Genomic DNA, 108835 nt, shown 5'->3' with positions numbered 1-108835 from the left:
AGGCGATCGACAGCCAGAAGGACGGCGCGGCGGGCGGTGCGGCCTCGCCCAGCGCAACGGCGAGGCCCGTGAAGACGACGGCGCTGGTGGCGCAGTGCACGGTCAGGGCGACCATCGGCTCGACCCGGGTGCGCGAGCGGCTCTCCACGAAGGTGGCCGCGACCAGCGACAGCATGCCAAGGAACGGGACGCCGTACGCCCACCACGGGACACCGGAGACGGCGCCCGCGTCGGCCGTGGTGACGATGACGACCCCGGCGAGTCCGAGGCACAGGCCGAGCCACTGCCGCGCGGTGACGTACTGCCGCAGCAGGGGGCCTGCGAGGGCGCCCGCGACCAGGGGCTGGGTGCCGTCGATGAGGGCGGTCGTGCCGCTGGAGACGCCGAGCTGGATGGCGTAGTAGACGGTCAGGAGGTAGCCGCTCTGCGAGAGGGCGCCGACGACGGCCTGCCGTCCGATCGTGCGCCGGCCGAGCCCGCGCCATCGCTTCCTGCCCGCCGCCACCGCGACGGCGCCCAGGGCCAGCGCCAGCGGGAGGAACCGCCACATCAGCGTGGTCACGGCGCTCGCGTCGCCTGCGCCGAGCTTGGCTCCGATGAAGCCGGAGCTCCAGGTCAGGACGAATCCGATGGACAAAAGGACGTTCATGGCGCGGCAACCGCCTCACGTGTTCGGGTTCAAGGGCAGAGGTATACAGATCGGTTTACCTGGCACCACTATACAGATCGGTATACCCTTGCGGCATGCCTACGACGACGAACCCCGCCCCGCCGGCCGTCGACCCGGACCGGCCCGACCTGACACCGGCCGCGCGCAAGGTCCTGGAGACCGCCTCGCGGCTGTTCTACGAGCGCGGCATCCACGCGGTCGGCGTGGACCTGATCGCGGCGGAGTCGGGCGTCACGAAGAAGACGCTCTACGACCGCTTCGGCTCCAAGGAGCAGATCGTCGTCGACTACCTGGCGACCCGCGACGCCCGCTGGCGCGCCTACCTCGCCCACCACCACGAGGACGCCGAACTCTCCCCCACCGACCGGGTGCTGGCCGTCTTCGATGCCTCCCAGGAGTGGATGAGCGCCAACAGCGGCAAGGGCTGCAGCATGGTCAACGCGCACGCGGAGATCAGCGACCCCGCGCACCCCGCGTACGCGGTGATCACCGGTCAGAAGCGGTGGATGCTGGAGCTGTTCACCCGGCTCGCGTCGGACGTGGCGCCGGACACCGCAAGGGAGTTGGGGCGCTCCCTGATGCTGCTGCACGAGGGCGCGCTGGTCTCGGACGGCCTGGATGTGTTCCCGGACGCGTTCGGGCGGGCGCGCAGGATGGCGGCGTTCCTGCTGTCGGCAGCGAAGGACGCGCGGTGACGGCCGAGCCGTGGGAGGCCGGAGCGCCGGGTGTGCTGCGGCTGCCCTCGGGGCTGCTCGTGCGCGGCAGGGGGCTGCGCGATCCGCTGCCCGCCGGTCCCCCGCCGACGTACGGCATCTACCTCCTGGGGGCCGAACCCCCGCCCACGGACTGGGAGTCGACGTGGCTGCGCTGGCCCGACTTCCGTCTTCCCGCCGACCGTGCACGCGCGCGTGCCGTACTCACGGAGGCGTGGCGACGCTGCGCACATGAGCGGATGGAAGTGGCGTGCGCGGGCGGCCGCGGTCGTACGGGGACGGCGCTCGCGTGTCTAGCGGTACTGGACGGAGTACCAGCGGGCGGGGCCGTCACCTACGTACGCGAGCACTACGCGCGCGGGGCGGTTGAGACGCCGTGGCAGAAGCGGTACGTACGGCGGTTCGCGGCTTCCTGAAAGCGGCGTGATCAGCGCTCCCGGTGGCATTTCGTAGTCATGGGAAGGAGGCCCCATGACGCCGAGGACCGCAGTGCCCCGGTGGGCGAAGGCCCTGCGACTCCCCCTGTGGGCGAAGGCGGCGGTCGTGCTGCTCGTCGTGCTCGCGGTCCTGCTCGCCGGGCTGAGCATGGTGCACCGCCTTGACGACGTGTTCGGCACGGAGACCCACGATCGCTCGGGGCCCGCGCTGCTCAAGTCCGTGCGGGACCTGAGCCGTTACGAAGCCGCGGCCGGCAATTACCAGGTGGTGGTCGACCTGGACAAGGACTCCAAGCATCTGCCGGACGTCATCCAGGGCACACGCACGCTGTACGTCGGCGCGGGCACGGTCAACGCGTACGTGAACCTGGGCGGGATCGACCCCGGCGACGTGCGGGTGAACGACGACCGCACGTCCGCGACGCTGCGCCTGCCGCACGCCCGGCTCGGCGCGCCCGTGCTCGACACGGACCGCTCGTACGCCGTGGCGAAGCAGCGCGGTCTGCTCGACCGGCTCGCCGACCTCTTCTCCGACAACCCGGGCGACGAGCGGGCTGTACGCCAACTCGCCGCCCGGCACATCGGGGAGGCCGCACGGGACAGCAACCTCACGGGCCGCGCCGAACGCAACACCACGGACATGCTGCGCGGCCTGCTGCGGTCCTTGGGCTTCCGCGACGTGAACGTCTCCTACGGGACGTGACGAGGGGCTGTCGTGTGACGACAGGGCCTAGCGCAGATGCCGGGCGTAGAAGCGGGCCGCGTCCTCCCCCGCGGACTGTGGGACGCCCGTGTGTCCGCCCATGTTGGCGAGCAGCGTCTTCTCCTTGGAGCCGAGGGCGTCGAACAGGTCCAGGGCCGCCTGACGGTCGTTGCCCTCGTCGTCCCACTGCAACAGGACGTGCAGCGGAATGGTGACCCGGCGGGCCTCCTCCAGGATGGCGCGGGGCACGAAGCTCCCCGCGAAGAGACCGGCGGCCACGATGCGCGGCTCGACCACCGCGAGCCGGACACCGATGGAGATCACTCCTCCCGAGTACGCGACCGGGCCGCCGATCTCGGGCAGCGCGAGCAGTGCGTCCAGCGCGGCCCGCCACTCCGGGACCGCCTGCTCGACCAGCGGGAGGATGACGGCGTCGATGATCTCGTCGCCGAGCGGCTCACCGGCCTGCAAGGTCCGGCGCAGGTCGGCGCGCGCCTGGTCGACGCCGGTGAGCCGGGGCCGGTCACCGCTCCCGGGGAGCTCGATGGTCGCGGTGGCGAACCCCTCCGCCGCCGCGCTGCGGGCCCGGCCCGCGAGCCGGGGGTACATCTTGTGCAGCCCGAGCGGCGGGTGGCCGAGCAGGATGAGCGGGACCGGTGCGGAGGCCGACGCGGATGCGGGCGTCCACAGGATGCCGGGGATCTCGCCGAGGGTGAATGCGCGCTCGAGGACGCCGTCGTCGAGGCCTTGTCCAGAAGTGAGGCGTTGTTCAGAAGTGAAGTGCACGGTCGTGCCTTTTCGGGAGAGCTCGGTACGGCGCTCCCGGACGACGACCTATCGCCCGACCGTGACCCCGGAGGAGAGCACCCATGTCGATTCGTTCACGGGTACCACCTCCTCGTTCTCTCGCACGGCCTCCGAAAGGCTAGCACTGGAGACGGACGGCGGCCCCGGACACCCGCACCCGCCGGTCCCCCGCACGCAGGTCGATCTCCAGCAGCGACGGGCGGCCCATGTCGTGGCCCTGGTGCAGCGTCAAATGCGCGTCGTCGGGGACGAGGCCCAGTTCGCGGGCGTACGCGCCGAAGGCGGCAGCCGCCGCGCCCGTGGCGGCGTCCTCCACGACGCCGCCGACGGGGAACGGGTCGCGTACGTGGAAGGTGGTCTCGTTCTCGCGCCACACGAGTTGCACGGTCGTCAGGTCGAGTCGGCGCATGAGGGTCAGCAGGGCGTCGAAGTCGTAGTCCAGATCGGCCAGCCGGTCACGGGTGGCGGCGGCGAGGACCAGGTGACGCACGCCCGCGAAGGCGATCCTCGGGGGCAGGCCCTGGTCGAGTTCGCCGGCCTGCCAGCCCAGCGCGGCGAGCGCCTCCTCCACGTCCTCCCGGGCCGCCTCGTGCACGCGTGGCTCCACGCTGGTGAGGGTGGCCTTGAGGACGCCGTCCTCGCGGCGGACGGTGACCGGCACACGCCCCGCCGCGGTGTGGAAGTCCAAGTCCCCTGTGCCGAATTGCTCACCGAGTGCCACCGCGGCGGCGACGGTGGCGTGGCCGCAGAAGTCGACCTCCGCCCGGGGGCTGAAGTACCGCAGCGTGAAGGACCGCTTGTCCTTCGGATCGCCCTGCGGGTCGGGTCCTGGCGTCAGGAAGGCGGTCTCCGAGTAGCCGAGTTCGGCGGCGATGCCGACCATCTCCTGGTCGCCGAGCCCGGCCGCGTCGAGCACGACACCGGCACCGTTGCCGCCCTCCGGGCTCGCGGAGAACGCGGTGTAGTGCAGCACTGCGGGGGCCGGGGGCGGCGCGGTGTTCGTCATGGAGGCAGAGCCTTTCACGCGGCGGTGCTGTCCTGGGCACGGTCGTCGTGACCAACATCCGCCGCCCCGCGCCGAATTCCCCGGTCAGTGCCGCGACGTCAGGCGCAGATGCAGCTCCTGTTCCTGGTCGCCGGAGGCGGCGGTCTCCGCGGTGACGGTGAACGCGGCCGTCAGCGCCGCGCACACGCGGTCGAGCGCCTCGTGGCCGCCCTGGAGGTCCGCGGTGGCCGTCCCGGCCAGGGGGCTCGCCCCGCCGGGCGCCGGGTCGGACGCGGCGTCGACTGTGGCGAGCCAGACCGTCGCGTCGCCGTCGGGGCGCTCGTCCGGCGCGCGGTCCGAGGCAAAGGCCGTGGACAGCACCCGCAGGACCGCGTCGGCGTCCTGTGGTGTGCAGTCGCTGAGGGTCACGCCCACCACTGTGGAGGCGTCACCTTGGACGGGAGTCGTTTCGGTCATGGTGGCTGCTCCCTCTGCGTCGCTGGTTTCCGATCTTGCGGGTACCGGCGACGCGCCGGGTCAAACCCCGAGGTCAGGAGAGGCGTGTACCGACGACGATCGTGGCGTACAGGTCCTCGTTCGTGACCACGCGTGCGTGCAGGCCCGCCGAGCGGACGGCCGCTTGTGCCGCGGCGGCCTGGCGCTCGCTCGTCTCGACGAAGAGGTGTCCGCCGGGCGCGAGCCAGTCCGGGGCCTCGCCCGCGACCCTGCGCAGCACGTCGAGGCCGTCGTGCCCGCCGTCGAGGGCGAGGCGCCGCTCGTGGTCACGGGCTTCGGGCGGCAGCAGCGGTACGTCTCCGGTGGGGACGTACGGCCCGTTCGCCACCAGGGTGTCGACGCGGCCCCTGAGGTCGGCGGGCAGCGGCGCATACAGGTCGCCCTCGTGGACCTCGCCGCCGAGCGGGGCGAGATTGCGGCGGGCGCAGCGCACGGCCGCGGGGTCCAGGTCGGCCGCATGCAGCCGGGCCGGGCGGCGGGCGGCCAGGACGGCGGCGACGGCGCCCGTGCCGCAGCACAGGTCGACCACGACGGTGTCGGGCTGCGTACGGGTGAGGGCCTGCCGGGCCAGGAACTCGGTGCGGCGGCGGGGCACGAAGACGTTGGGGTCGACGGCGACCCGCAGCCCGCAGAATTCGGCCCAGCCGACGACGTGTTCCAGGGGCAGACCGCTCGCGCGGCGCTCGACCATGGCGGCCAGTTCGGCGGCGTCTGGGGCAGTGGACAGCAGGATGCGCGCCTCGTCCTCGGCGAAGACGCAGCCGGCGGCGCGCAGGGAGTCGACCACGGACGTGGAATCGAGCGGAAGGGGTGAGCCGGTCGACGGGGAAAGCGTCATAAGGGGGCCTCTCGGGATGCCGAGGGGGCTCCCGGTCACCGGACGGCCGCGGCCTCGCTCAGCGCGAGCGGGCGGGGCGTACGGCGCGAGAAGGGAGCTCCCGACCTGACACAACGGTGATCGGACTCACCTCCTCGTTCCCTCGCGGTGCTGCACGGAGCGGACACATTACCGCACTGAACACCGCGTCCGATTGCCGCCAGCACACCGGGCCGCAGCCGACGAGGCTGGTGTCCTGGCCGATACCGCCCACCTGGGGAGATACACAGCGATGACCGGCACCACCACCGCCCCGCAGGCCCTCGTGGAGACCCTCGACTGGGCCGCACTGAGTGCGGAGCTCGACGCGTACGGCCATGCCCTCACACCCCGACCGGTGCTCACTGCCGACGAGTGCCGGTCCGTCGCCGCGCTCTACGACGACGTGCACCGGTTCCGATCGACGATCGACATGGAGCGCTACCGGTTCGGCCGCGGCCAGTACCGCTACTTCGACCACCCGCTGCCCGAGCTCGTACAGGAGTTGCGCGCGGCGTTCTATCCGCGGCTGCTGCCCGTCGCCCGCGCGTGGGCGCGGCGCCTGAACAGGCCGGCGCCCTGGCCGGACACCCTCGACGACTGGCTTGACCGCTGCCATGCGGCGGGCCAGAAGCGGCCGACGCCGATCCTGCTGCGCTACGGACCCGGCGACTGGAACGCGCTGCACCGCGACATCTACGGCGAGTTGGTGTTCCCACTCCAGGTCGTGATCGGCCTCGACGAGCCGGGCGGCGACTTCACCGGCGGCGAGTTCCTGATGACGGAGCAGCGGGCACGCGCCCAGTCGCGCGGCTACTCGACCACGTTGCCCCAGGGGCACGCCCTGGTGTTCACCACGCGTGACCGGCCGGTGCGCTCGGTGCGCGGCTGGTCGAACGGCCCGATGCGGCACGGCGTGAGCACGGTCCGCTCGGGCCGGCGCCACACACTGGGACTCGTCCTCCACGACGCGGAATGAGCCGTTGCCCGTGGTCCGGGGGCCGGGGGCCGGGGATCGTGCGCAGCCCTCGACGACACCGGCGGACCGGGCATATCGTTGTCTATGCGGAGGACTCGGGCACCTGGGGGTGTCGTCATGGTCCAGGAACTCACGATCGCGGGCGTAGCGCTGCTCTGCGTCCTGTTGGTGTACGCGGGAGCCGCGGCCCGCGTGGTGAAGCAGTACGAGCGCGGCGTCGTGTTCCGTCTCGGGCGGCTGGCCGGGAGCGTGCGGGAGCCGGGGTTCACGATGGTCGTGCCGATGATCGACCGGCTGCGCAAGGTCAATATGCAGATCGTGACGATGCCGGTGCCCGCGCAGGACGGCATCACGCGGGACAACGTCACGGTGCGGGTGGACGCCGTCATCTACTTCAAGGTCGTCGACGCGGCGAACGCGCTGGTCCAGGTCGAGGACTACCAGTTCGCCGTCTCGCAGATGGCGCAGACCTCCCTGCGCTCCATCATCGGCAAGAGCGACCTCGACGATCTGCTGTCGAACCGCGAGAAGCTCAACCAGGGACTGGAGTTGATGATCGACAGCCCGGCCGTGGGCTGGGGCGTGCAGATCGACCGCGTCGAGATCAAGGACGTGTCGCTGCCCGAGTCGATGAAGCGCTCGATGGCACGCCAGGCCGAGGCCGACCGTGAGCGCAGGGCCCGCGTCATCAACGCCGACGCCGAGCTCCAGGCGTCGAAGAAGCTCGCCCAGGCCGCCGAGGTGATGTCCGAGCAGCCGGCCGCCCTCCAACTCCGGCTGTTGCAGACCGTGGTGGCGGTCGCCGCCGAAAAGAACTCGACGCTGGTGCTGCCGTTCCCGGTCGAACTGCTGCGCTTCCTGGAGCGAGCACAGCAGCAACCCCAACCGCCGGCCTCCTGAACCAGCTCAGTGGGCTCCGGCCGGGTTGACGTCCTCGCCGAGGTAGGTGCCGTACCCCTCGGCGACGAGCGTGCCGTCGAAGATCAGCACCTCGTTGACCAGGCCGCCCTTCTGGTTGCGGTAGTTGATGACCAGGCTGTTCACACCGACGTAGCTGCCCATCACCTCAAACCGCAGGTCGGGGATGCGGCGCAGGCCCTCCTGCCAGTAGGCGCGCAGTGCGTCCTTGCCGCGCATGATGCCGTCGCCGCCGAGCAGTTGCGCCGCCACCGGCGAGCTGAACGTCACGTCGTCCGCGAAGTGGGCCAGCAGGGCGTCCAGGTCGTGCGCGTTCCACGCCGTCACCCAGGAGTCGACGAACGTCCGCGCGGTCACATGATCCATGAACGCATTATGGCGTTCTCAACTCCTGCGCAGCGCCCGGTCCGTCACCGTCAGGGCCGCCAAAAGGACACCGAGGACGACGGAGACTCCGGCCATCAGGTGCAGCCCGCTGTCGCTGGCGCGCTGCCCGTACGCGAGGGCGATCAGGCTCGACGCTGTGATGGCGCCGATGTACTGGGCGGTGCGCTGGAGCCCCGCGGCGGAGCCGATGTCGGCGGCGGGGGCGTGCTCCTGGACGGCGGCCTGGTTGCAGGTGCCGACGAACCCCTGCGGGATGCCGAAGCACGCGCCCGCGAGCAGCAGCAGCGCCAGCGGGGTGTCGCCGTCGAGGAACACGAGCAGCCCCGCGCCCGCGGTGAGCAGGACGCACGCGGTGACGAGCGGGGCGCGGATGCCCTTGGTGCGGGCGCCGAGCAGGGAGCAGGCCATCGCCGTGAGAGACATCGGCAGCATCAGAAGGCCGGTGTATCCGGAGGAGAAGCCGCGCCCCTCCTCCAGCCACTGGGTGAAGCCGTACATCACGCAGTAGATGAGCAGATAGCTCAGGCCGTGCCGGAGGTAGGTGCGGGCCAGCGGGCCGTTCCCGGCGAGCATGCGTATGTCGATGAACGGCGCCCTGCTGCGCAGCTGCCACCACACCAGCACGCCGCCGAGCACGGCGAAGGGTGCGAGCAGCCACCACATGGGGTCGGACAGATCGAGCAGGAAGAAGACGAGGACCGTCAGGGCCGTGGTGAACAGACCGATGCCGAGGGGGTCGAGGGCGGTGCGTGGCGCCGCTGCACCGTCCGTGCAGCGCGCGGGGTCGCGCGGGATCCACAGCACGGCGGAGGCGAACGCGATCGCCGCCACCGGCACGTTGACCGCGAAGATGCCGCGCCAGCCGACGACCATGACGAGCAGTCCGCCCAGCGTCGGCCCGACTGCGGCGCTGCCGAGCGCCGCGAAGGAGAGCCGGGCCATGACGGGGCGCGGCGGGCGGCGGCCCACCCGGCGGCCCTCGTCGCGCAGCACGGCCATCGCGGCCGGGTAGGCGGCGGAGGTGCCGATGCCGAGGAGCAGCCGGGAGACGATGAGCCAGCCGAAGGTGGGGGCGAAGGCGCCGACCATCCCGGAGACGCACACGACGACGAGTCCCGCGAGGAACACCCGGCGCGGGCCGAGGGTGTCGGCGAGCTTGCCGAGCACGGGCTGGGCGACGGCGCTCGCCAGGTAGAGGACGGAGATCAGCCAGGCCGTGTCGGCGGCGCCGATTCCGAAGTCGTGCCCGATGGCCACCAGGGCGGTGGAGATCATCGTGGTGTTGAGCGGGTTGAGCAGCGAGCCGAGGAGCAGGGGCGCGGTGAGCCGGGCCCGGAACCCCTCCAGCAGCGCGGGAGCCTCGCCTTCGCCGGTGACGACGGCTCGGTCTCCCACGCCTTGTGTCACTTGCGCACCAGCCGCTCGAGGAGCGCGGTGGCCTCGGCGAGGGTGCGTCGCTCGTCGGCGTCGAGTTCTTCGGTGAGCGCCTGGGTGAGCCAGCCGTGCTTGGCGGCCCGGACGGCGTCCAGGGTGGCGCGGCCGCTGTCGGTGATCGACACGACGGACTGCCGCCCGTCGTTGGGGTCCGGCTCGCGGGACACGAAGCCCTGTTCCTCCAGGGCGCCGAGCGTGAGTCGCATGGACTGCGGCCGTACGTACTCGCCGCGTGCGAGCCCCGCGGTGGTGTCGGGCCCGTCGGACTCCAGGCGGGCGAGGACGGTGCGCTGGGTGGGCGTGAGCAGGCTGTCCGGCGACGCGGTGCGCAGCCGGCGCGAGAGCCGGCCGACGACGGTGGCGAGGTCGGCTGCGACCCGCTCGCTGGGCGGCACGTCTCCTGCGGCTGAGTGCGTTCCTGACATGGCGCCACCGTACGAGGTGGACAGGAAGCCTTGCAAGTTACCCTTATGACCCTCGCATCCGCGCACCCACGGACCCCGGACACGTAGGAGGAGCAGGCGCGGGCCCCGCACCCGTCACAGGTCGATCGCCCCCACCAGCGCCCGCGCACACAGGTCCCGCACCTGCTCCCGCGTGAGTTCGGAGGCGTCGAGCCAGTCGAGGCAGACGGCGACGAGGAACGCCATCCAGCCGCGCACCGCGAGCCGCAGCACGTCGGGCGCGGGGAGGCGGTCGACGATGTGCGGGTCCGCCGCGAGGGTGGCCATGATCTGCTCCTCGTGCGCGGCGAGCCCCTCCCGGTACGCCGCGCGCACGGCCGGGTCGCCCGCCGCCTCCGCGCGATGGAAGGCGCGGAAGCCGTGCGCGTGCGTGGCGACGTACTCGAGGAAGGTGTCGAGCCCCGTGCCGAGCTGCTCGCGGACGGGAATGCCGGGCACGGCGGCCGTCAGGCGCAGCATCCGTTGACTCTCGCGCTGCACGACGGCGGCGAAGAAATCCCGTTTGTTCGGGAAGTAGTGGTACAGCAGTCCGCGCGAGACCCCGGCGATCTCCGCGACCTCTTCGATCCATACGTCGCTGTAGGAGGCCTGCGCGAACAGCCTGGCGCCCACGGCAAGCAGTTGCTCGCGGCGCTCCTGCGTGCTGAGCCTGCGCCGGGTGCGCTCCCCCGGTGCCGACACTCCCGCTCGCTCCCTGGTCATGGGCGCACCCTACTGGACACGCCGCACCTTACTTGACGTGAGTTCAATAACAGGATCAGACTGTGGCTCGTTATTGAATCCACGTCTAACAGTGTGGGCGAGGTGTTCCAACGGGGCACCGACGCAAGGGAGATGGGCACGATGGCGCAGGTGACACAGGCCGCGGGACCCCCGCTGCCGCGAGGATTTCGCAGTGCCGAGCAGGGGTGGCCGCGTCTGGACCGCATCCCGGCCCCGCCCCGCCGGGTCCCGTTCATCGGCGATGTGGTCGGAGCGAACGTCCGCTCCCCGCTGCAGGATTCGATGAAGCTCGCCGCCGAACTCGGGCCGATCTTCCGGCGCAAGGGGTTCGGCAAGGAGATCGTGTTCGTCGCGGGCGCGGATCTCGCGGCGGAGCTGGCCGACGAGTCGCGGTTCGCCAAGCACGTCGGGCTCGGCGTCGCGAATCTGCGTCCAATGGCGGGCGACGGCCTGTTCACCGCGTACAACCACGAGCCCAACTGGCAGCTGGCGCACGATATTCTGGCCCCGGGCTTCAGCCGCGACGCGATGGCGGGCTACCACCCGCTGATGCTGGACGTGGCGGGGCAGTTGATGGCTTCCTGGGATACGAGCGAGGCCGCGGGCCGTACGGTCGACGTGCCGGCGGACATGACCAAGCTGACGCTGGAGACGATCTCCCGGACCGGCTTCGGGCACGACTTCGGTTCGTTCGAGCGCGAGCGGCCGCACCCGTTCGTCACGGCGATGGTCGGCGCCCTGACCTTCGCGCAGCGCCGCAACGTGGTGCCTCCGCTCCTGTCGTCCGTGCTCCTGCGCGGCGCCGAGAAGCGCAACGCGGCGGACCGCGCGTACCTCAACAGCACGGTCGACGAGGTCATCGCGGCGCGCCGCGCCGCCGACGGCGGGCCCGGTGACCTCCTGGACCGGATGCTGGAGGTGACACACCCGGAGACCGGCGAGCGACTGTCACCGGAGAACATCCGCCGCCAGGTCATCACGTTCCTGGTGGCCGGGCACGAGACGACGTCGGGCGCGCTCTCCTTCGCGCTGCACTACCTCGCGCAGAACCCCGAGATCCTCGCCAAGGCACGCGACGAGGTCGACCGTGTCTGGGGCGACGTCGATGTCCCCGCCTATGAGCAGGTCGCCAAGTTGCGTTATCTGCGGCGGGTGTTGGACGAATCGCTGCGACTGTGGCCGACGGCACCGGCGTTCGCGCGCGAGGCGCTCGCGGACACGACGCTCGGCGGGTCGCATCCGATGCGGCGCGGCGCGTGGGCGCTGGTCCTGACGACGATGCTGCACCGCGACAAGGCCGCGTGGGGCGAGGACCCGGAAGCCTTCGACCCGGAGCGGTTCACTCCGCAGGCGGTCCGCGCCCGGCCCGGCCACGTCTTCAAGCCCTTCGGCACGGGCGCCCGCGCCTGCATCGGCCGCCAGTTCGCGCTGCACGAGGCGACGCTGGTGCTCGGCCTGCTGCTGCGCCGCTACGACCTGCGACCCGAGCCCGACTACCGGCTCGCCATCACGGAGCGGCTGACGCTGATGCCGCGCGGCCTGCGGCTGCAACTGACCCGCAGGTGATCCACCGGGGGCTCCGACGGCCCGCATAGGGTGCGTCAATGAGTGACACCACCACGGACGTGCCCGACGAGGGCCACTGGGCCGTCGATCCCGGTGTCCCGGAACTGCGCGGACCGGCCCGCTACTTGGGATGGCTCGTCGCGCGCCAACGCGGCCGCGTCGCCACGGGCGCACTTTTCGGCAGCCTGTGGATGGTGGGGCTCGCGCTCCCGCCGTACATCCTGTCGCGCGCGGTCGACGAAGGGCTGCGGGCCGGCGACTCCCGTGCGCTGTACGGGTGGTGCGGCGCCCTCGTCGTCCTCGGCGCGGTCAACGCGTGGCTCGCGATCATGCGGCACCGGACGATGACGCGGGTGCGCCTCGATGCCACGTTCCGAACGACACGGCTCGTGACACGGCACGCCACCCTGCTCGGGGCCGCGCTGCCGCGGCGCGTCGCGGCGGGTGAGGTCGTCACCATCGGCGTCGGCGACGTTCAACGCATCAGCCAGACGCTGACGATCGCGGGCCCCGGCGTCGGCGCGGTCGTCGCGTACGCGGTGGTGGCCGGGCTGCTCCTGTCGATCTCGGGGCTGCTCGCGGCGGTGATCCTGCTGGGCGTGCCGCTGCTCGCCGGCGCGCTCGGGCCGCTGCTCACGCGCCTCCAGGGCGCCGAGTCCGGCTACCGGGAACGGCAGGGCGTGCTGGCGTCGCGCCTCGCCGACCTCGTCGGGGGCCTCGGGGTGCTCGCCGGGCTCGGCGGCAAGGACGTGTACGCGGGCCGGCTGCGGCAGGACACGGCCGAGCTGCGGGAGGAGGGCTACCGGGTGGCGCGCGTAATCAGCTGGATCCAGGCGCTCGCCGTCGGCCTCCCCGCGGTGTTCCTCGCCGTGGTGACGTGGCTGGGCGCCCGGATGTCGGCCCAGGGGGAGCTGTCCATCGGCGAGTTGGTGGCCGTGTACGGGTACGTGGCGATGCTGGTCGTGCCGGTCGAGGCGTTCATCGAGGGTGGCTACGACCTGGGGCGCGGGCTCGTCGCGGCGCGGCGAGTGCTGCGGTTCCTGTCCCTCGAACCGGAGTCGGGCGGTCACCGCTCCCCCGTTCCGGGTCCGCCGGAGGGCGCTCCTCTGCACGATCCGGAGTCCGGGGTGACGGTCACACCGGGGCGGCTCACAGCGCTGGTGTCGGCGCGGGCCGGCGAGGCGGCGGCCGTGGTCGACCGGCTGGGTCGCTTCGCACCGACGTCGGCCACCTGGGCTGACGTCGTGTTGGATGCGGTCGACCTGGCGGAGGTTCGGCGCCGGATCCTGCTCGCGGCGCCCGACGCGGATCTGTTCGCGGGGACGGTGCGGGAGGCGGTCGCGGGCCGGGACACCCCGGACGACGGGGCGGTGACGGCCGCCCTGCACGCGGCTGCGGCGGACGATCTGCCGGGCGGCGCTCTCCTGGCCCAGGGGCGCAACCTGTCGGGCGGCCAGCGTCAACGGCTACGCCTGGCACGGGCGTTGCACGCGGACCCCGAGATCCTCCTCGCCGTCGAACCGACGTCGGCCCTCGATGCCCACACGGAGGCGCGCGCCGCGGACCGGCTCCGGGCGGCGCGGCACGGCCGCACCACGCTCGTCACAGGCACCTCCCCGCCCCTGCTCGACCGGGCGGACGAGGTGTACTTCCTGCACGACGGGACGGTCCGCTCCACGGGCGGCCACCACGAACTACTGGCCGGCGACGAGGAGTACCGACGCCTGGTGGCTCGGGGCACGGAGGCCGTCCCGGAACCGGGTGCCGTGCCGGCGGCGGGAGCCGATTCATGAGCTCTCCCCACGCCTCGCTCCCCGTCGCCGGGCGCGGCGCTGTGCGCCGTGCCGCGATCGAACTCGTCCGTGCCGACCGGCGGGCCTTCGTCTCGACGCTGGTTCTCAACTGCCTCGCGGCGGGCGTCGGGATCGTCGGGCCCTGGCTGCTCGGCCGGATCGTCGACGATGTGCGGGGCGGCACGAGTGTGGCGCACGTCGACCGGGCGGCCCTGGTGATCCTGTGCTGCGCCGTGGCCCAACTCCTGCTGCTGCGCTGGGCGCGCCTGGTGGGGCACCGGTTCGGGGAGCGGACGGCGGCGCGGGTGCGGGTCCGGTTCGTGGACCGGGCGCTGGCGCTTCCCGCCTCCGTGGTCGACCGGGTGGGGCCCGGCGACCTCACGAACCGGGGCACGAACGACGTGGCGGCCGTCGCGCAGCGCGCTGCGCGACGCGGGCCCCGACGTGTTCGTGTCGGCGGCGCAGGTGGTGTTCCTCGCGGGCGCCGTCGTCGTGGTCGAGCCGGTGCTCGGCCTGGTCTCCCTGTGCTGCCTGGCGGGCATCCCGGTGGCGGTGCGCTGGTATCTGCGCCGGGCCCGCACCGCGTATCTCGCCCAGGGCGAGGCCGACTCGCACGTCGCCGAGCAGCTCGCGGCGACGGCTTCGGGAGCCCACACCGTCGAGGCCTTCCGTCTCCAGGAGCAGCGCATCCAGGCGTGCGAGCGGGGCATCCGGCACAGCCACCGCACGCGCATGCGCACCCTGTCCCTACGTAGCGTGCTGTTTCCCTCGGTCGACTTCTCGTACGCGCTGCCGGTCGCCGCCGTCCTCCTTGTCGGCGGCACCCTGCACGCGCACGGCGGTCCGAGCCTCGGTGCGATCGTCACGTGCGCCCTGTATCTGCGCCAGATGTCGGGCCCGCTGAATACGATCCTGTTCTGGGTGGAGCAACTGCAGAGCAGCGGCGCCTCGTTCGCCCGCGTCGAGGGCATCGGCGGTGCGGCACGACGCGCGCCCGCGCACGAGGCGGCCTCCCCGTCCGGCGACACCATCCAACTGCGCTCGGTCCACTACGCGTACGAGGGCGGCGGCGACGTCGTCCACGGGGTGGACCTGACCGTGCGGGCAGGCGAGCGGCTCGCAGTGGTCGGCCCGTCCGGGGCGGGCAAGACCACGCTGAGCAAGCTCATCGCGGCGATCGACGCGCCGCACACCGGGACGGTCGGAGTCGGCGGTGTCCCGGTCACCGCTCTCGCGCCCGAACAGCTGCGTCGCCACATCGTCCTGGTCACGCAGGAGCACCACGTGTTCCTCGGCCCGGTCCGCGACAACCTGCGCATCGCCGCGCCCGAGGCGGACGACGCGGAGCTGAGCGCGGCGCTCGCGGCGGTCGGCGCGGACGATTGGGCGGACGCGCTCCCCCAGGGACTGGACACCGAACTCGGCGCCGGTGGCCTGCGCCTCGAAGGTCCGCAGGCGCAGCAACTGGCCCTGGCCCGCGTGGTACTCGCGGACCCGCACACCGTGGTCCTCGACGAGGCGACCGCCCTGCTCGACCCGGCGACGGCACGCCATACGGAACGGGCCCTCGCGGCGGTGCTGCACGGCCGCACCGTCATCGCCGTCGCCCACCGTCTCCACACGGCGCACGACGCGGACCGGGTGGCCGTCATGGAGGACGGCCGGCTCACCGAACTCGGCCCGCACGCGGCACTGGTGGCGGCGGACGGCGCGTACGCGGCGCTGTGGCGGTCGTGGCACGGGACACGGACGTAGGCCCTGCGGGCTACTCGTCCGGTGCCGCCGCCAGCGACGCCACGTCCAGCACCCCGTCCAACTCCGCAAGCACGGCCACCAGTTGCGGCACGTCGGACGCCCCCTCGATCTCCATGCGTACGGCCATCGTCCCGGACCGGCCCCGGCCGCCTGGCTCCCAGTCGGCGCTGTCGTTGCGCAGTTCGACGACGCGGAATCCGCGGCTCGTGCACTCCTCCAGGACGCGGGTGAGGACGCTGGAACCGACCCGGTAGGCGAGGTGCAGGCCCGAGCGCCGCTCGGTGGCCAGGGCCGGCACGCGCCGCGTCAGCCAGGGGTAGCCGCGCACGACCAGGAAGTGACAGGCAGTCGCGGCGAACGCGAGCAGCGGCAGGCCGCCGCCGCAGGCCATTCCTATGGCACACGTCAGCCAGACGGTCGCCGCGGTGGTCAGTCCGCGCACCGCGTCGCGTCGCACGAAGATGAGGCCGCCGCCGATGAAGCCGATGCCGGAGACGATCTGCGCGGCGACGCGGGACGGGTCGAACGACACGCTGTCCATGCCGAGCACGGAGTTGAACCCGTGCTGCGACACCTCCATGAACAGCGCGCTCCCCACGCCGACGAGGGTGTGCGTGCGCAGCCCCGCACTCTTCTGCTGGACGGCGCGCTCCGCCCCGATCAGCGTGGACAGCACCAGGGCGAGACTCAACTCGGCGAGCTGCCGCAGGCCTTGCCCGGCGGCCGGGTCGAACAGGGAGAACGCGAGTGGGGACGACAAGAGCGGGACCCTCCTCTCCAACGGGTTGATCTTCCCGAGGGTAGTCCCGCGCCGGCTCGGCGGAATTGTCAGACCCATGCGCAAGAGTGGAGTCATGAACGGGACCAGGAACCACGGACAGCTGACCATCAACCCCGAGTTGGCCGCGGCGCAGGCCTGCCTGCGTCTCATGCACACGGCACGCGCGGCGCTCTCCACATCCGAGCCACCGGCCACGGCGGCGGTGCTCACCGTGCCGATCGCCGAGGCCGACGAGGCACTGAGCAGGGCGGGCCTCGCGGGCAACGAGGCGTGGCTGCTGGAGCGGATCTACGGTCTGGGCCTGGAGGCCGAGTCGCCCTAGCATCGTGTGATCCGCATCGGGTGTGTCGGTCGTGTTCCGGTGCATCGCCACTTCTCCGGCTTGCAAGGAGCTCGACATGACCGCTGTCTCCTCGGACCAGCCGCACCGCATCGACCCGGCGGGCGGCTGCCCGCACGCGCGGAACGTGCGGCTGCGCGCCCAGGGCGCCGTCACCCCCGTGGTGCTGCCCGGGGAGGTGCCGGGGATGCTCATCCTGGGCCACGACGCGCTGCGGGAGTTCCTGGCGCACCCCGATGTCGGCAAGGACCCCCGGCACTTCACGGAGCTCGCCGAGGGCCGGATACCCGAGGGCTGGCCGCTGCGCACGTTCGCGACGGTGCGCGGCATGACCACGGTCGACGGCGCGGACCACCGGCGGCTGCGGTCCCTGGTGAGCCGGGCGTTCACGGCGCGGCGGGTCGAGGAACTGCGCCCGCGCATCGAGGAGCTGACCGAGCAACTGCTCGACGACCTCGCCGCTGCCGCCGCGGCGGGCGGCGGCACGGCCGATCTGCGGGCGCACTTCGCCATGCCGCTGCCCATGGGCGTCATCTGCGAACTCTTCGGCGTGGACGAGGAGTTCCGAGGGCGCCTGCACCATCTGTCGAGCCAGATCGTGTCGACGCACATCACGCCGGAGGCGGCCCTCGCCGCCAACCGGGAGATGGTCGGCATCCTCACGCGGATCGCCGCTGCTCGCGCCGAGGCACCGGGCGACGATCTCACCAGCGCGCTGCTCGCGGCCCGCGAGGCCGACGGCGACCGGCTCGCCGAGAAGGAGCTGATCGGCACGCTGATGCTGTTCGTCGTCGCGGGCCACGAGACGACGCTGAACCTGATCACGAACGCCGTGCGCGCGCTGTGCTCCCATCCCGAGCAACTGGCCCTCGTGCGGGCCGGGGAGGCGACCTGGTCCGACGTCGTGGAGGAGACGCTGCGCTGGGACGCCCCGGTCAGCTACTTCCCGTTCCGGTATCCGAAGCGGGACCTCGTCGTCGACGGCACGGTGATACCGAAGGGCACCCCGGTGCTCGCAGGATACTCGGGGGGCGGGCCGCGACCCCTCCGCCCACGGCTCGGACGCCGACCGGTTCGACGTCGGGCGTGCGGTGAAGAACCGTCATCTCTCGCTCGGCCACGGCGCCCACTACTGCGTGGGCGCCCCGCTGGCCCGCCTGGAGTCGACGATCGCCCTGGAGCGCCTGTTCGGGCGCTTCCCCGATCTCGCGCTCGCCGCCCCGGAGGGGGAGCTGCGCCAGCCGACCGGGTTCGTCGGCAACAGTGTGCTGGAGTTGCCGGTCACGCCGTGAACCGGTCGTCGGCGCGGAAGACCGGATGAAGGCCGGGTGAAGGTCAGGCGACCCGGACTCTGCGCCGTCCGTCGGTGACACTGGCGTCATGGATCACCACCGCACCGACGCCTACCTGAACCGCATCGGCGCCGACCGCCCCGCGGCACCCACCGCGGATGCGTTGCGCACACTGCACCTGGCGCACTTGCTCGCCGTACCGTTCGAGAACCTCTCCGTGCACCTGGGCGAGGAGATCGTCCTCGACGCCGACGCGCTGGTCGCGAAGGTGGTGGACCGCGGCCGCGGCGGCTTCTGCTACGAGCTCAACGGCGCGTTCGGCGCCCTGCTTCTAGCCCTCGGCTTCGAGGTGACACCGCTCCAGGCACGGGTCGCCGGCAAGGACAGCCGCCTCGGCATCCCCTACGACCACATGGCGCTGCGCGTGCGTACGGCCGAGGGGACGACGTGGCTCGCGGACGTCGGGTTCGGCACGCACACGCACTATCCGCTGGCCTTCGACGAGCGGGGCGATCAGCCAGATCCGGCCGGGGTGTTCCGGATCGAGGACGTCGACGCGGACGCGGTCGAGGGCGCGGCCGAGGGCGACCTTCTCGTACTACGGGACGGCGACTCGCAGTATCTGCTCGAGCAACGCCCGCGCGCACTACGGGACTTCGAGGCGGGCGCCTGGTACCACCGCACCTCACCCGCCTCCCACTTCACCCAGTCCGTCGTCTGTTCGCTGCTCACCGAGGACGGCCGGATCACCCTCAGCGGTCATACGCTCACCGCCACCGTCGACGGCGAGCGCACTCTCACCGAGCTTCCCACCAACGCCTCCGTCCTCGAGGCCTACGACCAGCACTTCGGCATCGTCCTCGATCGCGTACCGCCGGAGCCGAATCCGACGGAGGGCTGACGTCCGACGCCGCCCGCTGGTTATGCTCGGCCGAAGCGTTCAGCGAAACGCTCAAACGAACAGCGGGACCAGCGGGACACGAGGGGGGCCACCAGCATGCGCGAACCGGTCGATCTCAGGCGGCAGCGGATTCTCGCCGCCGTGCAGGCGCGCGGCGCGACACGGGTCAGCGATCTGGCCACGGAGCTCGCGGTGTCGGTGGTGACGCTCCGCCGCGACGTGGAGGAGCTCGCCCGCGCCGGCAAGTTGCGCCGCGGGCACGGCGTCGCACGCCCGATCCTGCCGGAGCAGGACGAGGGCCACGACCGGAGCCAGGAACAGGGCGCGAGCCGGGCACCGGCCCCTGACCTCGGCCCGGACGGCGGCCCCGTCGCCGTCGTCGTCCCCGAGCGGCACGCGTACCTCTACGAGATGTTGCACGGCGCCCGCACCGCGTTCGAGGAGGCCGGGGTCCGGATCGCCCTGCACATCGCCCCCGCCGCCCCGGGCGCCGAACAGCCCCTCGTGGAGCGGGCATTGGCGGACGGGGCCCGCGGGCTGCTGATCGCGCCGCGCTGGCGCAGCCTCGCCACCGAGGAGGCCGACTACGCCTGGCTCGCGCGGGTGGACGTGCCCACGGTGGTGATGGAGCGCAGGCCGCGCAGGGGCAGCGCGCTGCATGCCGTGGACACCGTGTGCACCGACCACTGGTACGGCGTGCACCTCGCCGTCGAGCACCTCACCGCCCTCGGCCACCGCCGCATCGTGCTCGCCGCGCGCGACGACAGCCCGACGGCGCGCGCGGTGCGTGCCGCGTTCACCGAGATCGCGGCGGACCATCCGCAGGTCGACAAGTGGGCGGTCGCCCTCAGCTCCCCCGGAGCGGTCCCCGAGCCGGAGGCGGAGCCTGCGGTGAAGCCCCTGGAACTACCCCTTCTGCTGGATGAGTTGGGGGCCACCGGCGCCCTGCTGCACGGCGACGTCGACGCGCTGATGCTCGTCCAGTCGCTGCGCGACGCGGGCGTGCGCGTCCCGGAGGACTGCTCCGCGATCGCGTACGACGACGTGGTCGCCGGGCTCGGCAGCACTCCCCTGACCGCCGTGTCCCCGCCGAAGGCGGAGGTCGGCCGGGCGGCGGCCGAGCTGCTGCTGCACCGCCTGGGCCGGGGCGCGGGAGCGGGCGGCCCCGCCCACCGGGCCGAACTGCTGCCGACGCTCAAGGTGCGCGGTTCCACCCGTTCCGCCCCGTATCGCGACCCGCAGCCCTCAACTCCCGCCGCACACTGAGCGTTTGATCGTTTTATTTTCTTCTGATCGATCTATTGACCGCATCTCGTGAACCGATCAGGATTCCCGTGACTCGAACACGCAGGAGCCGCGGGAGGCGCCCATGCCTGGTCGACAGAGCCGTCGATCGGTGCTCGCCGCGATCACCGCGCTGCCCCTGACGGGCGCCCTTGGCGCCTGCAGCGGGAACGACAGCGCGTCGTCGGCAAGCTCTAGCTCAAGCAGGACAGGCAAGACGACCATCACCTTCTGGTCCGCCCTTCGCGGCAGCCAGGAGGTGGTGGACGAGTTCAACAAGACGCACGACCACATCCAGGTCGACTACGAGCAGGTTCCGTCCGGCACGCAGGGCGGCTATCTGAAACTGAGCAACGCGGCGCGCGCGGGCAACGCCCCCGATGTCGCCACCATCGAGTACCCCCAGCTGCCGGGCTTCGCCATCGACGGTGTCACGCGCGACATCACCGGGCTCATCAGCGACAAGCTGCGCCGCAAGCTGCTTCCGCAGGCGCTCGGCCAGACCACGTTCGAGGGGCACACCCACAGCGTGCCGCTGGACATCGAGCCGATGGTGATGCACTACCGCAAGGACCTGTTCGACAAGTACGGCTTCGACATCCCTGCCACCTGGGACGAGTTCACGGAGCTGGCACGAAAGGTGCGGCGGACAGGCGGCGGGCGCAGGCTCACGCTGTTCCCCACCGACGGGATGACGCAGTTCGCCGCCTGGGCCTGCCAGGCGGGCGCCCAGTGGTTCGACACCTCACACGGCGCGTGGAACGTCTCCATGGCGGACGCCCCGACGCGGAAGATCGCCGCGTACTGGCAGCGCCTCATCGACGAGAAACTCGTCTACAGCAACGCCTCCAGTGCCCGCATCGCCGACGCGCAGCTCGGCACGGGCCTCGTACTGACCCGGCTCAGCGGGGCCTGGGACGCGGGCGCGCAGATGAACGCGCGCCCCGAGCAGAAGGGCCAGTGGCGCATCGCGCCGCTCCCCCAGTGGACACCGGACAAGCCGTCCCTGGGCACCCACGGCGGATCCACGTTCGCCGTCACGAAGGACAGCAGGAAGCCCGAGGCCGCCATGGAGTTCATCGAGTGGCAGGTCTCGCACCCCGACGCCCTCAAGGCGCGTCTGTCCAGCGGCGCGAGCAGCCAGTACCCCACCGTGAGCGATCTGGTCCCGGTCGGCAGCAAGGCGTTCGACAAGGCGTACTACGGCGGTCAGGACATCTATCGGCTCTTCGAGGAAGAGGCGCACAAGATCCGCGACGGCTGGGTCTGGGGCCCGCGCATGACCGCGACCGGCTATGTCATGCAGGACGCGTTCGCCCGTGCGGGCGCCGGCTCCGGGTCGCTGCTGTCCGCCGTGCGCGCCGCGCAGGAGGGCACGATGCCTGATCTCAAGGCGCTCGGCCTCAATACCACCACCCGTTCCACGTGAACGCCCGCACCCCGAAAGGCAGGTGACCCATGACCGCGACAACAGCCCAAGCCCGCTCGGCCCCACCCGCCCCTCAGGCGACGAGGGATGACGCGCACAAGGCACAGCGGGCGGCCAAGCGCCGCCGCGGCGGTGCGGCCGGCGTCCTGATGGCGCCGTTCTTCGTCCTGCTCACGCTGGTCTTCCTGATCCCGGTCGGGACCGCGGTGTGGATGAGCTTCTTCAGCGACGACCAACCGGGCCTCGGCTTCGGCCCCGAACGCAGCGTCTTCGTGGGCCTGCGCTCGTACGCCGCCGTGATCACCGACCCGACGTTCCTGTCCGGGCTCGGCACGGTCGCGCTGTACTGCGTGATCTACATCCCGCTGATGGTGATCGGCTCGCTCACGCTGGCGCTGCTGCTCGACTCCGGTGTCGTACGGCTGCGGTCCTGGGCCCAGTTGGGCCTGTTCCTGCCGCACGCGGTGCCCGGCATCATCGCCGCGCTGATCTGGCTGTACCTCTACACGCCGGGCATCAGCCCGATCGTCGAGGCACTCGGCTCGGCGGACATCCAGGTCGACTTCCTCGGTCTGCACACCACGCTGCCGTCGATCGTGAACATCGCCCTGTGGTCGAACCTCGGCTACAACATGGTCATCTTCTACGCGGCCCTGCAAGCGGTCCCCCGCGAGGTCCTGGAGGCGTCCGTCGTCGACGGCGCCGGGCCGGTGCGCACCGCGCTACAGGTGAAGACCCCACTCGTGCGCTCCTCGGTGGTCATGGTCGCGATGTTCACGCTGATCTGGGCGTTGCAGCTGTTCACCGAGCCGATGCTGCTGCACCAGTCCTCGCAGATGGTCGACACCCGGTTCTCGCCGAGCATGTACATCTACGACGCGGCGTTCAGCCGCAACAACTACTCGCTCGCGGCCGCCGCCTCGGTGATCCTGCTGATCATCACCATCGCCGTCTCCTTCGGGGTCACCCGCTGGACCAACCGCGTCAACTCGGCCGAGGAGGAAGCCCGATGAGCGCCACCGACTCCACCCTCCTTCGCCCCCGGACGCTGGGGCGCGCGACGGTCAATGTCGTCGTCGCGATCTCCGTCCTCTACACGCTGCTTCCGGTCCTGTGGCTGGTCCTCGCCTCGACGAAGTCCCGCGACGCCCTGTTCAGCAGCAACATCCTGTCCTTCAGCGACTTCTCCCTCGTACAGAACCTCAAGGACCTGTTCGCGATGGACGGCGGCCTGTACAGCCGCTGGTACGGCAACAGCCTGCTGTACGCGGTCGCGGGCGCCGCCATCGGCGCGCTGATCAGCGTGGCCTGCGGCTACGCCTTCGACAAGTACCACTTCCGGCACAAGGAGAAGCTGTTCGGCCTGGTGCTCGCGGCGGTCATGGTGCCGCAGACGGTGCTCGCGCTGCCGCTGTACCTGATCGCGTCGGCGACCGGCGTCGTGAACACCTTCTGGTCGGTGTTCATCCCGGTCCTGTTCAACCCGTTCGGCGTGTACCTCGGCCGCATCTTCGCCCAGGGCTACGTACCCAACGAGGTCCTGGAGGCCGCGCGCGTCGACGGCGCGAGCGAACTCGCGACGTACTTCAAGGTCGCGCTGCGGATGCTGGGCCCCGGCCTGGTCACCGTCTTCCTCTTCCAGCTCACCACGATCTGGAACAACTTCTTCCTGCCGATGGTGATGCTGTCCGACCAAGATCTGTATCCCGTCAGCCTCGGCCTGTTCCAATGGAACAGCCAGGCGACCGTCTCGCCCGAGTACTACCCGGTGGTGATCATGGGCTCGCTCCTCGCGGTCCTTCCTCTCGTCCTCGCGTTCATCTTCCTCCAGCGCTTCTGGAAGTCCGGCCTGACGGCGGGGTCGGTCAAGTGAGCAGGCTCCGCGCGGCGTTGGTCATGTCCCCCCAGGCCGCGGCGGCCGTCTTCACGCCGCGGTCGATGGCCGCGCTGACCGAGGTCTGCGACCTCGCCCCGCTTCCCGTACTCGACGCTCTGACGACGGAGCGGGCGAAGAAGGTGCTCGCCGGCGTCGAGGTGCTCGTCACCGGCTGGGGCTGCCCGCCGCTCGACGCCGACGTACTGGCGGCGGCGCCCGCGCTCAAAGCCGTGGTGCACTCGGCCGGTTCGGTGCGAGGGCACGTCACCGATGCCTGCTGGGAGCGTGGCATCGCGGTGTCCTCGGCGGCGGCGGCGAACGCGCTACCGGTCGCCGAGTACACCCTCGCGATGATCCTGCTGCACGGCAAGCACGTGCTCGAACGCGCCCGCGACTTCCACCGCGAGCGCGAGCGCGGCGACTGGCTGCTCACCTCGCCCGAGGTGGGCAACTACCGCCGCACGGTGGGCCTCCTGTCCGCCTCGCTCATTGGCCGCCGCGTGATCGAACTGCTGCGCCCCTTCGACTTCGAGGTGCTGCTGCACGATCCGTACGTCTCCGAGGAGGACGCGTCGGAGCTCGGAGTGGAGCGGGTGGGCCTGCCCGAACTCTTCACGCGCAGCGACCTGTTGAGCGTCCACACGCCGCTGCTGCCCGCCACGACCGGGCTTGTCAGCAGGGAGCTGCTGAGTTCGATGCGGCCGGGCGCCACGCTCATCAACACCGCGCGCGGCGCCGTCGTCGACCAGGACGCCCTGACCGACGTGGTCCGCGCGGGCCGCATCCGCGCGGTCCTCGACGTCACGGACCCGGAGGTGCTGCCCGCGGACCACCCGCTGTGGGACTGCCCGAACGCGCTGATCACCCCCCATCTGGCGGGTTCCCAGGGCAGCGAGTGGCAGCGCCTCGCCGACACCGCGGTCGGCGAACTGACGCGCTGGTCCAGGGGCGACGGCTTCGCCCATCCCGTACGACGCGAAAGGCTGGCGTACCTCGCATGACAACCACCCCGTTCGATCTCCCGGCAGAAGACCGGGAGTTGAGCCCGCACACCGGTTTCACCCGTGCGCACTGGGAGGCCGTCGCCGACGGACTGCTCGGGGCGGCCTGGCGGTGGGCGACGCCCGAGGGCGCGCTGCTCGACCTGCCCGGCCGGCCCTCGGCGTCCGGTGTCCGCTCGGACGGCCTCGAGGGGTACGCCCGTACCTTCCTGGCGGCCGGCTTCCGGGTCGCGGGCGCGCAGGGCAAGGACCCGCACGGCTGGCTCGACCGGTACGCGTCCGGCCTCGCGGCGGGCACCCGCACGCCGGGGCGCGACGACGCCGAGTCCTGGCCGCTGATCCTCGACCACCACATCCAGGGCCAGCCGATGGTGGAGTCCGCGTCGGTGGCGCTCGGCCTGTCGCTGACGCGCCCGTGGCTGTGGGACCGGCTCGACGGCGACGTACAGGACCGGGCGGAGAAGTGGCTGCGCGGCGCGATCGCGCACACGCCCGCGCCGAACAACTGGTACCTCTTCCCGTTCATGGTGGCCTCGTTCCTGGAGTCCGTCGGCCGGTCCGACGCGGCGACGGCCCGCGCCATCCAGCGGGCGCTCGACCTGCTGGAGACCTGGTACGAGGGCGACGGCTGGTACCGCGACGGCGACGGCCGGGCCTTCGACCACTACAACGGGTGGGCGCTGCACCTGTACCCGATGCTGCACGCGCACCTGACGGGCGACTCCGCCCTGTCGCAGCGAATGGGTCCGCGGCTGCGCGAGCACCTCGACGGGTTCTCGCTGCTCTTCGGCGGTGACGGGGCACCGATCCACTTCGGGCGTTCGCTCACCTACCGGTTCGCGGCGTCGGCGGCCGTCGGCATCGGCGCGGTCACCGGGCACACGCCGCTGTCCCCGGGCGCGTCACGCCGTCTGATCAGCGGGAACCTGCGCTACTTCCTGGACCGTGGCGGCGTCACGGACGAGGGTCTGCTCAGCCTCGGCTGGCACGGCCCGCACGACGCGACGCTGCAGAACTACTCGGGCCCGGCGTCCCCGTACTGGGCATCGAAGGGATTCGTCTCGCTGCTGGCGGGCGAGGACGATCCGCTGTGGACGGCGACCGAGGAAGTGGCGCCGAGCGAGGGCCCCGACCGGGTGCTCGCGCTGCCCGCGCCCGGCCTGCTGGTGCAGTCCACGCAGGTGGACGGCATCGTGCGGCTGCACAACCACGGCAGCGACCACGTCCGCCCCTTCGAGGGCGAGGACGCGGCCGAGGCCGACTCCCTCTACAGCCACCAGGCCTACTCCACGCACACCGGGCCCACGTCCCCGTCCAACGCGGCGGACAACCATCTCTCGGTCGAGGTCGGCGGCATCGCCAGCGCCCGGCGCCGCATCCACCCGCTGGGGGCGGGTCAGGGCGACGGCTGGGGCTGGGCGGCGTCCTGGCACCGGCCGGTGTTCACGTCCGGTCCGCCGATGGTGCCGGGGCTCCGCGTCGAGAGCGTGACCGTGGCGCGCGGCGCGTACGAGCTGCGCGTGCACCGGGTGGTCGGTGCCCCGCACGGGGCGCGAGTGACGCTCACCGGCTGGGCCACGGAGGCGCTGCACTCGGAGCTGGTCGGCCTGCGCGGCTGGGACCGGCGGGACGAAGTGCGTGCGCCCCAGGGCACGGCGTTCGAGCCGTGGGTACGGGTCCCGCGCCTGGCAGCGGACGTCGAGGGGACGACGGTGTTGGCGGCGCTGGCCGCACTCGGCGCGGAGCCGCCGCACACGCCCCTCGTGGACGCCGCGTCCGATGTCGCCCTCCTGGACGGGGAGTTGACGGTTCACTGGGCCGACGGCGCGCGCACCGTCGTCGGGTTCGAGCCGCCGCACGTTCAGCACGCCTGAGAGACGTCGGCGGTCGCCTCCTCACGCTCTCTTCGCGGTGGGCGCCGGGGCCGCGGCGCCCGCGACGGTGCGGCCCGACGGGCCGTCGGAGGGGACGGCCAGGGCGACCGCCGCCGCCACCAGGGCCACCGAACCCGCCATCGCGAAGGCGAGCTGATAACCGGCCAGGGACGGTACTTCGGCGCCGCCGACCCGCGTCGTGTGGTGCACGAGCACGGCGACGACGGCGGCGCTGGAGACGGCCTGCCCGATGGTGCGCATGAGGACGTTGACGCCGTTCGCGGAGGCCGTCGCGGAGGCCGGGACGGCACGCAGGATCAGCGTGGGCAGCGCCGAGTACGCGAGGGTGGTGCCGGTCGAGACGACGGCGGCGCCGACGAGGATCACCCACAGGTCGGTGCTGTCGACGATACGGACCGCGTAGCCGATGGCGAGGACCACGCCCCCGATGGCGAGCGTGATCCGAGGGCCCCGTACGGCGGAGATCCGGGCCGAGACCGGTGAGAACAGCAGCATGATGATGCCGCTGGGCAGCATGCACAGGCCGGTCGCGACGATGGACAGGCCCAGCCCGTAGCCGGTGGCGACGGGGGCCTGCACGAGCTGCGCCGTGACGAGCGAGTTGGCGTAGAAGGCGAAGCCGGTGAACAGCGCCGCGAGGTGCGGAAGCCCGACCCGGCGGCCGACGGCCAGGCGCAGGTCCACCAGGGGCCGCTCGATGCGCAGTTGCTGCCACGCCCACAGGCCGAGGACCACGAAGGCGCCCGCGAACAGGCCGAGGACGGCGGGGCTCCCCCAGCCCCACTGGCCGCCCTGCGAGACGCCGAGCAGCAGGCAGACGAGGCCCGCGGCGAGCCCCAGCGTGCCGAGCAGGTCGAAGCGCCCCGGGGAGCGGACCGGTGACTCGCGCACCGCCCACCAGGCGAGGCCGAGGCCGAGCGCGCCGAGGGCGCTGGTCGCCCAGAACATGACGTGCCAGTTGGCGTACTGGACGATGAGCGCGGCCAGCGGCAGGCCGAGGCCCGCGCCGATGCCGACCGTCGAGCTCATGAGGGCGACGGCGGATCCGGTGCGGTGCGGCGGGAGTTCGTCGCGCAGGATGCTGATGGACAGCGGCACGACGGCGGCCGCGGCGCCTTGCAGGGCGCGGGCGGCGATGAGCACCCGGATGTCGGAGGTCAGCGCGCACACCACCGAGCCCGCGGTCATGAGGGCGAGCGCGCCGAGCAGCACGCGCCGCTTGCCGTACATGTCGCCGGCCCGGCCGAGGACCGGGGTGAGGACGGCGCCTGCGAGCAGGGTCGCGGTGACCATCCAGGACACGGCGGCGGGCGAGGCGCCGGTCAGCCGCGGCAGATCGGGCAGGAGCGGGACGACGACGGTCTGCATGACCGCCATGAGGATGCCGCCGAAGGCGAGCACGGGCACGGCGAACCGCTCGCGCGGGCGCGGCGCCGATATCGGTGCAGTATTCATGTGTCTCCGGTCGACCGGTTCGGTGCGTCAGTATTCTCCGAACCCCATGCCCTGTCTCTACCACTCGGCCCGCCCTCTGTGCATGGGGCAACCAACTGGCGGATACTGCCGTTCATGACCACTTCCACCCCGCTCACCGATTCCCGCCCTGCGCGCTTCGGCCTCGTCGGCACCGGCTCATGGGCCGGGCGGACGTACGCTCCCACGCTCGATGCCCACAAGGACGTCGACCTCGTCGGGATCTGGGGGCGCAGGCCACAGGCGGCGGCCGAGCTCGCGGCGGAGCACGGCACGACGGCGTACGACGATGTGGACGCCCTGTTCGCGGCGAGCGACGTCGTGGCGTTCGCGGTGCCGCCGGACGTGCAGGCCCCGCTCGCCGCGCGGGCCGCCGCGGCGGGCTGTCATCTGCTCCTCGACAAGCCTTTGGCGACCCGTCCCGACGCGGCCCGCGCCGTCGTGGAGGCGGCGGACACCGCGGGCGTCGCGTCGACCGTCTTCTGCACGCTGCGGCACGCACCGGTCACCGCGGCCTGGGTCGCCGAACAGGCCGGAACGGACGGCTGGTTCACAGGTCGCGCCGACTGGAACGCCGCGCTGTACACGCCCGGCGACGACGCGCACGTGCGGGCCACGACACCGTGGCGGGCCGAGAAGGGCGCCCTGTGGGACGTCGGTCCGCACGCCCTTTCCGTGCTGCTGCCGATCCTGGGCGACGTGCGGACGGTGGCGGCGCACGCCGGCCCCGGTGACACGGTGCATCTCGTGTTCCAGCACGCGGGCGGCGTCTCCAGCACGTCGACGCTGAGCTTGACCACGCCCCCGGCGGCGGCCGGCACCACGGTCGAACTGCGGGGCACGCTGGGCGTGTCGGCGATGCCGACGGGCACCGGCACGGCCCAGGAGGCGCTGGCCCGCGCCGTCGACACGCTGCTGGCGGCGGCGCGCGGCGGCCCGGCGCACCCGTGCGACGCCCGGTTCGGCCTGCGGCTCACGGAGACCCTCGCGGCGGCCGAACGCTCCCTGGCGTCGGGGCGCGCGGAACCGGTCCTCGAACTCTAGGCCGAGGCGGCGTCGGGCCCCCTTTACGCTGGTGGTCATGCCGCTCGAGATCAGCGCCACCAACCCCGAGCACCCGGTGCTCCTGCTCGCCCTGCCCTGGCACATCCCGCTTGAGGAGTGGCCCGAGGAGTACCTGGTGCCGCTTCCGCGCGGCATCTCGCGGCACGTGGTGCGCTACGCGCGCGCCGGGGACGAGGTCGTCGCCGTGAAGGAGCTGGCCGAGCGCCCGGCACTGCGCGAGTACGAACTGCTGCGCACGCTCGACCGGTTGGGGATCCCCGCGGTGGATCCGCTCGCCGTGGTCACGGGCCGCGAGCAGTCCGACGGGTCCCCGCTGGAGCCCGTGCTCATCACACGGCACCTGGGCGGTTCGCTGCCGTACCGCTCGATGTTCGAGACGACGCTGCGGCCGACGACCGTGCACCGGCTGATGGACGCGCTGGCCGTGCTCCTCGTGCGGCTGCATCTCAGCGGCTTCGCCTGGGGCGACTGCTCGCTGTCCAACACCCTCTTCCGTCGGGACGCGGGCGCGTACGCCGCCTATCTGGTGGACGCGGAGACCGGCGAGCTGCACCCGCGGTTGAGCGACGGGCAGCGGGAGTACGACATCGATCTGGCGCGGGTGAACATCGCGGGCGAGATGCTCGACCTGGAGGCGTCGGGCGCGCTGCACCCGTCGATCGATCCGATCGAGTTCGGTACGGAGATCGTGCAGCGGTACTCGAACCTGTGGACCGAGTTGACGCGTACGTCGGTGTACCCGGCCGGTAAGCACCACTACATGGACCGCCGCATCCGCCGGCTCAACGATCTGGGCTTCGACGTGGCCGAGATGCAGATCTCCCGATCTCCGCACGGCGACACCGTCACGTTCGTGCCGAAGGTCGTCGACGCGGGCCACCATCAGCGTCAACTACTGCGCCTGACCGGCATGGACGCCGAGGAGAACCAGGCGCGTCGGCTCCTCGCCGACCTGGAGAGCTGGATGGCGACGCAGGAGGACGCGGCCGACGCGCGCCCCGAGGTCCTCGCCCACCGCTGGGTCCGTGACGTGTTCCGCCCCACGGTCCGCGCCGTCCGCGACCGGGTGTCCACGCCGATGGACCCGGCCGAGCTGTACCACCAACTCCTTGAGCACCGCTGGTACTTGTCCGAGCGCGCCCAGCACGACATCGGCCTCGACGCGGCGGCCGACGACTACGTACGGAGTGTGCACAAGGCCGGCCGGTGACGCGGCGCGGGACCGGGCGCGGTCGGTGCCGTGGCCGCTACGTGATGGCGAGTGACGGCACCGACCGCAGCCAGTGACCTCCACCGGCCGCCCGGACGAGTATGGGCGTTTGCGTCTCACAACGCATTTTCCGGCCACATGTAACGCAATTGGTGGCCCGGCCCCACTCGCACCTGCGTGAACGGTCGCAGAGGCTTGTGGGTTACCCGTAGCGGAAAATTTCAGCCATTTTCGAGTGGCCCGGCACAAGTGCCGCAACGCCGCGCCCACATGCGCACGGGCGAGGAAACCAGCAGGTGGGCAACCCAACTCTCGCCATCATGACGCATCGCCTGATCGTTTTCTTCGGGCAATGTTTATTACCAAAGACCTTGGGACTATTTAGACTGCGGACGCTCAACCCGGCGTGAACAACGAGGGATTACCCACCATGAACAAGACGGCGCTTCGGGCCCTGCTCCGTGAACGGCGCGCCCTCATAGCCCCCGAATCCCACGGCTTCAGCAGGCCGACGGGGCAAGGTCGCCGCGCCCCCGGCCTCTCCCAGCACCAGGTCGACCAGTTGCTGCACCGGACGCTCGGCACGTACCACCGGCTGGAGTCGGGCACGTACCCGAACGCGCCGGCGGAACTGCTGCGCGATGTGGCGCGGCTGTTCGGGCTCAATGAGCAGGAGTGGGTGCTGCTGTGCCGCTACGCACTGCTGCAGGACCCGCCGGGGCCGCTGTATCCGACGTCGGGCAAGGAGATCCCCGGCGTGTGGCAGGAAGCGGTCGACGGCATCGACCACATCGCGTACGTCTCGGACGCGTCCTGGGACCTGCTGGCGTGCAACCGGGCGTTCACGGAGCTGTTCCCCGACCACCGGCCCCCGGTGAACACCATGCGCTGGATGCTGCTCGACCGGCACGCCCGCCACATGCTGGTGGACTGGCGGAACGCATGGGCGCCGCTGCTCCTGCCCCAGTTGCGCGCCGCGCTCGCCGCGCGCCCCGACGACGACACGCTCGCCCAGATCGAGAAGGAGGTGCTGGCCGACCCGGAAGCGGCCCCGATCTACGAGTCGGGCGGCTCCGCCATGCACCCCGACGGCGACGAACGGCCGTTGCTGCACGCCCGTTTGGGCCCCGGCTGGGCGACGATGTGCGCGGCCCAGCCGCTCACCACGCCAGGTGCGCGCCTGATGATCCTGGTCTTCCACGCGGGCGTACACCGCGCACACCCCAGGAACCCCGCCCTGCGCGCAGGCTGATTTCCGCCCCTCAGGCCACACCTCCCCGTGGCATACGCGTCGGAGCGACGTAGGTTGAGCAGGCCCCCCACAGCCCTCTTCAACCCCTTGAGCCCCGTGGGAGTCAGCCATGCCCGCCTACGTCTCGATGCCGCACACCGTCCTCGGCGCCCACAAGGTGACCACCGACGAGATCGCGGACGACATACGCGCCCGTCATCCGGGCCATCCGCGGATCGCCGCCGCGGTGCGCGCCGTTCAGGGATGCGGCGTACGGACCCGCTACTTCTCCCGACCGCTCGATTCCCCCACGGTCGCGGGCGTGGCGGGCATCGCCGAGCGTGCCCCCACCGCGTTCGCGGACGCGCTCGACCTCGCCGAACAGGCGGCCGCCTCGGCCATCGCGGCGGCGGGCCTGAGAACGGAGGACCTGGACGGCGTGGTCACCACGCACTCCACCGGGTGGGCGGCGCCCAACCTGGACGTCCACCTCATGACCCGGCTCGGGCTGCGGCCCACCGCCCGTTCCCTCGCCCATACGACGCTGGCCTGCACGGGCGGCACCAAGTCGCTGATCAGGGCGGCGGACATGGTGGCGGCCCGCCCCGGCAGCAGGGTGCTCGTGGTCGCCGCCGAGGTGATCTCCGCCGTCTACCACCACAGCGACACCGGCATCGACGCGATGATCTACAAGGCGCTGTTCGGCGACTCGGCCGGAGCGGCCGTCGTCAGCGACGAGCCGCTCGGCCCCGGCTTCGCATGCGAGGACAGCTTCGAGCACGTCCTCGCGGACACCGCCGGCCAGTTGGGCGGCCGGATCACCGCCGACGGCCTGCACTTCGACGCCACGAAGCAGGGCCGCGCGGCCTTCGGTGTGACCCTGCCGAGCCTGACCGGCTGGCTCGGCGCGCGCCCCACCGACTTCGCCGTGATCCATCCGGGCAGCCCGCGGATCATCGGGGACACGGCCACGGCCCTGGGGCTGACCGAGCACGACGCCCGCCACTCCACGGCCACGCTCACCGACGAGGGGAACCTGGGCGGCGTGAGCGTCCTCCGCGTCCTGGAGCGCACCCACCAGGAGCCGCCGCCCGCGGGCAGCCGCGGAACGATGGTCGCGTACGGCCCCGGCTTCACGACCGCCGCGCTGCACGGGCACTGGCACGCCTGACGGACCAGGTCACACACACCTCCGCATGAATGTCCCGACGGGACATGTGTCCCATTGGGACATTCGGGTGTACTGTCGAAGACATGAAGGCGAACGAGGCCACCAACCCCCGACCCGCCGGCGACCGCCGACAGGCCAAGGCCCGCCGGACGCGTGAAGCGCTCGCGGAGGCCGCCGTCGAGCTGGTGCTCGACCGCGGGCTCGGCGAGGTGACCGTCGAGGCCATCGCCGAGCGCGCGGACGTCACCCGCCGCACCTTCAGCCGGCATTTCACCGGCAAGGAGGACGCGGCCCTGGACTTCACCCGTGCCGACGGCGCGGGGATCAACGCGGCGCTGCGCGAGCGCCCCGCCGGCGAGCCGCCACTGCTCGCCTACCGCGGAGCGGTCGCGGACTGGCTCGCCGACCGGAGGACTTCCGCCTGGCACCACCGTCCGCGGCTGCGCGAGCTGTACGCCGTCGTGGACACGGAGCCCGCCCTCTTCGCCGCGTACGAACGCATCCGGGTCGACGCCCAGGACGAGTCCGTACGCATCATCGCCGACCGGCTCGGCACCGACCCGGCCCGGGACCCACGTCCCGAGGTCGTCGTCGGCGCCGCCGCCGGAGTGCTGACCGCCGCGCTGCGCACCTGGGCGCGCGGCGCGGGCACGGACGCCGAAGACCTCGCCGATCTGGTGGCGCGGGCCTACGACGCCCTCATCGAGGAGGCCGCCGACGCGGCGGCCCCCGACGTCGCAACCAGAAAGTGAATCGCACCATGAGCACCATCCCCACCACCGGCAACGTGACGGACTACGCCGCCGAGTTCGCCGGCAGGACCGCCCTCGTCACCGGCTCCGCCTCCGGCATCGGCCTGGCCACCGCCCGCCGCCTCGGCCGCGGCGGCGCGAACGTCGTCATCGCGGACTACAACGAGAAGGGCGCCCAGGAGGCCGCCGAGACGCTGAAGGCGGAGGGCCTGAAGGCCGCCGCGGTCGCCGTCGACGTGACCGACCACGCCTCGGTCGAGGCGGCCGTCCGCTTCACCGTCGACACGTTCGGCGGGCTCGACCTGGCCGTGAACAACGCCGGTATCGGCGGCGCGAGCGCCCCCACGGGCGAGTACGACATCGACGTGTACGACCGCGTGGTGCGGACGAACCTGGACGGCGTCTTCTACGTTTAGGTTCCTGACCTGCGATAACGCGAGCGTGTGACGCAAGCATACGCCCACCCCCTCACCGGACTGGTGCAGGGGCTTTTTTGTACCTACATCCCCCACAGACCGGGGCCCCGAGCTGGCAGCGCTCAGGGCCCTTTTCCCATCCCCAACTGCTGCCACTGTAGGAGTAGTTATGCCTCCGTTCATGTGGATCGGTGACCTGTTCGGGAACTACGTCGTCGTTGTGGAGCACGGCTGGGCGGTTCTCCTCGCCTTCGCCTACCTCGCCCTCACGATGTCCGTCCCCTATCTCGCGAATCTGCCGCAGCTCACGCCGCGATGGATTGGCCAGAAGTAGCCCCTCGGAGGGGGTCGGCTTCGGTCGGCCTCCCCTCACACTCCCCCGTGCGCTCTTCGCCGGGGGCTGCCGCTCCCCTTCTGTGACGGACGGGTTGTAGCGGCTAACCCCGGCGTCGCCCTTGGGATGGTGGCGACGCCGGGGGCCAAATACCGGAGGGTGATGCGGAAACCAGGGAGAAGGGGCTTCGCTCCCTCTCCCCCTGTCCCTGGCCCCTGGTTCGATTCCAGGCCCCTCCTCTAACCCCTTTCCCTTTCCCTTTCCCCAGGGGGCATCCCCATGCCTGATTTCATCCCGGTCGCGAGCCTTGTCCTTTACGGCGGCAGCATTCGCGACCAGCACGGCGAATTCATCGTCGAGGACACCGACGGCGAGCGTTACACCCTCATCAACTTTGAAGGCGAATCCCTCCGGGGCGTCCGCCGAAACTCTATCCGACCGATCCCCGAAGAAGTTGATCCGTCATGACTGACGAAGAGTTCGACAGCCTTCGCAAGGAGATCGCCGCCTACGTGAAGACGACGACCTTTCCCGCGCCCGTTACGTCCACCAAGGATAAGTACGAGGCCCACTCGCACCACGCCGAATTCGAATCGTCCCGTCACTGAAAGCTGGTACATCCCATGGCTGCTCGCCCCGGATACAAGCACCACATGGCCAAACTCACGGCCACTCAGGTCCGCCAGGCCCGGAAGTCGTACGCCACCGGCAAGTGGACTTATGCGCGTCTCGCCGCGAAATACGGCGTCACACGTCAGGCAATGCAGGCCGCCGTCACAGGCCAAACCTGGAGCAGTGTGACATGAACTCTGCCGACGCCTGGCACGAAAGCAACGACGTCTGGCCGCACAACCCCGACGGGGATATGTCGCCCATCCTTCAGGCGTCCGTGCAGGTCGAAAAGGAACGCCGGGCCGCCGCTATTGCGCGGCACCCGTCCGGAAAGGGGATCCCGATGCCGACGCTCACCGCGCATGACCGTTGCGACGGGTGCGGGGCCGCCGCCCTCTACCGCGTCGCCGACGTCTCTAGCCAGGCCAGCAAGACGCTCGACTTCTGTGGCCACCACTACCGCAAGCACAGCCCCAACCTGCTCAAGAAGGGGTGGACCACCCTGGTTCAGCCCGAAGGAGTTGTTTCGTCATGAGCCGTGAACGAATTCAGCGCAAGCCCAGCCGCGCGATCATCCACGAGTACGAGACTGCGGCCGACCTCGAACGCTTCGACAAGGCGCAGACGGCACGGCAGCGGGCACAGAAGGCAACGCGGGAAGCCGACCAGTTCCTCGACTGGGCGGTCTGGGATGGGCGCCGCCGTGGCCGGTGAGCAGCGTTGGGTCATGTCCAAGCACGCCACCGAACGTGCCTTGGACATGGCTGTCGACGGCGAAGCCATCCGCGACGTCCTCGACAGTCCGCAGGGCGCGCACGAGCACCCGGACTATCCGGGATGCGAGATGTGGACCCGCGGCCGGATCTGCCTGGCTGTGAACCCGGTCGAGCGCGTCGTCATCACCGTGATGTGGGCGACGCGCGGCCGGATGGATCGAGAAGACAACGACGAAGCCTTCTGGCGTGACTGACAAGAGGCTCGATGACAACTGAAAAACCTTGCACGGACTGTGCGGCCGGCTGGAGTGACAACACCCCGTCACCCCGGTACTGGCGCCCAGCCCCACACCCGGGGCCGAGGTGCTCGACCCACTGGCGGGCAGAGGTGAAGCGCCGGAAGGCCGCAGCGCACGAGAAGCGCGTCCAGGCGACGTACGGCCTGGGGCCGGGCGAGTACGACCGGCTGTACGCCTTCCAGGGCGGAAAGTGCGCCCTCTGTCGCAGGGCCACCGGCGCTACTAGGAAGCTGGCCGTCGACCACGATCATGCGACCGGGGCTCCCCGCGGCCTGCTCTGCTCGCCGTGCAATCGCCACATCCTCGGGCACGCCCGCGACGAAATTGCCTTCTTCCGCCGCTGCATCGTCTACCTCTACACAACTCCATACGAACGGATGCGTAATGGCGGAACCTTTCACGAAGGGCTCTGACAGGGTCTTTTGCCACTTCTGTGAGCGACCGGTCAAGCCGACAGTCGAGGGCCGCTACTGGAAGCACAACACCCCGTCGGGCGGAGAGTGTGACGCATCCCGGACCTTCATCCCCAAAGAGGAGGCGTCATGCGTATCCAACCCGACTGCGAACTCGACGACTGCCCCGTCTGCGGAGTCCTCGCCGGACGGTGCCCGCCCGGATGCCGGGTCTGTGACTACTTCGACGCCCTCTTCCCCATCCTCGCCGGCACCGGCGGCCGATGCGTCGACTGCGACTGCCCCGGATGTGCTGCCCGGCGTGAGCGAGTACGCCGAAGCGCTGGACAGGGTGGTGTTTAGCCAGCCGGCGCCGATGTTCTCTCAGCCGGCACCGAAGCCGACGGCAGAGCCGACGGTCCCGATGACCGACCTGGGCAAGGAGATCGCCACCAGGTTCAAGGAGATCTTTTACGCGTATGACAACCGACGCTCCGCAGACAACCGGTCAGCCCAAGTCACCATGGGACCGTCTGGATTGGGTACGCCGTGCGACCGCCGGCTGGCTCTGTCCCTCATGCGAATGCCCCCTGTCAATCCAGGGGGTGACGGGTGGGCTGCCTTCGTCGGGACCTGCATACACGCGGGCCTCGCTGACATGTACGTGTGGGCTTCGGGTACTTCTGGCCGTTTCGCCTCCGAGATGCCGCTGACGTTCCCGTCGAGGCTCGTCCCGAAGGGGACGGGTGATCTCTTGGACCGCACCCTGTGCCTGTTCGTCGACTTCAAGGCGATGGGCCGCTGGTCGAGGAACAAGCTCCGCACCAAGGGCCCGTCCCAGACGTACAGGGTGCAGGTTCACACCTACGCGAAAGGCGCCCGCGACAGCGGCGAGGTCATCGACCACGTCGCGATCATCGCCCTGCCCAGGGACGAAGCCTCCCTCGACGACATGTACGTGTGGACAGAGCCGTACAACCCGAAGATCCCGGCCGACGCCTTCGCGAGAGTCGAGGCGATCAACGCCAAGGTCGAGACAGCCAAGGCGGAGTTGCACGAGCTGTACCCCGTCGACGTGGAGCCCTCACGGCAGCTCGATCTGGAGATCAAGACCCGCGTCGCTGCCGGTTTCGACGTCGCCGATGACTGCCGATTTTGCAGATTCCATCTCCCCAACGCCCGCAGCATCAAGGACGGTTGCAATGGCCGACGCTGAGTGGTCACCGTCCCCGGCCGTCGCCTACCTGGAGGACGGCTACGAGAGCCGGTCCCGGGTCTCGGAAGGCTGGTACCACGCCCCCGCGAACGCCCTCGGCGCCGCCCAGGTCATCTACCGGCGGGGCTTCTACCAGGTCGAGGAAGACATCAACTCCAACTGTGTGCGGGGCGACTGCTACTGCGGAGCCCTGCCGAGCCGGTACTGCTCGATGGATCCTCCGTCGGACGCCGAGCTCGACGCCTGGGTTCAAGACCCCCTCGCCAATGACCCGGCGTTCTGGGGCGCGATCGAGGCCCACATCGACAAGCACCACTCCTATCCGCGCGCGCCCAACACCCTGCTCTGAACCCGCGAAACAAAGGAACAACAACCGAATATGGCCTTCTCACAGCCCTCTGCCGCCTCTGGCGGAGAGTTCGAGCCGAGGAACTTCAACGGCCGACTCCTGATGATCTACGCGAAGCACTACAACCCCGAGGTGCAGACGAAGTTCGGGCCGTCTCAGGCCGCAGACGTCGACGTCATCGTCGTCGACCAGCAGGACCCGACGACCGGGAAGCCGGTCATCGCCCTCGACGCCAAGCTCTTCGGGAACCTCGCGAAGTCCGTCCGCAACGACGTCGGCGGCGTCGTCCTCGGGCGCCTCGGCCAGGTCCCCACAGCGAACGGAAACCCGGCATGGGTTCTGGAGAACTTCACCGACGCCGACGCATCGATGGCGGGTCCGATCGATCAAGCGTACCGGGCGGGCCAGTTCCGGCAGCCCTCCCAGAGTGGGATCGCTGCCCAGAACCCGCTTTCTGCGGCCACCCCGCCGCCTGCCCAGGACCCGTGGGCGGCAGTGAGTCCCCCTGTGGCCTCGCCGGCTGCTCCCCCGACGCCTGCGGCTACCCCGCCTGCCTCGACGGTTGACCCCGCCCTCGTCGCTTTCCTGGCGTCGAAGGGTGTGCAGGTGACACCGCAGATGGATCAGGCGACCTGCGAGGCCATCGCCCGCAGCTTCCCCGCGTAATGGCCATCCTGGTCGTCACGGACGACACCTTCGAGATCGACGACGAAGACATCTCCGATCTCGTCGTCGCATACCAGATCGAACACCGGGCTGGCGAAGTGCCACGGCTCTCCCTGGAGCTTCTGGCGGACGACACCCGAATCCGAATCAACGGCAAGACCCTCAAGGAGATGTTCACCCGTGACTGAGACCACCACCGAAGGCACCCCGAAGCGCGGCCGGAAGCCCGACCCGCTGGTCGCCTACCGCAAGGCCCACGACAAGGCCGAGCGTGCACGCAAGGCCTACGAGAAGGTCCAGGCCCTCGCCACCGCTAAGGCCGAAGCCGAGGAGGCCGAGCAGGCGGCGTACCTGTCTCTTCAGAAGGCTCTGGGCGACATCCCCGTCCCCCCGGCCGCCTGAGACCGCCGGGGGCGGGTGCCCGAGCGCTGCCGCTCTACAGCCCGCCCCCGGCCCCTTCCCCCTGAGAGGGCTGCATGGAGCACGAAGTAGTGAAGTCGCACCACGAGTGCCGGTGCCGGGACTGTGACCCGATCACAGCGATGGCCGAGCGGGTGGACGCCTGGAAGGCGTCGGTCGCGCTCCTCGCCGAACGGCAGTGGCCGGAGGACGACCCCGTCACCCCCGACACGGTCGCCGGCCTCGCGAACTGGCTGCTGTACGGGCCGCGGGATGACGACTAGCCGTCTGGCTGACGCACTCCGGGCAGTCCAGCGGGGCTGGTGGATCTTCCCGGTAGAGCCGGGCGAGAAGACGCCGCACCGGATCCGGCCGAACGCCCCGTACACGATCCGCTGGTCGGAGGCGGCCACTACCGATATCGCCACGGTCGCTTCGTGGTGGACGCAGTCCCCGAACGCAAACATCGGGATCGCGGCAAACCCCTCCAACCTCCTCATAGTTGACTGCGACGAGCCGAAGCGGGAGAACCAGCTCGATGACACACCTTGGGCGTATCTACATGAACGACTCGGGCCGCTGGTCGATGGAGCTGACGTTCTGCGGGAGATGTGCAGCCGTTTCGCAGACTCTTACGATCGGTTCGAGCAGACCTACCGTGTCTGCACCGCCAGCATGGGACTGCATCTGTACTTCCGCTGGCCCGAAGCTGTTCAGGCGTCTCAAGCGTCGCCTGTCCCTGGCCTGGTGGATATTCGCTGCAACGGCGGCCAGAAGGGCGGGTACGTCCTAGCCGCCGGTTCGGAGACGGAGAAGGGCCCGTACGTCCCCGAGAACGACCTCCCGGTGGCCGACGCCCCCGCCTGGCTGGTCGAACTCTGCCGGGAGAAGCCGAAACCGAAGCCGGTGAAGCCCCGCTTCAGCCAGCCCGGCAACGCCAACTATGCGGGCCTCGTCGAGGCCGTCCGCTACGCCGGTGAAGGCAACCGCAACAACTGCCTTCTCTGGGCGGCCCGTTCGATGTGTGAGGACGGCGCCACCGAGGACGACGCCGTCGCTGTGCTGCTTCCCGCAGCATCCGAGGCGGGCCTGTTCGAGCGAGACATCAGGGCCACCATCCGGTCCGCCTATCGGCTTCAAGGAGCCCTGTCGTGATCAAGTACTTCATCCTCGTCATGTGGCTCACCCTGTCGGCCATATCCTTCGCCACCGGCGACACCCTCTGGGGGTGGCTCGACCTCGCGTTCGGCGCCGTCACCTTCGTGGTCTTCCTGTCCATCGAGAGCCGTGGCCGCTAAGAAGCGTGCCGAGTGCGGGCTGCTGTGCTGCACGGTGTCACCGACCGTGGTCGACAAGATCCGCGCTGACATCACCGAATGGAAAGCCGGCGGCTGGGCTGCGGCCGTCGCCCCCGGCCCCGGCTGCTCCTGCGGCCTACGCGGAAACGACGAAGAGTGCAGGAGGCACCCTCGTGATGATGACCCAAGTTGTCCAGGTGAAGTTCCTGGGCACTGAACGCCTCTACACCTATGCGTGGGACTTCGACCCGCTCATGGATCAGCAGGCCCTGACCCTCGGCGACCGCGTCGCCGTCCCACCCAACGCTCTCAATCCGGAGGGTAGTTCGGGGATCGTCGCGGCCCTCGGGTCCACGTACAGCGGGCAGATGGCCCGCATCGTCGGGAGGGTCAATGCCTCCTAAGCCGAAGGCGCCGGCCCCTTCCTCGAAGGGCCGGAAAAAGAAGGACAGCCAGCCGACGCAGAGGCCTCCGATGCAGCGGGTCAAGGTCATCGGCGCGGATGGAAAGGTGCGTTGGGTGTGGCGCCCTTGGTGAGGGAACGGCCGCCCCGCGGGCGTCGCATCAAGACGCTCGCCCTTCCCGGCGACGAGAAGGACATCCTGGCCGCGCTGATAGCGCAGGCGATCAAGCGGGACAACCGGTTCAACGCCGAGGAACGCAACACGCTCCTGTGCGTGAATCAGCGCCTCATCTACAGGCTGAACACCTGCATCGCCGAGTACTGCCCCATCTGTGGGGGCTTTGTCTGGGACGGCCAGACACCCCTTCTCTGAAGGCGAGACATGTCAAACAACTTCATACCGAAGCCCGACGGCCCTCGAATCCTTTCGTTGGACATCGAGACGAGTCCGATCGTCGGGCACCAGTGGCGGATGTTCAAGACGAGCATCGGCATCAACCAGATCATCGAGCACCCCCGCACTATGTGCTTCGGCGCGAAGTTCATGGACCAGAGGAAGGTGCACTTCTACAGCGAGTACGAGCACGGCCCGGACGTCATGTTCCGCGCCGCCTACGACCTGCTGTCTGAGGCTGACGTCGTCATGCATTACAACGGTGACGGCTTCGACCTGCCCCGGTTGAACACCGAGATCCTCCTGACCCCCGGGCTCGGGACCCCGCCGGCGCCGTACAAGAGCATCGACCTGCTGAAGGTCATGAGGAAGCACTTCGCGTTCCCCTCCAACAAGCTCGCGTACATCTCCCAGCGCCTCGGCCTGGAAGGCAAGGTCCAGCACGAAGGTCACACTCTGTGGATCAAGTGCATGGCCGGCGACCCCAAGGCCTGGGCCCGCATGAAGCGCTACAACGTCCAGGACGTGCGCCTCCTCGAAGAGGTCTACGAGCTGGTCCGCCCATGGATCACCAACCACCCCCACCACGGCCTTTACTCGGGCATCGACGACGCGTGCCCGAACTGCGGCGGCAGGGACATGCAGCGCCGCGGGTTCGCTATCACCACCACTGGCCGCTACCAGCAGTACTGCTGCAAAACGTGCGGGACCTGGTCCCGCAGCAACCGCCGCTCCGGCGGAGTCACCACCACACAAACGAAAAGCTAAGGGGATCAACGTGAGCGACAACGTCAACGACCTGGAATCTCAGTCGGCAGACCTGCACCACGTCATCCTCACCGACGGGACTTCGACGCTCGCCCAGATCCTGCACGTAGACGACAAGGACGAGGAGCGGGTGCTCGCCGAAGGGACAGCGAAGCGTCACCGCGGCGACCGCCGCAACGCCGACCTCGGGGTGGCCCTCGCCATGGGGCGGGCGTACGCCGAACTCTCCAAGAAGTACATGCGGTTGGCCGACGAACTGGGCGCCGGATGAAGACCCTCGCCGCCGGGATCGTCGTCGGGTTCGTCCTCGCCAAAGCCATCGCCTGGGCCGAAATCCGGTACGCGCTCGCCGACTTGGATGCCCGCTACGAAGACTTGTGTTGCGGACCGTGCTCCGCGTTCAACGACGAGGAGGACGACGAGTGGTGAACCAGATGATCGACCCGGAGGGCAACACCCACCCCGAGATGGCCGGCTGCGGGCAGGTCGGGTGCAAGCCGGTCGACCCGAACGACGTCGACGACCGCGAGGACGAGGCCCCACAGACCCCGTACGACGCGCCGCCGAAGCACTACGCCGGTAAGGGCGGCCTTGACCCGTGGGCGGTGTGGGACGCCTTCGACCTCGACCGGTACACCGCGAACGCCGTGAAGTACCTGCTACGCGCCGGAAAGAAGGACATCGCGCCCAGGCTCGATGACTTGAAGAAGGCCCGCAACTACATCAACAAGCTCATCGAGGTGGAGGAGGGGCGTAGTGGATGACCTGATCGACGACGACGATGTCCTGGTCTTCACCGAGGGCGGCACTGTCACCCACGTCCTCCCCCGCCTGGCGAGCCCCAACTCTGGCGCCGACGCTCTTTGCGGCAGGTCGGGATGGCCGGTCGGCTGGTACGGCACCGGCACCCAGGACGAGTACGAACGCGCCCGGGACCTCCCGCTATGCGTCCGCTGCCAGGCCGTACTGCGACACCAACGGATGGGGAGGGCTTCCGCCCTTGACTGCGATTGACGTCGACAGCGACGGAGACACCGTCATCGTCTCCATACCGCTGGCCAGCGCGGCGTTCGAACTCACACCCCGGCAGGCCTTCAACGTCGTGACCGAGCTGCTGAGACACATCGACCGTGCCCGCACCTACGCGGCGACGAAACGAAAGGAGTCGACGTGAGCGAAGCGGACCGATTCCTGGGCATTCAGCGGATCGCGATCGTCGACGCGACCGGCGTACCCGGCCACTACACACCACTCGACCACTACAGGTTCGATGAACACGGCACCTGGGGCTACTGCCCGCACTGCCGGTTTGTTGTCACCGTCGCCGAAGACGGCCGGATGCTCGCCCACGAACGCCTCGCCGGCGCTTTCGCCAAACGGTGGTGCGAGGGCGACGGGCAGCCACCAGACATTTATTACCGATCTGAGCAACAGGAGGAGGGCGCAGATGATGACACCGCCCCTTCCGGGGACGATCATCCTGACGCAGATTGAGGGCTTGACCGGCCAGTTCGTCAGGCTGCTCCAGGCCCTCAACGGCGACCCCACTCCGTGGACACACGTCGCGATGATGGTCGACAACCAGATGCTGTTCGAGTCGCAGCCCGACGGCGCCCGTCTCACGCCGTGGGTCGACTACCGGCGACGCCCGTACGTCGAAGTCCCCACCGACCTCACCTTCGACCAGCGCCTCGACCTGGTCATCGAAGCAAAGAAGCGGGTCGGTGCTGGCTACAACTGGCCGACCTATCTGTATCTCGCCGCGTACCGGCTGAGGCTGCCGCTCGCGACGTCGACGCTTCGCCGGCGAGTCACCAAAGACCGCAGCAAGTTCACGTGCTCGCAGGTCATCGACGACATCCACCGGGCCTGCGGGCTCACCCTCTTCACCGGCAAACGCCTCCCCTACGACGTGACACCAGCGGACTTCGCTCGACTGCTCTGAAAGGGGACGCACCGTGGCTGACAGAACCGAAGCAGAACGACGGCGCGCCCGCTACGCCGACAAAATGCGTCAGCGGGGCACCCCGCTGAAGGTGCTCCCCCACGAGTTCGAGCAGGCCTACGCGATCGTCTGCAAAGCCCGCGACCACGGCATGGACGACGCCATGATCGCCCAGCAGTGCGACCTCAACCCGATGGGCATCTACAAAATCCGCACCCGCCGCTACACCACCATGCGGCGAAGCACCTACGAAGCACTCATGCAGGTCCGCCCCGAGCCGATCACCTCCCGTCGCCACCCCCGCAAAGGGAAGGTGCCGGACGGCGCCGTCATGGACCCCGCCGGGACGCAACGACGCCTCCAGGCCCTCCGCGCCGCCGGCCACACCCTGCAACCCCTTGCAACGTTCCTGGAAGTAACACCCGAGGCCGTCTCCGACCTGTGCCGAAGCCCCCGCAAAGGCGTCTACCGGACGACGTACCTCGAAGTGAAGGCGCTGTACGACAAAGTCGCCGACACCGACCCCGCCGACCTCGGCAGCACCAGTGAGGCCATCAAGCGAGTCAAGACGCTCTCGGCCCGACTCCGCTGGGCGCCGCCGTGGTGCTGGGACGCCGACACCATCGACGACCCGGCCGCCTTCCCGGAATGGACGGGGGTGTGCGGCACCGAAGCCGGAGCCGGTGTGCACGACCGCGAGGGTATTCCGCTGTGCGACCCGTGCCAGGCCGCGGCTTCGTACCGGCGGTCGTCGGAAAACCTGCCCGTCGAAGACTTCGACCGGCTCAAGTTCCGTGCCACCTACAAGGCGTACGGCTACACCGCCATCTCGCTGGCCAGGGCGGTCGGTGTGAGCGCCGACAGCATCTACCGCTGGCAGGCCGGCGACCGAAACCCGAGGAAACCCCTACTCGACAAGATCGCTGACGTGCTCGGCGTGCACCCCAAGGAGCTGTGTGTCGATGACGTACACGATCAATGACCTGGCCGACATCGAGGACCAGGTCCGCCGCATCATGTGGCGGTGGCAGGGCCGGGACGAGTTCGAGGACTGCGTCCAGGAGGCTGTGATCCGGGCGTGGAAGGACATCACGGCCGACGAGGAGTACTCCGACAAGCACATCATGAACCGGGCCGTGCAGCGGTACAAGGCGGTCGCCACCTCGGACAGCCACCACTACACCGGCTACCTGGGCCGCTGCCACGAAGGCAGGCGGACACCCGCCCCGCTGTCGCCGGTCGAGGAGAAGGTGCGCGCCTACCGGCACGAGTACGCGGCCCTGCACGACGGGTACGCGCCCACCCCCAAACAGACTGCTGACGCGGTCGGTCTTCCCAAGTGGCAGGCCAGGAACGCCATCGAGCGGGTCAAGGGTTCCGAGCAGCGGTACTCGTCGGCGCTCACCCGCAAGGACGGCGACCACGAACGTCTTGATATCGCCGCCTACAGGCACGTCGCACCGCCGACCACCGACGGAGACGTCATCCAGTCCGCGGCACTCGTCCGCGCCTTCGGTGAGCCCACCTTCGAGGAGGAACTCGTCGACCGGATCGCGTTCGACGCCGACCTGGAGCGGCTGTTCCCCGGCGACACCCGCGCACACGTCGCCCTGCGGTGGAGGCACATCGACGGCCTGACCGTCGAAGAGATCGGCAACCGGCTGTACGCCCACCACAAGACACCCCAGCCGGCCGCATCCCGGTACCTCAACAAGCTCCACAAAATCTGGCTCGCCGACAAGGAGGCCTGCTGATGGCAGTCACGTTTCTCGCTTTGTTCAACGGGCGTCCCGTTCGGCACTCCGCATCAGAACGCCTCCTCCGACGCTTCGCGTCGCACCAAGCCGTCGGCACATCCGCCCACCTCCTCGGCGCCGACTGGACCCGCACCGGAAAACTCACCCTCACCGGCAGCGAAGGCCAACGGGCCTTCACCGGCTGGGAAGTTGTTGACGTCCGAGGCCTCGGCGATGCCTGACGCGCTCGTCGGCAAAACCGTCCGCGTCACCTTCAACCGCGCCCACTGGCCCGTCGTCTACGGCCGGTACCTGTACGAGGGCCACGACGAACACGGGCACTGGGTGCGCCGACCCGACGGCGTCCAGCGGTACCTCCGCAACATCGACGTCCTCGCCATCGACGTCACCGACGACCCCGAAGAACAAATCAAACCGGAGGCTTTCTGATGGACCCCAAGCAGGTGTGCGCCCAGGCGGCGGAGATCATCCAACGCGACGGCTGGTACCAGGGCGACTTCTACGACGAGCCCGAGACCACTCGGCGGCCGGACGAGACCACCGAGGAGTACATCGCCCGGCAGGCCTACGAAGACTGGCTGGCCGAAACTTCTGCCCCGGTCTGCGCGATGGGCGCCATTCGCCGTGCCGTGACCGGTGGAAGCGTCATGAACCTCCCCGTGGGCTCCGACCGGATGCTCGTCCTGAACGCCGCGGACTTGCTCGCTGGAAGCGTCGGCAGCCTCGCTACCCGCCTCGACATCCCGGCCTGGAACGACGCCCCCGAGCGTTCGGCGGAGGACGTCATCCTCGCCCTGAAGCGGGCCGCCACCGATGAATGACCGCTGGTTCAAGGTGTTGTTCGCCGTCATCTTCGTTGTCGGTGTCGCCTGGGTGGCGTTCCTGGCCTGGCTGCTCGACACCCTCGTCTCGAAGCTGTGATCACCTGCCAGTGCGGCCGGACGGAACGGCATGAGCCGTGGTGTCTCATCGCGCAGGCCTTCAAGTACCGCTGCCCTGACTGCCGTTCCCGTAAGCGGGACGGCTACGTCCAGCACACCAAGAAGTGCCCGCTCGGGCACATCACTCACCCGTAGGAGAAGCGATGATGCGCATCACCATTCCCAGCCCGAAGGCTGGTGACATCGGCACTGAAATAGACACCGTCGAGTTCGAGCCGCTGCCCGAGTCGACACCCGTCGAGACGCCGGCGAAAACCCCGGCCGAACCCGTACCCGCCTGACCAGCATGATCTCCGGAAAGAACGCCGACTACGGCGACACCGACGACGCGATGACGCTGGTCCCGGCCGCACTCACCTGCTACCGGCACTTCGGCCTCGACGCCACCCCCGGCGTCAACCTCACCCCCATGAACCGCCCCCACGACGCCGTGTACGTCGACGTCCCTGCCGGTGACACATTTGTCGCCGACTGCCACGCCTTCCGCGGATACCCGGGCTGTGGCTGCGCGATGTGCGCGGACACACTGGCAGGGAAGGCCCACTCGTCGCCCAGCAAGGGCTGCAAGTGCGGCTTCTACGCCCACTACAACCCCGACGCCGACTTCTACGAGTCGTCGACCTGGGGTGCCCCTCCTACTGAACGCTTTTACGGCTTCACCTTCGGCCACACCCTGCCGCCGGGGATGGCGATGGTGCGGGCCGTCGTGGAGATGACAGGCAGGGTCATCGTGGGGACGAAGGGTGTCCGGGCCGAGAAGATGAAGGTGAAGGCCCTCGCCGTCGACTGGGCGAAGTTTTCGCCGAAGGTCGTCCACATGGGCGCAGATGGCGAGGTGGCACTCCCGGCCGGCTACAAATTCATGATCGAGACTCGGGCGAAGGCCGCCGCCGCGAAGTACGGCGCCGAGTACTTCGACGACCCCGCCGCGATGTACAAGGCATACCCGCAACCGGACTTGACGGCTCTGGGGATCGAACCGCCGCAGCCGCCGGACTTCATGCCCGACGGCACCCCTTTCTGGCCCGCCGGGACCGCTACCTGGCAGGCGCAGGCGGCGACACAAGCCGCAGCCGTCAAGCAGGCAAGGAGTTCATGGCCAACCTCCAGAAAGCCCTGGGCTGGGCCTCGATTACGACGACCTCGACGGAAAGCCGTCGGCGACGATGGCGGTACCGAAGCCGGGGATGATGCCGAAGTTCCGGGCGGCGCTGGAGGCGAAGCAATCGCGCCCGGCGCCGCCCGGCAGCGGCATCGACCGGCGACGCGGACACCTCCGGTGAGCAACGCCCAGGTCTGGTTCACGCTCATCGCCTCGGCCGTGATCATCGTCGGCCTCATCGTCGCAGTCATCATGGCGGGATGTCCCTGCGACTGCTGGAGATGCAGGGACGGGGGCTGCTGAACCGGTCGGTCAGCCTCGGTGGAGTTCCGCGATCCGGGCCCACATGTTGGCCATCTCGACGGCCCGAGCCGTGTCGAAGCCTTGCTCCGTCAGCGGCCTGCGGTGCTCGATAAGCCACTTCTGCCAGGCCGAGCGGGACTCGGGCGCGAGATCCTTTGCCTTCTCGAACTCGTTGCAGGCCTCTTGAACGCCACGGTCCGCGACCCGAGCCCACTCAAAGGCGTTGTTCGCGGAGACTTCAGCCCGCTCCTGGTGCGACCTCATCGACTCCCTTTCATCCTGTGCTCAGGCACCCAACGGCACCTCGGTAATCAGCTCCCACTTGATCTCGCGGCCGTCGTGCCACTGGGCGACCAGAGATAGGGCTTCGGCACGGAGCCGTACGGGCTCTTCCGGACCGTTGTCGGACATCCACGCCTTCAGGGCGGGGCGGTCGACTTCGTCGGCTCGGGCTCCCGCGTAGGCCAGCGACGTGTGCGGATAGTACGAGTTCAGAATCGCAGGGATCCCGCCCTTCACCTGCGCTTCGACCTCTTTCGTCATGCGCCACAGTTCCCGGGCAGGCTCACCAGGGCGCATCACGCATTCCAGGGCCACAGTGCCCACGGCCGGACGGTCCACGGTCAGCCAGAAGGGCTCGATGGATGCTGCCCGCTCACGGACACCTTCGGTGAAGGCGTCGAGTTCCTGCTTCGTGAACTGCTCCTCGGCGCCGGAGTGCAGCACAGTCATGTGAACCCACTCTGGGGCGACGGGCTCCAGGCCCGGCTGGTGAGTGACTCCCCGGTAGGGGTCGGTCAGCTTTGCCCGGACCTCCTCCGGGTCGAAAAGCACATGCCAGTGGATGTGTCGTTCGCCTCGGAGCCAGGGGCTTTTGCGCGTCTCTACGCGCTCAAAAAAGTTGTCCATCGGCATACCGATCAGCGTATCGGTCAACTCCCATCGAGGAAGCGCGCGTTGATGAAAAGCACCGTCCCAACCACCACGATCCGCCTGCCCCAGGACGCCGAGATACTGGACAGTCCCGGTGACTGACACCCGTCCCGACTGGGATGCCTGGTTCCTCGACGGCACCAGGTGGCTGGCCCGCCGCGGGGACTGCACTCGCCGGCAGGTCGGGGCGATGGTCGTCCGCGACCGGCGCATCCTTGGCTCCGGGTATAATGGCACCCGCCCCGGCACCCCCGGCTGCCTCGACGGGGCCTGCCCCCGCGGACGCCACTACCGGGACGACGAGGGCCTGTACGAACAGCGCTGTGTCCGCTGTGTCGACCACTGGCGGTACCCCGACGGCGTCCAGCTCATCGACTACAACTCGCCGATGGACATCAGCTTCTGCGCCGGCTGCGAGATCACGCCTACCCGCTGCATCTGCGGAAACACCTGGCCCTGCCCTGAATACGTCACCCCCGGCTCGTCCTACGACACCGGGGCCGGCGTCTGTACCGCGTCGCATGCGGAACAGAACGCCCTCGCCGACGCCCAGTCGCGTGGTGCCGGCGTCCTCGACGGGGCCCTGATGTACACCTCCGCCGAACCCTGCGAAGGCTGCATCAGGCAGATCCGCAACACAACCAAGATCGAGGCCATCATCTGGCCGGAAGGGGTGGTGGCACTCCCATGACGGAACAGTTCGAGCGTGACGACATCATCGAGTACGGGACGCAAAGGCGCAGGCACCGGGTTGTCGCCCAGGACGGCGAATGGCTGTGGATACGCAACCTGGCCTCCAGTAAAGAGGCCTCCCCACTCACCGGCGTCGCGAGCGCCGCGAAGAAGGTCGCCCCGTTCTTCGAAACCGGGAGGCTGTACCAGCGGAATCTCGACTTCAGCATCCGAGCCCAGGCGCGGGACGTCACCGAGCACTTCAGGGTCGTGAGCGTCGAGGAGAACCGTCCCCGCGGTGGCATGGTCGCCTTCGGCTCGGTCACCTTCGGCACAGTGAAGGGCATCGCCACCCAGTGGGAGATCATGGGCAACTACGACTGGGTGAACGGCGGTTGGGTGGCGGTGGGGGTCGCAGAGTGACGCCCAAACTTCACATCAGGCGCAGCAAGTTGAGCAACCGCGACGAGTGGCACATTCTCTGCGGCTTCTGCCCGGCTGGTCGGCAGAACACCTGCCTCGTCGAATACGAAGCCTGCTTCGAGACCTGGGGGGAAGCTATCGCCGCTGCCCAAGCCCACTGGAGCCTGAACCACACAGGGGCCCGAGAGCGATGCGTCTAAACACCCTCGGACCCCTACACCGGCTAAGCCTATAAGACGCCGTCAGGCGGCGTTCAGGCGCCACCGCGCAGGCACCATCAGGCCCGTCAACTGAGGCAGCACGTACTCGTTGATCTCCCGGATCATGTCGGGATCGATCAAGTCTGCACGGCAGCGCAGCTCGATGCACGGCAACGCGTTCGGCGGCGCATCCACATGCGGCGTCATGATCTCGCCGGGCGGCATCAGATGCTCGGGCACTGCCTCGAACCAGGCACACACCTCGGACGGCCCGCCGACACGCTCCAGGTCGAACTCGTACATGTCGGTGTTCGCGAGAGCGGCACCGAAGTCGTTGAGTTCAGCGACCAGTGCGGGGTGGATGCGCCAGGCCCGGAACCCGAAGGTGAGCACGTCAGGCTCCCCGTCGGCACCGGCGGTGATCACGGTGTGGGCGAGTCGATCGTCCGGTAGCCAATGCCTGGCTACGCATATCGACCTATACAGCACATCCACCAGATAACACCCCTACCGGCAGGTAGGCAATGATTCAACGAACGTCCCAGCTCGGGGCCCTGCAACGGTTCTTACCGGTACAGACAGCACCTCAAGGCGCCGCCCACACCTCCGGGCCGCCACCCCTCCACTCGATCAACTCCGAGCGGACGACATCCATCTCGTCCCACCCCTGAAGGCCCGCCTCCTGCATGAACGCCGCGACATCCCGGACCGAGTAGGCCATGCCGAGGATCGCCCTGTCGGCACGCACGCGACGGCCACCAGTGTCGTCGGGCGGATACACCACCACAGGTCGGGGAGCCATGACTCCAGGATGTCGGCGGCCCTCTGCGCCCGCACCTCCAGCAAGGACACCACCATGACTAAATACCTGCGGGTCGACATCGAAGGCTGCGTCATCGGCTGCTGCAACGACCCCACCTACGAAGCCCTCGACGCCGACACCTACACCGACGACGAACTCCTCACCCTCGGCCAGGACGTCGCCAACGAGCAGCACTCGTGGGGATGCGCAGTCGTCGATGAAGTTGACGTACCCGAAAGTCATCGATGACTGCCCGGGACGAGTTGATAGCCAGCTTCATAGCCCAGGGCGCGCCTAACTGTCCCTGCTGTCAGCCGTACTGGGAAAAGACCATCGACGACACCCTCACCCAGCACGCTCACGAGCTGGCCGAGCAGATCCGGAACACCTACACCGGCCCCGACATGGACAGACAGGTCCGATACGGCGCCGACCTGATCGGCCCGGAGGTGTCGTGACCTCAGCCGTCGAATGGCTCGAAGAGCCTTTGGAGCACGGCATCCAGCACGCCCGGCGCGTCGCGGCGATGCGCGAAATCGACACCGGCCAGGTGTGCAATCCGACCCTTTTCAACTTCCGGTACGACGAATGCGGATGGCACGAACCAGGCAGCCGGAGCCGCGACAACTGCCCGGCCGGTGACCGCATGGACCACCGCACCCCCGTCACCGGCATCGAACTCGACCACTACCTGCACCACGGCAGTGGCATGAAGGTCGGCAGCATCACCCCTCACGCGTTGGCGTGGGCTGCCGAACACTGCTCCGAATGCAAGGCGGCGACCTCATGAGCGTGTGCGGCTGCCCCTGCGACGCCTGCTCGATGTATTGCGAACAGCTCGACTACCTAGACGACCCGGATGCCCGCATCGGAAGCGACAGCGACGCTCATAGCGAACTTCCCGGCACACCGCTCGCAGGCGTAGAACTTCCGCCCGTCGTCAGGCCCGGAGCACGGCTGGAACCAAACTGACGCCCACTGTTCGCAGTACCAGGCATCACACCGGTGGGCATCGGTGAGGATCGGGGCGACCCCCATCCGCGCATCGGTCATCCCTCGCCCGACCCCCGCTCCACATCAATCACCGTTCGAGCCTATCCACGCCCCGACTACCGACGTAGGCGAACGCCACAACTGAATAGAGGTGCCGTGAGCACGGAACCCTACGGGGCCCCAGGCTGCCGCTGCTGGCACTGGGACCGCGACGCCGAAGGCGGCGACTGGGGATGGGAACCAAACCCGGAATGCCCGCTCCACGGCATCAGTGTCGCCGACCTGGAGCCCGTCGCCCTCTCCCCCGGGGGCCGCATCACCGACCCCGACGAAGCCGAAGCACTCGGCATGAACGTCGACGCCCGCGCTCTGCGCCACGGTCGAGGAACGCCCGAGTACCAGCGGGCGTGCGACTGCTGCGTGTACCCGCCGCAGACAACTGAATACGGAGGCGACCCTTGCAGTTCAGTCAGCCCGCCACAGATAGGGGTGCGGCTCCCGTGGTGGCGACGCCTCCTGCACCGGATCTTCCTGCTTCGCCTACCGTAACCACCCTCGTCTCCATGGCCGTCGAACTCGCCCTCCGCAACGGCAACCCCGACGCGGTGCGCGACCAGCTCGGCGCCGACGCCGCTGTCCAGCAGCAGTTCGACCTCGCCCTCCTCGTCCAGGAAGCCCGCGGCGACGCCCCCGACACCGATCGCAAACGCCGGCTGTCGATGCGCACCGAAGACGCCGCCGAAAAGCGCCGGGCCGAACGCCAAGCCGCCGCCCTCATCGCCGACGAGGAGAAGGCCGCACTCTTCACCGCGGCCGACACCGACGCCGACACCCTCCCCCTCCTGTCACCCCTGGAGCTGGACAACCTGCCCGAAGCCGAGCGCCTCATCGACGGCTTCCTGGTCAAGGAGTCCCTGGTCCGCTTGTACGGGCCGCCGAAGTCGTTCAAGTCGTTCGTGATGCTCGACATGGCGGCCTGCGTCGGCGCCGGCATCCGTTGGTGCAACCGGGAGACCACCCCGGCGAAAGTGCTGTACGTCGTCGCCGAAGGCGTCCGCGGAATCCGCCGCCGAGTCCGGGCGTGGGAAGCCCAAAATCAGCGGGCAATGGTCGGCGTGCATTTCTACAACCAGGCCGTCCAGCTAGGGGACCGAAAAGACGTGTCCGCCCTTATTCGGACCGCCAAAAGGGGTGGATATGAATTCATCGTCCTCGACACTCAGGCTCGATGCACTGTCGGCCTGGAGGAAAACAGCGCCTCCGAAATGGGGGTCGTGGTCGCAGCACTGGACGTACTCAAATCCGTCACGGGTGCGTGTGTGGCCCTCGTGCACCATTCCGGTGCGTCCGGGGGGCGCGCGCGTGGCTCGACGGCGATCCTTGGCGCCCTGGATGCTGAATTCGAAGTCGAAGCCGATAAAGACGCCATGACGGTCACCATGCACACCAAAGCACAAAAGGATCTCGCCGAAGCCCCCGAAGTCGAATTCGACCTCGTCACCCCCGGCGTCGACCACAGCCTCGCCGTCAAACCCCGCATCCGCGGCCAGTGGTACCAGGCCCGGCCAGAAGACCTGGCCCCGCTCGATGCCAACGAGATGGAGCTGCTGCGCGCGGTCGACACCTTCGGCTTCGCCGGGGGCACCGTCTCGGACCTCGCCAAGGTGCTCGGCGACGACCACACCGAGATCAAGCAGCGGCTCAGCGGGATCCACCGGAAGGGCATCGTGCGCTCGAAGGGCAACTCCTGGTCCGTCGACCGGGTCGGCCGGGTGCACCTGTCGGGAACCCTCGATTCGGTGCGCGAGGACTGATGGATCGAAGGCGACCCGACGAGTATGCCTTCGAATCCACGTAACAAACCCCTAAGGATCTGGCTTCGAAAGTCAGAGGGACGTCCGCCCAGGCCTTCGAATCGAAGGGCACACTTTCGCGGGGCGTTCGATTCGGCCCGTGGGACCGGCCATCCCCTCGCGTACGTACGCGCGGTACGGGTGCAGGCAGGTCGTGCGTCGCACCGCGCCACGACGTGCGCGCCGATCCTCCGGATCTAGGGCCCTCCCTGTCGGTCGGCCCCCCTAAAGATCATTTGAAAGGAACCGGTCGTGGACCTGGCCGAGATACAGGCAGCTATCGCCGAGCGGGAACGGACGCTCAAAAGCGTCCGCAACAAGATCAAGCACCGGCAGATGTGCGTCCAGCGGGAGCAGGGGCTGCTGGCCGAGCTGAAACGCAAAGAGGCCGAGCTGGTCGACAGCTACGCCAACCTCGTGACCGAGGAACAACGGATCGTGCGCCCCGGAAGCGTGGAGGACGGGTGACCGACCACCTCCTCGACACCACCCCGAAGCTCGCCCAGTGCAACCGATGCCAGGGCTGGGTGTACCTCGCCGAAGCCTCCGGGATCCGCTCCGCCGCCGACGTAGCCCCCGCCAACCGCGACGCCTACATCGCAGCCCTCACCTCCGGGCGTCGCCTGTTCCGCCTCACCGAGGCCGCTGGACGGCCCCACAGGCTGGTCACGACCAGGGCTCAGGACCTGAAGCCGTCGTTCGACGCCTCCGGCGTCCAGGACGGGCCTCAGCGGCTGCTGGTCGAGCACGGATGTGGCGGGCACGCCATGAACGCCGTCCGGTTCACCGAGCTGGAGCAGGCGCCAGTACCGCCGGCGTGCGATGCGTGGAGGGCTCAGGGCTGGTCGCCGGCACCTGGGCAGTGCGCCCGGCAGGCGGACCCGTCGGTGCAGTCCTGCCCGACATGCGAGCCGCCTCCTTTTGATCGTGCCGGAGCCCTCGGCCAAGGACGGCCCGAAAACCGTCCCGGGGTCCCCGGACACCCGAAAGTCCCTCCGGGGCCGCCAGAACCTGAACAGTGCGACGAGATGGAGCCCCGATGGCTATCACCCACGGCGAGTGCGGCAAGTCCTGGACCGGAATGGCGAAAGCCCACTGCTCCGGCTGCCACGAAACCTTCAGCACCTACGGCGCGAGCGACAAGCACCGCATCGGCAGCTTCGGCATCGATCGCCGGTGCGCCGCCCCCGGAACCGTCGGCCTCGTCCAACGCGACGGCATCTGGGGCTACCCCGCGCCTGAGGGCGGAATGCGGGACCTGCACGCGACCGATTAGACCCGGCGAGCCCTTCACGGGCGTCCAGCACGGACACCTCTGGATCTGGGCGGAACACGAGGATTGTCCATGAGCGACGAAGACACCGGAATCAGCGAAAGTATCTACGACGAAAAGGATTCCGTCCTCGTAGAAATATCTGCATCGAAAGACGGAGTGCACGTCACATTCCGGCATTACGAATCCGGTACCCGAATTGCCGGAATATGCCTGCCACGGGAACCCGCATACCGGGTAGCGAGGCGAATAACTATCGCCACCATGAAACACGAGAAACTCGCCGGGATAACCGATCCATCACCCGAGGACGAAGAAATTTGATAGACGAAATCAAGGAGAACGTCAGTCTCCTCACGACCGTACAAATAGAGCAGGTCGAATACGTAAAACTCGTTCCCTACCACCGCGGGCACTGCAATAAAACCGAACCCTGTAACTGCCCCGTCGTACGAGAACGCCGATCCAAAACCCTCCGCAACCCCGGCCTCCTCCAACAGCTCAAGGACTACCCGTCCTGGGGAGACCGCGGCGCCGAACCCAAAGCCGAACGCCCGTCCCCCAACAAACCCGTCAGCCGCCCCAACACCAACGCCGGATTCCTCGCCCTCGACGAGATCACCGTCGAGACCTACATGTTCTACGACCGCATCGCCCGCGAAGCCGGCCGCGACCCCACCCTCGGCCTCCAAGCCGTCGAACATGTCCTCACGACACTCCCCTACCAGTTCATGCAGATCCAAGACGACTACCCACGCCTCGTCGAGGAAGGCCTCGCCGCCACCCGCCGGTGGATCACCATCGCCCAACGCACCCTCGGCCAACTCACCTCCGAAGGCACCTTCAAAGACACGTCCTGCGGAAACTGCGGCGGCACCCTCGCCATCGGCCGCGACACCCAGCGCACCGACGTCCGCTGCGTCGACTGCGGCCTCCGCTACCGCATGGACGACTGGATGGGCCTCTACGAACAGGGGCAGGCGTCGTGAACAACAAGAACGCGCTGCTGCATCTCATTGACCGGGCCCAACGCGGCGCCCTGCTCCCCGGCGAGGCCCAGATCCTCCGCGACGCCATCGAGCTGCTCGACGACATGGCCATGACCCTCAACGAGCTGAACATCAACGCCATCGCGTCGTACGGGCAGTACCAGCCGAGCGACACCCAGACGTTCAGGATCATCGAATAGCGAGGAGACGGACCGCATCTTGCAGCACAGAAGTCGCGCAACGGGCTGTCTGCAACGGTGGTTTGGGGCAAACTATTCTCGTGTCTAACGAGTACTCACCCCGCACGGACAGGGAACTGCTCGCCCTACGCGACCTTCTGATCGCCGCGTTAACCCAGGCCGATGCGCTACCCGAACCCCTCCTGCTGAAAAAGGCTCTTGTTGGCCGGGCTGCGGGAGATGGGGAGCGATCTCCCGCAGCCGAGGAGGTTCTGAAGCAGGGCGGCCCGGCCGCCGACATCCTCCGCGACTTCACCAGCAGGTTCAGGCACGCCCTGGAGGCGGCCCGCGCGGAGGAAGAAGCCGAGAGCCAGGACGCCCCAGAATGGGAGGGGCTACTCCGATTCGAAGATGCGCCAGATGTGTCGGTCCCACTTGACGTCGGCAGGCGGGACCGCCGCGAGCGTCACCCGATCGAGAGCGCCGACGCGACACTCAGGCGCGGGGCCGAGCCCGAGATCGTTAACGAGATCCTCGCGGGCGGCGCCGTCGCCTCTTCCTTCGCCGCCGCTGCGAGCGTCGCCAAGGCGAAGCTGGAGGCCACCACTCAGCGTCGGAAGAACGACCTCGACGCCGACAACGAGCGGCGGAGGATCGAGTCCAACGAGCGCATCGCCGGCTTCCAGGGCATGACAGCTCAGACCGAGGTCGAGGGCACCGACCCCGGCGACGCCTGACACCGAAAAACGTACGGGGCGGTCGTCGAGTCCCCCCTCGCCGCCAACGGGGCCGAAATTTCCACACAACTGAAAAACGTAGAGGGCGGTCGAAAAGACCCCCCTCGTTTCCGGGAAGGCCAAAATTCCTGGTGATCAACTACTACAGGTTCTGTTGCCGCATCCGGATCGCTGACGAGTACGCCGATGAAGTTCCCGGCGGAGAGTTCCTCGCGGTCGAGGAAGGCCGGGCGAGGGACCGGCAAGAGCAGTTCGCCGACGGACGCATCTCCGGGGACAGCGACTGGTTCCGGGAGACGCCCGCCCTGGTCGCCCACGTGCGCGCCTTGAAAGCCGGCGACACCCGCGACATCCGCCACCGCCTGGTCAGCACGAGCGACGCCATGAGGTACACCGGGGTTGATAGTCAGACCTTGTACCGGTGGCGTCGGGAGGGTCGGTTGTCGTGGCATCGCCTTGGTCCCGGCAGGTCCGCCGGCTGGGACGTGGTCGAGCTGCCGCGGGCGGGGTCCGGTCCGCCCCCGCGATCCGCATAAAAGATCTTGAATTCGAGTATTGACAAATAGGACATTTAGGATTCATTATGAAGTGAACAGGCAGTCGTGTGCCAAATCCACGATCGACCCCCAGCCGGCGGTCCGTCCCGCGCGGTCCGCCCCCAGGTCCGCCCCCCGCGGTCGGTCCGCACCTTGATCATTTAGCAAGATCGTTTAGGCCAAGATCATCTTGGATTGTGCACCACTTTGTACCACCTGGGGGCCGACACCCTCCCACCGGCAAGACCCTGGAACGCGTCCCTGGCAACCCCTACCAACGGGGTAGGCCACACCGCCAGGGTTGCGACCGCCCCCGGACATGCGAAAAGCCCCGGCCCCCACCAAGGGGGACCGGGGCTTTCGTGTTTTTATGGCGCCCATGGGGGCGGGGTGTGATCCTGCACCACCTTCGCAGCAGCGTCGGCAGCATCGGCGAACCCCTGGAGGGTTTCGCCGAGACTCCCCTCACTGTGGGCACCCCGGACCACTTCCCTGATGGTTGCCGCGTAGGCCCGAAGCGCGTCGGCATCGTCGGAACTTCCGACCGACGCCAACGCGTCCGCGAACGCCATGATCTGCGCGTCAAGACTTTCCATGGGGTCAACCTACCTTCCGCCCTTCGGCGCGCCGCAGTTCGCGAGCGGCACCGCGCGCCTGTTGCCGACGCTCGCGCCGTGTGGGGACGAGCCCCATACGCTCGCGTGCGTCGTAGGCGTCGCGAACGAGTTGGGCGCACAGCTCTTCGGGCATGTAGAGGAACTGCGTTTCGATAGCTTTGTCACCCCGGACAGTGAGGCCCCGGCCCCGCTGCTGCGGTGACGGGCGGGCGTAACCGAGTTGCCAAGCGAGGGACTTCCAAGACTCATTGGTGTGCCGGATGAGTACCCGGTGCCCGAACGCTTCGATCATCGCTTTCGGGAACAGTCGCCCGTCGGGGTACTGCGCGAACGCGACGACATGCACCTTCGCGGCGCGACCGAGGTTGAGGATGTCGGCGAGCGCACGACGGGGGCGGTAGACGCCACGCGGCGGCAGAGTCTTCTCAAACTCTTCCAACTGGCCCATGAGGGTGTTGGCCTCTTCCATCAGTAGGACGAGCCGGGGGCCTACCGGCGCCTCAGCGACGGGGCCGGGGAATTCGTCAATGATGCGCATACGTCGTCGTACTTCAGCGGCAACACTGATGATCACGTTTGCGCATTCGTCGATTTCGACGGCGTACGTCACGTCGGGCAGGTTCTTCGCCCAACGGTGACTGATTCGCTTCATGTCCAGGAACGCGACGGATGCACCCTTGACGAGTGCTTGTGTCGCGATACTGGCCGCGATCACCGACTTGCCCGACCCCGGGGCGGCGCTCACGAACGCATGGGGTGAGTCGTCAACGAGGTTGAACACCTCAGGCTCACCACGGCCGTTGATGCCCATCAGGTACTCACACTCAGGTGAGTGCCAGATGAACCCCCGGGCGTCTTCGTAAGTGAAGACGTCGGGGAACTCTGAGACGCCCGCGCTACCGGACATGCCGGTAAACGGGCCGTCATGCAGGTTGAATTCCATGACCTTGCGCCTTTCCTTGAGTGTTGGGAACCGTGATGCTGCGCCTACGCCCCAACTCGCAGTTGGGGCGCACGCGTTAGTCACGGGGCTTTCGGACGTTGTAGACGTAGCGCCTACGCCGTGAATCCCAATCGATCAGGTAGACGATGTTCCCCTGATCGATGGGGCTGATCTCGCCCGCCTCTTGCAGTTCAGTCATGACGGCTGCAAGTACGCGGTACGGGTTGGCATTTGAGGGGTTGTGCTCAACCATCGTCCGCCTCACCTTCCGGGGCGTAATGCTCGTCGCCTTCATCGTCCTCGCGGGCGTGCCCCTCTATGAGGGTGTCGGCGCTCGATTCGTATCCGCTCACACGGAACACCTCCGCCATGACCTCAACCTCGGTGCATGTCAGGTGGGGGCCGATATCGTTCAGCGTCCACGCGTCGAACGTGCCGACGAACGCCGACACGGCCGTCAGGATCTCTTGGGCGTCGACGATGGCGCGGGTATCACTCATGGCTCATGCCGCCAGTTCCAGAATGCGGGCGACCGTTTCGGCGTCCGCTGTCTCGATAGTTCCGTTGACGGCATTCAGCATGTTGCGTTCTTGCCGGGACATTCCCCGGACGTTCGCCTCATGCTGGCCGTAGGTGTTGAACGCCTGCCAGGCACCGAACGCGGTACCGGCCCACGGGGTGACGCGTTCGTCATCGCGCCAAAGCCTCATCAGGGCATCCCGCTTGCTACCGGCCAGACTCGCGGCCCGCTTCGACTTCTGCGCGTCCTCCGGCATCGGGGCGAGATCTTCAACGATGCGTTCCCACGTCGCGTCATCCACGCGGACGGCCGTCAGTCGGGACACTTCCGCCTGGAAGTCCTCGGACACCTTGTGAACGATGCCGAGAGCATCCCGGACGTCCTGAATCCGGGCGAGCGACTTGGACGAATGGCGAACCTTGACGGTGGCCGAATTCTCGCCGAGTGCGGCCCTCATGGTGTTGTCACATTCGACGTTCGTCACAACTTCCTTGTAGGTGGTGGCTATTGAGCCGTTGAACGACGTACACCCCAGAAGGAATGGCCGGAACCGAACACCCTCTACGGTTTCGATGGTGTCGGGCATTTCGACGGACACCCACGCGACAGCCCCACCCTTGAGCAGACCGGCCGAACCGATTTGCAGGGAGTCGTCAAGGATGTTGGCCACGTTGTCGAGCAGCCACTCGCCGTATTGGTGGGGCTGATAGCCATCCTTGAACGACCCAAGCTCGGCACCCGAGTCTGAACGAATGACGGACAGTTTCTTGGACGTGTGCGTCATCCCCTGCCAGTCGTACCGGGTGGGGACCTTGACGGCCTCCCAGTGAAACAGCCGCTTGTGCACGTCATCCACGGGGATCGCTTCGGGGTACCAATTGTTGTCACCGGCCCTGTGGTGCCACGCGTGGCCGCGCTTGGACGTAAACCCGATCAGGGTGTTGTGAGAAAGCCACTCGCGAGTTTCGCTAGACATGGGATGCACCTTTCCTGGGGGTGGGGTGGTTTCGAAGGTTGGGCCCAACTCCCGGTAGACAGTCGTTGCGCCCTGGGCGCGGGTGTCATGACCGGGAGTTGGGTGTCTGTGGGATGCGCCTACTCGGCGTCACCGACGCCGTAAGCGTCGGGCCGCTGGCATTCTTCGTAGCCGGAGAGGAATCCGGGTCGTTCGGAATAGCGGGAGCAACCGGCCTCACTGCACAGTTCGCAGAGTGCGGGCCGGTTGTCGTCACCCGTGATTGCGACATCCATGCAGTCGCGACAGTCGCAAGGAACGTAACCGCTCATGGTTCGACCCCTCCGTCCTTGAAGGGGTGCCAGCGTTCTTCCTGCCATCCGCCGGGCCCGTAGAACTTGCGCACGAAGTGCAGTGCATAGCTGTACGTCCAGCCATCGGCGTCCATGTCGTACGGCGTGTACGAATCGCGGGCGTAGAACGTGCCATCGGCGTTGTCTTCGTAGCCGCCCTCCAGGAATCCGAGAGCGTCGCGAACCTCTTCGGCCAACTCCTCGGAGTCTTCCGGCTCGTCGACTATCGGCCGGACGTCGTTGCGAGAGTCGTAGAGTTCGTACCGGGACGACGGGCAAACCCACCCGTGCTCTTCGTGCGGATAGTCCTGGTATTCGTCATCCCACTTGACGCGAGTACATGTGAGTTGGGCGAATATGCGGCTCATGATCAGACCTCCCGATAACCGCAAGCTTCGGTGAAGCGGGACCGGTTGAATCCGTACGGACCCTTGTAGTTCCGGGCGCATGCAGTGCTGAGTTCGCGGGTGACGTACTCAAGTGCGTCGTGCGCGTCGACTCCCAGACCGGAGTGTTCAATCTGTCGTTTGGCTTCCGCGACAGCTTCGGCTATGTCGTTGAAGTGCTTCCGGGTCATGGACATGGTTAGATTTCCAAGTCTTCCAGCCGGTCAACGCTTCCGTTGTCCGGGTCGTATGTGGCTTCAATCCAATCCCCGTACGTAACTTCCCCGCTCATGTCGACTGACAGGGAAGGAATTTGAGGAGCCGCAGAGTCGAGCGCGATGAGCACCGAGAGTGGCGTGTCTGTGGGAAGTCCGTTTTCTTGGCGGACTATGTCGAGATCGCTCATGCGACTCATGACCGTTCACCCCGGGCAACGCTGTAAGCGGCGGCCTGTGCCGCATCGAGGTACGCCGACAGTGACCAGACGGCGCACGCGTAGGGGTTGCGCTCGAACGCTTCGGAGTAGTCGCGGCGTGCGGCCTGTTCTTCGTAGAGCACGGCCGCGAACTCTTCGGCGTCTGCGGAGTGGTTGGCGTCAACCATGGGGCGGTACGACATGACGATCACGGCCTTTCAGTACGGCAGGGGCTTGCCGGAAGGTGTGCGGGTGTCTATGTCTTGGGGCCGGGAAGGCTTGCGCGTCGGCCGCTGAATTCGGATGCGTTCCATCACTTGGTCACCACGTCGTGACCCTCGCCGTTGCCCATGGTGTCGGCGTCCCAATAGCAGTGCCGGGAGTCTTCGTTGCGGCACGGCTTGAGGGTGTCGCCATCATCGGAATTGCAGGGGCCCAGGGTGAGAGAGGCCACGACAATTGCGAGCAGCGTTGCCAGTACGGCGTAACCGAACTTCAGCCAACTGGGCGTCCTCTTAGGGGAGTTACTGTCGGCCCGGTGGCTTGCGACCGTGCCGGAAACGATGTTGGGAACGTCGTTGTCACTCATGACCGTTGGCCTTTCAGGGTGGAGAGGATTTCCGAGCACTCGCGCGGGGTGAGGTTGTGGGAGTCGTGAACGACACCCCTGACTTCAACTTCGCGTTGGGTTTGAGTGCGGGACTGGCGTAGATACTCGGCCATGGTCATGACCGCTCATCTTCTTTCTGAGGGCTTGCTAGTTGGGGCCTTTGCTGGCGTTCCCGCCCGGAATCGAACCGGGATACGTGACCAACGGTGGGATGGTTCGCGCGGGCGCTCTTGGCGCCTCTGTCCGCTACTCGGGAACTGGTGAAATTCGAAGCCTGATGTCTTCCATCTACTCGCTTCGGGTGAGCCTTAGCCTTTCCAGGGGCCTTATCACTCACCTGTCCCGGTTTCTGGACCGGGCGCCTTGTGATCTCGTGCGTGTGTATTCCGGGGGTTTCGAGATCTTTGCTGGAAGTTGAGGTGGCTCTCCCTGTGTGTCGGGGCCTTTCCTTAACTTCTGATACCAGTTTAGGCCTATATGTCCGTTTTGACCAAGGGTTAAGGCTTAACCAGAGCATGATTTTCGGGGCTATCTGCGCTGGAATCGAAGCCAGTCGGCATGGGGCAACATTCCGAATCCCAGGGAAAACCGGGCCTACGCCTGCGGCTATATAGGCGCCCTTATGTGGCGCACCCCATACCCACCCCCGTATGTGCACCCCTACGTATGGTGCATGCACGGCGAGTAGCACTAGTGCAGTGCACACCTACCTACTCAAACAATGCATGGACAACGCATGTCAGCAAAGCAAGGTAGGAACACGGCAATGTTCAAGCGCTTGGTTGATCAACTAAAGCGTGAGTACCCATGGCTATGTCACCTATGTGGCGCACCCATACCAACAGGCGTGCACCACACTGACCCACTGGCCTACACCGCAGACCATGTAGTACCCATGGCCCTAGCACCATGGCTAGCAGAGGACATAGAGAACCTAAGACCCGCGCACCGTATATGTAATTTGAGAAAAGGTAAAAACCCTAATTCTCGAAATCGAAAATTCTCACGCAAATGGCAATGACGAAAGCAAATCAATTCATTGGTGCATGCACGTGCCGAGCACGTTGAGTGTGACTCCCACCCTTACGCGCTTCGAATGCACCGCAACAATGCGAATTGAATTGCACTGCCAGAATGCAGCTATTCAGCATAGCGCGCCATCGAATCAGCCACCATGAATGTAATTTCTACATACACGCTCATTTCTGGGATGGGGTAGGGGGGAGGGGTATGCACGTAATTCGAATTCCCGTCGGCGACCCCGCTGTCGAGGATTTCTCTCCCCTCGGCAAAATTCTGCGTTTCGATCATGCTTCAAGCGAAGTTTTTCCTGGTGAGGGCTTTGCTCGCGACAGTTCTTACGCCACGATCGCGCCACCCGCCCTGGCCGGCCTCCGGGTAGCCCTCGACACCCCTCCAGTCCCGCCGGGCCCTGAAAGTGTCGGCCTCTATTCATCGGAAAGGGCGGTTGAATAAGTGCCGATATTCAAGGACCACAAGAAAGATCCCGACGCTACCCTCGACTGGATCTTCGACTGGACCCCCTGGTTGGGCGAATTCGAGACAATAACCGATGCCGTATTTATTACGGACCCTGGAATTGTCGTCACCAATTATTCGCACACGGCGAAGACCTCGACGGTTTGGCTTTCGGGCGGAACCGAGGGCCAGGTGTACCGGGTCACTAATCGAGTCACCACATCCGACGGCCGAATTGACGACCGGTCTTTTACCCTCCGCTGCACTCAGCGATAGGAAAGGGAAGCAGAAATGGCTACCACTCTCACTGCTGCGGCGGCGAACCAGATGTCGTCCGCGCTGAACACGTACATCAACTCCGGCGGTGCCGCGAAGCTGGTCATCTATAACGGCACCCCGCCGGCCAACGCCTCCGCCGCCACGTCCGGCAACACCGACCTGGCCACGTTCTCCCTGAACTCGACGGCGTTCTCGTCGTCTGGCGGCGTCCTCACCCTGAACGGTGTCCCCCTGACCGTGGCGGCGACGACCTCGGGTACGGCGACGTTCTTCCGCATCCTGCTGAACGACGGGACCACCGTGGTTCTTCAGGGTTCGGTTGGAACCTCGGGTGCCGAGCTGAACCTGAACACGACGTCGATCACGGCGGCCGTGAACGTCACGATCACCTCGGGCACCGTGACGATGCCGACGAGCTGATGGGCGCTCCGCGCCGAAAGGGAGCGTAGATGCCTACTCAGCGCGGATCGGCGACGTCGGCAACCTCGGCGAACGGCACATCGGTCACAGCGAACAAGCCTGCCGGTGTGGTCGCCGGGGACCTGCTCCTGGCGGTGTTCACGAATAACAACCAGACGGTGACCAGGCCGTCGGGTTGGAATCAGCTCTTCTACGCCAACGCTTCCGGCACGACCGGCAACTCGTGGTCGACGGGCATGTACTGGAAGGTGGCCGGCTCCGAGGAGCCGGCCTCGTTCCAGTTCAAGGTGCCGTCCGCGGCACCGCTGGTGTTGACACTCTCTGCCTGGGCGAACGTCGATACGGTGACACCGATCGGCTCGGACTTTGTGTCGTACATCAGCGGTTCGCACGCGGAGCCCCGTACCGGTCAGGCCAAGACGGTGACTGCGGCGAATGGCCGGCTGCTGTATGTGAGGGCTGTCCGCTTCGCCGGCACGGCGGTGCCGACGTTCACGGCGTCGGGCGTGACCGAGGTCGTCGACAAGGGTGTCTTCTCGGGTGGCTCGGTGTCTTACGCGAGCGTCCAGTACTGCGAGACGTCGGACTACTCGGGGGCTGGCAGCAAGCCCGGTCTGGCCATCACCTGCTCGCAGGCGGAATCGGACAACTGTGAGGTGACGCTGGCGCTGCGGACAAAGGCGACGCCGGCGTCCGGAGCCTTCGCGTCTGTGCTGCCTTCGGTTGCTGCATCGGACTTCGAGGTCGGCGCCCATTTCGACGCCGACATTGATGCTGGTCTGCCGTCGGTGACGTCTGTGATGGACGGCTTGGGTTCTCCGATCGAGAGCTCCGGCGATTTTGCGGGGACTCTGGGCGCGGTGTCTGCGGAGGCTGTTGGTGCCGTGGCTGCTCGGGGCACGCTGCATGCCGTGGTTTTGCCTCGGTTGATGCTGTCTACGGAGACGCGCGTGTTTGGTGTCCGTGTGATCGCGGTGGAGGAGGACTTGTCCCGCCTGATCGTCGTGCCTTCGAGGGGGGTTGATGACTGATGGCGGTCACGTTCGTCGCTTCGAGTCGCGGCCCTGGGTCCTTCCCCGATAGCAGCAACAACACGTCTTCTGTGGCCAGCGCCAAGCCGGCGGGTACGACGGTCGGCGATGTGCTGCTGGCGTTCTGCGTGTCGGGTGGTGACGCCCATCATTCGGCGCCGGCGGGCTGGTCGACGGTGTCTCGGTACGAGAACGTGGCGGGCTCCCTCACCTCGACGATCTTCTACAAGGTTGCCGGCAGTTCTGAGGCCAGCTCGTACACGTTCACGGACGACGAGGGCGGCTTGACGCCGATGTGCGTCGAGATCCTCGGGTATCGGGGTGTCGACGCCGCGGCCCCGATCAACGTTTACACCGAAGCGAACACGGCAGGCACTGACACCCGATCCGCGCCGAACGCCACGTCGACGGCTGCCGGCAAGTTCATCTGGTTCCGGGCCGGCCGCGCGGCGACGGTGTCTTCGGAGGGCGCGTTTACGACGAGCGGGGGTACGGCCAGGGCGCGGACGTCGAACCGCGGCGGCTCGACGCAGTACTTCGTCCAGTCGGTGGAGTCGAGCGGCGGGGACAAGCCTGTCGGGACTCTCGCGGGTGCGTCGTTCAACTCCAGCGTCACCCTGACCTCGTCGATTGAACGCACGGTCGTGTTGAAGACGATCGGGACGCCGGGGACCGGCGCTATCGCGTCGACGTTGGGGAAGGCTCGGGCGTCGTTCGCGGCTGTGCGGACGATGGCATCGGGGCCGGCGAAGCTGTTCTTGCCGAAGGTGTCGGCGGACCTGGTCGGCATGGGTGCCCCGCCGTCTGGGCTGTTTGTCTTTGCGCTGCCGCGGCTTGGTGAGTCGTTCTCGGGTACGGCTACGGGTGGCCCCCTTTCTGCGGGTTTGCCTCGGGTCCGCTCGTCGTTTGGTGGTGCGGTCACCCCCATCGGCAGGTTCTCTTCGACGCTGCGGCCGGTGACGCTGGACTTCTTGTCGGAGACGCGTCCGCATGGTGACAACGTCATCGTCGTCGAGGACGAGCGGCGGGCGTTCAGGGTTTACGCCGAGGACATGACCGAGATCTTCCGCAAGGGCGTCGTCATCGACATGACGGGCCCGAGCGGCAGCCTGGACACGGTGATGCCTCGGGCGACGGCGATGTTCCTCGACCCGCGGGGCAATGTCGGCTTTCTGGGCATGGGGTTGTCGCCGGTCAGGTCGTCTGTCGGGTGCTCGTTGGACAACAGGGCGCTGCTCGGGGCTCAGCTCCCCCGCCTGAGGGCTCTGCTGCCCGGGGTGTCGGAGAGCGCTAACGAGTCGTCGATGTCGATGTCGCTGCCTTCGCTGGCCGGCGTCGACTTCGAGGCGTACGTAGCGGTGACGTGGGTGTCCCACGGCGGGTTTGTGCACGGCACGGAGGACTTGACGGTCCCCTTGCCGGCCTCGTATCAGCTTAATGACGTGCTGCTCCTGGCGGTCACGGCAGAGGAAGGCGACACGATCACCAGCCCGGAGGGCTGGACGCAGGTCAACTCGTCTCCGCAGGTGACGAGTTCGTCGGATACCGGGAATCAGCTCGCGGTGTTCTGGCGGGTGTCGGACGGCTCGGAGGTTCCTCCGGTCCTGCTGGACGGTGGCGATCACCTGGGTGCGATCATTCACGCGTTCCATGGCTGCGACATCATCGACGGCCCGATCGACGTGGACGGCGGCATTTTCCAGGAGGTCAACGACACGACGGCAACGATGCCGTCTCTGTCGACGACGATCGCGGATGAGATGGTCGTGTACTTCGGTGGCCATGGAGTCTCGACCGTGTCTCCTGAGGCGACGCTGCTCTCGGCGGATGCCGACCTGGCAAACGTCACGGAGCGGTCGAATGACTCGACGACGGACGGGGCCGGCGGCGGCCTGTACGTGTGGACGGCGAACTGTCCGCCCAGCACGTTCGTCGACTCCGCGACGTTCACCCTGGCCGACCCCTCAGTCCGCACAGGCATCGTGGTGGCTCTCCTGCCGCTCACGGTGAACGGCGGACTGCTCGCGACGGGCGGCCCGATCGTGTCGGTCCTCCCCGGCCTGACGTCCTCCTTCGAGCAGGGGCTTGCCGCGTCGTTCGGCGCGACGCTCCCGGGGCTGGCGACGAGTGTTGCTGCGGGTGTCATCCACGGTTTGGTCCAGTGCAGCCTTCCGCGGCTGGTCACGGACGTCGAGGCGGCCCTGCCCTCGGGCGTCTACGGCGGTGTCTCGACAACCCTTCCGGCCATGGGGGCGGCGGGTGTCGGGGAGGTGGACTTCTTCTTGAAGTTCGATGACTCAAACTACGGATTTGATACGGGAGTCTTCAAGTGAGGCTCATTATTGCTGACTCTGCGCTGGCATATGTCAACTTCGGCCGCTGGGTTGCCGACTGCCCTTTGGGGTGCGGTAACGCCGTCTCTCTCGAGTCTGGCCAGACGTCGTTTTACTGCACACCCCCTCATGGGTGCGGGCATATCGGGCCAGCAGTATGGCCCGATAATGCGCAGGGGATCTGGGATGCCCTACAAGAGCGCCCTATGCCTAGGACGCGTAACTGGTTCCCTCGGGACCATTCGTTGGCCTTGAGGGCGGGCTGTCCACATGGGCAGTCCGTCAAGGAATTGCGGGATGAAGCAGTTGAGAACGGAGTAGTGTAATGGCGTGGACAGCCCCCATGACGGCTGTTGCAGGCAGCGCCTTTACGGCTGCCCAGTTCAACACTTATGTGCGTGACAACCTGTTGGAGACCGCCCCGGCGAAAGCTACTGCCGCGGGACGCTATTTTGTAACTACAGGCGCCAACGCCATTGTGGAACGTATCCCAACTTCCACTTTTCAGGCGAACGTTGGAACGACTACCAGTACCAGTTACACGGCGACCCTCAGCGGCACCCCTGGCACTAACCCCTCGGTTACGGTCACCACTGGCACCACTGCATTCATCTGCCTTAGTGCGCAGATGGATGTCAACTACGATTCCGGGTCCACCGGCACGCTGTGGGCAATGATGAGTTACGCGGTGTCCGGCGCAACCACTATTGCCGCAACAGAAGACACTGGCATCACCTTTCGAAACAACACTGGCGAAGCGGGCCAGGCGGTGCGCAACGGCGCAGGCCACCTGCTAACGGGCCTTACCGCCGGGTCTAACACCTTCACTTTGCAATATAAGACCTCGGCAAGCTCGTCAACGTGTCGAGCATCTTTTCAGCGGCGTGACATTACGGTGCTGCCCCTTTAGGGAAGGAGAAGGTGTGCCAGCAGCGAAGCACAACATCGTCATAGAGCAGGGCGCCACCTTCCCGCTCTACATCACCTGGAAGGATCCGGGAGGCGTCGCGGTCGACCTCACCGGCTATCGGATCCGCATGCAGATCCGCCAATCCCCCTCGGCGGCCGGCACGCTGGTCAGCTTCGATTCCAACGCGCTCGACACGGGCCAGACCATCGGGTCCCTCGAAGAGACGGGTGTCATCGACATCAGGCTTGCGCCGTCCATCACGTCGCTGCTGTCGTTCACTGGTGCCGAGTGGGATCTGACCGCGGAGTCGGCCGGCGGCGTGGTGTCTCGGCTGCTGGAGGGGAAGGCGTCGGTGTCTCCGGCGGTGACCCGGTGAGCGAAGCGCCGATCCTCGTCATCGAGGGCGGCCCTCAACTGTCGGTGTCGACGGACGGCCGGTCCTTGACGCTCGTGCAGCAGCCCCTCGGGCTGTCGGTACAGCAGCCAGCCTCTCCAACAGTGGAGCTGACCTCTCCTGGCCCACAGGGGCCAGAGGGCCCCCAGGGTCCGCAAGGTGCCCCCGGCGCTCCGGGTGGTGCCGCTTACGAGTTCTCCCAGGGTGTGCCCTCGGCGACGTGGGTCATCAACCACAACCTCGGCCGCAAGGTCAACGTCTCGCTGTTCGACGCCACAGGGGCGTTGGTGATCAGCGACGTCGAGCACGGATCCCTCAACCAGGCCACGGTCACGTGGAGTTCGCCGGTCACTGGGTCGGCCTATATTTCGTAAGGAGCGCCCCCGTGGCCATGCAATTCGGTAACGGCATCGACCTCGCTGGACAGCGAGGCATCAACGCCGGCGACCCCTCCACTGGTACGGATCTCGCCAACAAGCAGTACGTGGACGCTCTGGTACGCGGCCTCTCCTGGAAGGCGAGTGTCCGCGCTGCCTCCACCGCTGATGTCACCGTCTCATCGGCTCCGTCGACGCTCGACGGTGTCACCCTGGCCGGCGGCGACCGTGTCCTGCTGAAGAACCAGACGGCGGCCTCCGAGAACGGCATCTACGTCTTCACGGCCGCCGCGAGCGCGCTGACGAGGGCGACCGACGCCGACACGGCTTCGGAGCTGATCGGTGCGACCGTCACGGTCACCGAAGGCTCGACGCTGGCCGACAAGGTGTACCGGCTGCTCACCGACAACGTGACGCTCGGGACGACGTCGCTGTCCTGGACCGAGGTTGGTGGTTCGTCCGCCTCGTACACCGCGGGTGATGGCCTCGCCGAGTCTCCTGCCGGAACGTTCAACGTGAACACCGGCACGGGCCTGGAGGTGTCCTCCGACACCGTACGGATCGCGACGTCGGCCGCGGGCGCTGGCCTCACCGGTGGTGGTGGCTCTGCCCTGGCTATCGCGTCGTCGTCGGCAGGTGCTGGTCTCACCCTCACCGCGGGTGTCTTTGACGTCGTCGGCGATGCGTCGATCACGGTGTCGGCGAACTCGCTCGGCCTGGCCTCTGGGGTCGCCGGCAGCGCCCTGACGCTCACCTCGGGTGTCCTGGACGTGGCCGCGGGCACCGGCCTGGAGGTGTCGTCGGACGCTCTGCGGATCGCCGCGGCGGCGGCCGGCAACGGTCTTACAGGCGGCGGTGGTTCGGCTCTGGCCGTCAACACCGGCACCGGCCTGACCATCACGGCGGATGCGGTGCAGGTCGACTCCACGGTGGTCCGCCAGTACGCCGCTGCGATCGGTGATGGCTCGACGACGAACATCGTCGTCACGCACGGACTGGGCACCCGCGACGTGGACGTGACTGTGCGGAACGCGTCCAGTCCGTACGAGGAGGTCATCGTCGACAACGAGGCCACCTCGACCACGACGGTCACTCTGCGGTTCGCGACGGCGCCCACCTCCAGCCAGTACCGGGTGACCGTCCAGGGCGCCGCCTAATCGCTTACGGAGCGGGACAACCATGCGAGATTTGGGCCTGACGTCGAAGTACGTCAGTGTGAAGGACTTCGGCGCCAAGGGGGACAACTCCACCAACGACTCAGCGGCTTTCACGGCCGCTGTCTCCGGTTCTGCGACGCCGGTGTTTGTGCCCGAGGGCACCTATGTGCTCACGTCGTTCCCGACGGGCCGGTTCTACGGTGTGGGTGTTCTCAAGGTCGGATCTACCACCGTGGCGCTGGACCCGAGCACCGCCCAGCGAGTCAACACCCCGCTGACCGGCGGTATTGGTGACCCCATCCGCCTGAATACGGTGGTGGGTCAGACTGCCGCCGCGTCCCTGACGGCCTCGTCCGGACAGGGCGCGAATGTGGCCGTCGGCCACAACGCACTGACCACCTCTACTAACGGTTCCCGCAACACCGCCCTCGGGTCGGGCACCATGCAGTTCAGTGGCTCGTCCAGCATGAGCAAGAACGTCGCCGTGGGAACCGACGCCCAGTACGCCTCGGTGTGGAACGACTCCAACACCTTCGTTGGGTCCAACGCCGGTAAGTGGACTGGCGACACCGACCCGATGACACACATGCACGACTTCTTCAACGGGTCCGGCTCCGCACAGCTCTACAGCATCGACTCTCGCTGGTCGACGCTGCGCACAGACATCGTGGGGTCGGCTAGCAGCCCCGCTAACCTGCCTTCCGCGTACACGGATAACCAGCAGAACGTCGGCGTGGGTCGGAACACTCTGCTCCACGCCGTGAAGGCCATCGACTCAGTCGCCGTCGGATACAACTCACTGGCACACGGCTACAACGTCACCGGCGCAACGGCCGTTGGGTCCAGTGCCATGCGCGATGGCATCAACGTCGACTTCGCGACAGCTGTCGGCTTTCAATCCCAGCAGCAGAACGCGTCGGGCATCGGCAACACTTCTCTGGGCTACAACGCCCTTCAGGCCAACACCCACTCGCGGTACAACGTGGCGGTCGGCTATTCGGCCATGGAGTCCCTGAACGGCGGCCTCTCGGCCCCCGACACGGGGAACTCGGGTGCTCGCCGGAACGTCGCCATCGGCCCGCAGGCAATGGCGGACTCCACGAGCGGCTCGTTCAATGTCGCCGTCGGGTCAGTCGCTCTCCGCAACTGCACGTCGAGCAACAACATCGCCGTGGGCGGCGCAGCTCTGAATGCGGTCACGTCGGGTACGGCGAACGTCGCCGTCGGCCACTCGGCCCTGGACTCGATCACGACCCAGAGCTACAACACCGCGGTGGGCTTCGAGGCCGGGAAGTACACCAGTGCTTCGGCCGGCACACCCTCGACTGGCAGCGGCTCGAACACCACCCGCTCGTATGCCACGGCCATCGGTTACCGGGCACCGATCATCGGTGACAGCGTGGTCCAGCTCGGCACCGCTACAGCCGACCTCCGTTGCTACGACACCAGCATCAGCGGAACGTCCGACCTCCGCGACAAGACGGACGTACGCGACGCAACCCTCGGCTTGGACTTCGTAAATCGCGTGCGGCCCGTCGAGTACAGGTGGGACTACCGGATCGCCTACGAACAAGAGGGCGTTCCGCGTGACGGCCGCTTCAAGGGCAAGCGGTACCACACAGGGGTCATAGCCCAAGAGATCAAGCAGTTGATCGATGAGACCGGCCAGGATTTCGGCGGATACAAGGACACCAAAGTCAACGGCGGTGAGGACGTCCTCGCGATGAACTATGCCGAGTTCGTCGGGCCTCTAATCAAGGCGGTGCAGGAGCTGTCCGCCCGCGTGGTCGACCTTGAGTCCCAGATCGCAGGGGGCTGACGTGTCTGACGAGATGGAGTACTTCGCTCCACGCGAGAACCTCGAAGAGGTTGTCCGCAAGGGCGACCACCGCGACTCCCTCATCGCGATGCGCGACTTCGTGGCGCATGAACTCGAAGGCAACCGGTGCAAGACCTGCTTCATGTCGCAGATGCGCACCGGCGAACTGTCCGCGCTCGTCCTCCGGCTCCAGAAGCTCGTCGAGGACATCGAGGCGATCCCCGATCCGAACGCAGAGGGCGAGGTGGACGACCTTGAGAAGCTCCGGAAGTCCAAGCTTGCTCGGGCACCAAAGGCCGAGGATCTGCCACGTTCCCCCTACGGGCGTTTCGACTCTGGGTCGTGAGGCCGTAGACCTTGCAGCCCTGGCCGGTTTGGAGCTGGACCCCTGGCAGGCATGGGTGTTGGAGAGTGCCTGCGCTCAGCGCAATGAGACGTACCTCAACCCCTTCACCAAGGAGTGGGAGAGGATGTGGGCCGCCAGAGATGTCGGCCTGGTGGTAGCGAGACAAAACGGCAAAGGATCGATCTTGGAGGCCCGCCAGTTGGCGGGCCTCTTCCTTTTCGGCGAGAAGACCATCATTCACTCCGCCCAGGACTTCGCGACCTCGGGCGAGCACTTCCGCCGCATCGCCTCCCTCATCCAGGACACCCCGCTGCTCAACAAAGAGCTGAAGGGTGCTTACGAGGCGAACGGCAAGGAGCGCATCGAGCTGAAGAACGGCGCACGCCTCCTCTTTAAGACGAGGACGAAGAAGCTGGGCCGTGGCTTCAGCCCTCAACTCGTTGTCCTCGACGAGGCGATGTTCCTCGACGAGGAGTCGATGATGGCGCTGCGGCCGACGCTGTCGGCTCAGCCGAACCCGCAGATCTGGTACACCGGGTCGGCGGGCCTGGAGGATGCGCACGAGTTCGGCCGCGTCCGGAACCGCGCCCTGAACGCCCTGGCCGCCGGCGACCTCGACCCGTACCTGTTCTTCGCCGAGTGGTCGGCGGATACCTGCACCGACTTCTGTCTGCCTACGTGCGACGAGCACGACAGCCTCGACGACGAAGAGGTGTGGGCGAAGGCGAATCCGGGCTACGGGATCCGCATTTCCCGCGACACGGTCGCCAACGAGCGTCGGGCGATGTCGGAGGAGGCCTTCAAGGTTGAGCGACTGTCGGTCGGCCGTTGGCCTGTCGAGGGCGACGCCTGGGCCATCATCGACGAGGCGTCTTGGAAGGCCTCCGAGGACGCCGAGTCGGCGATCCTCATGGGCGGCAAGAAGAACATCTGGACCCTCGCGGTCGACGTCTCCCCCGACCGAAAGTGGTCGTGCATCACCGCGGCCGGCATCAACGACGAGGGCCTGATTCACGTCGAGGTCACTGGCCGCGGCGAGGGCCCTTACCCGGAGGACTACCGGCAGGGCACGGACTGGGTTGTGTCCCGGATCCGCGAGCTGTGGACGTCTCTGAAGCCGAACGCCGTCGTCATCGACAACAAAGGCCAGGCCTCCTCCTTCATTGAGGAGCTGGAGGGCTTCGGCATTACGGTGCTTTCGCCGAACACCAACGAATACGCCGTCGCGTGCGGCGAGTTCCATGTTGGCGTTGTCCCCCGCCGCGGCGAGGTTCGCAAGATTGCGCACATCGGCCAGATGGCATTGAACCAGGCTGTGGCCGCCGCTGATAAGCGGGATTTGGCTGAGAAGTGGGCCTGGGACAAGAAGAACGCACGATCTGACATCTCCCCGCTCGTGAGCGCCACGATCGCCGCATGGGGATACCGCAAGCTGCTCAACGAGCAGCCTGCGTCCGCCCCTTGGGTTTTCAGGAGGTAGATGTGACGAGGAATTGGGCGCTGCTCGCGCTCCTCCTCTTCCTACTCATGGCGACCGCCGGCGCCGTCTGGCAATTCGGCCCCTACGGACTCTACGGCGGCGCTTTCGTTGGCGCCCTCGCCCTCACGTTCATCGAAATAGAGAAGAAGGGAGGCGAAGACGATGCCTAACCTCTGGTCGACCATATTCGGTCGCGGCAGGGAGCAGCGGGCCGATCCGAACCTCTCGATGGAGCAGTGGGCGAACTACTTCAACTTCAACGGGGTCAACTACCCGGTCCGCTACGGCAGCGGTGCCACTGGCACCCGCGAGGTCATCGGTAACGACTTCACCGGCTACGTGCAGGGCGCCTTCAAGAGCAACGCCATCGTCTACGCCTGCTGTGTCGCCCGGCAGATGGTGTTCTGCGAGGCCCGCTTCCAGTGGCAGCCCCTCAAGGGTGGCCGTCCCCAGCAGAACCTGTTCGGGACGAAGGAACTGGAGATCCTGGAGAAGCCCTGGACGAACGGCACGACCGGCGATCTCCTCGCCCGCGCCATCCAGGACGTCGACATGGCCGGCAACCACTACGTGGTTCGCGAAGGCAACCGCCTGCGACGGCTCCGCCCCGATTGGGTCGAGATCGTCCTGAGCAAGGACCCCACCCTCGCCGTGCAGTCCGACATCGTCGGCTACATCTACAAGCCGGGGAACACCGAGGACCGCTCCAAGTGGGGCATCTACCCGGTCACCGGTGAGAACGGGAAGGTCGCCCACTGGGCGCCCGTTCCCGACCCTGAAGCGCAGTACCGCGGCATCTCGTGGATCACCCCGGTCGTCCGGGAGATCACGGCAGACATCGCCGCGACCCGACACAAGGGGAAGTTCTTCGAGAACGCGGCGACCCCGTCGATGGCGGTGTCCTTCAAGGAGACGGTCACCCAAGAGCAGTTCAAGGAGTTCGTCCAGGCCCTCGACGAGGCCCACGTCGGCGTCGACAACGCGTACAGCCCCCTCTACCTGGGTGGCGGCGCCGACGTCACCCCGCTGACCCACGATTTCGCTCAGCTCGACTTCAAGAAGACGCAGGGTGCCGGCGAGACACGTATCGCTGCGGCGGCCGGTGTCCACCCGGTGGTGGTCGGCCTGTCCGAGGGCATGCAGGGCTCGTCACTGAACGCGGGCAACTTCAAGGCGGCTCGGGAGGCGTTCGCGGACATGCGGATGCGGCCGATGTGGCGTTCGATCGCGGCGGCATACAGCGTGCTGGTGCCGAAGCCGTCGAGCAAGTTCCCCGACAGCGGCTCGGGTGACGTCCGCCTTTGGTACGACGACCGAGACATCTCCTTCCTTCAGGACGACGCCTCGACCAGGGTCAAGGTCTTCAACGAGAAGGCATCGGCCATGACGAAGCTGATCCAGGACGGCTACACGCCGGAGTCGATCGTCGAGGCGACCGAGAAGGAAGACATCAGCCTTCTGAAGCACACCGGCCTGTTCAGCGTGCAGCTTCAGCCGCCTCTTCCGCAGGGTGCTGCCGCCGCCGGCGTGGACGCCAAGGGCAACCCGCCGAAGCAGAACCCGAACCAGAATCCAGCAACGGCCAAGGGGCGCCCCGCGGGCGGCCAGAACGGCAAGCCGGCCGGCAACGTCACTGGTGCGAAGCCGACCCCGCTCCAGAACCAGCAGAAGGCCGCTGCCGCGAAGAAGGCCGCGCCCAAGAAGCCGACCACGTAGGGAGGTCATGCGATGACGAAGAAGAATCCACTCGACGGCTTCCTGTCCAGGACGGTCGACTTCACTCTGGAAGAGCGCAGCGACGGCGAGGGCGCCGGCCGGCGCCTGTCCGGCTACGCCGCAGTCTTCAATGCCGACACCCGGATCCGCTCCTGGGAGGGCGAGTTCGATGAGCGGATCGCCCCCGGGGCGTTCAAGAAGACCCTGGCCGAGCGAAAGCCGGTCATGCAGTTCGATCACGGGCGGGACAGCCGCTTCGGGTCGCTGCCGATCGGCAACTTCACCGACATCCGCGAGGACGAGCGCGGTCTGCGTGTCGAAGGCGACCTTTTCGACCATGCAGAACCGATTCGCCAGGCCATCGCGTCCGGCGCCGTTTCCGGCATGTCCTTCAAGTTTGGTGTCGTCCGCGAGGCGTGGGCCGACAAGGACGGCAAGGAGATCACCTCGAAGCGAGAGCTTCAGGATCTGCTGTGGGGCGACGGCCGCGACGTCAACGGCGACCAGCGGGGACCGCTTCAGCGGACTATCACCGAGGTGAAGCTGATGGAGGCCGGCCCTGTCGTCTTCCCCGCCTACGCACAGACCAGCGTCGGTGTGCGCTCTGCCGCCGAGATGCTGGACGAGGAGGGTCTGACGGAGGACGACGTCATGAAGTACGTCGGCCGCGGCCTTCCCGATGAGACTTCCGCCCCCGACGGGGAGCGGACCAGCGAGGACGTCACCTCCGAGCAGCCCGACGGGGCCACGGACGCCGACGAATCCCGCGAAGAGAGTCCTGACGACGCCGCCCAGGCGGGCACCTCGACAGGCATGTCCCAAGCGGCCCGGGAGCGCTGGATGGCGCTCAACGAGCTGTAAGCAAAACCCACAACTGAATAAGGAAGACAGTGAAGACTCTCGAAGAGATGCGTGCCCGCCTGGAAGAGGTCAAGGCCTCCCTGCGGTCCATGCACGAGGAGGCCGGCGACGCCGCCCTCGACGAGGAGCGCCAGGGCGAGTGGGACACCCTCGCCGACGAGCGTTCCACCCTTCTGAAGGACATCGAGCGCGCCGAGGCCCGCATCGCCACGGTCGCCGAGCTGGGCGAGGCGAAGGTCACCGAGCGTGGCACCGACACCGGCGCCCCCGCCTTCATCAAGAAGAAGACCGACGCTGAGGTCTTCGACCTGGGCGAGCTGCGTGCCATGTCTTACTCCGGCGACGACTTCCTGGAGCGGGTCACCGACAACGCCAAGCACGCCATCGAGCGCGCCGCGTACGGCACCCGCCGCAAGGAGGACGCGCAGGAGCGCGCCATGGAGCTGCTGGAGACCGTGGACAACGGTTCCCGCGAGCTGGCCAAGCGCATGCTGCTCACCGGCTCCAGCGACTACGAGCGCGGCTTCACCAAGGTGCTGCGCCACGGCAACGACGCCTTCTGCACCACCGAGGAGCGCCAGGCCCTCATGCGTGCCGCCCAGGCTCTGGGCGGCGACGGCAACGGCGGCTACGCGGTCCCGTTCCAGCTCGACCCCACGGTCATGCTGACCTCGGCCGGTGTCGTCAACCCGATCCGCGAACTCGCGCGGGTCGAGACGATCGTCGGCAAGGAGTGGCAGGGCGTCACGTCCGCCGGTACCACGGTCGCGCGTGCGGCTGAAGCGGCTGCGGCCACGGCGTCCAACTTCACCCTCGCCCAGCCGACCCTGCGCACGAACCGCGTCCAGGGCTACACGGTGTTCTCGATGGAAATCGACCTGAGCTGGAGCGCGCTCCGCTCGGAGATCACCCGCATGCTGGTCGACGCCAAGGCGCAGGAGGAGAACTCCTTCATCACCGGCGATGGCACCGGCACCAACCCGGGCGGTGTCGTCGGTTCCGCGGACATCACCTCCGGCCAGGAGGTGCTCGCCGGCGGCGACCTCGCCTTCGGTGTCGCGGACCTCTACAAGGTGGAGGAAGCGCTCGACGCCCGCTGGGAGGGCAACGCCTCCTGGCTCGCGCACAAGTCGGTCTACAACAAGATCCGCCAGTTCGCGACGGACGGCGCCTCCGGGTCGATGAACAACCTGTTCGTCGAGTCCCTCACGCAGGGCACCCCGCGTCGCCTCCTGGACTACCCGACCTACCGCTCGACGGCGATGAACTCGATCACCACCGCCCTGGCTGGGGACAACCTCCCCTTCATCGCCTTCGGTGACTTCAAGCAGTTCCTCATCGTCGACCGCATCGGCATGACCGTCGAGATGGTTCCGACCGTCGTCAACGGCTCCGGTATGCCCACCGGTCAGCGCGGCGTGTACGCGGTCTGGATGAACAACTCCAAGATCCTGATCCCGGAGGCGTTCCGCTACCTGGTCTCCAACGACACCGCCTGATCTATCCGCTAGTTGAGGGCCCAGGCTCCGGCCGGGGCCCTCTCCTCATGAGAGGGATCAGATGGCGCTCGGTGATCTCTACCTTGAACTCGCTGAGATCAAGGACTACTTGCACATCAAGTCCGCGAAGTTGGACAACGACGAAACCCTCACGGATGCGATCACCTCGGCAAGTAGGGAAATCGAGCGCATCTGCAACAGGCAGTTCAACAAGGTCGACACGGCAAGCCCCAGGCTCTACGCGGCGACCACCCAGCGAGGCAACCGCCTCCTGGTCGACGACTTCTACACCCTTGACGATCTCGTGGTCGAGCACGACCCGACGGGCCTCGGGGACTGGGTGGCGATCCCGGACACCCACTACGAGGTGTCGCCGTTCAACGGTGTCGTCGACGGTCTTCCCGGCTGGCCCTACTGGGTCATCCACATCGACTTCTGGCCGACGTTCTGTACCGGCCGCCGTGCACGCTTCCGGGTCACCGCGAAGTGGGGCTGGGAGAGTGTGCCGGCCGATGTGCGGCAGGCCTGCATGATGCTCGCCGCGGACACCTTCCAGATGAAGGACTCCCCGTACGGCGTCATGTCCGACCAGTACGGTGTCACGCTCCGCCCGTCGGGCCCGGTCTCCGGCCTCGGCACTCAGGCGCGCCTGAAGCTGTCCCGGTACACCCGCACACGTCTGCTGGTGGCCTGATGAGCAGCCTCGGGAAGATCCGCGAGGCTCTGGCCGAGGTCGTCGAGACCGGCGTCCAGGAAGAGATCCACGTCTACCAGAACATCCCGGATGTCCTTCAGTTCCCGGCGGTGATCATCCGGCCGGACAGTGCTGACTTCGCTGGCGCGATGAACCGCGGGGATGACGTCTGGAAGCTTGACCTCTTCATCATCGTCGGCCGCGTCGATACCACCGACGCCTCTGAACGGCTCGACGAGTTCGCGGGCGGTTCCGGTCTCAGTTCGATCAGGTCGGCCATCGAGGACAACTACTCACTCGGCCTGGACGACACCTCGTGCTTCGTGCGCGGTGTGAAGGGCTATGGCGGTGGCTTCGAGACCGCCAAGACGCGCCATGTCGGCGCAATTCTCAAGGTTGAGGTCCACACCGATGGATCTCAGATCTAAGAAAGGAAGCCGCCTTCATGGCTGCCCTCGTCACCAGGAAGCTCGTTGACGCCGGCACGGCGCCGACGTTCGGAAATTCCTCGGCCAGTGACACCGCCGAGTGCGGTAACGGTAAGAACACTTTCGTCGTCTACAAGAACACCGGTGAGTCTGACGCTGTCGTGACGATCGTCGTCCCCGGTAACACCACCTACGGCCAGCCGGAGCCTGACCCGGCGATCACGGTTCCGGCAGACACCGGTGAGGTTTGGGTGCCGCTCCGCAAGGAGTACGTCGACTCCGGCACTGCCGGTGTCGGTCGCTGCACTATCACTGCAACGAACTCTGGCGCGACTCTCCAGGTCGCGGTCGTCCAGGTCGGCTGACCTCGTAGCAGCCCACAACTGAACAACAACTAAATAAGGGAAAAGCCAAATGGCGAAGCTTGTTCTCAGGGACTGCTTCATCGAGGTCGACGGCACGAACTTTTCGAGCCACGTCTCCTCGGTCGAGGTGGAACTGAAGAAGGACGAGATCAACACCACCAACTTTGGCGGTGACGGCCGCGAGCGTGCGGCGGGTCTCAAGGACGATATGTTCACCATCACCTTCCAGCAGGACTTTGCGGCCGGCGCTGTCGACGCAGTCCTGTACCCGCTGTGGGACCTGGAGACCGAGTTCATCGTGAAGGTCCGCCCGACCTCTGCGGCGATCTCGGCGAACAACCCGGAGTACAGCGCGACTTGCATCATGCTCGACTACCAGCCGGTCTCCGGCAAGGTCGGCGAGCTGTCCGACACCAAGGTCAAGCTCAACGCCCAGCGGTCGGGCATCGCTCGGGCCACCTCCTGATAGGTGGCTAAGGAAGTCATCATCTTCGGCCCTGAGTGGAAGAAGGCTGTTGCCGAACTACTCAAGGCCGAAGTTGAACTACCTGACCAGATCAAGAAGGACATCAAAGAGATAGCTGACCGCAAGGCGGAGGAAGCCCGGAACAAGATCCGGTCCTTCCCGACCCATGGCGCGAAGCACACCGGCCTGCGCGAGCAGGTCGCACAGGGTGTCAACGTCTCCAACGACGGCAACGGCGTGAAGATCACCGCCGGTATGGACGATCCGGAGAAGCGCAACATCCCGATGGCCTTCGACCGCCCTGAGGGCTGGAAGCACCCTTTGTTTGGAAACCGGCACCACTGGTTTCGGAACATGGGTGGCTCCTGGTTTGCAGAAACGTTTGAGCACGCAGAGGACGACTTCGAGCGGCGTCTTACGGAGACGCTCGAACGGCAGGCACGCAACATCGCCTGACAACTGACTGGATCGGACGGGGTGTTCGCGGGTGCCCCCGTCCGGTCCTTGAACCCGCAATCCCGCAGCACAGAAGGACAACTGAATATGAGCACCGAGAACACCCCTGTCGAGGACGAGTTCATCGATGACCCGTTCGACCTTTGGTCGATCGAGGACCGTGAAACCGTCGTGGTCGCCGTCCCGATGTGGAACGGCCGCAAGGTCCGCCTGCGGGTCATGAGCGCCGCCGAGCGCGACTCGTTCGAGGCGTCGACCGTCGACATGCGCAAGGGCAAGCAGCGGCCCAACATCGCCAACCTCCGCGCCCGCCTGGTCGCCCGCTGCGTCGTCAACAAAGACGGCGAGCTGGTGTTCCAGTCCGGTGACGTCGCCCGCCTCGGCCAGAAGTCCGCGAGGGCCCTCGACTTCCTGTTCCAGAAGTGCCAGGAGATCAACGGCTTCACCGAGGCCGACATCGAGGAGCTGGCCGAGGATTTCGACGAGACTACCGACTCGGATTCCAGCACCGACTAGCGGTAGCTCTCGGCATGACGGTCAAGCAGTTGATGGCCGAGATGGACTCTCGCGAATACGCCCGTTGGATCGCTTTCGAGATGACCAACGGGCCCATCGGTGGGGTTGCGTCACAGCAGGAAGTCCTTTCGGGCGTCCACGAACAGCTCCAGCTCATCGCCTACTTGATCAGCCAGGCCAACTTTACGAACGAGGACAAGCCCGAGGGTCCCGTTCCGAGGCCTCAGCGTTTCCCGCGCCCGACGGATCCGCGTTCCGACGATGCGCCGGACATGGAGCTGGATTTCAGCGAGGAGTGGATTCCCCCTTCGGAGTCGTCCTGTCCTCCTGATTGTCGGTGCAACGGCGGTGACAGGAAGCCGACTTTGCACTTCTAACAACTGAATAGCGGAAAGGGCGACAGATGGCCACCATCACCAGCCTGACGTTCGAGATCTTTTCCAGGTATGACGGTGGTGGCCTTCGCCAGGCGCGTCGGGACATCGACGACTTCAACAACAGCACCAACCGGAACACGAACGCCCTGAACTCTTGGTCTGGGCGTCTCGTTCTGGCCACGCAGGCTGCTGTGGCTTTCGGTCCTTCGCTGATCCCGATCGGTGCTGCGGCCATCACCGCTGGTGCTGGCCTCACGACGATGGCTGGTACGGCCGGCGTCGCCCTTGGCGTCTACGGCCTCGCGATGAAGAACGCCGTCACCGAGGCGCAGAAGTTCGCCGACGAGGGCAAGACGCTGACGGCCTCCCAGTCGGCCTTCATCGCCTCGCTGGACAGGGCAAAGACCGCTGTCAGCACGTTTGGTAGCAGCTTCAAGAGTGAGACCCTCACTGCTGCGTCGGCGGCGCTTAACGGTGTCACGAACATCATGCACCGGCTTGAGCCAGTCGCTCGGGCCATCGCTCCTGAAATCACCAAGGTGGCCCAGGAGTTCGAGAAGTGGACCAAGTCGTCCAGCCTCAAGGAGTACATCCAGCTCATCCAGGCCAACGCGGTGCCGGCCATCCAGAAGTTCATCGACATCGGCAAGGACGTCGGCCGTGTCCTGGGTGACGCCTTCAAGGCCTTCCTGCCCGTCGGGCAGAACGTTCTCGACGTCATCAAGAAGGGCGCCGACGAGCTGCGGAAGTGGGCCGACGGCGGTGGTTTCCAGCGGTTTCTTGCCTACGTCACCGCGAGCAGCGGGCCCGTAAACCAGTTCTTCAAGGCCCTCGGCGACGCCCTGCGGAACGTAGGCGTGGCGATGAGAGGTCTCGGCGAGCCCTCGCTGAAGGTCGCCACAGCGTTGCTGCAAATGGTCGCGGCGCTTCCGCCGGGAGTCATCCAGGCGATGGCCGTCGGCTTCGTCATCTTCCGAACTGCCGTACAGGGCGCGGCGATTGCGTCCACGGCGTTCGCCGTCGGCAGTCGGGCCGTTGCTCTCGGAATGGCTCTGTGGTCGGCAGCCCAGAGCGTGCTGCTCGGCATCATGATCGCCTTCGACGTCGCCCTCCTGCCGGCGCTCGGGATTATGGCGCTGATCGTCGTGGCCATCGCCGCGATCGGCTTCGGCATCTACGAGCTGGTCACGCACTGGTCGGCGGTCTGGAACGCGCTCAAGACCGCGACGGTCAACGTCTGGCACGCGCTTCAGACGGCGTGGCACTCCACCGTGAGTGGACTGACCACCGCTTGGAACGCCGTCTCGGGTGCCCTGGTTGCGGCCTGGCACGCGGTCTGGAACGGGCTCAGGGCGGCCTTCAACGCCGTCGTGACCTTCCTGGGCTCCCGGTGGGGGTGGCTGATCGCCATCTTCGGCCCCATCGGCTGGCTCATCGCGATAGCGGCTCATTGGAAGCAGGTCTGGGGCGCGATCAAGGTCACCGCCGAGGCGGTGTGGAACGCCCTGAGGACGGCGTGGACCGCGACCGTCAACGCGCTCCGTACGGCTTGGAATGCTGCCAGCAACGCGCTCCGTACGGCCTGGAACGCCGTCTGGAACTCGCTCCGTACAGGAGCCACAGCCGTTTGGAACGCGCTCAGGACTGGCTGGCAGGCAGTGGTCACCACGTTCCGGACGGTGTGGACGACGGTCGGTAACGCGCTCCGTACGGCGTGGCAGACGGTCTGGAACGCCATGCGGACGGTGGCTCAGGCCGTTTGGAACGCCCTGCGCGCCGCCTGGCAGACCTTCCTCAACACAATCCGCACAGCCTGGAACACGATCTCTGCCGCCCTGCGTACGGCTTGGCAGACCTTCTGGAACGCCCTCCGAACCGCCGCCCAAACGGTCTGGAACGCCGTCCGAACGGCTTGGCGGACGTTCCTCAACGCCATCCGGACCACTTGGAACACGGTCTCTGCCGCTCTGAAGGCTGCTTGGACCACGTTCTGGAACGCGCTCAAGACGGGCGCTCAGGCGGTCTGGGACGCCATGAAGACGGCGTGGAACGCGTTCACCACGGCCGTCAACGACCTGTGGAACAAGGCTGCGGCGACCCTGAAGAAGGCGTGGGAAGACGCCTGGAACGCGATGAAGTCGACCGCCAGCACCATCTGGGATCAGATCAAGAAGGTCATCTCCGATGCGGTCAACAAGTGCATCGACATCGTCAACGGCCTGATCGGGGCCTGGAATGCGGTGGCCGGCGCCGTCCACCTGCCCACCATCGGCAAGGTCGGACACGTCGGCTTCGCCGAGGGTGGCGTCGCCGGCGAGGCGAAAGGTTTCGCCACTGGTGGCGTCCTGCCGGGTTACTCCCCCGGGACGGACAACATCAACGCGATCCTGTCTCCCGGCGAGGGCATCCTCGTTCCTGAGGCTGTCGCTTCGCTGGGTTCCGACTGGGTCCACAACGCGAACCACTACTTCTCGAACGGTCGCGCCGGATACTCAAGCGGCAGCTTCTCCAGCCGTTTCGGCGAGGGTGGCATCAACGGCCGTATGGCCTTCGCTTCTGGCGGCATTGTGAAGTTCGCCGGCGGCGGCGATGTGCCGAACCCGACTGGCGGCATGGCCGGAGAGGCCAACCCGAACAAGCCCTCCAGTGGTGGCTCTGGCGGCTCCGCCGGCATGGGCGGCGACGCCAAGAAGTACGAGAAGTCCGGAACGACCAACTCCGACAACCCGCTCAGCGGTCTCATCGGCAAGGCCGTCGGCATCGGGAAGGGCATGTTCGGGCTTCCGGACATCGCGTCGGTGACTGCCGCGTTCATGAAGTGGATCAACGCGGCCCGGAGCCTGTCCGGCTTCATCTCGCCTGTCGGTGGCGCCCTCGGCGGCGTCGGCACGAAGATGCTGAAGACGATCGTCGACAAGATCAAGTCGATGATTCAGGCGGCTATGGCTGCCGCCGCGAAGGCCTTGGGCGGGGCTGGCGGCACCAAGGTGTCCGGCAAGGTCGGCAACCTTCGCGGCGTCGTCATCCAGGCCCTGAAGAACGCCGGCTACCCGGTCACCGAGGGCAACATCGCGGCGATGCTGCAACGCATCCAGATCGAGTCCGGCGGCAACCCTAACGCCATCAACAACTGGGACATCAACGCCAAGAACGGCACGCCCAGTATCGGTCTCGCTCAGGTCATCGGCCCGACGTTCGCCGCCTACGGGTCCGGCAACATCTATGACCCGGTCGACAACGTCACCGCCTCGCTGAACTACATCAAAGCAAGGTACGGCGGCAGGATTCCGACCGGTAAGGGCGGCTACGCCATCGGCACACCCGGCGCCACCAGGGGCTGGGCGATGGTCGGCGAGCAGGGTCCGGAGATGATCAATTTCCGTGGCGGAGAGTCCGTCACGAACAACAGTGACCTGGTACGCGCGATCGGTTCCGGCAGCGGTGGGGGCCCTGTCCACATCGATATGCCGATCCATGTCGCCGGCAACCTCGACAAGGCGGCTGTCGAGAAGCTCGACACCGAGGTACTCCCGAAGCTGCGGCTGATGCTCAGCAAGGGGACAGGGGCCCGACTGACCTGATAACTAAATAGGGAGTAGACGTGACGCTCAGCTTCCCCATCTTCCCCAGCGGGGATGTTTCCAACGATGGCTGGACGGTCGTCGCTTCTACCTACACCAAGGTCTCGGAGGTGCTTCGCGCCTTCGAGGACGACTGCCACGTACGGTCGCCTTCGTACCGTGGCGGTGCCGAGGTCCGGTTCCCGACCGACGTTAGTGATCTTCCCGCTGGGGCGATCATCGACTCGGTCACGGTCCTCATCCGCTTGAAGTCGAACGCGGGTTCCGGTTCGCGTTCGGTGACGATCAACGTGCTGTCGACGGATAACCGTTCGCGCTACACGACGCGGACGATCAGCGCCGGCAGCACTATCACCACCAAGACGGTCGCCACCTACACCAAGGACCCGCTGGGGTACGCGTGGGACGTCGCCCGCCTCAACAAGCTCCGCCTGCGCATGTTTTCGTACAACAACCTGTTCGACAGCGTGCGCATCTACGGCCTGGAAATCCAGGTCAACTACCACACGAAGCCGACGGTGACGGTGTCGTCGCCGTCGGGCACCGTGACGTCCCCGTCGCCGACGATCGCCTGGGCGTACCACCAGCTCGAAGGCGAACCCCAGAAGAGCGCCGTCTACAAGATCTTCGCCCTCACCGACGCCTCGGTGGCGACCTTCGACCCCGAGACTGCTGACCCTACCTTCACCGCCACCATCGTCGGCGAGGCCAACAGCCTCATCCTGCCGACGTCCCTCAATGGCAATGACTACAAGGTCTACGTCAAAGTCGAGTCGCAGTTCGGCGCCTGGTCGTCCTGGGCGTCCAGGCAGTTCACCATCAACGCGCCGTCTCCCGGCGTCCCGGGCGACAACAACGCCGGCCTGTCCGGCGTGCCCGGCGTCGGCACCCCGACCGTCGTCCCCGACAACTACACGTCGTCGGCGGCCATCCGCATGCAGGACACGTCGAACCTGCTGTCCGTGCAGCAGGCCGACTTCGAGATCTACTCCGACCCCCTGGGCTGGAACGGGCAGAACGCCACCCTGACCCGCGACACCGTGAACAGCTTCGGCAACGGTCTCGCCTCGATGAAGATCACGGCGACGAGCGGCGGCGACGCCCTCGCGATCACCGACCGCATCGAGGTCGTGCCCGGCATGGCCGTCACCCTGCGCTCGCAGGTTCTGGCGAACTCGACGTCGAGGACCATGACGCTTCTCGCCCGCTTCTATGACGCCATCTACACAGCCCTGCCGTCATCGACGCAGATCTCGGTGTCTATCGCCGACACGTCGTCGACGTGGACCGAGCTGGTCGCCACCGGCACGATCCCGGACGACGCCCAGTACGGGGAGGTCGTCGCGTGGGTCGCCGGCGCGTCGGCTAGCGAGTCTCATTTCGTCGACCACGTCGGGCTGATGCCCGGCACCGGCACCGCTTGGTCGGACGGCGGCCACGCCTCCAGGAACATGCTCACGAGCTACCTGGCGACCGCCGAAGACCCGGTCTCGGTCGTCGACTCCTGGACGCAGGCCAACGCCGCATCGACGGTGTCTCGCGTGACCTCATCGGGGGTCGGTGGGCAGGGCGCCAGGGCTTTCCAGATGAAGTACGTGGGCGTTGCCCCGTCGATCGGCTACCGGGCCACGGGCACGGTGTTCACGTCTCCGACGTCGGGCACGAACTACACCCTGAACAAGCCGGCTGGCGTCCTGGACAACGACCTGCTGATCGCGTTCGTGACCTCCTCGGAGTTCGGCACGATCACCCCGCCGGAAGGCTGGCAGGCGGTCAACACCGCATCGATCGATGACGGCACGACCGACACGTCGCTGTGGGTACTGAAGCGCACCGCTCTGGCTTCCGATCCGGCGTCGTGGGCGACCGGCACCGTCAGCGTTGCTGCGGTCCGCCGGTCGGCGGTCGTGGTCGCCTACCGCGGGGCCGCTCACGCCGATGACCAGTTCATCGCCGAGTCGGTGACTACGTCGTCGTCTACCAGCACCGTGCTTCAGACAGCGGCGGTCGTGAACACCGACCCGAACGCCTGGCGTGTGTCGGCGTTCGCGGCGAACGAGACGTCGAGCGCCGGCACGTTCATCGCGAACACCACGGCGCCGACCACTCCGTCAGCGATTGCGTACGTCGGGAAAGCGTCGGTCTGGTCCTCCACGAGCAAGAACACCAGCTACACCATCAACAAGCCGTCCGGCGTCTCGTCGGGCGACTTGATGCTGGCTGCGGTGTCGTTCTCCGGCAACGTCACGGCAGTGACCGCCCCGTCGGGCTGGACGCTGGTGCGGCGCACACATGTCACCAACCCGGGAGGCGGCGGCGACGCCCACTCTGGTGATGTGACGGTGGCGATCCTGAAGCGGACCGCCGGCGCGTCGGAGCCGAACTCGTGGACCGGCACGCAGACCGGATGGGGCCAGCCGAAGATCTCCCAGGCTGTCGCCTACCGGAACTGTGAGCTGGCATCCGGCCAGTTCATCGCGGAGAACGTGAAGACATCCACGAACACCGCGAGCGTCGGCACCGCCTCGGTGACCAACACCAACGCCAAGGCGTGGCGGGTCTGCCTCTTCACCGGCACTACCCCTTACGGCAACACCTGGTCGGGTGGTGATGTCTCGGAACGCTCCGATGACACCACCAAGTTCAACAACTTCCCCGACGTGTCCCTTCAGTTCTCCGACTCGAACGGACAGGTCTCCACCGGCGCTACCTCACGCTCGGCCACAATCCAAGGCGGTGACTCGGCCTGGACGGCGGCGGGCTGGATAGGCCTGCTGAAGCCTCTGGCTACCGTGCCCTCTCCCGGCGCCAACGAGACCGAACGCGTCGACAACGGGAACGGTGCGGCAAGCCCGTGGCTGGGCACCGCGGTGTACGACTCGAACGGTGTGATACCGGCCGGCACCACATCGGTGTTCGGCCAGGCTTCGGGGACGACGATCCAGTCCATGGCGTCGTGGATCGGCATCATCAAGCCGGCGGCATCTTTGGCCGGTGGCGAGGTGTCCGCCCACCCCAGCTCGATGATCGATATCGGGGCTGTCGACGACCGGGCCCTGTGGCTGGCCGGTGGCAAGGTCACGATGGTGTCGTCGTTCCAAGGGTCAGCGTCCGGCACACCGAAGCTGACGCTGGAGTTCTACCGGGCCAACACCCTCATCTCGGAGAAGTCGGTCGCCGGCAACGCGTTCGACACCTCGGTGTGGACGAAGTCCTGGGGACAGTTCGACATCCCCGCGGGCACCACGAGGATCCGCCCTGTGGTGAGTGCTCTCGGCATGAGCATCAACGACACAGTCAAGTTCGACATGGTCGGCGTCATGCTGGGTGCCCTCGCCGACCCGAACCAGGAGCCGGCCTGGACGAACGGAACATCGCGGGCCGAGCACACCGTGTGGTCGACGCCGGTGATCCAGTACCAGGAGAACAACGGCAACGGATACGGCGAATGGCTACCGCTGCTCGGCCAGAACATCCTGCCGTCGCAGTACGACCTCGTGACGGGCCAGATGTTCTACGTCGACCACACCATCGCGCCTCTGAATTCGAGGCGCTACCGGGTCGCCACCCTGTCGTACGGACTCAACGGCGACGTCTTCTCGTCGGGCTACGGTCCGCCGTCCCAAGAGGTCATCTTCGAGCCGAACTCGTGGTGGCTGAAGGATCTGCAAGACCTGTCGAACAACATGCAGATCACCGTCAAGTGGAACGACATGGACGTCACCACATCCAACACCGCGCAGTTCTTCCAGCCCCTGGGCGAGCGGTATCCGGTGGTGGTGACCGACGGCGTCAAGTCGGACATGGTGCCCATCGAAATCCACTGCGAACAGGCCGAGTTCCCACAGTTGATGGCCCTGCTCAGGTCCGGCCGGACGCTCATCCTCCAATCCGACATCGACAAGACGTGGTGGGTGCGACCGGTCGGAGACATCGAGACGAAGATCCTCGCCACGTCTCAGCGGCAGTCGCGGCCTCGCCGCTACGTCAAGGTCACCTTCGCGGAGGTGGCACCAGAGGTCTAAACGCCCTGCGGGCGGCCGACCAGGCGTCCCTGGTCGGCCGCTAGTTGTCGTGCGACCGACTCTGCCAGGCGTAGTCGGCCGAGCCTCGCGAGACCGCCGTCCCAAGGTCCGGGGGCTCGTCTAGGTGCACGGCTATTGCGGCCAGCCCACGGTCTCGGCTCGCTCACCAGCCTTGCACAAATGCCGCGCCCGACTTCAGGGATCTGGCATTTCTAACGGAATAGGAGTGCGGCCTGTGGCCTCGCAGACTGACCGCTTCTACGCGGAAATACGCAAGAGCCACACGGCTGTCTCCTACGTCGAAGTTGTCACTCCGGACCTCGAAGTCACCAGGCTCCAGATCACGGACGGTTCGGTCGACTGCGACCGTTCCGCTCAGATCCGGCGACACATCACACTCAGCGCGGTCGATCCCACCGGCCGCCTGACACCCCGCACCACGGGCGAGATCCTCACCCCGTACGGCACGGAGATCCGCGCATTTCGCGGAGTCGTCTACTCCGACGGGACTGCGGAACTCGCCCCGCTGGGCGTCTTTCGGCTGTCTATGTGCACCATCACGGCCGGCGTCATGGGCACGGTCACGATCCAACTCGAAGGCTTCGACCGTTCCCGCACCATCAGCCGAGACAAGTTCCTGGAGCCGTACACCATCGCGGCCGGAGCCAACCTGCTGGACGCAATCAAGCAGATCGTCATAAGGACGTTCCCCGACGCCGAGTACGACGCCGTCGACACAGACCTCACGGTCACGGCACCGATGCTCTTCGACTCCGGCTCAGACCCTTGGGATGCGTGCACTCAGCTCGCTCAGTCCATGGGCTGCGAAATCTACTTCGATGTCCTGGGGCGCATCGTCATCGCCCCTCCCCCAGACATCGCCGCAATGCCGGCCCCTGACTTCTCGTACATCGAGGGTCAGAGCTGCACGATGCTCGACCTCACCCGCGTCTTCACCGATGACCCTGGCTACAACGGGGTGATCGTGACCGGCGAATCCGCCGGCGACGAGGCGCCACCGGTGCGCGCCGAGGCCTGGGACATGAACCCCAGCTCGCCGACGTACCGGTACGGGCCCTACGGCGAAGTGCCGTACTTCGTCACCGACTCGGTCGTGAAGACGACCGACGACGCCGCAGTCCTGGCCGCCTCTCAACTCGCGCTGATCATCGGCTACACGGCGCAGCTCAGCCTCAGCACGCTCGTCAATCCGAGCTTCGAAGGCGGCGACGTCATCGAGGTGAAGCGCGTCGAGTCCGGTGTCGACGGCCTGTACGTGCTGGACGCCTTCAGCGTGCCCCTGATGACCGGCCAGACGTCCGGGGGCGGCACTAACTACCAGACGTTGACGATGCGCGAGAGGAGGCCCACGACGTGAGCACCCCCGCCGAAGGTGGCGGCAGCAGCGGATCTGGCAACCTCTCTGGCGACCAGGTAGTAGCCGTGCAGGCAGCCATCGACCAGCAGCTCCGCGAGCTGGCCACCACGATGAACCAGATGGTCCAGAAGGCCGTCTCGCAGGGCTTCGCCATCCGCAAGGCCATCATCACGTCAGTCAACGCCCTGTCGACACCACCCTCGGTGGAGCTGAACATCTCGGGTGACACCGAGTCCCCGGTGGACCAAGTCCGCATGGTCAACAACTTCAACCCCCAGGTCGGCCAGACGGTCCTCCTTGCCAAGCAGGGGTCGGAGATATTCATCCTTGGTGCCATCGCTGCGTCGTCCGGCAAGGCCGTCGGCCCTGTCGACACCGGCTGGAAGCGAGCCACCCTCGCCGCGGGCTCCCACAACGGCAACAGCAACGGCGACGTCTACTACCGGCGCGTGCTGGACAACGGGTCTTGGAAGATGCAGTGGCGCGGGGGCTGGAACGTGTCCGGAACCACGATGATCACGGGCCTGGACCAGGAGTACCGGCCGTCGTCGAAGCGGACGATCGATGTTCCGCGTGACGCGGGTGGCGGCTCGAACGTCGCCAAGATCGACTTCAACTCGGACGGGACGGCCGTCCTGGTCGGCGGAACAACAAGCCCCGGCTCCACCGGCGGCCAGACCACGTCGGGGTCTTCACCGGGCGGCAGTACGTCGAGCGCCAACGTCACCATCAGCATCGGTGTCTCGGGCACGACCAGTAACTCGTCGACCGGCACCAACCACACGCACACGTTCTCCGACACCGACTCCGGCTCGGACAGCCACTCCCACAGCGTGTCCGTCAACAACCACACGCACCAGAACGGCAATCACAGCCACCCGGTGGACTCCCCAACGTGGGTGTCCCTGAACAAATGTGAGTACTTCCTGTGAGCCAGGATCACACCCCGCCTCAAGGGATCAGCAACCTCAACATGCTTTCGTCGCCCGACTATCTGGTCGTCGTCGACCGCCTAGCGCGCATAGAGGTGAAGCTCGACGAAATCCGTCGCGACCGCGCCGACCACGAGTCCCGCATCAGGACCCTCGAACGCTGGAAGTACACGCTTCCCGCGACGTTCATAACTGCCGTCATTTCAGCGGTAGTCACCGTCTACGCCCAGGTCAAGTAACCGGGCACTTCCCCTACACCCGCTAGGAGACCACCACCAAAAGGAAGTTCACCCGCATTCGGAATGAGGTAGGAAGAATGAGCAAGGGACGGCACGCGAAGCCCGCGCCGCCTACAGCCACGCAGCGGATAGCCCTCGGTGCCACCGTCCTCGTAGGAGGATCGCTCGTCCCTGCCGCTCTCGCCGGCACGGCGAACGCGGCTACAGCTTCGGAGTGGGACAAGGTCGCCCAGTGCGAGTCCACGGGCAATTGGGCAATCAACACAGGCAACGGCTTCTACGGCGGCCTTCAGTTCACCCAGTCGACGTGGGCGGCGTTTGGAGGCACGGCCTACGCGTCACGCGCAGACCTCGCTACCAAGGCCCAGCAGATAGCCATCGCAGAGAAGGTGCTCGCCGGACAGGGCAAGGGCGCCTGGCCCGTCTGCGGTGTCGGTCTGTCACGCACGCCGTACGTCGGCGGTACGGCGTCAACGCCGAAGCCTCCGGCGCAGGTGCAGCCGTCGACGCCGGCCGCGCCGAAGGCTACTGCTGTCACCAGCAACACCCCGGCGGTCGGCTCGAAGGCATACCTGGCGATCCAGTACGCCAAGTCGAAGATCAACGGCCAGCCGTATCTGTACGGCGGCAACGGCCCCACCAGGTTCGACTGCTCAGGCCTCACGTCGCAGGCCTGGAAGGCTGCGGGCGTCGACTTCACTCAGTCGGCACGCGACAGCTTCGCCCAGGAAGACCTGCCGCGGTACGTCAAGGGAGCCACCTACCAGACACGGGCCACGATCAAGCCCGGCGACCTGGTCGCTTTCAACAACTTCGCCGGCGGTCACGTCGCTCTGTACGTCGGCCCCATCGGGCCGAACGGCGAAGACCTCATCGACACCGCGTCGCGCCACGTAAACGGCGGCGTCGGCTGGTCCACGCTCGCCACCCGGGGCTCGACCCCGACGGGCATCGTGCGTCCCGCCCCGTTCGTGCCGGCCACCGGCTCTACCGGTGGCGGTAACACGGGTACCGGCAACACCGGCGGCACCTCGTATCCCGAGGGCGGCAAGACGTACACCGTCAAGGCCGGCGACTACCTCTCCAAGATCGCGAAGGATCAGGGAGTACGGGGCGGCTGGAAGGCCCTGTACGAGGCGAACAAGAGCGTCATCGGCTCCGACCCGAACCGGCTCAAGGTCGGACAGAAGCTCGTGATCCCGAACCCCGACCCGTACGACTCCACCGGCCTGCCCACCCCGAACCACTCCAGCCCCTCCGCAGTCGAACTGCAAAAAGAGCTGAAGCGGACCGGCTACATGGACAACTCGGTGAAGGAGAACGCGAACTACGGACCGCTCACCCAGGCCGCCGTCGCAAAGTTCCACAACGATCACACCGAGTTCCGCTTCACCGGATCCACTCACGACGTTGTGATCGGCCCCCGCGGCTGGGCCTACCTGATGTCCATGGGCGACTCGAAGTAGCCCAGCGCACAACAACTAAAGAAGGAAGTGATGTTGATGTTGTCGCCCGCCGACATCGACCAGAAGCAATTCACCGCCACCCGGTTCAAGGAAGGCTACGACCAGGAAGAGGTCGACGGCTTCCTCGACCAGGTGGCGGCGGCGTACAAGGCCGTCCAGCAGCAGCTTGCAACTGCCCGGGAACGGACGGCGGCACTGGAGCGGACGGCTGTCGCGTACCAAGAGGCTCCGACGCAGGTGTTCACGGCGGTGCCGGCGACACCGTCGGCGGAGGGCCTGTTGCGGATGGCACAGGAGACCGCAGACAAGCACATCGCCGACGCGAAGGTGCAGGCCGATACGCACATCACGCAGGCCCAGTCGAAGGCTGACGATCTCGTCCGTCAGGCGGGAGGCCGGGCGGCGCGGACCATCGCCGAAGCCGACGAAGCGGCGAAGAAGATCGTCGAAGACGCCACGGCGAAGGCCGAACGGATCATCAACGACGGCTACGCGGAGCAGCGGCAGAAGCTCGATGACGTGACGGCGAAGCATGGCCAGATGACGACGGCTCTGGAGGCGGCGACCCGTCAGGGGCAGCAGCTCCGCAACGCGTTGCAGCAGGTTCTTCAGACGTACGACCAGTCGGTTCCGTCTCAGTGATCGACGCTGTTGTGGGCTTTCCACAAATGCCGGTGCGGGAGCGCGAAGCGTGACCGCCCTCGCGCGCGTACTGGGGTTTACCTACTTAGACGAGTGGTGCTGTTTCGCCTAGGGCGGCGGACGACTATCGGTTCGATCGGAGGGGATCCTGGTCGGTTTTCCGACCGGGCTTCCGGCGCCCCTCCGCGCTTCGCGCTGCGGGCCTGAGCTGGGGGTTTGAACGTGCAGCCGACGACGCTGCCGAACCCCAAATGCAGTTTAAGAAGGCAAATTTTCCGCAGTCAATAGCGGAAGTAAACAAAGACAAACAACTGAATAGCGAGACCCGTAATGGTGAAGGACGCCACCGCGAAGGCGACCGACGGCCCTGAGGAATTCAACCCTCCGGCCGACTGGAATCCGCCTACCCCGCCGACCGACCCCAACGAAGAGGAACTGCTCGCCGAAGCGTTCGGTGAGCCCGTCGGCGGCATCTACGCCCCGCACATTCCGGCGGTGACCGGATGAGCGTTGAGGGCATGATCGCCGCAGCCGAGAAGACCCTCGGCCTGGGCGAGACCAACGGCAACAACATCAACTACGTCACCCGCTGGTACGGGATGAACGGCCAGCCTTGGTGCAACATGGCCGTCACCTACTGGGCGTTCCAGTCCGGTAACCAGAAGGCTGTCACCTTCGGCGGCAAGTACGCGTACACCGTCGCCCACGCGCAGGCCTTCAAGGACCGCGGGCAGTGGCACACCGACATCGCCGGGATCCGCCGCGGCGACATCGTGTTCTTCGACTGGCAGGGCTCGAACTCGATCGGTGCCATCGACCATGTCGGCATCGTCACCGGCACCTCGGCTGATGGCCGGACCGTTTACACGATCGAGGGCAACATCGGGAACGTGTGTGCCCGCAAGGTGCGCTACTCCGACACGATCGCCGGCTACGGCCGCCCCTCCTACACCGGCAGCTCGACGTCGGCCCCGGCCCCGTCCAACACCCCGGTCACGGGCTCTGACGGCGCCAAGTACCAGGCGTTCCCCGGCACAGCCTGGTTCAAGAAGGCCCCCAGGTCTCCCGTCGTGGAGCGGATGGGGCAGCGGCTCGTAGCCAACGGTTGCAGTCGCTACAGCGTCGGTCCAGGCCCTCAGTGGACCAACGCCGACAAGAACTCGTACGCCGCCTGGCAGCGGAAGTGCGGGTACAGCGGCTCGGACGCCGATGGGTGGCCGGGCAAGACCACGTGGGACAAGCTCAAGGTCCCGCGGTAAGGGAAAGGATCAACAACTCAACATGGTGAAGCTCAGTGGCATGGCCAAGGCCATCGTCGCCGCCCTCGCGGCTGCGGCAGGCACTCTGGCCGCCGTCACCGCCGACGGCTCTGTTTCCACCGGTGACGTTGTCACCGTCGTCCTCTCTGTCCTCGGTGCTCTCGGCGTCACGTACGTCGTACCCAACAAGGACTGACCTAGGGATGTGATCCGGTCTCGCGCCGGGTCGCGCCCGGCAGAACTGTGCCCCCTGTTTGTTCGCTGTACGGCTTAGAAACCGTACAGCGAACAAACAGGGGGCCCTTTTTGCGTTCGTAGGTCAACCACACGATCACTCTGTCCACCGCGAGGGGGATTCGCGGGCGGGTAGGCGAACCCAGAGCTACCTCGCGTCGTTTCATGGGGTGGAGAGAGCGAACGGGGGCTTCACTGGCCGCCTGCGCCTGGCGAGTGAGGCATTGGATGCACACCCTCCTTGTGTTGGCTCTCTGGCTCCGCTGCGTCTCCTCGAACTGGGCGCAGCGGAGCCCCTGCCGTACGGGGGGCGACGGCAGGGGCTCACTCAACGGACTGTACCCCTCAGAGCATCTCTCTCATGCCGTCGATGACCTGCTGGATCGTGGGCCGGTCGGCGAGGTTGTAACTGAGCATGCGCTCGACCAGCTCCCCCAGCGGCCCGTCGATGTTCACCGGCCGCCGGCTGCCTTCGACGATGGCCTTGCGCTGCACGACCCGCGGGGCGTCGTCGGGGTAGATGACGGCCCGCCGGCTGCGGGCGGCCATCAGCAAGCTTGCGCCGAGGCCATAGACGTCGCTGGCCTGGGTTGGTGACGCTTCCCCTTCTTCGAGTACCTGTCTCGATAGTTCGGGGGCCTCGTAGTGCACGAGGCAGCCGCGGTGGGGGAAGTCGACCTCGTCGGGGATGGGTTTGCCCTGCGCCAGGGCGAGGTCGATCAGGTGGGTGCGCGTGGGGCCGATCAGGAAGTGCATCGGCTGCACGTCACCGTGCGCCCAGCCTTGGGCGTGGAGGCCGGCGAGGGCGCTTGCGCACTCCAGGGCCGTCACCACGCTGGGTACCGTGCCATCCACGCGGTGCCCCTCCCAAAGCTGTTGCAGGTCGGGGCCTTCGTGCCACGGCTGGATGCACCATGTGCCCTTCTCCCACGTGCCGCTGGGTACCGGGGCGTCCAGGTGGTGGAGAACGGCGGCTTCCCGGCCAGGCGCGAGCGCAGTCCAGGGCCGGTCAGCGTGTTCGTCGGTCGCGGGGCTGGCGTGGCCCAGCTTGACCGCGTAGCGCGCTGTGTCCGTCCGGACGTCCCACACCATCGAGGCCCGCCGGTTGGCGACCCGCTTGGCCTCGATGATCGGCGGGAGCGCGTTCGTGATCTGGTCGGGAAGCTGCTTCACCGAGGGACCTTTCAGTTGCCGTAGTCGCGACCGTCGTCCGAGTCGCACTGGGCGAGATTCTCGCCATTGACGGTCCACAGTTCGTCGAAGACGCGGAAGCCGGCGGCCTTCATGGCGTGGGCCGAGGCGGCGACCTTCTCGGGTGCGCGACCGCCTCCACCGGGCTTCGGGTTGTGGTGCAGGAATCGGCCGGCGTACTTGTCGCACAGCTCGGCGTACTCCTTGGTGTGGAGGATGAAGGCGTGCAGGCCCTTATCGACGTCGTCCGAGGGCATCATCGGCACGGTGGCGGTGGCCGCGGTGGCGACGAAGGCCAAGGCCTGGTCGGCGATCATCTCAGCTCGGGTGCGGGTCTCCTGCTCGTGGAGGACCACGAAGTGGGCGATGCTGTCGAACAGCTCCTCGCCGGCGATGGAACGTCCGGTGTTCAGATCACGCATCAGGTCTGTCATGGGGGGAGTTCACGTCCTGTCGGTCGATCGGGTGCGCCTTGCCGCAGTGAAGGGCAACGCGTTGGTGCCTCGGCGGCGCAGGGGCGGGGAGATGGACAGCCCGCGCCGCCGAGGAGTTCAGGGGGTGCGGACGACGATGGTGTACAGCAGAATGCCTATGACGGAGCCCCAGGTCAGGAGCGCCACCACGCCGCCCCAGAACGTTCCGTCGCTGGTGACCTTCCAGCCGCGTAACCTCACCGGTGGCACTTCTCGACCATCCGTGTGGTGGCTTGCCAGGCCTTGAGGTCTTGCTCGCTTGCTGGACGGCAGTGGTGGTCGTCGGCCTTCCACGAGTACCCAGACGGCCTCGCAAGGGTCAGCAGCTTCTGCTCGGGGTCGACACCCGTGACCTTCGCGATCTGTCCGCGACTGTCGTCGCGGACAATGTCCCCGACCGCGTTGAGTAGCACCTTGTCCGTCGGCTTCGTCGTCATGGTTGTAGTGTCGACCGGTGACAGAGAGTCAGCTAGGGGCATTCGAGGGGTCAAGTACGACCCATAGAAGGGGCGTTGAGGGTGCATGATTGAGGGCATGAGCATCGGGCGCCTGATCTATGACCTGCGGAAAGCCCAAGGATGGTCCCAGTCACGCCTGGCCGAAGAGATCAACGAGCCGTTCGGGACTAACTTGGAACGGGGATACGTTCGCAAGTGGGAGAACGACAAAGTCACCCCCGGGCCGTTCTACCTCCGGTGCCTCTCGGCCGTCCTCGACGTGCCCCTAGCTGCCCTTGAGAGTGAAGTGAAGCGACGTACGTTCCTCACCGATGCCGCAGGAGCTGTAATAGCCCCAGCAGTCGCGTCCGACCTCCTACTCAGAGGCTTCGACGCCAGACTCGCGGGCGGCCCCAGCACTGATACCTGGGAAGGCAAGCTTGCCGCCTACGGCACGGACTACATGAGCATGGGTGCAGCAGACATCCAACGCCGCGTCTCAGGCGAGCTGGTCATCGTCCAGCAGCAGCTCGACAAACCCCAATTGTGGTCCGTGGCCTCCCGGCTGATGACGTTGTACGGCAAGACCTTCCCGGGCTCTGACGGCTCGAAGGCCGTTCACTGGTACCGCATGGCGGCACAAGCGGCCGACCAGTCCGGTGACGATGCCGCACGGGTCTGGGTCCGCGGCAGAGCCGCTATTGCCCTCGGCTACGAAGGCGCATCCCTGGGGGTTGCCAACATTCTCGGCGACCAGGCCCTCGCCATCGGCAAGGACAGGCCGAGCCTGGGGCTTCTCAACGCGATCTACGGCAAAGCTCACTCCGCCGCGATCAGGGGTGACAGAGCCATGGCGCTCGAACTGGACACCCAGGGACGCCGCATCTTCGATCGGTCCGGTTCGTACGAGCAGACCTCGGACTACGCGGTCCCGTACTGGCGGTTGAACGTGTTCCGGTCTCTGTTGCTCGCGCGGCTCGGCGACGAGAAGGGCGCCATCGAGGCCCAGGAAGCTGCCCGGACCGAGCTACCTGAAGAGCTGCCGAGGTTTGCCACCCACCTGGAACTGCACCGCGGACTGATGCTCGCACGGTCTGGGGATCGCACTGGCGGCATCAGCTACGCCCAGTCGGCGATGGATGCCCTGCCACCCGAGAAGCACTCGCTGACGCTACGCATGCTGATGGACGAGATCAGTCGGTGACATAAGTAAGCCCCCGTGCCGGGTTCAGGTCCCGGCGTGGGGGATTGCTGCTGCCCAGGGGCGTCTCATTTGATCCCTTCGGTGCTGACATCGAACAGCTTCTTACCGGTGTCGTCGTTGAAGTGCAGCTCGCCGGGCTGGGTGTTCGGGATGACCAGGACGGTGGCGCCTTCCTTGTGCTCCCCAGGCTCCAGGGTTGTCGTCCCGGACAGGTCGTCTGGGACGCGCTTGTCGTCGGCGAGGTAGCCGATCTCCACGTTGGACACCTTGCCGTCATCGCCGGTCCAGGTGATCGATCCGGTGTATGGCGTCATGCTGATCGCGCGCCCACCGGTGTTGTCGATCTTGAGGGTGACGACGGCCAGCTCCTGGCTCGCCGTGAGGTCACTCTTCACGACTACGTTGGAGACGTCGTCTTCGCTGTACTCCTTGACCGACTTCAGGGTGACGTCCGCAGAGCCCTTCGATGTGGTCTGGTAGTCGTCGCTGTATTCGTTCGTCTTGACGTGTGCGGTCTGGCCGACCTTGAGGGTCGGCGGCCCTTCGTCCGCTACAGCGACCACGTGGTCCCCGCCGGCGTCGTTGCTATTGCCGCTGGAGCCGCACGCTGCCGCTCCGCCGATGACGGCGACCACTACTCCGGCTGCCGCTATGTACTTCTTCATCGCATGCCTCCAACTACTGGTGCGATGGTGGCGATAACTCGGCCGCCGTTGCCGGGAGTTGGCAGGTGGACGACGGAGATCTTGGCGTCGAAAAGCTCGCCCTTCTGGTTAGTCATCGGGGTGGTGATGGTGGCGCCCGGCTCGATCTTCCGGACGCCGCCGGCCTTGGGCTGGCAGAGGGCGCGGAGTTCGCGTCCAGTGAGTTCTTCTTCGTCCCAGCCGATTGCGTCGGTGTGGTCGGCGGAGAGGATGATGCCGCGGTCGTCGAGGGCGACGATGCAGGTGTCTGTGAGGGCGTTCGTCGTCAGGGTGACGGCGGATGCCAGACCGGCCTGGAACACCGTGGTGATGGTTTTAGTGAGCTTCATTCTGCCGAGGCTGAGACTGGCCGCGATGGCGACTCCTACCGTCAGGATCGCGATAGAAGAAAGGTGCTGGTTGAGCACATCAAGCGCTCTTAGCAAAACCAGCACGGCGGTAACCAGCCAGGCGGTGAGAGCTGTCGCCATGGTGACCCGGTACCGGTTTTCATCAGCGGTTAGGATCGCCAGCGGATTCGTCATCTTGAATCCTCCTATCTAGCGTGTTCAACAGTGCCTCTTTATCTGCGTCTGTCAAGCCAGTGATTCGCATGATCTGGGCTTCGACAGCAGCTTGCCGGCCTGTTTCTACTGGCAGGGGGAGCGCTTCAACGCCGGCTTCTACCGGCGTCATATGGCCGGCTGTAACCGATAGGCGTAGCCCGTTGACGCCCAGGAACGAGGCCAGTCGCATCGTGGTCTCCAGGGATGGACGGCCCTTGCCGTTGCGCCACTTACTGACGGCGGCTTCGCTGACGCCCAGGGCTCGGGATAGGTCTCCGCCCGAGATGTCGTCGTTGGCCATCTTCCTGTTGAGCCACTCCGCGAGGTACTCCCGGTCTTCTTTGGTCATGATCTGGTCCTTTTCGAGGGCGTAAGGACTGCGGTTGATCCCCGTTGGCGGCGCCTCTCCCGGAACCGGGTGTCCGAGCCTGACTACCGCTGGAGCGGTAGCTCCTTATATGTCCCAATTGTCGACCCCCCTACCCACAGGTCAAGGGTTACGGCCGCGTCAATTTTTCCGGCACCACCAACTCCCCACCCCTCGCACGGGTTACCCGCCGGTAAAGAATCTCCTGACGGCCCCTCTGCTGCTCCAGTGGGTTACCTACGGGTAAGAAGATCTTCAGACTATTCTTACCTTGGGGGTTGAAAACAGGTTAAATCGGGCGCATGCTCTTAACCAGACGGAACGGGGCAACCCGGTAGAAACCGGAAACCTCACCGTTCGGGACATGTGGAACCCCAATGGCGGTCAGTACCAACCCGGCACAGCGCGGACTTCGCCTCCACCGACAGGGCACCGACCCTCCCCAAGCAAACGGCAGCGACGGAGTAGTAGCGCGCCCCCTGGAGGCAACGCGTGATGGTCCTCGTGAAAACGATCAACCCGAGGTTGAGGGCCGACTGGCTCTTACCCTCACTCTCACTCTCGTGGGGGCCGGGACGTCACATCCCGGCCCCCACGAGAACACCCAACACTTCCGGTGCCTGCGATCAATGACCCGGGACCCAGGAGATCCTCCTTAGGCTTACCGCCCAGGTCCAGATTCAACGGCGAGACAGCAGGCACCGGATGCATTTCCTACCCATCCCCATGGCGGCGCGCCCCACCCGACGGCAACGGCGTGACCTTCGGATCACGAGCCAAGAAAACCTGCCCCCTCAGCAGGCGGTCACGCGCGAGCACCTCGGCATCGAGCCCCAGATACCTTTCGGTTGTCGCCGCCTGCATGTGCCCAAGCCAAACCATCACCACGCGAAGCGCGTGGTCGTGACTCATTTCCTCGCGCAGCCTGTCAAAAAGTAGCCGAGCAACCGACCGGCGAATAACATGCCACGCCTCGCCGCGCTCGATCACAATCCCGCTAGAATCAAGAACTTCCTTGAACTGGCCAGCCGCCCAGTTGTACTGCGGCATCCTTGTCCAGTCATAGTCCCAGACTCCAAATCCAATCCTCTTCTTGCCTGGAAAGAGAAAGAGTTCTGGGTCCTGCAACTTAACCCGCACCAAATAGCGACGGAGTTCACCTTCCAGGTCCGCCGTTACAGGTATTGCGTCATACCTGCCGGTCTTCTTGATCCACACATGGATGACGCCAGACTGGAGGTCGATATGCCTGACTTGAATCTTTCGAATGTCAGATATTCGAAGTGCAGTCTGCATCGCAAGCGCGATCATCATTCGCACGACGGGGTCTTCGGCCTGCTCCAGCAGCAGGAGTAGTTGATCCTGCGTGAGGCGAGTTTTGGGCTTACCTGGTCTCCCCCTCTCTCGGAACACCGGACCGGGAACGGTGATGCCGCGCTTTCTCCAGTCTCGCGAGATCCCGTAGTTGAAAAACGACTTCAGCGCGGATCGAACGCCCGAGGCTGTGTTCGTGGACTTACCGACGACGACGCCGATGTCCCCGTACAGGAACTCGGCGAGATCGCTCCCCGTGATCCCAGCGAACTGGCGGCCCGGGAAGGCCTTGGTCAGTCGCTTGATGACACTTCCGTACTGCTCCCACGTGCCACGTGGGACTCCTGCGTCCTTCATGGCTTGCAGGTACAAGCAGTAGGCCTCGTGGAGGCTGGGGTTAAGTGATCTTGTGGGTTGCCTTCGCATGATGACGCGCCTTCTCACGGACACCCGTAAACGCCATTCTACGTTTTGAGTGCCAACCTGGACAAAAGCACCCACGCTATGCAGATCGTGCAAGGCGTCTTCTACTCGATGCGCTACGAGATCCCCGCCATGCAGGCCGCGGGCAACGGCGGCGCCATCGTGAACGTCGCCTCGATCCTCGGTTCGGTCGGCTTCGCCGGCTCCCCCGCGTACGTCGCCGCGAAGCACGGCGTGGTCGGCCTGACGAAGACGGCCGCGGCCGAGTACGCCGCGAAGGGCATCCGCGTCAACGCGGTGGGCCCGGGCTTCATCGAGACCCCGCTCCTCAAGGAGATGGACAAGGCCGCCCACGACGGGCTCGTCGGGCTGCACCCGGCCGGCCGCCTGGGCACGTCCGAGGAGGTCGCCGAGCTGATCGTGTTCCTGCTCTCGGACCGCGCCTCGTTCATCGCGGGCAGCTACCACCTCGTGGATGGCGCATACACGGCGGTCTGACCCGCCGCGCCGCATACGCCACTTGTGTCACACCTCCACTCATGGAACGGTTCCCGAGGGGTACGGGCAGGGGACCCGGACCGTCCCGATGTGGAGGGCGCGGCGAACGCACATGGCAGGACAGGCACGCGAGTCGTACTTCGACAACGTCAAATTCCTGACGATCGTCCTCGTGGCCTGCGGGCACGCGTGGGAGCCGCTGACCTACGGCTCCCACGCGGTGACGGCGGTGTACCTCACCGTCTACGCCTTCCACATGCCGGCGTTCGCGCTGGTGTCGGGCTATTTCTCGCGCAGCTTCGACATGGCCCCGCACCGCCTGCGGCGCCTGGTGACCGGGGTCGTCGTGCCCTACCTCGTCTTCGAGGTGGGGTACACGCTGTTCTACCGGTGGGCGCAGGACGATCCGGGATATCCGATCAGCCTGCTGGACCCCTGGTATCTGATGTGGTTCCTGGTGGCCATGTTTGTCTGGCGGCTCTCGACACCGCTGTGGCTGCGGTTGCGCCATCCCGTGCTCGTGTCGCTGGCCGTGGGTACGGCCATGTCGATGTGGCCGGGCGCGGGCGGGGACCTGGCGCTCCAGCGGGTGCTGCAGTTCCTGCCGTTCTTCGTGGCGGGTCTGGTGCTGCGGCCCGAGCACTTCGCGCGGCTGCGGACGTGGCGCGTGCGGTGGGTGGCGCTGGGCGTCGCGGGCGCGGCCCTGCTCGCCGCGTACTGGGTGGCGCCGTGGTTCGACGCGGGTTGGTTCTACCACCGGGGCAGCGTCCAGGGTCGGGGCGTGCCCGGGTGGGCGGGTCTGTTCGCGACGCCCGCCCTGTTCGTTCTCGCGCTGGTGCTGAGCGCGTGCTTCCTGGCGTGGGTGCCGGGCCGCAGGCTGTGGTTCACGGCCCTCGGCACCGGGACGATCTACGCATATCTGCTGCACGGCTTCGTCATCAAGTCCTCCCGGTTCTGGGGCTGGTACGACCACCCGTGGCTGCACAGCCCGCTCGGTGAGCTGGCCGTGACGGCGGCGGCGGTCACCCTCATCACCGCGCTGTGCACGGAACCGGTGCGGCGGGTGTTCCGTTACGTCGTCGAGCCCCGGATGGACTGGGCGTTCCGGCGGCCGACAGAGCGACGGCCCCTGCCCGAACAGGCGACTGCCCGCGAGAGGGTCACCTCCGGCGGCGGCTGACGGTCTGCGCGGAGGCGAGCAGCTGGTGCATGCGCTCGGTGAGCGAACCCAGGTCGTCGGCCGGCCGGTGGAAGGCGAGGCGCACGTCGGCCTGGCCGCGCATCCGCTCCAGACGCAGCGTCAGGCCGTGCCGGTCGACGGCGAGCGGCTGGACCCGGACGACGCCGTGCAGGCTGTCCGGCGCGATGAGCCGGGTGAGCTGTTCGACGGCCTCGGGGTGGGCGTCGGCGAGATGGGTGAGCAGGCGGGGCTCGGCGAGTGCGAGCGGGTCGGGCGCGGTGGCGGCGAATTCGTCGAGGTCGACGCCGGTGCGGCCGGACCGGGTCTGCAGGACCGCCCGTTCGGGCCGCAGCACCAACTCCTCACCGCGCGGCAGCAGCTCGCCCGAAAGCCATACCCGTGCGCGCACCCGGTCGCGTACCGGGACGGGCGCCGCGTCGGCGAACTCCAGGAGCGTGGTGGGCCGTCCGTGCGGCGAGCAGAGCACGGCGGCGGCCAGCACACTGTCGGGCGGTGGCGTGATGCGCACCGTCCCGTCCTCGTCGACGCGGTGTGCGCCGACGAGGTCGTCCTGCCCCACATCGGTGGTGACGCCGCAGGTCCATGCGGCGGCGAGCACGGAGCGTGCGTGGGCCGCCGTGCTGGGCACGGCGGCAGCGATCTGTCGGACACCCATCCCGAACCTCCATTAGGTAAGCCTTGCCTAACTTAACCGAGATGATCGATGGCGGTCCACCCCACGCCCGCTCCGTCTTCCTGTGTCGCCCGGTGCCATGAGCGGCGCGGTGCGGTTGACTCGACAGGTGTCCAGATTCCTCGTGTTCCTCGTCGCCGTCGCCGGAGCGGCCGCCGCCCTGGCCCTGTCGCTCCTGCTCTCCTCGTGGTGGTGGTTCGCCGCCGCCCCACTCCTCGCCCTGGCGGCGCTTGGCGTGTGGGATCTGGCCCAGTCGCGCCACTCCGTGCTGCGCAACTATCCGGTCCTCGGGCATCTGCGCTTCCTGATGGAGGCCCTGCGCCCCGAAATGCAGCAGTACTTCGTCGAGCGCAATTACGACGGCCGGCCCTACGACCGGGACGTGCGCAGCATCGTCTACGAGCGGGCGAAGCAGCAGGAGGCCGAGGAGCCGTTCGGCACCGAACGCGACGTGTACGCCTCGGGGCACGAGTTCCTGGTGCCGTCGATGCGTCCGGTCGACCCGCCCGAGCGGCCGACCACCGTCCGCGTCGGCGGCCCCGACTGCACCCGGCCGTACGACATGGCGCTGCTCAACGTATCGGCGATGAGCTTCGGCGCTCTGTCCAGCAACGCGATCCGCGCGCTCAACAAGGGCGCGGCCCTCGGCGGCTTCGCGCACGACACCGGAGAGGGCGGCCTGTCCGACCACCATCTGACGCACGGTGGCGACCTGGTGTGGGAGATCGGCACCGGCTACTTCGGCTGCCGCACGCGCGAAGGCCGTTTCGACCGCGCCGAGTTCGCCGACAAGGTGGCGCACGAGCACGTCAAGTGCGTCTCCCTGAAGCTGTCGCAGGGGGCGAAGCCGGGCATCGGCGGCGTCCTGCCGGGCGGCAAGGTCAACGCGGAGATCGCACGCGTACGGGACGTGCCGGAGGGCGAGACCGTGGTGTCGCCGCCCTACCACCGCGAGTTCGGTACCCCACGCCAAATGGTGCTGTTCCTCGCCGAGTTGCGGCAACTCGCGGGTGGCAAGCCCGTCGGCTTCAAGCTGTGCCTGGGCTCGCGTACGCAGTTCCTCGCCGTGTGCAAGGCGATGGTCGCCGAGGGCGTTACGCCGGACTTCGTGATCGTGGACGGCTCGGAGGGCGGCACGGGCGCGGCGCCACTGGAGTTCGCCGACCACCTCGGCACCCCGCTCACCGAGGGGCTGATCACGGTCCACAACGCGCTCGTCGGCACAGGGCTGCGCGACACCGTCCGGGTCGGGGCGAGCGGCAAGGTCGCCACCGGCACCGACATCGTCAAGCGGCTCCTCCAGGGCGCCGACTTCACGAACGCGGCGCGCGCCATGATGTTCGCGGTCGGCTGCATCCAGGCCCAGCGCTGCCACACGAACACCTGCCCAGTCGGGGTCACGACGCAGGATCCGCGCCGCGTGCGCGCCCTGGACGTCGACGACAAGGCCGAGCGCGTACGCCACTACCAAGAGGCGACCGTGCGCGGCGCGGGGCAGATCATGGCGGCGATGGGTGTGCGGGATCCGCGCGAGCTGCGCCCGGACCAGCTCATGCGTCGCAACACGGCGGACGTGCCGGTCTCCTACGCGCACCTCCACGACTGGCTGGAACCGGGCCAGTTGACCGGGCAGCCGCCCGCGACCTGGGCGGCGGACTGGGCAGCCGCGGATCCCGACCGCTTCTGAATGCCACCCTCCCCCGCGTGCGCCATCGAACAGCGCCAACTCCACGCGAACGAGGGGTGAATATGCCAACCGCCCACGCGGCGCGACCCAGGGCTGCATCATGCCGACATGGACGGTAGTACTGCGCTCCTACGGGAGCTCTTCACACCGGATGAGTACGCCGCGGTACGCAGTCATGCGGACCATCTGGGCGTGACATTGGTCGAGTACGTACGCTCCTCAGCTGCAGAACGGGCCCTGGAGCGGCTCCATTTGACGCGGGCCCTGGAAGCCCGAGCACCGCATCTGGGCGCCTTGCCGATACCACAGGTGGAGCGCTCCCCTTGTGCCGAAGGGGGCTCCTCGCCCGCCATCGACCGGTTCTTCGACACCCTGGCCCACCCGCACCCCACGGAAAGCGGCTGACACGGCCTGAACCGGCCGGCGCGGGGCACTCGGTGCACAGGAGCAGAAGTGGTGTAGGGCCGCGGAACGGCGGGCAGGGGACCGTAACCGATGGGCGAGCCGCGCACCATCCGCCAGGAGAGGAAGTGGTCGTCATGCGTGCGTCGAGGGGCGCCGAGCGGCGTGCCGCGCGCGTGGAATTCCTGATGCCGCAGGGTTCGGGCGCCGCCCGGTGGGCCCGCCGGCTGACCCGTGGATTTCTCGCCGGACGTGCGGGCGAGGGGATGACGGACGCCGAGCTGGTGGTGTCGGAGCTGGTCGCCAACGCCACGGAGGCACAAAGCAACAGCTGCCGGATGAGCCTGTGCCTGCACTCCGGCGAGCTGACCGTGGCGGTGCACGACGACGCGCCCGGCGTCCCCCGCTTGGCGCCGGAGTCGCGGACGGCCGAGTCGGGCCGGGGTATCGCGCTGGTCCAGGCGCTCGCCCGCCGCTGGAGCGTGCGGGCCGACCCGCGGGGCGGCAAGACGGTGCTTGCGGTGCTGACCACCTGCTGAACCACGCTCCGGCGGGGGCGACGGTCGAGCCGCCCCGGCCGGGACCCGGGCTCAGTGTCCGCGCGCGATCCATTCGTCGAGGTTCGGTGCTTCCGCGCCGATCGTCGTGCTGTCACCGTGTCCGGTGCGTACGACGGTCTCGGCCGGCAGTGTGAGCAGCCGGTCCTTGATCGACTCCACGATGGTCGGGAAGTCGCTGAAGGTCCGCCCGGTGGCACCGGGACCGCCCTGGAAGAGGGTGTCCCCGGTGAACACGGTGCCGAGCGCGGGAGCGTACAGACTGACCGCGCCGTGGCAGTGCCCCGGCGTGTGCAGCACCGTCAACTCCACGCCCGCGACACCGATCTTCTGACCGTCCGCCAGCTCGCCGTCCGGCGCGCGGTCCGGGTGCGTGCGCTTCCACAGCTCGGTGTCGGCCGGGTGCAGCAGGATCGGCGCGCCGGTGCGCGCGGCGAGCGCGGGCGCGGCGTCGATGTGGTCGTCGTGGGCGTGGGTGCACACGATCGCGACGAGCCGCCGCTCGCCGACGGCCTCGGCGATGGCGTCGGCGTCGTGGGCGGCGTCGATGACGATCGCCTCACGGTCGTCCCCGACGATCCACACATTGTTGTCGACGTCCCACGTGCCCCCGTCGAGGGAGAACGTGCCGGAGGTCACCAGATGGTCCACGCGTGCCGTGTTCCCGGTCATCAGAACACCACCACCGAACGCAGCACGTCGCCGTGGTGCATCCGCTCGAACGCCTTCTCCACGTCGTCCAGGGCGATCGTCTCGGTCACGAACGCGTCGAGGTCGAGGCGTCCCTGCAGATACAGGTCGATGAGCATCGGGAAGTCGCGCGAGGGCAGGCAGTCGCCGTACCAGGACGACTTGAGCGCGCCGCCGCGCCCGAACACGTCGAGCAGCGGCAGTTCGAGCTTCATCTCCGGCGTCGGCACGCCGACGAGGACGACCGTCCCCGCCAGGTCGCGCGCATAGAAGGCCTGCTCGTACGTCTCCGGGCGGCCGACGGCCTCGATGACGACATCGGCGCCGAAGCCGCCCGTCAGCTGGCGCACGGCCTCGATCGCTTCGGTGGAGCGGGAGTTGACGGTGTGGGTGGCGCCGAGCTCCCGCGCGGTGGCGAGCTTCGCGTCGTCGATGTCGACGGCGATGATCTTCGCGGCGCCGGCGAGCCGGGCGCCGACGACGGAGGCGTTGCCCACGCCGCCGCAGCCGATCACGGCGACGGAGTCGCCGCGGCCCACGTTGCCCGTGTTGATCGCGGCACCAAGACCGGCCATCACACCGCAGCCCAGAAGGCCCGCGGCGGCCGGAGAGGCGGCCGGGTCCACCTTGGTGCACTGCCCGGCGGCCACGAGGGTCTTCTCCGCGAAGGCCCCGATGCCCAGCGCGGGCGACAGCTCGGTGCCGTCGGCCAGGGTCATCTTCTGCTTCGCGTTGTGGGTGTTGAAGCAGTACTGGGAGCGCCCGCGACGGCAGGCACGACACTGCCCGCACACCGCACGCCAGTTGAGAATCACGAAGTCACCGGGGGCGACCTCGCTCACCCCGTCACCCACCGATTCGACGACACCGGCCGCCTCGTGACCGAGCAGGAACGGGAACTCGTCGTTGATCCCGCCCTCCCGGTAGTGCAGATCGGTGTGGCAGACCCCGCACGCCTGGATCTTCACGACGGCCTCGCCCGGACCCGGGTCCGGCACCGTGATCGTCGCGATCTCCACAGGGGCCCCCTTGGCCCGCGCGATCACGCCCTGCACCTGCTGTGCCATGACGGTCAGCCCTCTTTCTCAGTCGCGGCAACTTCACGCTTTGTTACCCGCCCATCCTCGCTCACCGGTGGAGCGGTGAACAGCACCGGTGCCCAGGTCGGGGCGCTCTACTGTGTTCCCGTGCGCGTTCGAACCCA

At 67.4% G+C, this 108835-nt stretch carries 137 protein-coding genes and 5 pseudogenes (2 of these 142 cut by a window edge); 108 read left to right on the top strand and 34 right to left on the bottom strand.

From position 1 onward, the window contains the following. Positions 1–649, bottom strand: the 5' portion of a protein-coding gene (locus tag ACWD2L_RS06385; RefSeq protein WP_451187592.1) for a DMT family transporter. The gene continues 311 nt to the left of window position 1, outside the view; the window shows 649 of its 960 coding nt (coding positions 1–649); its start codon is at positions 647–649; its stop codon lies beyond the left edge, outside the window. A gap of 95 nt (positions 650–744) precedes the next feature. On the opposite strand from ACWD2L_RS06385, the gene ACWD2L_RS06380 reads away from it, so the two are divergent. From ACWD2L_RS06380 to ACWD2L_RS06370, 3 genes are read left to right on the top strand one after another with little or no spacing between them, the layout of a single operon-like run. Then, entirely contained in the window at positions 745–1365 is a 621-nt protein-coding gene (locus ACWD2L_RS06380) for a TetR/AcrR family transcriptional regulator (protein ID WP_351331485.1), read from the top strand. Then, complete coding sequence (locus ACWD2L_RS06375; RefSeq protein WP_351331484.1) at positions 1362–1799, top strand: protein-tyrosine phosphatase family protein; 438 nt, start codon at positions 1362–1364, stop codon at positions 1797–1799. Before ACWD2L_RS06380 ends, ACWD2L_RS06375 begins: the two co-directional genes overlap by 4 nt. Before the next feature lie 55 nt (positions 1800–1854). Next, positions 1855–2523 (top strand): DUF4230 domain-containing protein, encoded by a 669-nt coding sequence (locus ACWD2L_RS06370; RefSeq protein WP_351331483.1) that lies wholly within the window; start codon positions 1855–1857, stop codon positions 2521–2523. Between the two features lie 27 nt (positions 2524–2550). Here the strand turns inward: ACWD2L_RS06370 and ACWD2L_RS06365 are convergent, their stop codons facing one another. From ACWD2L_RS06365 to ACWD2L_RS06350, 4 genes are all read right to left on the bottom strand, one after another. Further along, complete coding sequence (locus ACWD2L_RS06365) at positions 2551–3309, bottom strand: alpha/beta hydrolase (RefSeq protein WP_351331482.1); 759 nt, start codon at positions 3307–3309, stop codon at positions 2551–2553. Between the two features lie 139 nt (positions 3310–3448). Then, the gene (locus ACWD2L_RS06360) at positions 3449–4336 is read right to left on the bottom strand and encodes a PhzF family phenazine biosynthesis protein (RefSeq protein ID WP_351331481.1); all 888 of its coding nucleotides are present in this window, start codon (positions 4334–4336) and stop codon (positions 3449–3451) included. A gap of 84 nt (positions 4337–4420) precedes the next feature. Further along, positions 4421–4792, bottom strand: a complete 372-nt coding sequence (locus ACWD2L_RS06355) for a hypothetical protein (RefSeq protein ID WP_351331480.1) — start codon at positions 4790–4792, stop codon at positions 4421–4423. Positions 4793–4865: 73 nt separating this feature from the next. Then, positions 4866–5669: a putative protein N(5)-glutamine methyltransferase gene (locus ACWD2L_RS06350; protein WP_351331479.1), complete on the bottom strand. Its 804-nt coding sequence runs from the start codon at positions 5667–5669 to the stop codon at positions 4866–4868. Positions 5670–5940: 271 nt separating this feature from the next. On the opposite strand from ACWD2L_RS06350, the gene ACWD2L_RS06345 reads away from it, so the two are divergent. Together ACWD2L_RS06345 and ACWD2L_RS06340 are read left to right on the top strand one after the other, a co-directional pair. Then, positions 5941–6666, top strand: coding sequence for a 2OG-Fe(II) oxygenase (locus tag ACWD2L_RS06345; RefSeq protein ID WP_351331478.1), 726 nt, complete (start codon positions 5941–5943; stop codon positions 6664–6666). A gap of 117 nt (positions 6667–6783) precedes the next feature. Beyond that, on the top strand, positions 6784–7566 hold the full coding sequence (locus ACWD2L_RS06340; protein ID WP_351331477.1) for a slipin family protein: 783 nt from the start codon (positions 6784–6786) through the stop codon (positions 7564–7566). 6 nt (positions 7567–7572) lie between these two features. Here ACWD2L_RS06340 and ACWD2L_RS06335 read toward each other — a convergent pair whose 3' ends face one another. The 4 genes from ACWD2L_RS06335 to ACWD2L_RS06320 form a co-directional block, all read right to left on the bottom strand. Further along, positions 7573–7950 (bottom strand): nuclear transport factor 2 family protein, encoded by a 378-nt coding sequence (locus ACWD2L_RS06335; protein ID WP_351331476.1) that lies wholly within the window; start codon positions 7948–7950, stop codon positions 7573–7575. Positions 7951–7968: 18 nt separating this feature from the next. Then, entirely contained in the window at positions 7969–9366 is a 1398-nt protein-coding gene (locus tag ACWD2L_RS06330) for an MFS transporter (protein WP_351331475.1), read from the bottom strand. Between the two features lie 8 nt (positions 9367–9374). Then, complete coding sequence (locus ACWD2L_RS06325) at positions 9375–9830, bottom strand: MarR family winged helix-turn-helix transcriptional regulator (RefSeq protein ID WP_351331474.1); 456 nt, start codon at positions 9828–9830, stop codon at positions 9375–9377. A 114-nt stretch (positions 9831–9944) separates the two neighbouring features. After that, positions 9945–10571 (bottom strand): TetR/AcrR family transcriptional regulator, encoded by a 627-nt coding sequence (locus ACWD2L_RS06320; protein ID WP_351331473.1) that lies wholly within the window; start codon positions 10569–10571, stop codon positions 9945–9947. Between the two features lie 141 nt (positions 10572–10712). On the opposite strand from ACWD2L_RS06320, the gene ACWD2L_RS06315 reads away from it, so the two are divergent. From ACWD2L_RS06315 to ACWD2L_RS06305, 3 genes and pseudogenes are all read left to right on the top strand, one after another. After that, a complete protein-coding gene (locus ACWD2L_RS06315; RefSeq protein ID WP_351331472.1) occupies positions 10713–12158 on the top strand; it encodes a cytochrome P450 in 1446 nt (481 codons plus the stop codon). Positions 12159–12196: 38 nt separating this feature from the next. Further along, positions 12197–13951, top strand: coding sequence for an ABC transporter ATP-binding protein (locus tag ACWD2L_RS06310; protein ID WP_351331471.1), 1755 nt, complete (start codon positions 12197–12199; stop codon positions 13949–13951). After that, positions 13948–15706, top strand: a pseudogene (locus ACWD2L_RS06305) (ABC transporter ATP-binding protein). The gene ACWD2L_RS06310 and the pseudogene ACWD2L_RS06305 overlap by 4 nt, the downstream one beginning before the upstream one ends. 10 nt (positions 15707–15716) lie before the next feature. On the opposite strand, the gene ACWD2L_RS06300 reads toward ACWD2L_RS06305, so the two are convergent. Continuing rightward, the gene (locus tag ACWD2L_RS06300) at positions 15717–16466 is read right to left on the bottom strand and encodes an MgtC/SapB family protein (RefSeq protein WP_351331470.1); all 750 of its coding nucleotides are present in this window, start codon (positions 16464–16466) and stop codon (positions 15717–15719) included. Between the two features lie 94 nt (positions 16467–16560). Here ACWD2L_RS06300 and ACWD2L_RS06295 point away from each other — a divergent pair, with 94 nt between their 5' ends. The 9 genes and pseudogenes from ACWD2L_RS06295 (at position 16561) to ACWD2L_RS06255 (ending at position 26484) form a co-directional block, all read left to right on the top strand. Further along, positions 16561–16809, top strand: a complete 249-nt coding sequence (locus ACWD2L_RS06295; protein WP_351331469.1) for a hypothetical protein — start codon at positions 16561–16563, stop codon at positions 16807–16809. Between the two features lie 76 nt (positions 16810–16885). Then, positions 16886–18119 (top strand): annotated as a pseudogene (locus ACWD2L_RS06290) (cytochrome P450 family protein). Between the two features lie 88 nt (positions 18120–18207). Continuing rightward, positions 18208–19020, top strand: a complete 813-nt coding sequence (locus tag ACWD2L_RS06285) for an arylamine N-acetyltransferase family protein (protein WP_351331467.1) — start codon at positions 18208–18210, stop codon at positions 19018–19020. Between the two features lie 96 nt (positions 19021–19116). Beyond that, positions 19117–20286, top strand: a complete 1170-nt coding sequence (locus ACWD2L_RS06280) for a substrate-binding domain-containing protein (protein WP_351331466.1) — start codon at positions 19117–19119, stop codon at positions 20284–20286. Positions 20287–20389: 103 nt separating this feature from the next. After that, on the top strand, positions 20390–21733 hold the full coding sequence (locus tag ACWD2L_RS06275; RefSeq protein ID WP_351331465.1) for an ABC transporter substrate-binding protein: 1344 nt from the start codon (positions 20390–20392) through the stop codon (positions 21731–21733). Between the two features lie 29 nt (positions 21734–21762). After that, positions 21763–22746 carry a carbohydrate ABC transporter permease gene (locus ACWD2L_RS06270; RefSeq protein WP_351331464.1) on the top strand — a complete coding sequence of 328 codons (984 nt, stop codon included), beginning with the start codon at positions 21763–21765 and terminating at the stop codon, positions 22744–22746. Then, positions 22743–23606: a carbohydrate ABC transporter permease gene (locus ACWD2L_RS06265; RefSeq protein WP_351331463.1), complete on the top strand. Its 864-nt coding sequence runs from the start codon at positions 22743–22745 to the stop codon at positions 23604–23606. The genes ACWD2L_RS06270 and ACWD2L_RS06265 overlap by 4 nt, the downstream gene beginning before the upstream one ends. Before the next feature lie 23 nt (positions 23607–23629). Further along, the gene (locus tag ACWD2L_RS06260; protein ID WP_351331462.1) at positions 23630–24610 is read left to right on the top strand and encodes a hydroxyacid dehydrogenase; all 981 of its coding nucleotides are present in this window, start codon (positions 23630–23632) and stop codon (positions 24608–24610) included. Then, a complete protein-coding gene (locus tag ACWD2L_RS06255) occupies positions 24607–26484 on the top strand; it encodes a DUF2264 domain-containing protein (protein ID WP_351331461.1) in 1878 nt (625 codons plus the stop codon). Before ACWD2L_RS06260 ends, ACWD2L_RS06255 begins: the two co-directional genes overlap by 4 nt. Before the next feature lie 21 nt (positions 26485–26505). Here ACWD2L_RS06255 and ACWD2L_RS06250 read toward each other — a convergent pair whose 3' ends face one another. Continuing rightward, positions 26506–27960 (bottom strand): MFS transporter, encoded by a 1455-nt coding sequence (locus tag ACWD2L_RS06250; RefSeq protein WP_351331460.1) that lies wholly within the window; start codon positions 27958–27960, stop codon positions 26506–26508. Between the two features lie 114 nt (positions 27961–28074). On the opposite strand from ACWD2L_RS06250, the gene ACWD2L_RS06245 reads away from it, so the two are divergent. The 38 genes and pseudogenes from ACWD2L_RS06245 (at position 28075) to ACWD2L_RS06060 (ending at position 47717) form a co-directional block, all read left to right on the top strand. Further along, a complete protein-coding gene (locus tag ACWD2L_RS06245) occupies positions 28075–29022 on the top strand; it encodes a Gfo/Idh/MocA family protein (RefSeq protein ID WP_351331459.1) in 948 nt (315 codons plus the stop codon). Between the two features lie 37 nt (positions 29023–29059). Continuing rightward, positions 29060–30253, top strand: a complete 1194-nt coding sequence (locus tag ACWD2L_RS06240; protein WP_351331458.1) for a DUF4032 domain-containing protein — start codon at positions 29060–29062, stop codon at positions 30251–30253. A 430-nt stretch (positions 30254–30683) separates the two neighbouring features. After that, on the top strand, positions 30684–31505 hold the full coding sequence (locus tag ACWD2L_RS06235) for a helix-turn-helix transcriptional regulator (RefSeq protein ID WP_351331457.1): 822 nt from the start codon (positions 30684–30686) through the stop codon (positions 31503–31505). Between the two features lie 109 nt (positions 31506–31614). Continuing rightward, positions 31615–32655 (top strand): beta-ketoacyl-[acyl-carrier-protein] synthase family protein, encoded by a 1041-nt coding sequence (locus tag ACWD2L_RS06230; RefSeq protein ID WP_351331456.1) that lies wholly within the window; start codon positions 31615–31617, stop codon positions 32653–32655. Between the two features lie 83 nt (positions 32656–32738). Next, positions 32739–33407 carry a TetR/AcrR family transcriptional regulator gene (locus ACWD2L_RS06225; RefSeq protein ID WP_351331455.1) on the top strand — a complete coding sequence of 223 codons (669 nt, stop codon included), beginning with the start codon at positions 32739–32741 and terminating at the stop codon, positions 33405–33407. Positions 33408–33415: 8 nt separating this feature from the next. Next, positions 33416–33817 (top strand): annotated as a pseudogene (locus ACWD2L_RS06220) (SDR family NAD(P)-dependent oxidoreductase); the annotation flags it as partial. 175 nt (positions 33818–33992) lie between these two features. Beyond that, positions 33993–34157: a hypothetical protein gene (locus tag ACWD2L_RS06215; RefSeq protein ID WP_451187569.1), complete on the top strand. Its 165-nt coding sequence runs from the start codon at positions 33993–33995 to the stop codon at positions 34155–34157. Positions 34158–34436: 279 nt separating this feature from the next. Then, a complete protein-coding gene (locus tag ACWD2L_RS06210) occupies positions 34437–34625 on the top strand; it encodes a hypothetical protein (RefSeq protein WP_451187566.1) in 189 nt (62 codons plus the stop codon). Next, positions 34622–34765 (top strand): hypothetical protein, encoded by a 144-nt coding sequence (locus tag ACWD2L_RS06205; RefSeq protein WP_451187563.1) that lies wholly within the window; start codon positions 34622–34624, stop codon positions 34763–34765. Before ACWD2L_RS06210 ends, ACWD2L_RS06205 begins: the two co-directional genes overlap by 4 nt. Before the next feature lie 194 nt (positions 34766–34959). Next, the gene (locus tag ACWD2L_RS06200; protein ID WP_451187560.1) at positions 34960–35304 is read left to right on the top strand and encodes a DUF7455 domain-containing protein; all 345 of its coding nucleotides are present in this window, start codon (positions 34960–34962) and stop codon (positions 35302–35304) included. Then, the gene (locus tag ACWD2L_RS06195) at positions 35301–35483 is read left to right on the top strand and encodes a hypothetical protein (RefSeq protein WP_451187557.1); all 183 of its coding nucleotides are present in this window, start codon (positions 35301–35303) and stop codon (positions 35481–35483) included. Before ACWD2L_RS06200 ends, ACWD2L_RS06195 begins: the two co-directional genes overlap by 4 nt. A 13-nt stretch (positions 35484–35496) precedes the next feature. Next, the gene (locus ACWD2L_RS06190) at positions 35497–35739 is read left to right on the top strand and encodes a hypothetical protein (RefSeq protein ID WP_451187554.1); all 243 of its coding nucleotides are present in this window, start codon (positions 35497–35499) and stop codon (positions 35737–35739) included. Positions 35740–35873: 134 nt separating this feature from the next. Beyond that, positions 35874–36197, top strand: coding sequence for an endonuclease VII domain-containing protein (locus tag ACWD2L_RS06185; RefSeq protein WP_451187551.1), 324 nt, complete (start codon positions 35874–35876; stop codon positions 36195–36197). Between the two features lie 301 nt (positions 36198–36498). After that, the gene (locus ACWD2L_RS06180; RefSeq protein ID WP_451187548.1) at positions 36499–37392 is read left to right on the top strand and encodes a hypothetical protein; all 894 of its coding nucleotides are present in this window, start codon (positions 36499–36501) and stop codon (positions 37390–37392) included. Next, positions 37379–37741: a hypothetical protein gene (locus ACWD2L_RS06175; RefSeq protein ID WP_451187545.1), complete on the top strand. Its 363-nt coding sequence runs from the start codon at positions 37379–37381 to the stop codon at positions 37739–37741. The genes ACWD2L_RS06180 and ACWD2L_RS06175 overlap by 14 nt, the downstream gene beginning before the upstream one ends. A gap of 30 nt (positions 37742–37771) precedes the next feature. Next, complete coding sequence (locus ACWD2L_RS06170) at positions 37772–38407, top strand: hypothetical protein (RefSeq protein ID WP_451187542.1); 636 nt, start codon at positions 37772–37774, stop codon at positions 38405–38407. Then, entirely contained in the window at positions 38407–38595 is a 189-nt protein-coding gene (locus ACWD2L_RS06165) for a hypothetical protein (protein ID WP_451187539.1), read from the top strand. The genes ACWD2L_RS06170 and ACWD2L_RS06165 overlap by 1 nt, the downstream gene beginning before the upstream one ends. Continuing rightward, positions 38588–38809: a hypothetical protein gene (locus ACWD2L_RS06160; RefSeq protein WP_451187536.1), complete on the top strand. Its 222-nt coding sequence runs from the start codon at positions 38588–38590 to the stop codon at positions 38807–38809. The genes ACWD2L_RS06165 and ACWD2L_RS06160 overlap by 8 nt, the downstream gene beginning before the upstream one ends. A gap of 74 nt (positions 38810–38883) precedes the next feature. Beyond that, a complete protein-coding gene (locus ACWD2L_RS06155) occupies positions 38884–39090 on the top strand; it encodes a hypothetical protein (RefSeq protein ID WP_451187533.1) in 207 nt (68 codons plus the stop codon). Next, positions 39080–39961, top strand: coding sequence for a bifunctional DNA primase/polymerase (locus tag ACWD2L_RS06150; RefSeq protein ID WP_451187530.1), 882 nt, complete (start codon positions 39080–39082; stop codon positions 39959–39961). The genes ACWD2L_RS06155 and ACWD2L_RS06150 overlap by 11 nt, the downstream gene beginning before the upstream one ends. After that, positions 39958–40104, top strand: coding sequence for a hypothetical protein (locus tag ACWD2L_RS06145; RefSeq protein ID WP_451187527.1), 147 nt, complete (start codon positions 39958–39960; stop codon positions 40102–40104). Before ACWD2L_RS06150 ends, ACWD2L_RS06145 begins: the two co-directional genes overlap by 4 nt. A gap of 179 nt (positions 40105–40283) precedes the next feature. Further along, entirely contained in the window at positions 40284–40508 is a 225-nt protein-coding gene (locus tag ACWD2L_RS06140) for a hypothetical protein (protein WP_451187524.1), read from the top strand. A 117-nt stretch (positions 40509–40625) separates the two neighbouring features. Further along, entirely contained in the window at positions 40626–40880 is a 255-nt protein-coding gene (locus ACWD2L_RS06135) for a hypothetical protein (protein ID WP_451187521.1), read from the top strand. A gap of 57 nt (positions 40881–40937) precedes the next feature. Continuing rightward, positions 40938–41669: a ribonuclease H-like domain-containing protein gene (locus ACWD2L_RS06130; protein ID WP_451187518.1), complete on the top strand. Its 732-nt coding sequence runs from the start codon at positions 40938–40940 to the stop codon at positions 41667–41669. 10 nt (positions 41670–41679) lie between these two features. Continuing rightward, positions 41680–41940 carry a dsRBD fold-containing protein gene (locus ACWD2L_RS06125; RefSeq protein WP_451187515.1) on the top strand — a complete coding sequence of 87 codons (261 nt, stop codon included), beginning with the start codon at positions 41680–41682 and terminating at the stop codon, positions 41938–41940. Further along, complete coding sequence (locus tag ACWD2L_RS06120) at positions 41937–42098, top strand: hypothetical protein (RefSeq protein ID WP_451187512.1); 162 nt, start codon at positions 41937–41939, stop codon at positions 42096–42098. The genes ACWD2L_RS06125 and ACWD2L_RS06120 overlap by 4 nt, the downstream gene beginning before the upstream one ends. Before the next feature lie 5 nt (positions 42099–42103). After that, complete coding sequence (locus tag ACWD2L_RS06115; RefSeq protein ID WP_451187745.1) at positions 42104–42433, top strand: DUF3310 domain-containing protein; 330 nt, start codon at positions 42104–42106, stop codon at positions 42431–42433. Then, a complete protein-coding gene (locus tag ACWD2L_RS06110; RefSeq protein ID WP_451187509.1) occupies positions 42426–42683 on the top strand; it encodes a hypothetical protein in 258 nt (85 codons plus the stop codon). Before ACWD2L_RS06115 ends, ACWD2L_RS06110 begins: the two co-directional genes overlap by 8 nt. Beyond that, positions 42670–42843, top strand: a complete 174-nt coding sequence (locus ACWD2L_RS06105) for a hypothetical protein (RefSeq protein ID WP_451187506.1) — start codon at positions 42670–42672, stop codon at positions 42841–42843. The genes ACWD2L_RS06110 and ACWD2L_RS06105 overlap by 14 nt, the downstream gene beginning before the upstream one ends. After that, positions 42840–43163: a hypothetical protein gene (locus ACWD2L_RS06100; protein ID WP_451187503.1), complete on the top strand. Its 324-nt coding sequence runs from the start codon at positions 42840–42842 to the stop codon at positions 43161–43163. Before ACWD2L_RS06105 ends, ACWD2L_RS06100 begins: the two co-directional genes overlap by 4 nt. Next, positions 43117–43614, top strand: coding sequence for a hypothetical protein (locus ACWD2L_RS06095; protein ID WP_451187500.1), 498 nt, complete (start codon positions 43117–43119; stop codon positions 43612–43614). Before ACWD2L_RS06100 ends, ACWD2L_RS06095 begins: the two co-directional genes overlap by 47 nt. A gap of 13 nt (positions 43615–43627) precedes the next feature. Next, entirely contained in the window at positions 43628–44596 is a 969-nt protein-coding gene (locus tag ACWD2L_RS06090; RefSeq protein WP_451187497.1) for a helix-turn-helix domain-containing protein, read from the top strand. Further along, on the top strand, positions 44577–45368 hold the full coding sequence (locus tag ACWD2L_RS06085) for a hypothetical protein (RefSeq protein ID WP_451187494.1): 792 nt from the start codon (positions 44577–44579) through the stop codon (positions 45366–45368). The genes ACWD2L_RS06090 and ACWD2L_RS06085 overlap by 20 nt, the downstream gene beginning before the upstream one ends. After that, the gene (locus ACWD2L_RS06080; RefSeq protein ID WP_451187491.1) at positions 45368–45592 is read left to right on the top strand and encodes a hypothetical protein; all 225 of its coding nucleotides are present in this window, start codon (positions 45368–45370) and stop codon (positions 45590–45592) included. The genes ACWD2L_RS06085 and ACWD2L_RS06080 overlap by 1 nt, the downstream gene beginning before the upstream one ends. Next, positions 45585–45800 carry a hypothetical protein gene (locus ACWD2L_RS06075; protein ID WP_451187488.1) on the top strand — a complete coding sequence of 72 codons (216 nt, stop codon included), beginning with the start codon at positions 45585–45587 and terminating at the stop codon, positions 45798–45800. Before ACWD2L_RS06080 ends, ACWD2L_RS06075 begins: the two co-directional genes overlap by 8 nt. Next, positions 45800–46192 carry a DUF6197 family protein gene (locus tag ACWD2L_RS06070; protein WP_451187485.1) on the top strand — a complete coding sequence of 131 codons (393 nt, stop codon included), beginning with the start codon at positions 45800–45802 and terminating at the stop codon, positions 46190–46192. Before ACWD2L_RS06075 ends, ACWD2L_RS06070 begins: the two co-directional genes overlap by 1 nt. A gap of 266 nt (positions 46193–46458) precedes the next feature. Beyond that, positions 46459–46593 (top strand): hypothetical protein, encoded by a 135-nt coding sequence (locus ACWD2L_RS06065; protein ID WP_451187482.1) that lies wholly within the window; start codon positions 46459–46461, stop codon positions 46591–46593. A 5-nt stretch (positions 46594–46598) separates the two neighbouring features. Then, positions 46599–47717, top strand: coding sequence for a hypothetical protein (locus ACWD2L_RS06060; protein ID WP_451187479.1), 1119 nt, complete (start codon positions 46599–46601; stop codon positions 47715–47717). 9 nt (positions 47718–47726) lie between these two features. Here the strand turns inward: ACWD2L_RS06060 and ACWD2L_RS06055 are convergent, their stop codons facing one another. Together ACWD2L_RS06055 and ACWD2L_RS06050 are read right to left on the bottom strand one after the other, a co-directional pair. Then, positions 47727–47981: a hypothetical protein gene (locus tag ACWD2L_RS06055; RefSeq protein WP_451187476.1), complete on the bottom strand. Its 255-nt coding sequence runs from the start codon at positions 47979–47981 to the stop codon at positions 47727–47729. A gap of 21 nt (positions 47982–48002) precedes the next feature. After that, the gene (locus tag ACWD2L_RS06050; protein ID WP_451187473.1) at positions 48003–48632 is read right to left on the bottom strand and encodes a 2'-5' RNA ligase family protein; all 630 of its coding nucleotides are present in this window, start codon (positions 48630–48632) and stop codon (positions 48003–48005) included. Positions 48633–48744: 112 nt separating this feature from the next. On the opposite strand from ACWD2L_RS06050, the gene ACWD2L_RS06045 reads away from it, so the two are divergent. Both ACWD2L_RS06045 and ACWD2L_RS06040 read left to right on the top strand, forming a co-directional pair. Beyond that, the gene (locus ACWD2L_RS06045) at positions 48745–49341 is read left to right on the top strand and encodes a deoxycytidylate deaminase (protein ID WP_451187470.1); all 597 of its coding nucleotides are present in this window, start codon (positions 48745–48747) and stop codon (positions 49339–49341) included. Next, complete coding sequence (locus ACWD2L_RS06040) at positions 49338–49745, top strand: hypothetical protein (RefSeq protein ID WP_451187467.1); 408 nt, start codon at positions 49338–49340, stop codon at positions 49743–49745. Before ACWD2L_RS06045 ends, ACWD2L_RS06040 begins: the two co-directional genes overlap by 4 nt. 242 nt (positions 49746–49987) lie before the next feature. Here the strand turns inward: ACWD2L_RS06040 and ACWD2L_RS06035 are convergent, their stop codons facing one another. After that, on the bottom strand, positions 49988–50440 hold the full coding sequence (locus ACWD2L_RS06035) for a hypothetical protein (protein ID WP_451187464.1): 453 nt from the start codon (positions 50438–50440) through the stop codon (positions 49988–49990). A 91-nt stretch (positions 50441–50531) separates the two neighbouring features. Then, positions 50532–50747: a hypothetical protein gene (locus tag ACWD2L_RS06030; RefSeq protein ID WP_451187461.1), complete on the bottom strand. Its 216-nt coding sequence runs from the start codon at positions 50745–50747 to the stop codon at positions 50532–50534. Between the two features lie 54 nt (positions 50748–50801). Here ACWD2L_RS06030 and ACWD2L_RS06025 point away from each other — a divergent pair, with 54 nt between their 5' ends. The 11 genes from ACWD2L_RS06025 (at position 50802) to ACWD2L_RS05975 (ending at position 57307) form a co-directional block, all read left to right on the top strand. After that, positions 50802–50996 (top strand): hypothetical protein, encoded by a 195-nt coding sequence (locus ACWD2L_RS06025; protein ID WP_451187458.1) that lies wholly within the window; start codon positions 50802–50804, stop codon positions 50994–50996. After that, on the top strand, positions 50993–51205 hold the full coding sequence (locus ACWD2L_RS06020; protein ID WP_451187455.1) for a hypothetical protein: 213 nt from the start codon (positions 50993–50995) through the stop codon (positions 51203–51205). Before ACWD2L_RS06025 ends, ACWD2L_RS06020 begins: the two co-directional genes overlap by 4 nt. Next, positions 51202–51537, top strand: a complete 336-nt coding sequence (locus ACWD2L_RS06015; RefSeq protein ID WP_451187452.1) for a hypothetical protein — start codon at positions 51202–51204, stop codon at positions 51535–51537. The genes ACWD2L_RS06020 and ACWD2L_RS06015 overlap by 4 nt, the downstream gene beginning before the upstream one ends. A gap of 766 nt (positions 51538–52303) precedes the next feature. After that, a complete protein-coding gene (locus tag ACWD2L_RS06010) occupies positions 52304–53554 on the top strand; it encodes an AAA family ATPase (protein WP_451187449.1) in 1251 nt (416 codons plus the stop codon). 291 nt (positions 53555–53845) lie between these two features. After that, positions 53846–54061 carry a hypothetical protein gene (locus ACWD2L_RS06005; protein ID WP_451187446.1) on the top strand — a complete coding sequence of 72 codons (216 nt, stop codon included), beginning with the start codon at positions 53846–53848 and terminating at the stop codon, positions 54059–54061. A 571-nt stretch (positions 54062–54632) separates the two neighbouring features. Beyond that, entirely contained in the window at positions 54633–54869 is a 237-nt protein-coding gene (locus ACWD2L_RS06000) for an FDXHR family putative zinc-binding protein (RefSeq protein ID WP_451187443.1), read from the top strand. 69 nt (positions 54870–54938) lie between these two features. Beyond that, entirely contained in the window at positions 54939–55190 is a 252-nt protein-coding gene (locus tag ACWD2L_RS05995; RefSeq protein WP_451187441.1) for a hypothetical protein, read from the top strand. Continuing rightward, positions 55187–55855, top strand: coding sequence for a hypothetical protein (locus ACWD2L_RS05990; protein ID WP_451187438.1), 669 nt, complete (start codon positions 55187–55189; stop codon positions 55853–55855). Before ACWD2L_RS05995 ends, ACWD2L_RS05990 begins: the two co-directional genes overlap by 4 nt. Beyond that, the gene (locus ACWD2L_RS05985) at positions 55852–56055 is read left to right on the top strand and encodes a hypothetical protein (RefSeq protein WP_451187435.1); all 204 of its coding nucleotides are present in this window, start codon (positions 55852–55854) and stop codon (positions 56053–56055) included. The genes ACWD2L_RS05990 and ACWD2L_RS05985 overlap by 4 nt, the downstream gene beginning before the upstream one ends. 80 nt (positions 56056–56135) lie before the next feature. Further along, on the top strand, positions 56136–56771 hold the full coding sequence (locus ACWD2L_RS05980; protein WP_451187432.1) for a hypothetical protein: 636 nt from the start codon (positions 56136–56138) through the stop codon (positions 56769–56771). A 131-nt stretch (positions 56772–56902) separates the two neighbouring features. Beyond that, positions 56903–57307: a helix-turn-helix transcriptional regulator gene (locus ACWD2L_RS05975; protein WP_451187430.1), complete on the top strand. Its 405-nt coding sequence runs from the start codon at positions 56903–56905 to the stop codon at positions 57305–57307. 368 nt (positions 57308–57675) lie between these two features. Here the strand turns inward: ACWD2L_RS05975 and ACWD2L_RS05970 are convergent, their stop codons facing one another. From ACWD2L_RS05970 to ACWD2L_RS05940, 7 genes are all read right to left on the bottom strand, one after another. Continuing rightward, positions 57676–57903 carry a hypothetical protein gene (locus ACWD2L_RS05970; RefSeq protein WP_451187427.1) on the bottom strand — a complete coding sequence of 76 codons (228 nt, stop codon included), beginning with the start codon at positions 57901–57903 and terminating at the stop codon, positions 57676–57678. 4 nt (positions 57904–57907) lie between these two features. Beyond that, positions 57908–58867: an FtsK/SpoIIIE domain-containing protein gene (locus ACWD2L_RS05965; protein ID WP_451187424.1), complete on the bottom strand. Its 960-nt coding sequence runs from the start codon at positions 58865–58867 to the stop codon at positions 57908–57910. Positions 58868–59112: 245 nt separating this feature from the next. After that, positions 59113–59367, bottom strand: a complete 255-nt coding sequence (locus ACWD2L_RS05960) for a hypothetical protein (protein ID WP_451187421.1) — start codon at positions 59365–59367, stop codon at positions 59113–59115. 3 nt (positions 59368–59370) lie between these two features. Beyond that, positions 59371–60363, bottom strand: a complete 993-nt coding sequence (locus ACWD2L_RS05955; RefSeq protein ID WP_451187418.1) for a DUF932 domain-containing protein — start codon at positions 60361–60363, stop codon at positions 59371–59373. A 307-nt stretch (positions 60364–60670) separates the two neighbouring features. Then, entirely contained in the window at positions 60671–61063 is a 393-nt protein-coding gene (locus ACWD2L_RS05950; protein WP_451187415.1) for a hypothetical protein, read from the bottom strand. A gap of 429 nt (positions 61064–61492) precedes the next feature. Further along, the gene (locus ACWD2L_RS05945; protein ID WP_451187412.1) at positions 61493–61708 is read right to left on the bottom strand and encodes a hypothetical protein; all 216 of its coding nucleotides are present in this window, start codon (positions 61706–61708) and stop codon (positions 61493–61495) included. 101 nt (positions 61709–61809) lie between these two features. Continuing rightward, positions 61810–62085, bottom strand: a complete 276-nt coding sequence (locus tag ACWD2L_RS05940) for a hypothetical protein (RefSeq protein WP_451187409.1) — start codon at positions 62083–62085, stop codon at positions 61810–61812. 742 nt (positions 62086–62827) lie between these two features. On the opposite strand from ACWD2L_RS05940, the gene ACWD2L_RS05935 reads away from it, so the two are divergent. Continuing rightward, entirely contained in the window at positions 62828–63127 is a 300-nt protein-coding gene (locus tag ACWD2L_RS05935) for an HNH endonuclease (RefSeq protein ID WP_451187406.1), read from the top strand. Between the two features lie 119 nt (positions 63128–63246). Here the strand turns inward: ACWD2L_RS05935 and ACWD2L_RS05930 are convergent, their stop codons facing one another. Then, on the bottom strand, positions 63247–63417 hold the full coding sequence (locus tag ACWD2L_RS05930) for a hypothetical protein (protein ID WP_451187403.1): 171 nt from the start codon (positions 63415–63417) through the stop codon (positions 63247–63249). 165 nt (positions 63418–63582) lie between these two features. Between ACWD2L_RS05930 and ACWD2L_RS05925 the strand changes: the two genes are divergently transcribed. The 33 genes and pseudogenes from ACWD2L_RS05925 to ACWD2L_RS05765 all read left to right on the top strand — a co-directional run bounded on the left by ACWD2L_RS05925 (position 63583) and on the right by ACWD2L_RS05765 (position 95227). Then, on the top strand, positions 63583–63861 hold the full coding sequence (locus tag ACWD2L_RS05925) for a phage fiber-tail adaptor protein (protein WP_451187400.1): 279 nt from the start codon (positions 63583–63585) through the stop codon (positions 63859–63861). Between the two features lie 15 nt (positions 63862–63876). After that, positions 63877–64284 (top strand): hypothetical protein, encoded by a 408-nt coding sequence (locus tag ACWD2L_RS05920; protein ID WP_451187397.1) that lies wholly within the window; start codon positions 63877–63879, stop codon positions 64282–64284. Between the two features lie 29 nt (positions 64285–64313). Next, a complete protein-coding gene (locus ACWD2L_RS05915) occupies positions 64314–65315 on the top strand; it encodes a hypothetical protein (RefSeq protein ID WP_451187394.1) in 1002 nt (333 codons plus the stop codon). Then, the gene (locus ACWD2L_RS05910; RefSeq protein WP_451187391.1) at positions 65315–67648 is read left to right on the top strand and encodes a hypothetical protein; all 2334 of its coding nucleotides are present in this window, start codon (positions 65315–65317) and stop codon (positions 67646–67648) included. Before ACWD2L_RS05915 ends, ACWD2L_RS05910 begins: the two co-directional genes overlap by 1 nt. 343 nt (positions 67649–67991) lie before the next feature. Further along, on the top strand, positions 67992–68558 hold the full coding sequence (locus ACWD2L_RS05905; protein WP_451187388.1) for a hypothetical protein: 567 nt from the start codon (positions 67992–67994) through the stop codon (positions 68556–68558). 13 nt (positions 68559–68571) lie between these two features. Further along, the gene (locus tag ACWD2L_RS05900) at positions 68572–68934 is read left to right on the top strand and encodes a hypothetical protein (RefSeq protein WP_451187385.1); all 363 of its coding nucleotides are present in this window, start codon (positions 68572–68574) and stop codon (positions 68932–68934) included. Beyond that, entirely contained in the window at positions 68931–69326 is a 396-nt protein-coding gene (locus tag ACWD2L_RS05895; RefSeq protein WP_451187381.1) for a hypothetical protein, read from the top strand. The genes ACWD2L_RS05900 and ACWD2L_RS05895 overlap by 4 nt, the downstream gene beginning before the upstream one ends. 11 nt (positions 69327–69337) lie before the next feature. Continuing rightward, on the top strand, positions 69338–70486 hold the full coding sequence (locus ACWD2L_RS05890; protein WP_451187378.1) for a hypothetical protein: 1149 nt from the start codon (positions 69338–69340) through the stop codon (positions 70484–70486). A gap of 22 nt (positions 70487–70508) precedes the next feature. Next, positions 70509–72305 carry a tail fiber domain-containing protein gene (locus ACWD2L_RS05885; RefSeq protein WP_451187375.1) on the top strand — a complete coding sequence of 599 codons (1797 nt, stop codon included), beginning with the start codon at positions 70509–70511 and terminating at the stop codon, positions 72303–72305. A 1-nt stretch (position 72306) separates the two neighbouring features. Continuing rightward, on the top strand, positions 72307–72651 hold the full coding sequence (locus ACWD2L_RS05880; protein WP_451187372.1) for a hypothetical protein: 345 nt from the start codon (positions 72307–72309) through the stop codon (positions 72649–72651). 28 nt (positions 72652–72679) lie between these two features. After that, positions 72680–74131, top strand: a complete 1452-nt coding sequence (locus tag ACWD2L_RS05875; RefSeq protein WP_451187369.1) for a hypothetical protein — start codon at positions 72680–72682, stop codon at positions 74129–74131. A 2-nt stretch (positions 74132–74133) separates the two neighbouring features. Continuing rightward, positions 74134–74301 (top strand): hypothetical protein, encoded by a 168-nt coding sequence (locus ACWD2L_RS05870; protein ID WP_451187366.1) that lies wholly within the window; start codon positions 74134–74136, stop codon positions 74299–74301. Beyond that, complete coding sequence (locus tag ACWD2L_RS05865; RefSeq protein ID WP_451187363.1) at positions 74294–75847, top strand: phage portal protein; 1554 nt, start codon at positions 74294–74296, stop codon at positions 75845–75847. Before ACWD2L_RS05870 ends, ACWD2L_RS05865 begins: the two co-directional genes overlap by 8 nt. A 12-nt stretch (positions 75848–75859) precedes the next feature. Next, entirely contained in the window at positions 75860–76708 is an 849-nt protein-coding gene (locus tag ACWD2L_RS05860) for an HK97 family phage prohead protease (RefSeq protein WP_451187360.1), read from the top strand. Positions 76709–76737: 29 nt separating this feature from the next. Further along, entirely contained in the window at positions 76738–78207 is a 1470-nt protein-coding gene (locus ACWD2L_RS05855; protein WP_451187357.1) for a phage major capsid protein, read from the top strand. Between the two features lie 61 nt (positions 78208–78268). After that, positions 78269–78901 carry a head-tail connector protein gene (locus ACWD2L_RS05850; RefSeq protein WP_451187354.1) on the top strand — a complete coding sequence of 211 codons (633 nt, stop codon included), beginning with the start codon at positions 78269–78271 and terminating at the stop codon, positions 78899–78901. After that, positions 78901–79329 (top strand): hypothetical protein, encoded by a 429-nt coding sequence (locus ACWD2L_RS05845; protein WP_451187351.1) that lies wholly within the window; start codon positions 78901–78903, stop codon positions 79327–79329. Before ACWD2L_RS05850 ends, ACWD2L_RS05845 begins: the two co-directional genes overlap by 1 nt. A gap of 17 nt (positions 79330–79346) precedes the next feature. Beyond that, a complete protein-coding gene (locus ACWD2L_RS05840; protein WP_451187348.1) occupies positions 79347–79694 on the top strand; it encodes a hypothetical protein in 348 nt (115 codons plus the stop codon). A gap of 49 nt (positions 79695–79743) precedes the next feature. Next, a complete protein-coding gene (locus ACWD2L_RS05835) occupies positions 79744–80160 on the top strand; it encodes a hypothetical protein (protein WP_451187345.1) in 417 nt (138 codons plus the stop codon). A gap of 3 nt (positions 80161–80163) precedes the next feature. Next, positions 80164–80616: a hypothetical protein gene (locus ACWD2L_RS05830; protein ID WP_451187342.1), complete on the top strand. Its 453-nt coding sequence runs from the start codon at positions 80164–80166 to the stop codon at positions 80614–80616. Between the two features lie 87 nt (positions 80617–80703). Continuing rightward, complete coding sequence (locus ACWD2L_RS05825; protein ID WP_451187340.1) at positions 80704–81132, top strand: hypothetical protein; 429 nt, start codon at positions 80704–80706, stop codon at positions 81130–81132. Between the two features lie 14 nt (positions 81133–81146). After that, entirely contained in the window at positions 81147–81509 is a 363-nt protein-coding gene (locus ACWD2L_RS05820) for a hypothetical protein (RefSeq protein ID WP_451187337.1), read from the top strand. Between the two features lie 260 nt (positions 81510–81769). Then, complete coding sequence (locus tag ACWD2L_RS05815; protein ID WP_451187334.1) at positions 81770–85090, top strand: transglycosylase SLT domain-containing protein; 3321 nt, start codon at positions 81770–81772, stop codon at positions 85088–85090. 20 nt (positions 85091–85110) lie between these two features. Continuing rightward, on the top strand, positions 85111–89115 hold the full coding sequence (locus ACWD2L_RS05810) for a hypothetical protein (RefSeq protein WP_451187331.1): 4005 nt from the start codon (positions 85111–85113) through the stop codon (positions 89113–89115). Between the two features lie 235 nt (positions 89116–89350). Then, the gene (locus ACWD2L_RS05805) at positions 89351–90493 is read left to right on the top strand and encodes a DUF5047 domain-containing protein (RefSeq protein ID WP_451187328.1); all 1143 of its coding nucleotides are present in this window, start codon (positions 89351–89353) and stop codon (positions 90491–90493) included. Further along, positions 90490–91425, top strand: a complete 936-nt coding sequence (locus tag ACWD2L_RS05800) for a hypothetical protein (RefSeq protein WP_451187325.1) — start codon at positions 90490–90492, stop codon at positions 91423–91425. The genes ACWD2L_RS05805 and ACWD2L_RS05800 overlap by 4 nt, the downstream gene beginning before the upstream one ends. 41 nt (positions 91426–91466) lie before the next feature. Beyond that, on the top strand, positions 91467–91664 hold the full coding sequence (locus ACWD2L_RS05795; RefSeq protein ID WP_451187322.1) for a hypothetical protein: 198 nt from the start codon (positions 91467–91469) through the stop codon (positions 91662–91664). A gap of 77 nt (positions 91665–91741) precedes the next feature. Further along, positions 91742–92188 (top strand): annotated as a pseudogene (locus tag ACWD2L_RS05790) (transglycosylase family protein); the annotation flags it as partial. A gap of 48 nt (positions 92189–92236) precedes the next feature. After that, positions 92237–93130 carry an NlpC/P60 family protein gene (locus ACWD2L_RS05785; protein ID WP_451187743.1) on the top strand — a complete coding sequence of 298 codons (894 nt, stop codon included), beginning with the start codon at positions 92237–92239 and terminating at the stop codon, positions 93128–93130. A 30-nt stretch (positions 93131–93160) separates the two neighbouring features. Further along, on the top strand, positions 93161–93772 hold the full coding sequence (locus ACWD2L_RS05780; RefSeq protein WP_451187319.1) for a DivIVA domain-containing protein: 612 nt from the start codon (positions 93161–93163) through the stop codon (positions 93770–93772). A gap of 330 nt (positions 93773–94102) precedes the next feature. Then, a complete protein-coding gene (locus ACWD2L_RS05775) occupies positions 94103–94279 on the top strand; it encodes a hypothetical protein (protein ID WP_451187316.1) in 177 nt (58 codons plus the stop codon). A gap of 11 nt (positions 94280–94290) precedes the next feature. Further along, a complete protein-coding gene (locus ACWD2L_RS05770) occupies positions 94291–95031 on the top strand; it encodes a peptidoglycan-binding protein (protein WP_451187313.1) in 741 nt (246 codons plus the stop codon). Between the two features lie 22 nt (positions 95032–95053). Next, positions 95054–95227, top strand: a complete 174-nt coding sequence (locus ACWD2L_RS05765) for a hypothetical protein (protein WP_451187310.1) — start codon at positions 95054–95056, stop codon at positions 95225–95227. Positions 95228–95610: 383 nt separating this feature from the next. Here ACWD2L_RS05765 and ACWD2L_RS05760 read toward each other — a convergent pair whose 3' ends face one another. The 4 genes from ACWD2L_RS05760 to ACWD2L_RS05745 form a co-directional block, all read right to left on the bottom strand. Next, complete coding sequence (locus ACWD2L_RS05760; protein ID WP_451187307.1) at positions 95611–96438, bottom strand: protein kinase; 828 nt, start codon at positions 96436–96438, stop codon at positions 95611–95613. 11 nt (positions 96439–96449) lie between these two features. Then, positions 96450–96890: a hypothetical protein gene (locus ACWD2L_RS05755; RefSeq protein ID WP_451187304.1), complete on the bottom strand. Its 441-nt coding sequence runs from the start codon at positions 96888–96890 to the stop codon at positions 96450–96452. Between the two features lie 117 nt (positions 96891–97007). Further along, positions 97008–97130, bottom strand: coding sequence for a hypothetical protein (locus tag ACWD2L_RS05750; RefSeq protein WP_451187301.1), 123 nt, complete (start codon positions 97128–97130; stop codon positions 97008–97010). After that, a complete protein-coding gene (locus ACWD2L_RS05745; protein ID WP_451187298.1) occupies positions 97127–97366 on the bottom strand; it encodes a hypothetical protein in 240 nt (79 codons plus the stop codon). The genes ACWD2L_RS05750 and ACWD2L_RS05745 overlap by 4 nt, the downstream gene beginning before the upstream one ends. Positions 97367–97463: 97 nt before the next feature. Here ACWD2L_RS05745 and ACWD2L_RS05740 point away from each other — a divergent pair, with 97 nt between their 5' ends. Further along, positions 97464–98570, top strand: a complete 1107-nt coding sequence (locus ACWD2L_RS05740) for a helix-turn-helix domain-containing protein (RefSeq protein WP_451187295.1) — start codon at positions 97464–97466, stop codon at positions 98568–98570. A gap of 65 nt (positions 98571–98635) precedes the next feature. Here ACWD2L_RS05740 and ACWD2L_RS05735 read toward each other — a convergent pair whose 3' ends face one another. The 4 genes from ACWD2L_RS05735 to ACWD2L_RS05720 form a co-directional block, all read right to left on the bottom strand. Beyond that, entirely contained in the window at positions 98636–99235 is a 600-nt protein-coding gene (locus ACWD2L_RS05735; protein WP_451187292.1) for a hypothetical protein, read from the bottom strand. Further along, positions 99232–99798 (bottom strand): hypothetical protein, encoded by a 567-nt coding sequence (locus ACWD2L_RS05730; protein ID WP_451187289.1) that lies wholly within the window; start codon positions 99796–99798, stop codon positions 99232–99234. The genes ACWD2L_RS05735 and ACWD2L_RS05730 overlap by 4 nt, the downstream gene beginning before the upstream one ends. Continuing rightward, the gene (locus tag ACWD2L_RS05725) at positions 99767–100168 is read right to left on the bottom strand and encodes a helix-turn-helix domain-containing protein (protein ID WP_451187286.1); all 402 of its coding nucleotides are present in this window, start codon (positions 100166–100168) and stop codon (positions 99767–99769) included. The genes ACWD2L_RS05730 and ACWD2L_RS05725 overlap by 32 nt, the downstream gene beginning before the upstream one ends. Positions 100169–100900: 732 nt before the next feature. Continuing rightward, positions 100901–101857, bottom strand: coding sequence for a tyrosine-type recombinase/integrase (locus tag ACWD2L_RS05720; protein WP_451187283.1), 957 nt, complete (start codon positions 101855–101857; stop codon positions 100901–100903). A 156-nt stretch (positions 101858–102013) separates the two neighbouring features. Here ACWD2L_RS05720 and ACWD2L_RS05715 point away from each other — a divergent pair. Together ACWD2L_RS05715 and ACWD2L_RS05710 are read left to right on the top strand one after the other, a co-directional pair. Then, positions 102014–102421: pseudogene (locus ACWD2L_RS05715) on the top strand (SDR family NAD(P)-dependent oxidoreductase); the annotation flags it as partial. A 112-nt stretch (positions 102422–102533) separates the two neighbouring features. Further along, entirely contained in the window at positions 102534–103601 is a 1068-nt protein-coding gene (locus ACWD2L_RS05710; RefSeq protein ID WP_351331453.1) for an acyltransferase family protein, read from the top strand. Here ACWD2L_RS05710 and ACWD2L_RS05705 read toward each other — a convergent pair. Beyond that, on the bottom strand, positions 103582–104277 hold the full coding sequence (locus ACWD2L_RS05705) for a DUF2470 domain-containing protein (protein WP_351331452.1): 696 nt from the start codon (positions 104275–104277) through the stop codon (positions 103582–103584). The two genes, ACWD2L_RS05710 and ACWD2L_RS05705, sit on opposite strands and share 20 nt — an antisense overlap. 127 nt (positions 104278–104404) lie before the next feature. Here ACWD2L_RS05705 and ACWD2L_RS05700 point away from each other — a divergent pair, with 127 nt between their 5' ends. Beyond that, positions 104405–105982, top strand: coding sequence for an FMN-binding glutamate synthase family protein (locus ACWD2L_RS05700; RefSeq protein WP_351331451.1), 1578 nt, complete (start codon positions 104405–104407; stop codon positions 105980–105982). Positions 105983–106521: 539 nt separating this feature from the next. Continuing rightward, positions 106522–106923, top strand: a complete 402-nt coding sequence (locus ACWD2L_RS05695; RefSeq protein ID WP_351331449.1) for an ATP-binding protein — start codon at positions 106522–106524, stop codon at positions 106921–106923. 51 nt (positions 106924–106974) lie between these two features. On the opposite strand, the gene ACWD2L_RS05690 is transcribed toward ACWD2L_RS05695, so the two are convergent. Beyond that, complete coding sequence (locus tag ACWD2L_RS05690) at positions 106975–107613, bottom strand: MBL fold metallo-hydrolase (protein WP_351331448.1); 639 nt, start codon at positions 107611–107613, stop codon at positions 106975–106977. Next, entirely contained in the window at positions 107613–108698 is a 1086-nt protein-coding gene (locus ACWD2L_RS05685; RefSeq protein ID WP_351331447.1) for an S-(hydroxymethyl)mycothiol dehydrogenase, read from the bottom strand. The genes ACWD2L_RS05690 and ACWD2L_RS05685 overlap by 1 nt, the downstream gene beginning before the upstream one ends. A 120-nt stretch (positions 108699–108818) precedes the next feature. Between ACWD2L_RS05685 and ACWD2L_RS05680 the strand changes: the two genes are divergently transcribed. Next, positions 108819–108835, top strand: partial view of an ABC transporter permease gene (locus ACWD2L_RS05680; protein WP_351331446.1) — the beginning only. It continues 763 nt past the right edge of the window; 17 of the gene's 780 nt are visible here — the first part of the coding sequence; its start codon is at positions 108819–108821; its stop codon lies off the right edge, out of view.

Source organism: Streptomyces sp. NPDC002754, from assembly GCF_053592315.1.
Note: the sequence above shows the minus strand (reverse complement) of the source record. Positions and strands in the feature narration are given on the sequence as shown.

Coding starts and splice junctions, on each gene's coding strand:
- ACWD2L_RS06245 (WP_351331459.1), top strand. CDS start 28,075: ATGACCACTTCCACCCCGCTCACCGATTCCCGCCCTGCGCGCTTCGGC.
- ACWD2L_RS06350 (WP_351331479.1), bottom strand. CDS start 5,669: ATGACGCTTTCCCCGTCGACCGGCTCACCCCTTCCGCTCGATTCCACG.
- ACWD2L_RS06370 (WP_351331483.1), top strand. CDS start 1,855: ATGACGCCGAGGACCGCAGTGCCCCGGTGGGCGAAGGCCCTGCGACTC.
- ACWD2L_RS06040 (WP_451187467.1), top strand. CDS start 49,338: ATGACGGAACAGTTCGAGCGTGACGACATCATCGAGTACGGGACGCAA.
- ACWD2L_RS05995 (WP_451187441.1), top strand. CDS start 54,939: ATGAGCGACGAAGACACCGGAATCAGCGAAAGTATCTACGACGAAAAG.
- ACWD2L_RS05825 (WP_451187340.1), top strand. CDS start 80,704: ATGAGCACCGAGAACACCCCTGTCGAGGACGAGTTCATCGATGACCCG.
- ACWD2L_RS05845 (WP_451187351.1), top strand. CDS start 78,901: ATGAGCAGCCTCGGGAAGATCCGCGAGGCTCTGGCCGAGGTCGTCGAG.
- ACWD2L_RS05735 (WP_451187292.1), bottom strand. CDS start 99,235: ATGAAGAAGTACATAGCGGCAGCCGGAGTAGTGGTCGCCGTCATCGGC.
- ACWD2L_RS06270 (WP_351331464.1), top strand. CDS start 21,763: ATGACCGCGACAACAGCCCAAGCCCGCTCGGCCCCACCCGCCCCTCAG.
- ACWD2L_RS05885 (WP_451187375.1), top strand. CDS start 70,509: ATGCGAGATTTGGGCCTGACGTCGAAGTACGTCAGTGTGAAGGACTTC.
- ACWD2L_RS05910 (WP_451187391.1), top strand. CDS start 65,315: ATGGCGGTCACGTTCGTCGCTTCGAGTCGCGGCCCTGGGTCCTTCCCC.
- ACWD2L_RS06055 (WP_451187476.1), bottom strand. CDS start 47,981: ATGAGGTCGCACCAGGAGCGGGCTGAAGTCTCCGCGAACAACGCCTTT.
- ACWD2L_RS06255 (WP_351331461.1), top strand. CDS start 24,607: ATGACAACCACCCCGTTCGATCTCCCGGCAGAAGACCGGGAGTTGAGC.
- ACWD2L_RS06025 (WP_451187458.1), top strand. CDS start 50,802: ATGACTAAATACCTGCGGGTCGACATCGAAGGCTGCGTCATCGGCTGC.
- ACWD2L_RS05725 (WP_451187286.1), bottom strand. CDS start 100,168: ATGACCAAAGAAGACCGGGAGTACCTCGCGGAGTGGCTCAACAGGAAG.
- ACWD2L_RS06250 (WP_351331460.1), bottom strand. CDS start 27,960: ATGAATACTGCACCGATATCGGCGCCGCGCCCGCGCGAGCGGTTCGCC.
- ACWD2L_RS06070 (WP_451187485.1), top strand. CDS start 45,800: ATGGACCCCAAGCAGGTGTGCGCCCAGGCGGCGGAGATCATCCAACGC.
- ACWD2L_RS05775 (WP_451187316.1), top strand. CDS start 94,103: ATGGTGAAGGACGCCACCGCGAAGGCGACCGACGGCCCTGAGGAATTC.
- ACWD2L_RS05940 (WP_451187409.1), bottom strand. CDS start 62,085: ATGAGTGACAACGACGTTCCCAACATCGTTTCCGGCACGGTCGCAAGC.
- ACWD2L_RS06150 (WP_451187530.1), top strand. CDS start 39,080: ATGACGACTAGCCGTCTGGCTGACGCACTCCGGGCAGTCCAGCGGGGC.
- ACWD2L_RS06315 (WP_351331472.1), top strand. CDS start 10,713: ATGGCGCAGGTGACACAGGCCGCGGGACCCCCGCTGCCGCGAGGATTT.
- ACWD2L_RS05860 (WP_451187360.1), top strand. CDS start 75,860: ATGACGAAGAAGAATCCACTCGACGGCTTCCTGTCCAGGACGGTCGAC.
- ACWD2L_RS06320 (WP_351331473.1), bottom strand. CDS start 10,571: ATGACCAGGGAGCGAGCGGGAGTGTCGGCACCGGGGGAGCGCACCCGG.
- ACWD2L_RS06030 (WP_451187461.1), bottom strand. CDS start 50,747: ATGGCTCCCCGACCTGTGGTGGTGTATCCGCCCGACGACACTGGTGGC.
- ACWD2L_RS05685 (WP_351331447.1), bottom strand. CDS start 108,698: ATGGCACAGCAGGTGCAGGGCGTGATCGCGCGGGCCAAGGGGGCCCCT.
- ACWD2L_RS05960 (WP_451187421.1), bottom strand. CDS start 59,367: ATGAGTGATACCCGCGCCATCGTCGACGCCCAAGAGATCCTGACGGCC.
- ACWD2L_RS05745 (WP_451187298.1), bottom strand. CDS start 97,366: ATGACGACGAAGCCGACGGACAAGGTGCTACTCAACGCGGTCGGGGAC.
- ACWD2L_RS05955 (WP_451187418.1), bottom strand. CDS start 60,363: ATGTCTAGCGAAACTCGCGAGTGGCTTTCTCACAACACCCTGATCGGG.
- ACWD2L_RS06380 (WP_351331485.1), top strand. CDS start 745: ATGCCTACGACGACGAACCCCGCCCCGCCGGCCGTCGACCCGGACCGG.
- ACWD2L_RS05950 (WP_451187415.1), bottom strand. CDS start 61,063: ATGAGCCGCATATTCGCCCAACTCACATGTACTCGCGTCAAGTGGGAT.
- ACWD2L_RS06000 (WP_451187443.1), top strand. CDS start 54,633: ATGGCTATCACCCACGGCGAGTGCGGCAAGTCCTGGACCGGAATGGCG.
- ACWD2L_RS06225 (WP_351331455.1), top strand. CDS start 32,739: ATGAAGGCGAACGAGGCCACCAACCCCCGACCCGCCGGCGACCGCCGA.
- ACWD2L_RS06360 (WP_351331481.1), bottom strand. CDS start 4,336: ATGACGAACACCGCGCCGCCCCCGGCCCCCGCAGTGCTGCACTACACC.
- ACWD2L_RS06080 (WP_451187491.1), top strand. CDS start 45,368: ATGGCAGTCACGTTTCTCGCTTTGTTCAACGGGCGTCCCGTTCGGCAC.
- ACWD2L_RS06060 (WP_451187479.1), top strand. CDS start 46,599: ATGATCTCCGGAAAGAACGCCGACTACGGCGACACCGACGACGCGATG.
- ACWD2L_RS06260 (WP_351331462.1), top strand. CDS start 23,630: ATGTCCCCCCAGGCCGCGGCGGCCGTCTTCACGCCGCGGTCGATGGCC.
- ACWD2L_RS06195 (WP_451187557.1), top strand. CDS start 35,301: ATGAGCCGTGAACGAATTCAGCGCAAGCCCAGCCGCGCGATCATCCAC.
- ACWD2L_RS06275 (WP_351331465.1), top strand. CDS start 20,390: ATGCCTGGTCGACAGAGCCGTCGATCGGTGCTCGCCGCGATCACCGCG.
- ACWD2L_RS05850 (WP_451187354.1), top strand. CDS start 78,269: ATGGCGCTCGGTGATCTCTACCTTGAACTCGCTGAGATCAAGGACTAC.
- ACWD2L_RS06175 (WP_451187545.1), top strand. CDS start 37,379: ATGGCCGACGCTGAGTGGTCACCGTCCCCGGCCGTCGCCTACCTGGAG.
- ACWD2L_RS06140 (WP_451187524.1), top strand. CDS start 40,284: ATGACCCAAGTTGTCCAGGTGAAGTTCCTGGGCACTGAACGCCTCTAC.
- ACWD2L_RS05920 (WP_451187397.1), top strand. CDS start 63,877: ATGGCTACCACTCTCACTGCTGCGGCGGCGAACCAGATGTCGTCCGCG.
- ACWD2L_RS06310 (WP_351331471.1), top strand. CDS start 12,197: ATGAGTGACACCACCACGGACGTGCCCGACGAGGGCCACTGGGCCGTC.
- ACWD2L_RS06265 (WP_351331463.1), top strand. CDS start 22,743: ATGAGCGCCACCGACTCCACCCTCCTTCGCCCCCGGACGCTGGGGCGC.
- ACWD2L_RS05740 (WP_451187295.1), top strand. CDS start 97,464: ATGAGCATCGGGCGCCTGATCTATGACCTGCGGAAAGCCCAAGGATGG.
- ACWD2L_RS06215 (WP_451187569.1), top strand. CDS start 33,993: ATGCCTCCGTTCATGTGGATCGGTGACCTGTTCGGGAACTACGTCGTC.
- ACWD2L_RS05935 (WP_451187406.1), top strand. CDS start 62,828: ATGCATGGACAACGCATGTCAGCAAAGCAAGGTAGGAACACGGCAATG.
- ACWD2L_RS06065 (WP_451187482.1), top strand. CDS start 46,459: ATGCGCATCACCATTCCCAGCCCGAAGGCTGGTGACATCGGCACTGAA.
- ACWD2L_RS06240 (WP_351331458.1), top strand. CDS start 29,060: ATGCCGCTCGAGATCAGCGCCACCAACCCCGAGCACCCGGTGCTCCTG.
- ACWD2L_RS06020 (WP_451187455.1), top strand. CDS start 50,993: ATGACTGCCCGGGACGAGTTGATAGCCAGCTTCATAGCCCAGGGCGCG.
- ACWD2L_RS05970 (WP_451187427.1), bottom strand. CDS start 57,903: ATGGAAAGTCTTGACGCGCAGATCATGGCGTTCGCGGACGCGTTGGCG.
- ACWD2L_RS05720 (WP_451187283.1), bottom strand. CDS start 101,857: ATGAAGGACGCAGGAGTCCCACGTGGCACGTGGGAGCAGTACGGAAGT.
- ACWD2L_RS05815 (WP_451187334.1), top strand. CDS start 81,770: ATGGCTGGTACGGCCGGCGTCGCCCTTGGCGTCTACGGCCTCGCGATG.
- ACWD2L_RS06200 (WP_451187560.1), top strand. CDS start 34,960: ATGAACTCTGCCGACGCCTGGCACGAAAGCAACGACGTCTGGCCGCAC.
- ACWD2L_RS05770 (WP_451187313.1), top strand. CDS start 94,291: ATGATCGCCGCAGCCGAGAAGACCCTCGGCCTGGGCGAGACCAACGGC.
- ACWD2L_RS06010 (WP_451187449.1), top strand. CDS start 52,304: ATGGCCGTCGAACTCGCCCTCCGCAACGGCAACCCCGACGCGGTGCGC.
- ACWD2L_RS06095 (WP_451187500.1), top strand. CDS start 43,117: ATGATGACACCGCCCCTTCCGGGGACGATCATCCTGACGCAGATTGAG.
- ACWD2L_RS06050 (WP_451187473.1), bottom strand. CDS start 48,632: ATGCCGATGGACAACTTTTTTGAGCGCGTAGAGACGCGCAAAAGCCCC.
- ACWD2L_RS06355 (WP_351331480.1), bottom strand. CDS start 4,792: ATGACCGAAACGACTCCCGTCCAAGGTGACGCCTCCACAGTGGTGGGC.
- ACWD2L_RS05710 (WP_351331453.1), top strand. CDS start 102,534: ATGGCAGGACAGGCACGCGAGTCGTACTTCGACAACGTCAAATTCCTG.
- ACWD2L_RS06280 (WP_351331466.1), top strand. CDS start 19,117: ATGCGCGAACCGGTCGATCTCAGGCGGCAGCGGATTCTCGCCGCCGTG.
- ACWD2L_RS05765 (WP_451187310.1), top strand. CDS start 95,054: ATGGTGAAGCTCAGTGGCATGGCCAAGGCCATCGTCGCCGCCCTCGCG.
- ACWD2L_RS06335 (WP_351331476.1), bottom strand. CDS start 7,950: ATGGATCATGTGACCGCGCGGACGTTCGTCGACTCCTGGGTGACGGCG.
- ACWD2L_RS05690 (WP_351331448.1), bottom strand. CDS start 107,613: ATGACCGGGAACACGGCACGCGTGGACCATCTGGTGACCTCCGGCACG.
- ACWD2L_RS06085 (WP_451187494.1), top strand. CDS start 44,577: ATGACGTACACGATCAATGACCTGGCCGACATCGAGGACCAGGTCCGC.
- ACWD2L_RS05865 (WP_451187363.1), top strand. CDS start 74,294: ATGCCTAACCTCTGGTCGACCATATTCGGTCGCGGCAGGGAGCAGCGG.
- ACWD2L_RS06345 (WP_351331478.1), top strand. CDS start 5,941: ATGACCGGCACCACCACCGCCCCGCAGGCCCTCGTGGAGACCCTCGAC.
- ACWD2L_RS06325 (WP_351331474.1), bottom strand. CDS start 9,830: ATGTCAGGAACGCACTCAGCCGCAGGAGACGTGCCGCCCAGCGAGCGG.
- ACWD2L_RS06155 (WP_451187533.1), top strand. CDS start 38,884: ATGGAGCACGAAGTAGTGAAGTCGCACCACGAGTGCCGGTGCCGGGAC.
- ACWD2L_RS05835 (WP_451187345.1), top strand. CDS start 79,744: ATGGCGAAGCTTGTTCTCAGGGACTGCTTCATCGAGGTCGACGGCACG.
- ACWD2L_RS06210 (WP_451187566.1), top strand. CDS start 34,437: ATGCCTGATTTCATCCCGGTCGCGAGCCTTGTCCTTTACGGCGGCAGC.
- ACWD2L_RS06115 (WP_451187745.1), top strand. CDS start 42,104: ATGATCGACCCGGAGGGCAACACCCACCCCGAGATGGCCGGCTGCGGG.
- ACWD2L_RS05915 (WP_451187394.1), top strand. CDS start 64,314: ATGCCTACTCAGCGCGGATCGGCGACGTCGGCAACCTCGGCGAACGGC.
- ACWD2L_RS05780 (WP_451187319.1), top strand. CDS start 93,161: ATGTTGATGTTGTCGCCCGCCGACATCGACCAGAAGCAATTCACCGCC.
- ACWD2L_RS06120 (WP_451187512.1), top strand. CDS start 41,937: ATGAAGACCCTCGCCGCCGGGATCGTCGTCGGGTTCGTCCTCGCCAAA.
- ACWD2L_RS06340 (WP_351331477.1), top strand. CDS start 6,784: ATGGTCCAGGAACTCACGATCGCGGGCGTAGCGCTGCTCTGCGTCCTG.
- ACWD2L_RS05930 (WP_451187403.1), bottom strand. CDS start 63,417: ATGATCGAAACGCAGAATTTTGCCGAGGGGAGAGAAATCCTCGACAGC.
- ACWD2L_RS05730 (WP_451187289.1), bottom strand. CDS start 99,798: ATGACGAATCCGCTGGCGATCCTAACCGCTGATGAAAACCGGTACCGG.
- ACWD2L_RS06170 (WP_451187542.1), top strand. CDS start 37,772: ATGGCCTTCTCACAGCCCTCTGCCGCCTCTGGCGGAGAGTTCGAGCCG.
- ACWD2L_RS06165 (WP_451187539.1), top strand. CDS start 38,407: ATGGCCATCCTGGTCGTCACGGACGACACCTTCGAGATCGACGACGAA.
- ACWD2L_RS05905 (WP_451187388.1), top strand. CDS start 67,992: ATGACGGCTGTTGCAGGCAGCGCCTTTACGGCTGCCCAGTTCAACACT.
- ACWD2L_RS06235 (WP_351331457.1), top strand. CDS start 30,684: ATGAACAAGACGGCGCTTCGGGCCCTGCTCCGTGAACGGCGCGCCCTC.
- ACWD2L_RS06285 (WP_351331467.1), top strand. CDS start 18,208: ATGGATCACCACCGCACCGACGCCTACCTGAACCGCATCGGCGCCGAC.
- ACWD2L_RS06295 (WP_351331469.1), top strand. CDS start 16,561: ATGAACGGGACCAGGAACCACGGACAGCTGACCATCAACCCCGAGTTG.
- ACWD2L_RS05705 (WP_351331452.1), bottom strand. CDS start 104,277: ATGGGTGTCCGACAGATCGCTGCCGCCGTGCCCAGCACGGCGGCCCAC.
- ACWD2L_RS06190 (WP_451187554.1), top strand. CDS start 35,497: ATGTCCAAGCACGCCACCGAACGTGCCTTGGACATGGCTGTCGACGGC.
- ACWD2L_RS06205 (WP_451187563.1), top strand. CDS start 34,622: ATGACTGACGAAGAGTTCGACAGCCTTCGCAAGGAGATCGCCGCCTAC.
- ACWD2L_RS06230 (WP_351331456.1), top strand. CDS start 31,615: ATGCCCGCCTACGTCTCGATGCCGCACACCGTCCTCGGCGCCCACAAG.
- ACWD2L_RS05695 (WP_351331449.1), top strand. CDS start 106,522: ATGCGTGCGTCGAGGGGCGCCGAGCGGCGTGCCGCGCGCGTGGAATTC.
- ACWD2L_RS06075 (WP_451187488.1), top strand. CDS start 45,585: ATGCCTGACGCGCTCGTCGGCAAAACCGTCCGCGTCACCTTCAACCGC.
- ACWD2L_RS05965 (WP_451187424.1), bottom strand. CDS start 58,867: ATGGAATTCAACCTGCATGACGGCCCGTTTACCGGCATGTCCGGTAGC.
- ACWD2L_RS05755 (WP_451187304.1), bottom strand. CDS start 96,890: ATGACAGACCTGATGCGTGATCTGAACACCGGACGTTCCATCGCCGGC.
- ACWD2L_RS05840 (WP_451187348.1), top strand. CDS start 79,347: ATGGCTGCCCTCGTCACCAGGAAGCTCGTTGACGCCGGCACGGCGCCG.
- ACWD2L_RS05795 (WP_451187322.1), top strand. CDS start 91,467: ATGCTTTCGTCGCCCGACTATCTGGTCGTCGTCGACCGCCTAGCGCGC.
- ACWD2L_RS05820 (WP_451187337.1), top strand. CDS start 81,147: ATGACGGTCAAGCAGTTGATGGCCGAGATGGACTCTCGCGAATACGCC.